109 protein-coding genes, 2 tRNA genes and 1 riboswitch (2 of these 112 only partly in view) are annotated in these 113,141 nt (G+C 67.7%); of the genes, 64 read left to right on the forward strand and 47 right to left on the reverse strand.

Going from position 1 to position 113,141, the window contains the following annotated elements; genetic code table 11:
- Window positions 1-211, reverse strand: the start of a protein-coding gene (locus ACSUZC_RS02565; protein ID WP_439032970.1) for an acyl-CoA dehydrogenase family protein. Its footprint begins 872 nt before the window's first position; the window shows 211 of its 1,083 coding nt (coding positions 1-211); it begins with the start codon at window positions 209-211; the stop codon falls past the left edge of the window.
- 230 nt (window positions 212-441) lie between these two features.
- Here ACSUZC_RS02565 and ACSUZC_RS02570 point away from each other — a divergent pair, with 230 nt between their 5' ends.
- A complete protein-coding gene (locus ACSUZC_RS02570; protein WP_439031371.1) occupies window positions 442-873 on the forward strand; it encodes a helix-turn-helix transcriptional regulator in 432 nt (143 codons plus the stop codon).
- A gap of 94 nt (window positions 874-967) precedes the next feature.
- Here the strand turns inward: ACSUZC_RS02570 and ACSUZC_RS02575 are convergent, their stop codons facing one another.
- Complete coding sequence (locus ACSUZC_RS02575) at window positions 968-1,582, reverse strand: lipocalin family protein (protein WP_439031372.1); 615 nt, start codon at window positions 1,580-1,582, stop codon at window positions 968-970.
- Between the two features lie 123 nt (window positions 1,583-1,705).
- Window positions 1,706-2,131 (reverse strand): DUF7144 family membrane protein, encoded by a 426-nt coding sequence (locus tag ACSUZC_RS02580; protein ID WP_439031373.1) that lies wholly within the window; start codon window positions 2,129-2,131, stop codon window positions 1,706-1,708.
- Between the two features lie 198 nt (window positions 2,132-2,329).
- Here ACSUZC_RS02580 and ACSUZC_RS02585 point away from each other — a divergent pair.
- Window positions 2,330-2,403 (forward strand) — tRNA-Pro (locus tag ACSUZC_RS02585).
- 153 nt (window positions 2,404-2,556) lie between these two features.
- Here ACSUZC_RS02585 and ACSUZC_RS02590 read toward each other — a convergent pair.
- The 4 genes from ACSUZC_RS02590 to ACSUZC_RS02605 all read right to left on the reverse strand — a co-directional run bounded on the left by ACSUZC_RS02590 (window position 2,557) and on the right by ACSUZC_RS02605 (window position 6,994).
- Window positions 2,557-2,748: a hypothetical protein gene (locus ACSUZC_RS02590; protein WP_439031374.1), complete on the reverse strand. Its 192-nt coding sequence runs from the start codon at window positions 2,746-2,748 to the stop codon at window positions 2,557-2,559.
- Window positions 2,749-2,753: 5 nt separating this feature from the next.
- Entirely contained in the window at window positions 2,754-3,467 is a 714-nt protein-coding gene (locus ACSUZC_RS02595) for a haloacid dehalogenase type II (RefSeq protein ID WP_439031375.1), read from the reverse strand.
- Window positions 3,464-4,471 (reverse strand): metallophosphoesterase, encoded by a 1,008-nt coding sequence (locus ACSUZC_RS02600; protein WP_439031376.1) that lies wholly within the window; start codon window positions 4,469-4,471, stop codon window positions 3,464-3,466. The genes ACSUZC_RS02595 and ACSUZC_RS02600 overlap by 4 nt, the downstream gene beginning before the upstream one ends.
- A gap of 72 nt (window positions 4,472-4,543) precedes the next feature.
- Window positions 4,544-6,994 (reverse strand): penicillin-binding protein, encoded by a 2,451-nt coding sequence (locus ACSUZC_RS02605; RefSeq protein WP_439031377.1) that lies wholly within the window; start codon window positions 6,992-6,994, stop codon window positions 4,544-4,546.
- A 278-nt stretch (window positions 6,995-7,272) separates the two neighbouring features.
- Here ACSUZC_RS02605 and ACSUZC_RS02610 point away from each other — a divergent pair, with 278 nt between their 5' ends.
- Entirely contained in the window at window positions 7,273-7,581 is a 309-nt protein-coding gene (locus ACSUZC_RS02610) for a WhiB family transcriptional regulator (RefSeq protein ID WP_188331020.1), read from the forward strand.
- Between the two features lie 18 nt (window positions 7,582-7,599).
- Here the strand turns inward: ACSUZC_RS02610 and ACSUZC_RS02615 are convergent, their stop codons facing one another.
- Window positions 7,600-8,694, reverse strand: coding sequence for an ArsA family ATPase (locus ACSUZC_RS02615; protein ID WP_439031378.1), 1,095 nt, complete (start codon window positions 8,692-8,694; stop codon window positions 7,600-7,602).
- Entirely contained in the window at window positions 8,694-9,764 is a 1,071-nt protein-coding gene (locus ACSUZC_RS02620; protein ID WP_439031379.1) for an ArsA family ATPase, read from the reverse strand. Before ACSUZC_RS02620 ends, ACSUZC_RS02615 begins: the two co-directional genes overlap by 1 nt.
- A gap of 43 nt (window positions 9,765-9,807) precedes the next feature.
- Between ACSUZC_RS02620 and ACSUZC_RS02625 the strand changes: the two genes are divergently transcribed.
- The 7 genes from ACSUZC_RS02625 (at window position 9,808) to ACSUZC_RS02655 (ending at window position 14,996) form a co-directional block, all read left to right on the forward strand.
- Window positions 9,808-9,972 carry a DUF4177 domain-containing protein gene (locus ACSUZC_RS02625; protein WP_006338906.1) on the forward strand — a complete coding sequence of 55 codons (165 nt, stop codon included), beginning with the start codon at window positions 9,808-9,810 and terminating at the stop codon, window positions 9,970-9,972.
- Between the two features lie 2 nt (window positions 9,973-9,974).
- Entirely contained in the window at window positions 9,975-10,448 is a 474-nt protein-coding gene (locus tag ACSUZC_RS02630; RefSeq protein WP_439031380.1) for a RidA family protein, read from the forward strand.
- An 8-nt stretch (window positions 10,449-10,456) separates the two neighbouring features.
- A complete protein-coding gene (locus ACSUZC_RS02635; RefSeq protein WP_439031381.1) occupies window positions 10,457-11,218 on the forward strand; it encodes a TSUP family transporter in 762 nt (253 codons plus the stop codon).
- A gap of 58 nt (window positions 11,219-11,276) precedes the next feature.
- Complete coding sequence (locus ACSUZC_RS02640; protein WP_439031382.1) at window positions 11,277-12,533, forward strand: MFS transporter; 1,257 nt, start codon at window positions 11,277-11,279, stop codon at window positions 12,531-12,533.
- A 40-nt stretch (window positions 12,534-12,573) separates the two neighbouring features.
- The gene (locus ACSUZC_RS02645; RefSeq protein WP_439031383.1) at window positions 12,574-12,795 is read left to right on the forward strand and encodes a hypothetical protein; all 222 of its coding nucleotides are present in this window, start codon (window positions 12,574-12,576) and stop codon (window positions 12,793-12,795) included.
- 151 nt (window positions 12,796-12,946) lie between these two features.
- Window positions 12,947-14,098 carry an SPFH domain-containing protein gene (locus tag ACSUZC_RS02650; RefSeq protein WP_439031384.1) on the forward strand — a complete coding sequence of 384 codons (1,152 nt, stop codon included), beginning with the start codon at window positions 12,947-12,949 and terminating at the stop codon, window positions 14,096-14,098.
- 76 nt (window positions 14,099-14,174) lie between these two features.
- Window positions 14,175-14,996 carry an MBL fold metallo-hydrolase gene (locus ACSUZC_RS02655; RefSeq protein WP_439031385.1) on the forward strand — a complete coding sequence of 274 codons (822 nt, stop codon included), beginning with the start codon at window positions 14,175-14,177 and terminating at the stop codon, window positions 14,994-14,996.
- Between the two features lie 76 nt (window positions 14,997-15,072).
- Here the strand turns inward: ACSUZC_RS02655 and ACSUZC_RS02660 are convergent, their stop codons facing one another.
- Complete coding sequence (locus ACSUZC_RS02660) at window positions 15,073-15,747, reverse strand: Crp/Fnr family transcriptional regulator (protein ID WP_004022089.1); 675 nt, start codon at window positions 15,745-15,747, stop codon at window positions 15,073-15,075.
- 184 nt (window positions 15,748-15,931) lie between these two features.
- Window positions 15,932-16,192, reverse strand: coding sequence for a hypothetical protein (locus ACSUZC_RS02665; RefSeq protein WP_238422869.1), 261 nt, complete (start codon window positions 16,190-16,192; stop codon window positions 15,932-15,934).
- Between the two features lie 332 nt (window positions 16,193-16,524).
- Between ACSUZC_RS02665 and nth the strand changes: the two genes are divergently transcribed.
- The 4 genes from nth (at window position 16,525) to ACSUZC_RS02685 (ending at window position 20,058) form a co-directional block, all read left to right on the forward strand.
- Window positions 16,525-17,214 carry an endonuclease III gene (nth, locus tag ACSUZC_RS02670; protein WP_439032971.1) on the forward strand — a complete coding sequence of 230 codons (690 nt, stop codon included), beginning with the start codon at window positions 16,525-16,527 and terminating at the stop codon, window positions 17,212-17,214.
- A 200-nt stretch (window positions 17,215-17,414) separates the two neighbouring features.
- The gene (locus tag ACSUZC_RS02675; RefSeq protein WP_439032972.1) at window positions 17,415-18,035 is read left to right on the forward strand and encodes a TlpA family protein disulfide reductase; all 621 of its coding nucleotides are present in this window, start codon (window positions 17,415-17,417) and stop codon (window positions 18,033-18,035) included.
- A complete protein-coding gene (locus tag ACSUZC_RS02680; protein ID WP_439031386.1) occupies window positions 18,032-18,868 on the forward strand; it encodes an NUDIX hydrolase in 837 nt (278 codons plus the stop codon). The genes ACSUZC_RS02675 and ACSUZC_RS02680 overlap by 4 nt, the downstream gene beginning before the upstream one ends.
- Window positions 18,865-20,058: a MarP family serine protease gene (locus ACSUZC_RS02685; RefSeq protein ID WP_439031387.1), complete on the forward strand. Its 1,194-nt coding sequence runs from the start codon at window positions 18,865-18,867 to the stop codon at window positions 20,056-20,058. The genes ACSUZC_RS02680 and ACSUZC_RS02685 overlap by 4 nt, the downstream gene beginning before the upstream one ends.
- Here the strand turns inward: ACSUZC_RS02685 and ACSUZC_RS02690 are convergent.
- The 3 genes from ACSUZC_RS02690 to acs all read right to left on the reverse strand — a co-directional run bounded on the left by ACSUZC_RS02690 (window position 19,973) and on the right by acs (window position 23,666).
- Complete coding sequence (locus ACSUZC_RS02690) at window positions 19,973-21,037, reverse strand: alpha/beta fold hydrolase (RefSeq protein WP_439031388.1); 1,065 nt, start codon at window positions 21,035-21,037, stop codon at window positions 19,973-19,975. The two genes, ACSUZC_RS02685 and ACSUZC_RS02690, sit on opposite strands and share 86 nt — an antisense overlap.
- Before the next feature lie 3 nt (window positions 21,038-21,040).
- On the reverse strand, window positions 21,041-21,547 hold the full coding sequence (locus ACSUZC_RS02695) for a phage holin family protein (protein ID WP_439031389.1): 507 nt from the start codon (window positions 21,545-21,547) through the stop codon (window positions 21,041-21,043).
- Between the two features lie 175 nt (window positions 21,548-21,722).
- Window positions 21,723-23,666 carry an acetate--CoA ligase gene (acs, locus tag ACSUZC_RS02700; RefSeq protein WP_439031390.1) on the reverse strand — a complete coding sequence of 648 codons (1,944 nt, stop codon included), beginning with the start codon at window positions 23,664-23,666 and terminating at the stop codon, window positions 21,723-21,725.
- A 384-nt stretch (window positions 23,667-24,050) separates the two neighbouring features.
- On the opposite strand from acs, the gene ACSUZC_RS02705 reads away from it, so the two are divergent.
- The 9 genes from ACSUZC_RS02705 (at window position 24,051) to ACSUZC_RS02745 (ending at window position 31,097) form a co-directional block, all read left to right on the forward strand.
- Window positions 24,051-24,806 (forward strand): oxidoreductase, encoded by a 756-nt coding sequence (locus ACSUZC_RS02705; protein WP_439031391.1) that lies wholly within the window; start codon window positions 24,051-24,053, stop codon window positions 24,804-24,806.
- A 1,002-nt stretch (window positions 24,807-25,808) separates the two neighbouring features.
- Complete coding sequence (gene ssd, locus ACSUZC_RS02710; RefSeq protein ID WP_439032973.1) at window positions 25,809-26,870, forward strand: septum site-determining protein Ssd; 1,062 nt, start codon at window positions 25,809-25,811, stop codon at window positions 26,868-26,870.
- Window positions 26,867-28,063, forward strand: a complete 1,197-nt coding sequence (locus tag ACSUZC_RS02715) for a TadA family conjugal transfer-associated ATPase (RefSeq protein ID WP_439031392.1) — start codon at window positions 26,867-26,869, stop codon at window positions 28,061-28,063. Before ssd ends, ACSUZC_RS02715 begins: the two co-directional genes overlap by 4 nt.
- A complete protein-coding gene (locus ACSUZC_RS02720) occupies window positions 28,060-28,902 on the forward strand; it encodes a type II secretion system F family protein (RefSeq protein ID WP_439031393.1) in 843 nt (280 codons plus the stop codon). Before ACSUZC_RS02715 ends, ACSUZC_RS02720 begins: the two co-directional genes overlap by 4 nt.
- Entirely contained in the window at window positions 28,899-29,522 is a 624-nt protein-coding gene (locus tag ACSUZC_RS02725; protein WP_439031394.1) for a type II secretion system F family protein, read from the forward strand. The genes ACSUZC_RS02720 and ACSUZC_RS02725 overlap by 4 nt, the downstream gene beginning before the upstream one ends.
- Window positions 29,523-29,557: 35 nt before the next feature.
- Complete coding sequence (locus tag ACSUZC_RS02730) at window positions 29,558-29,932, forward strand: VOC family protein (protein WP_439031395.1); 375 nt, start codon at window positions 29,558-29,560, stop codon at window positions 29,930-29,932.
- Window positions 29,933-30,139: 207 nt separating this feature from the next.
- A complete protein-coding gene (locus ACSUZC_RS02735; RefSeq protein ID WP_439032974.1) occupies window positions 30,140-30,310 on the forward strand; it encodes a DUF4244 domain-containing protein in 171 nt (56 codons plus the stop codon).
- Between the two features lie 74 nt (window positions 30,311-30,384).
- Entirely contained in the window at window positions 30,385-30,729 is a 345-nt protein-coding gene (locus ACSUZC_RS02740) for a TadE family type IV pilus minor pilin (protein WP_439032975.1), read from the forward strand.
- On the forward strand, window positions 30,726-31,097 hold the full coding sequence (locus ACSUZC_RS02745) for an Rv3654c family TadE-like protein (protein WP_439031396.1): 372 nt from the start codon (window positions 30,726-30,728) through the stop codon (window positions 31,095-31,097). Before ACSUZC_RS02740 ends, ACSUZC_RS02745 begins: the two co-directional genes overlap by 4 nt.
- 9 nt (window positions 31,098-31,106) lie before the next feature.
- Here the strand turns inward: ACSUZC_RS02745 and ACSUZC_RS02750 are convergent, their stop codons facing one another.
- Together ACSUZC_RS02750 and ACSUZC_RS02755 are read right to left on the reverse strand one after the other, a co-directional pair.
- A complete protein-coding gene (locus ACSUZC_RS02750) occupies window positions 31,107-31,652 on the reverse strand; it encodes a hypothetical protein (RefSeq protein WP_439031397.1) in 546 nt (181 codons plus the stop codon).
- Window positions 31,645-33,972, reverse strand: coding sequence for a DEAD/DEAH box helicase (locus ACSUZC_RS02755; protein WP_439031398.1), 2,328 nt, complete (start codon window positions 33,970-33,972; stop codon window positions 31,645-31,647). The genes ACSUZC_RS02750 and ACSUZC_RS02755 overlap by 8 nt, the downstream gene beginning before the upstream one ends.
- A gap of 336 nt (window positions 33,973-34,308) precedes the next feature.
- Here ACSUZC_RS02755 and ACSUZC_RS02760 point away from each other — a divergent pair, with 336 nt between their 5' ends.
- From ACSUZC_RS02760 to topA, 3 genes are all read left to right on the forward strand, one after another.
- Complete coding sequence (locus ACSUZC_RS02760; RefSeq protein WP_006359048.1) at window positions 34,309-34,512, forward strand: cold-shock protein; 204 nt, start codon at window positions 34,309-34,311, stop codon at window positions 34,510-34,512.
- 195 nt (window positions 34,513-34,707) lie between these two features.
- Window positions 34,708-35,292, forward strand: coding sequence for a hypothetical protein (locus ACSUZC_RS02765; protein WP_439031399.1), 585 nt, complete (start codon window positions 34,708-34,710; stop codon window positions 35,290-35,292).
- 185 nt (window positions 35,293-35,477) lie between these two features.
- Window positions 35,478-38,558, forward strand: a complete 3,081-nt coding sequence (gene topA / locus ACSUZC_RS02770; RefSeq protein ID WP_439031400.1) for a type I DNA topoisomerase — start codon at window positions 35,478-35,480, stop codon at window positions 38,556-38,558.
- Between the two features lie 63 nt (window positions 38,559-38,621).
- Here topA and ACSUZC_RS02775 read toward each other — a convergent pair whose 3' ends face one another.
- The gene (locus ACSUZC_RS02775; protein WP_439032976.1) at window positions 38,622-40,082 is read right to left on the reverse strand and encodes an adenylate/guanylate cyclase domain-containing protein; all 1,461 of its coding nucleotides are present in this window, start codon (window positions 40,080-40,082) and stop codon (window positions 38,622-38,624) included.
- 172 nt (window positions 40,083-40,254) lie between these two features.
- Here ACSUZC_RS02775 and ACSUZC_RS02780 point away from each other — a divergent pair, with 172 nt between their 5' ends.
- The 4 genes from ACSUZC_RS02780 to ACSUZC_RS02795 all read left to right on the forward strand — a co-directional run bounded on the left by ACSUZC_RS02780 (window position 40,255) and on the right by ACSUZC_RS02795 (window position 42,820).
- Window positions 40,255-41,541 carry a DNA polymerase III subunit delta' gene (locus ACSUZC_RS02780; RefSeq protein WP_439031401.1) on the forward strand — a complete coding sequence of 429 codons (1,287 nt, stop codon included), beginning with the start codon at window positions 40,255-40,257 and terminating at the stop codon, window positions 41,539-41,541.
- A gap of 79 nt (window positions 41,542-41,620) precedes the next feature.
- Window positions 41,621-42,019, forward strand: coding sequence for an ArsR/SmtB family transcription factor (locus tag ACSUZC_RS02785; protein WP_439031402.1), 399 nt, complete (start codon window positions 41,621-41,623; stop codon window positions 42,017-42,019).
- Window positions 42,016-42,537 (forward strand): SRPBCC family protein, encoded by a 522-nt coding sequence (locus ACSUZC_RS02790; RefSeq protein ID WP_439031403.1) that lies wholly within the window; start codon window positions 42,016-42,018, stop codon window positions 42,535-42,537. The genes ACSUZC_RS02785 and ACSUZC_RS02790 overlap by 4 nt, the downstream gene beginning before the upstream one ends.
- 100 nt (window positions 42,538-42,637) lie before the next feature.
- Entirely contained in the window at window positions 42,638-42,820 is a 183-nt protein-coding gene (locus ACSUZC_RS02795; RefSeq protein ID WP_439031404.1) for a hypothetical protein, read from the forward strand.
- Between the two features lie 102 nt (window positions 42,821-42,922).
- Here ACSUZC_RS02795 and ACSUZC_RS02800 read toward each other — a convergent pair whose 3' ends face one another.
- Entirely contained in the window at window positions 42,923-43,765 is an 843-nt protein-coding gene (locus ACSUZC_RS02800; protein ID WP_439031405.1) for an alpha/beta fold hydrolase, read from the reverse strand.
- A gap of 164 nt (window positions 43,766-43,929) precedes the next feature.
- Between ACSUZC_RS02800 and ACSUZC_RS02805 the strand changes: the two genes are divergently transcribed.
- Window positions 43,930-44,505 carry a TetR/AcrR family transcriptional regulator gene (locus ACSUZC_RS02805; protein ID WP_439031406.1) on the forward strand — a complete coding sequence of 192 codons (576 nt, stop codon included), beginning with the start codon at window positions 43,930-43,932 and terminating at the stop codon, window positions 44,503-44,505.
- A 38-nt stretch (window positions 44,506-44,543) separates the two neighbouring features.
- Window positions 44,544-45,269 carry a phytanoyl-CoA dioxygenase family protein gene (locus ACSUZC_RS02810; protein ID WP_439031407.1) on the forward strand — a complete coding sequence of 242 codons (726 nt, stop codon included), beginning with the start codon at window positions 44,544-44,546 and terminating at the stop codon, window positions 45,267-45,269.
- A 2-nt stretch (window positions 45,270-45,271) separates the two neighbouring features.
- On the opposite strand, the gene ACSUZC_RS02815 is transcribed toward ACSUZC_RS02810, so the two are convergent.
- Entirely contained in the window at window positions 45,272-46,363 is a 1,092-nt protein-coding gene (locus ACSUZC_RS02815) for a hypothetical protein (RefSeq protein ID WP_439031408.1), read from the reverse strand.
- A 327-nt stretch (window positions 46,364-46,690) separates the two neighbouring features.
- Here ACSUZC_RS02815 and ACSUZC_RS02820 point away from each other — a divergent pair, with 327 nt between their 5' ends.
- Window positions 46,691-47,344: a response regulator gene (locus tag ACSUZC_RS02820; protein WP_439031409.1), complete on the forward strand. Its 654-nt coding sequence runs from the start codon at window positions 46,691-46,693 to the stop codon at window positions 47,342-47,344.
- A 20-nt stretch (window positions 47,345-47,364) separates the two neighbouring features.
- Here the strand turns inward: ACSUZC_RS02820 and ACSUZC_RS02825 are convergent, their stop codons facing one another.
- Window positions 47,365-47,742, reverse strand: coding sequence for a response regulator (locus ACSUZC_RS02825; RefSeq protein ID WP_439031410.1), 378 nt, complete (start codon window positions 47,740-47,742; stop codon window positions 47,365-47,367).
- Window positions 47,743-47,752: 10 nt separating this feature from the next.
- On the opposite strand from ACSUZC_RS02825, the gene ACSUZC_RS02830 reads away from it, so the two are divergent.
- The 5 genes from ACSUZC_RS02830 to ACSUZC_RS02850 all read left to right on the forward strand — a co-directional run bounded on the left by ACSUZC_RS02830 (window position 47,753) and on the right by ACSUZC_RS02850 (window position 52,324).
- Window positions 47,753-49,642, forward strand: a complete 1,890-nt coding sequence (locus ACSUZC_RS02830) for an ATP-binding protein (RefSeq protein WP_439031411.1) — start codon at window positions 47,753-47,755, stop codon at window positions 49,640-49,642.
- Between the two features lie 95 nt (window positions 49,643-49,737).
- On the forward strand, window positions 49,738-50,559 hold the full coding sequence (locus ACSUZC_RS02835; protein ID WP_439031412.1) for an alpha/beta fold hydrolase: 822 nt from the start codon (window positions 49,738-49,740) through the stop codon (window positions 50,557-50,559).
- Window positions 50,560-50,651: 92 nt separating this feature from the next.
- On the forward strand, window positions 50,652-51,008 hold the full coding sequence (locus ACSUZC_RS02840) for a UBP-type zinc finger domain-containing protein (RefSeq protein ID WP_439031413.1): 357 nt from the start codon (window positions 50,652-50,654) through the stop codon (window positions 51,006-51,008).
- A 3-nt stretch (window positions 51,009-51,011) separates the two neighbouring features.
- Window positions 51,012-51,833, forward strand: coding sequence for an NAD(P)/FAD-dependent oxidoreductase (locus ACSUZC_RS02845; RefSeq protein ID WP_439031414.1), 822 nt, complete (start codon window positions 51,012-51,014; stop codon window positions 51,831-51,833).
- Window positions 51,788-52,324 (forward strand): NAD(P)/FAD-dependent oxidoreductase, encoded by a 537-nt coding sequence (locus ACSUZC_RS02850; protein WP_439031415.1) that lies wholly within the window; start codon window positions 51,788-51,790, stop codon window positions 52,322-52,324. The genes ACSUZC_RS02845 and ACSUZC_RS02850 overlap by 46 nt, the downstream gene beginning before the upstream one ends.
- A 55-nt stretch (window positions 52,325-52,379) precedes the next feature.
- Here the strand turns inward: ACSUZC_RS02850 and ACSUZC_RS02855 are convergent.
- The 3 genes from ACSUZC_RS02855 to ACSUZC_RS02865 all read right to left on the reverse strand — a co-directional run bounded on the left by ACSUZC_RS02855 (window position 52,380) and on the right by ACSUZC_RS02865 (window position 54,134).
- Window positions 52,380-52,455 (reverse strand) — tRNA-Thr (locus ACSUZC_RS02855).
- 199 nt (window positions 52,456-52,654) lie between these two features.
- Entirely contained in the window at window positions 52,655-53,506 is an 852-nt protein-coding gene (locus ACSUZC_RS02860) for an esterase/lipase family protein (RefSeq protein ID WP_439031416.1), read from the reverse strand.
- A 46-nt stretch (window positions 53,507-53,552) separates the two neighbouring features.
- A complete protein-coding gene (locus ACSUZC_RS02865; protein ID WP_439031417.1) occupies window positions 53,553-54,134 on the reverse strand; it encodes a hypothetical protein in 582 nt (193 codons plus the stop codon).
- Between the two features lie 598 nt (window positions 54,135-54,732).
- On the opposite strand from ACSUZC_RS02865, the gene ACSUZC_RS02870 reads away from it, so the two are divergent.
- The 5 genes from ACSUZC_RS02870 to ACSUZC_RS02890 all read left to right on the forward strand — a co-directional run bounded on the left by ACSUZC_RS02870 (window position 54,733) and on the right by ACSUZC_RS02890 (window position 61,129).
- Window positions 54,733-55,233, forward strand: a complete 501-nt coding sequence (locus tag ACSUZC_RS02870; RefSeq protein ID WP_439031418.1) for a hypothetical protein — start codon at window positions 54,733-54,735, stop codon at window positions 55,231-55,233.
- 44 nt (window positions 55,234-55,277) lie between these two features.
- Window positions 55,278-56,477, forward strand: a complete 1,200-nt coding sequence (locus ACSUZC_RS02875) for a hypothetical protein (protein ID WP_439031419.1) — start codon at window positions 55,278-55,280, stop codon at window positions 56,475-56,477.
- Window positions 56,478-57,242: 765 nt separating this feature from the next.
- The gene (locus ACSUZC_RS02880) at window positions 57,243-58,454 is read left to right on the forward strand and encodes a hypothetical protein (protein ID WP_439031420.1); all 1,212 of its coding nucleotides are present in this window, start codon (window positions 57,243-57,245) and stop codon (window positions 58,452-58,454) included.
- A gap of 1,248 nt (window positions 58,455-59,702) precedes the next feature.
- Window positions 59,703-60,410, forward strand: coding sequence for a hypothetical protein (locus ACSUZC_RS02885; RefSeq protein WP_439031421.1), 708 nt, complete (start codon window positions 59,703-59,705; stop codon window positions 60,408-60,410).
- Between the two features lie 47 nt (window positions 60,411-60,457).
- The gene (locus tag ACSUZC_RS02890; protein ID WP_439031422.1) at window positions 60,458-61,129 is read left to right on the forward strand and encodes a VOC family protein; all 672 of its coding nucleotides are present in this window, start codon (window positions 60,458-60,460) and stop codon (window positions 61,127-61,129) included.
- Between the two features lie 100 nt (window positions 61,130-61,229).
- Here ACSUZC_RS02890 and ACSUZC_RS02895 read toward each other — a convergent pair whose 3' ends face one another.
- Window positions 61,230-62,426, reverse strand: a complete 1,197-nt coding sequence (locus ACSUZC_RS02895; protein ID WP_439032977.1) for an NAD(P)-dependent malic enzyme — start codon at window positions 62,424-62,426, stop codon at window positions 61,230-61,232.
- Window positions 62,427-62,695: 269 nt separating this feature from the next.
- Between ACSUZC_RS02895 and ACSUZC_RS02900 the strand changes: the two genes are divergently transcribed.
- The 4 genes from ACSUZC_RS02900 (at window position 62,696) to ACSUZC_RS02915 (ending at window position 67,784) form a co-directional block, all read left to right on the forward strand.
- Window positions 62,696-63,361 carry a GntR family transcriptional regulator gene (locus ACSUZC_RS02900; protein WP_439031423.1) on the forward strand — a complete coding sequence of 222 codons (666 nt, stop codon included), beginning with the start codon at window positions 62,696-62,698 and terminating at the stop codon, window positions 63,359-63,361.
- Window positions 63,358-64,623, forward strand: coding sequence for an MFS transporter (locus ACSUZC_RS02905; protein WP_439031424.1), 1,266 nt, complete (start codon window positions 63,358-63,360; stop codon window positions 64,621-64,623). The genes ACSUZC_RS02900 and ACSUZC_RS02905 overlap by 4 nt, the downstream gene beginning before the upstream one ends.
- 117 nt (window positions 64,624-64,740) lie before the next feature.
- Window positions 64,741-66,804 (forward strand): DUF6541 family protein, encoded by a 2,064-nt coding sequence (locus ACSUZC_RS02910; protein WP_439031425.1) that lies wholly within the window; start codon window positions 64,741-64,743, stop codon window positions 66,802-66,804.
- 143 nt (window positions 66,805-66,947) lie between these two features.
- Window positions 66,948-67,784 carry a hydrolase gene (locus ACSUZC_RS02915; protein WP_439031426.1) on the forward strand — a complete coding sequence of 279 codons (837 nt, stop codon included), beginning with the start codon at window positions 66,948-66,950 and terminating at the stop codon, window positions 67,782-67,784.
- A 19-nt stretch (window positions 67,785-67,803) separates the two neighbouring features.
- Here the strand turns inward: ACSUZC_RS02915 and galE are convergent, their stop codons facing one another.
- Window positions 67,804-68,823: a UDP-glucose 4-epimerase GalE gene (gene galE, locus ACSUZC_RS02920; RefSeq protein ID WP_439031427.1), complete on the reverse strand. Its 1,020-nt coding sequence runs from the start codon at window positions 68,821-68,823 to the stop codon at window positions 67,804-67,806.
- A gap of 59 nt (window positions 68,824-68,882) precedes the next feature.
- Window positions 68,883-69,887, reverse strand: a complete 1,005-nt coding sequence (rfbB, locus tag ACSUZC_RS02925) for a dTDP-glucose 4,6-dehydratase (protein ID WP_439031428.1) — start codon at window positions 69,885-69,887, stop codon at window positions 68,883-68,885.
- A gap of 152 nt (window positions 69,888-70,039) precedes the next feature.
- On the opposite strand from rfbB, the gene rfbA reads away from it, so the two are divergent.
- The gene (gene rfbA, locus ACSUZC_RS02930; protein WP_439031429.1) at window positions 70,040-70,915 is read left to right on the forward strand and encodes a glucose-1-phosphate thymidylyltransferase RfbA; all 876 of its coding nucleotides are present in this window, start codon (window positions 70,040-70,042) and stop codon (window positions 70,913-70,915) included.
- A gap of 15 nt (window positions 70,916-70,930) precedes the next feature.
- Window positions 70,931-71,551 (forward strand): dTDP-4-dehydrorhamnose 3,5-epimerase family protein, encoded by a 621-nt coding sequence (locus ACSUZC_RS02935; protein WP_439031430.1) that lies wholly within the window; start codon window positions 70,931-70,933, stop codon window positions 71,549-71,551.
- Between the two features lie 92 nt (window positions 71,552-71,643).
- Here the strand turns inward: ACSUZC_RS02935 and ACSUZC_RS02940 are convergent, their stop codons facing one another.
- The 3 genes from ACSUZC_RS02940 to ACSUZC_RS02950 all read right to left on the reverse strand — a co-directional run bounded on the left by ACSUZC_RS02940 (window position 71,644) and on the right by ACSUZC_RS02950 (window position 74,055).
- Entirely contained in the window at window positions 71,644-72,438 is a 795-nt protein-coding gene (locus ACSUZC_RS02940; protein WP_439031431.1) for an ABC transporter permease, read from the reverse strand.
- A gap of 8 nt (window positions 72,439-72,446) precedes the next feature.
- Window positions 72,447-73,385: an ATP-binding cassette domain-containing protein gene (locus tag ACSUZC_RS02945; RefSeq protein WP_439031432.1), complete on the reverse strand. Its 939-nt coding sequence runs from the start codon at window positions 73,383-73,385 to the stop codon at window positions 72,447-72,449.
- A gap of 127 nt (window positions 73,386-73,512) precedes the next feature.
- A complete protein-coding gene (locus ACSUZC_RS02950; protein WP_439031433.1) occupies window positions 73,513-74,055 on the reverse strand; it encodes an EXLDI protein in 543 nt (180 codons plus the stop codon).
- A 125-nt stretch (window positions 74,056-74,180) separates the two neighbouring features.
- Between ACSUZC_RS02950 and ACSUZC_RS02955 the strand changes: the two genes are divergently transcribed.
- On the forward strand, window positions 74,181-74,903 hold the full coding sequence (locus ACSUZC_RS02955) for a hypothetical protein (protein WP_439031434.1): 723 nt from the start codon (window positions 74,181-74,183) through the stop codon (window positions 74,901-74,903).
- Here ACSUZC_RS02955 and ACSUZC_RS02960 read toward each other — a convergent pair.
- Window positions 74,876-75,235: a DUF2304 domain-containing protein gene (locus ACSUZC_RS02960; RefSeq protein ID WP_439031435.1), complete on the reverse strand. Its 360-nt coding sequence runs from the start codon at window positions 75,233-75,235 to the stop codon at window positions 74,876-74,878. The genes ACSUZC_RS02955 and ACSUZC_RS02960 overlap by 28 nt on opposite strands.
- A gap of 4 nt (window positions 75,236-75,239) precedes the next feature.
- Complete coding sequence (locus tag ACSUZC_RS02965; protein WP_439031436.1) at window positions 75,240-75,941, reverse strand: glycosyltransferase family 2 protein; 702 nt, start codon at window positions 75,939-75,941, stop codon at window positions 75,240-75,242.
- 91 nt (window positions 75,942-76,032) lie between these two features.
- On the opposite strand from ACSUZC_RS02965, the gene ACSUZC_RS02970 reads away from it, so the two are divergent.
- Window positions 76,033-76,887, forward strand: coding sequence for a glycosyltransferase family 2 protein (locus ACSUZC_RS02970; RefSeq protein ID WP_439031437.1), 855 nt, complete (start codon window positions 76,033-76,035; stop codon window positions 76,885-76,887).
- A 26-nt stretch (window positions 76,888-76,913) separates the two neighbouring features.
- Here the strand turns inward: ACSUZC_RS02970 and ACSUZC_RS02975 are convergent, their stop codons facing one another.
- Window positions 76,914-78,185, reverse strand: a complete 1,272-nt coding sequence (locus ACSUZC_RS02975; protein ID WP_439031438.1) for a lipopolysaccharide biosynthesis protein — start codon at window positions 78,183-78,185, stop codon at window positions 76,914-76,916.
- 8 nt (window positions 78,186-78,193) lie between these two features.
- Window positions 78,194-79,561 (reverse strand): M1 family metallopeptidase, encoded by a 1,368-nt coding sequence (locus ACSUZC_RS02980; RefSeq protein ID WP_439031439.1) that lies wholly within the window; start codon window positions 79,559-79,561, stop codon window positions 78,194-78,196.
- A 223-nt stretch (window positions 79,562-79,784) separates the two neighbouring features.
- Here ACSUZC_RS02980 and ACSUZC_RS02985 point away from each other — a divergent pair, with 223 nt between their 5' ends.
- Complete coding sequence (locus ACSUZC_RS02985; protein WP_439031440.1) at window positions 79,785-80,210, forward strand: DoxX family protein; 426 nt, start codon at window positions 79,785-79,787, stop codon at window positions 80,208-80,210.
- 3 nt (window positions 80,211-80,213) lie between these two features.
- Here the strand turns inward: ACSUZC_RS02985 and ACSUZC_RS02990 are convergent, their stop codons facing one another.
- Complete coding sequence (locus ACSUZC_RS02990) at window positions 80,214-80,786, reverse strand: hypothetical protein (protein ID WP_439031441.1); 573 nt, start codon at window positions 80,784-80,786, stop codon at window positions 80,214-80,216.
- Window positions 80,787-80,920: 134 nt separating this feature from the next.
- On the opposite strand from ACSUZC_RS02990, the gene ACSUZC_RS02995 reads away from it, so the two are divergent.
- Entirely contained in the window at window positions 80,921-81,418 is a 498-nt protein-coding gene (locus tag ACSUZC_RS02995; RefSeq protein WP_439031442.1) for a DUF5709 domain-containing protein, read from the forward strand.
- A gap of 72 nt (window positions 81,419-81,490) precedes the next feature.
- Here ACSUZC_RS02995 and ACSUZC_RS03000 read toward each other — a convergent pair whose 3' ends face one another.
- Together ACSUZC_RS03000 and ACSUZC_RS03005 are read right to left on the reverse strand one after the other, a co-directional pair.
- On the reverse strand, window positions 81,491-81,871 hold the full coding sequence (locus tag ACSUZC_RS03000) for a cupin domain-containing protein (protein WP_439031443.1): 381 nt from the start codon (window positions 81,869-81,871) through the stop codon (window positions 81,491-81,493).
- Window positions 81,872-81,997: 126 nt separating this feature from the next.
- The gene (locus tag ACSUZC_RS03005) at window positions 81,998-82,750 is read right to left on the reverse strand and encodes a Clp protease N-terminal domain-containing protein (RefSeq protein WP_439031444.1); all 753 of its coding nucleotides are present in this window, start codon (window positions 82,748-82,750) and stop codon (window positions 81,998-82,000) included.
- A 170-nt stretch (window positions 82,751-82,920) separates the two neighbouring features.
- Here ACSUZC_RS03005 and egtB point away from each other — a divergent pair, with 170 nt between their 5' ends.
- On the forward strand, window positions 82,921-84,240 hold the full coding sequence (gene egtB, locus ACSUZC_RS03010) for an ergothioneine biosynthesis protein EgtB (protein WP_439031445.1): 1,320 nt from the start codon (window positions 82,921-82,923) through the stop codon (window positions 84,238-84,240).
- Window positions 84,237-85,217: an L-histidine N(alpha)-methyltransferase gene (gene egtD, locus ACSUZC_RS03015; RefSeq protein WP_439031446.1), complete on the forward strand. Its 981-nt coding sequence runs from the start codon at window positions 84,237-84,239 to the stop codon at window positions 85,215-85,217. The genes egtB and egtD overlap by 4 nt, the downstream gene beginning before the upstream one ends.
- Here egtD and ACSUZC_RS03020 read toward each other — a convergent pair.
- Entirely contained in the window at window positions 85,198-86,259 is a 1,062-nt protein-coding gene (locus tag ACSUZC_RS03020) for an LLM class flavin-dependent oxidoreductase (protein ID WP_439032978.1), read from the reverse strand. The genes egtD and ACSUZC_RS03020 overlap by 20 nt on opposite strands.
- Window positions 86,260-86,438: 179 nt before the next feature.
- Between ACSUZC_RS03020 and ACSUZC_RS03025 the strand changes: the two genes are divergently transcribed.
- A complete protein-coding gene (locus tag ACSUZC_RS03025; protein WP_439031447.1) occupies window positions 86,439-86,831 on the forward strand; it encodes a PLDc N-terminal domain-containing protein in 393 nt (130 codons plus the stop codon).
- Window positions 86,832-86,864: 33 nt separating this feature from the next.
- Here the strand turns inward: ACSUZC_RS03025 and thiD are convergent, their stop codons facing one another.
- Both thiD and thiC read right to left on the reverse strand, forming a co-directional pair.
- Window positions 86,865-87,833 carry a bifunctional hydroxymethylpyrimidine kinase/phosphomethylpyrimidine kinase gene (gene thiD / locus ACSUZC_RS03030; RefSeq protein ID WP_439031448.1) on the reverse strand — a complete coding sequence of 323 codons (969 nt, stop codon included), beginning with the start codon at window positions 87,831-87,833 and terminating at the stop codon, window positions 86,865-86,867.
- Window positions 87,833-89,521 carry a phosphomethylpyrimidine synthase ThiC gene (gene thiC, locus ACSUZC_RS03035; RefSeq protein WP_439031449.1) on the reverse strand — a complete coding sequence of 563 codons (1,689 nt, stop codon included), beginning with the start codon at window positions 89,519-89,521 and terminating at the stop codon, window positions 87,833-87,835. The genes thiD and thiC overlap by 1 nt, the downstream gene beginning before the upstream one ends.
- Window positions 89,522-89,528: 7 nt before the next feature.
- Window positions 89,529-89,618, reverse strand: a riboswitch (TPP riboswitch).
- 218 nt (window positions 89,619-89,836) lie between these two features.
- Between thiC and ACSUZC_RS03040 the strand changes: the two genes are divergently transcribed.
- Window positions 89,837-90,184: a GNAT family N-acetyltransferase gene (locus ACSUZC_RS03040; protein WP_439031450.1), complete on the forward strand. Its 348-nt coding sequence runs from the start codon at window positions 89,837-89,839 to the stop codon at window positions 90,182-90,184.
- A gap of 9 nt (window positions 90,185-90,193) precedes the next feature.
- On the opposite strand, the gene ACSUZC_RS03045 is transcribed toward ACSUZC_RS03040, so the two are convergent.
- A complete protein-coding gene (locus tag ACSUZC_RS03045) occupies window positions 90,194-91,855 on the reverse strand; it encodes a (2,3-dihydroxybenzoyl)adenylate synthase (RefSeq protein WP_439031451.1) in 1,662 nt (553 codons plus the stop codon).
- A gap of 157 nt (window positions 91,856-92,012) precedes the next feature.
- On the opposite strand from ACSUZC_RS03045, the gene ACSUZC_RS03050 reads away from it, so the two are divergent.
- The 6 genes from ACSUZC_RS03050 (at window position 92,013) to ACSUZC_RS03075 (ending at window position 98,202) form a co-directional block, all read left to right on the forward strand.
- Window positions 92,013-93,353, forward strand: a complete 1,341-nt coding sequence (locus tag ACSUZC_RS03050; protein ID WP_439031452.1) for a salicylate synthase — start codon at window positions 92,013-92,015, stop codon at window positions 93,351-93,353.
- A gap of 46 nt (window positions 93,354-93,399) precedes the next feature.
- On the forward strand, window positions 93,400-93,648 hold the full coding sequence (locus ACSUZC_RS03055; RefSeq protein WP_439031453.1) for an acyl carrier protein: 249 nt from the start codon (window positions 93,400-93,402) through the stop codon (window positions 93,646-93,648).
- Window positions 93,649-93,664: 16 nt separating this feature from the next.
- The gene (locus tag ACSUZC_RS03060) at window positions 93,665-94,861 is read left to right on the forward strand and encodes an acyl-CoA dehydrogenase family protein (RefSeq protein ID WP_439032979.1); all 1,197 of its coding nucleotides are present in this window, start codon (window positions 93,665-93,667) and stop codon (window positions 94,859-94,861) included.
- Window positions 94,862-94,889: 28 nt separating this feature from the next.
- Window positions 94,890-96,224: a wax ester/triacylglycerol synthase domain-containing protein gene (locus tag ACSUZC_RS03065; protein ID WP_439031454.1), complete on the forward strand. Its 1,335-nt coding sequence runs from the start codon at window positions 94,890-94,892 to the stop codon at window positions 96,222-96,224.
- Window positions 96,225-96,331: 107 nt separating this feature from the next.
- Complete coding sequence (locus ACSUZC_RS03070) at window positions 96,332-97,126, forward strand: hypothetical protein (RefSeq protein WP_439031455.1); 795 nt, start codon at window positions 96,332-96,334, stop codon at window positions 97,124-97,126.
- A 104-nt stretch (window positions 97,127-97,230) separates the two neighbouring features.
- On the forward strand, window positions 97,231-98,202 hold the full coding sequence (locus ACSUZC_RS03075) for an ABC transporter substrate-binding protein (protein ID WP_439031456.1): 972 nt from the start codon (window positions 97,231-97,233) through the stop codon (window positions 98,200-98,202).
- Window positions 98,203-98,461: 259 nt separating this feature from the next.
- On the opposite strand, the gene ACSUZC_RS03080 is transcribed toward ACSUZC_RS03075, so the two are convergent.
- The 7 genes from ACSUZC_RS03080 to ACSUZC_RS03110 are packed head-to-tail and all read right to left on the reverse strand — an operon-like array spanning window position 98,462 to window position 111,359.
- Window positions 98,462-99,778 (reverse strand): lysine N(6)-hydroxylase/L-ornithine N(5)-oxygenase family protein, encoded by a 1,317-nt coding sequence (locus ACSUZC_RS03080; protein WP_439031457.1) that lies wholly within the window; start codon window positions 99,776-99,778, stop codon window positions 98,462-98,464.
- The gene (locus ACSUZC_RS03085) at window positions 99,775-101,340 is read right to left on the reverse strand and encodes a pyridoxal phosphate-dependent decarboxylase family protein (RefSeq protein ID WP_439031458.1); all 1,566 of its coding nucleotides are present in this window, start codon (window positions 101,338-101,340) and stop codon (window positions 99,775-99,777) included. The genes ACSUZC_RS03080 and ACSUZC_RS03085 overlap by 4 nt, the downstream gene beginning before the upstream one ends.
- Before the next feature lie 50 nt (window positions 101,341-101,390).
- Complete coding sequence (locus ACSUZC_RS03090; RefSeq protein WP_439031459.1) at window positions 101,391-102,848, reverse strand: condensation domain-containing protein; 1,458 nt, start codon at window positions 102,846-102,848, stop codon at window positions 101,391-101,393.
- A complete protein-coding gene (locus ACSUZC_RS03095; RefSeq protein ID WP_439031460.1) occupies window positions 102,836-105,166 on the reverse strand; it encodes a penicillin acylase family protein in 2,331 nt (776 codons plus the stop codon). Before ACSUZC_RS03095 ends, ACSUZC_RS03090 begins: the two co-directional genes overlap by 13 nt.
- On the reverse strand, window positions 105,163-106,962 hold the full coding sequence (locus ACSUZC_RS03100) for an IucA/IucC family protein (protein WP_439031461.1): 1,800 nt from the start codon (window positions 106,960-106,962) through the stop codon (window positions 105,163-105,165). The genes ACSUZC_RS03095 and ACSUZC_RS03100 overlap by 4 nt, the downstream gene beginning before the upstream one ends.
- A gap of 5 nt (window positions 106,963-106,967) precedes the next feature.
- The gene (locus tag ACSUZC_RS03105; protein WP_439031462.1) at window positions 106,968-107,576 is read right to left on the reverse strand and encodes a GNAT family N-acetyltransferase; all 609 of its coding nucleotides are present in this window, start codon (window positions 107,574-107,576) and stop codon (window positions 106,968-106,970) included.
- 57 nt (window positions 107,577-107,633) lie between these two features.
- The gene (locus ACSUZC_RS03110) at window positions 107,634-111,359 is read right to left on the reverse strand and encodes an amino acid adenylation domain-containing protein (RefSeq protein ID WP_439031463.1); all 3,726 of its coding nucleotides are present in this window, start codon (window positions 111,357-111,359) and stop codon (window positions 107,634-107,636) included.
- Window positions 111,360-111,735: 376 nt separating this feature from the next.
- Between ACSUZC_RS03110 and mbtM the strand changes: the two genes are divergently transcribed.
- A protein-coding gene (mbtM, locus tag ACSUZC_RS03115; protein WP_439031464.1) for a long-chain-fatty acid--ACP ligase MbtM crosses the window boundary here: on the forward strand, window positions 111,736-113,141 show its 5' portion. Its footprint extends 244 nt past the window's final position; 1,406 of the gene's 1,650 nt are visible here — the first part of the coding sequence; it begins with the start codon at window positions 111,736-111,738; its stop codon lies beyond the right edge, outside the window.

Raw genomic sequence — 113,141 nt, forward strand, 5'->3', positions numbered from 1 at the left:
GGCCCGGTCCGCCGGCTTCGGCGGGTGCCGCGATCCCGTAGAGGCCGGCGTCGGACAGCGCCTGCCAGTGGGACGCGGGAACGACCCCGGACCGGTCCACGTCGGCGGCCGCGGGGAAGAGCACCTCGTCGGCGATTCGTAGGGCAGCGGCGCGGAGAACGGCGCCGCGCGTGGCCGGGTCGACGGAACCGGGCCCACTCCCGGGGGTGATCACGCACCACACCCTACGCCGGGCGGCCGCCGCGACCACGGACTCGAACGGACAGGAGTTGGACGGCCGACCCACAAGAAGCGCGCGGCGCGCACGGAAAGGCCGCCTGGCGCAGCGCAATCCCGAGACGGAGGTCTTTGAATTTGGGACCAAAGGCCCAAGACCGCAGATGTGACCGTCGATAAACTCAGGTATCGGGTGGGAGTCATCTCTCGTGTGGAAGGAATCACGTGACCGTAGGTCTGAAGGGTCGTGACGAGCAAGCGATACGTGTTGTGCCGGAGTCGTTCCCGGGCGCCGCGCTGTCGGACTTGCGGACCAGTGAGCGGTATCTGCGTGCCGCGGTCACCGACCTCATCGAGCGCAACTTCCGAGACCCGGACTTCAGTGTCGAGATCGTCGCGCGGCAGCTGCACGTGAGTCGACGGCATCTGTACCGGGTGCTGGCCGGCAGCCCCACGTCTCTTGCCGAGATGATCGCCGACCGCCGGCTGGAATGGGCCAAGGGCCTGCTCACCGGCCCGGGGAATCTCAAGCTGGAGGCCGTCGCGCACGCCTCCGGATTCGCCTCGACGGCGACGATGCGCAATCGATTCCGCTCCAAGTTCGGCTGCACGCCCGACGAGTTCCGACGCATGGCCCCGGACGCCGCGGCCAGCTGAGCAGACGCTTCCGAACGACACCGGCGCAAGCACCTTCGTGCTTGCGCCGGTGTGTGTGTCGGCAGGGATCAGGCGGTGGTCACACGAAGCACAGTCACACGAAGCACAGCGGCGAGTAGTCGCTGCGCCCGCCGGTGGTCGGTGACACGAGGAACGTGCACGGGTTGTAGCCGACCTTCTCGATTTCCTTGGTCAGGCGACGCAGCTCCGAATCCGGCACCACCTTGTCGCGCGAGAGCAGGAACCCGGACCCGCGGTTGGGATCTCCGACGATCGCATACTGGTACGGCGCGTCGGGGTTCTCGCCGTCCTCCAGGTAAGCGATGACGTAATTGGGCGCGTTGCCGGGATTGATGCTTCCCGGCGTCTGGGGGAAGCGGACGCTCAGCTGCCCATTCGTCGTCGGATCGACGACCGTCGCACGTCCGACGATGCCGCCCTTCATGCCGGTCGGGCCGGTGCACCGGTTGTCCACCCCGATGGTCTTCGCGTCGATCTTCGTGTACGTGGCGCTGGTGTCCCGCGCGCAGGTGACGCCGAAGAAGGACGGCACCGTGGCCAGCTGCCACCACGTGCCGAGATAGCGGTCCACCTCGACCTTCGCCACCGGTGCCAGCGGTGCGGCCTGTGCGGTTCCGGTTCCGGCCGCGAAGCCGAGACCGACGATCAGGCCGGCGACAAGGGCTGCAAGGGAGCGGGTGATGCGCATGAGGTTCCTTTCGTGCCGTTCGTCGTACCGCCGCTCCCGGATGGAGCCGCGTCACCACACGATTCGGATCCGTGACGCACCGTGGATGGGTCGCTCCCTCGCAGCCCCGTCACCGGGCCCGCGTCACAGGTTGTAGGCGTTGTTCGGATTCCAGGTGGAGACCGCCCAGATCACGATGAGATCCAGCACGATGATCAGGATGGCCCACGCGGGGTAGTACGGCAGCCAGAGGAACTGCGCGATGATCGACAGCGACGCGATCACGATCGCCGAGATCCGTGCCCAGTCGGCGCCGACCGCCAGTCCGCCGGCGATCAGCAGGGCGACGACGCCGAGGATCAGATGGATCCAGCCCCAGGTGGTGAGGTCGAACTGGAAGACGTACTCGCGCCCGACGACGAACAGGTCGTCGTTCGCGATGGCCGAGATGCCCTGGAAGACCGAGACCAGACCGGCCACGAACAGCAGGGCCGCGGCCACGATGGAGATACCCAATGCGAAACCCTGCTTGGCAGACCTGTCGGCCTGCTGATCCGGGGAAGCGCTCATGGTAGGCGTGTCCTTTCAGTGGGTGGTGCGCCGACTCCATGGCCCGAGCCGTCGACGCGGCGGCTCTGGTACGGATGGACCACATCAAGGATGGGTGCTCCGGCCGGGTTTCGCAGATGTTCGGGCACATCTGGACAATCATGACCAGGCGATTTAGTACTCGGCGGGGGGCGGGTATAAGCTATCGCAGGCTACACACGGGGTGTGGCGCAGCTTGGTAGCGCGCTTCGTTCGGGACGAAGAGGTCGTGGGTTCGAATCCCGCCACCCCGACAGATGGATGAGCTTGCGAATCCAGAATTCTTCTTGTGGTTGAGAAGCAGTAGAGACCCTGACCCGGAGAGATCCGGTCAGGGTCTCCTCGTTTGTCCGGGCGGATCAGGTTGCGTTCTTCCCCGGAATCCGGCAATGCGACCCAGGGGCCGGTCAGGCGAGGTCTTCCGACGACGAGCGGCCGCCGACGTGCGCGATGATCGCCGGATCGTCGACGACGACCCGGTCGACCTCCTCTCCGCCGTCGCAGCGGACCAGTACGAGCGTGACTCCTGCCGGGCCGGCGTGGATCACCCGCCAACCCGCCCCGGAGTCCTCCCACCGCACCAGGTCGTCGAGCGTCATCGCGCCTACGATGCGTCGCCGACGAGTTGCCGCGCGAGATCGAGCAGATCCGTCGCGTGGACGTCGTTGTCCGGCGACCCGGAATCGTCCTTCGACTCACCGCCCCACTCGTGGGGACGCTCGACGAAGGCCGTGCGCAGCCCGAAGGACCGTGCCGCGTCGAGATCGTTCTGGTGGGTCGCGACCATCATCACCTCGCCGGGTTCGACCTCGAGCAGTTCGGCCAGCCCGCAATAGGTCTCGCGGGCGGGTTTGTAGTGCCGCCACAGGTCCGACCCGCCGACGACGTCCCACGGGAAGTCGTTGTGCCGGGCCATGTCGGTGAGCAGCGCGACCGTGCCGTTGCTCAGAGCGCAGATGATGAAGTCCCGCTTGAGGCGCCGCAGCCCGTCGGCCGCGTCGGGCCACCCGGGGATCGTCCGCCAGGCATGGACGAGGGTCGCGGCCTGCTCGTCGTCGAGGTCGACGCCGAACACCGCCGCGACATCGTGCAACGTCTCGGTCTGCAGGTCGTCGAGACGCCGCCAGGGCAGCTCACCCGACTCGACCCGCGCGAGGATCGGCCCGTAGCGTCGCCGCCACTCCTTGGCGAATGCCGCGGCGTCGACGTCGGGGACGGTCGTGCGGACCGCGTCGGAGATACCGGTGAACCAATCGGTGACGGTACCGAAGGTGTCGAAAGCCAGGACCTTCACATGTTCTCGAAGGTCAAGGCTCACATGGTCTCCCGGGCCAGCTGGGGGAGTGACTGGTCGGCGTCGTAGTCGGCGTCACCGTGGGAGACCGGCGTGAGTGTCAGCAAGCTGGCCTCCGGGCGGCAGCAGAACCGCGCCGGTGCGTAGGGCGACGTACCGAGTCCGGCGCTCACATGCAGCTTCATCGACGATCCCCAGCTCGACGCGCCCTTCACCCGGGAGCGGTCGATCTGGCAGTTCGTCACCAGCGCACCGAAGAACGGCAGGCACAGCTGACCGCCGTGCGTGTGACCCGCCATCACGAGGTCGTAGCCGTCGGCGGCGAACCGGTCGAGAACGCGCGGCTCCGGCGAGTGGGTGAGGCCGAGCCGCAGGTGCGCGAGCGGATTGGGGCGCCCGGCGATCGTCTCGTAACGGTCCCGTTCGATGTGCGGGTCGTCGACACCGGCCGCAACGACGCGGACCCCACCGACCTCCAGTTCGCGGATGGTGTGCGTCGCGTCGAGCCAGCCACGTTCGGTGAACGCGGCTCGAAGGTCCTGCCACGGAAGCGGTTCGCCGTGCGTACGCTGATGGTCCTTCTTGAAGTACTTGAGCGGGTTCTTCGGCTTGGGGCCGAAATAGTCGTTGGACCCGAATACGAACAGTCCCGGCCGCGAGAGCAGACCGCCGAGCGCCTGGATCACCGACGGCACGGCCTGCGGGTGGGCCAGATTGTCGCCGGTGTTCACGACGAGGTCGGGCTCCAGCGCCTCCAACTCGGCGATCCATGCCTGCTTCAACCGCTGTCCGGGCATCATGTGCAGGTCGCTGATGTGCAGGACCCGCAGCGGCGAGGCGCCGGGTTCGAGGACCGACAGTGTCGTGTGTCGCAGTGCGAAGGCGTTGCGCTCGATCACCGTCGAGTAGAACAGCCCGGCCGCGGCGAGTCCGGCGACCCCGGCCAGGGCACGGACGGGAACCCCGGAACCGGACGGACCGAGGCGTGGGAGGCCGAGGCGTGTGATGTCGAGTTCGGAGTGCTGCATCCCCCCAGAATACGCATCCGAGGGAGTGGCCCGGCCGTCGTTCACCACGGGGGCGACGACGTGTCGGCCGCGTCAGCCGGGAAGCTGGATCACCACCGGTCCGACGCCCGGGACCACGACCGTCGTCTCGGTCGGGCCGCCGCCGTCCCCGCCGCCGGCACGGCGACCGTTGGACACGTAGATGGTGACCGTGCTGCCCGGCATGGCCGAGTCCGACGGCGCGGTGAAGACCACCGTTCCCTGCGGGCGGCCGCTGTCGACGTCGAGTTCGCTCACCTTGAAGCCCGCGGCCTGCAGCCGGGAGGTGGCCTCACTCGCGGTCAGACCGCTGACCTGCGGGATGCGCCCGCGGTCGCTGCCGTTCCAGTACTCCTGATCGATGGGTGGTAGGTTCACCGGCCCGAACTTGGTGGCCACCGGCCGGACGGCCTGGAACCACGTCCGGGCGGGCTCCATGCCGCCGTAGAGGTCGCCGTCGTAGCAGGAGCGCAACGGGCTGCTGCAGACGCCCTGCGGGTTGGGGCCGTCGCTGTAGACGTAGGCGGCACCGGCGATCTGGTTGGTGAAGCCGACGAACGCCGAGGACCGGTGCGCCTCGGTGGTGCCCGTCTTACCGGACATCGGGAGGGTCCAACCGGCCGATCCGGCCGCACCTGCCGCGGTGCCCGCCCCCACGTCGTCCTTGCTCATCGCGTTGGCGAGGGTGTGCGCGAGACCCTCGTCGACGACCTGCTCGCACGGTGGCGTGGTGAACGGGATCGAGGTCAGTGCGGGACGACCGTCCGGTCCCATGACCGGGTTGCCGTACTGGTCGCGCTTGATCCGGCTGATCGACTTGATGGGATTCGGCGGGCACCAGGTGCCGCCCGACGCGATGGTCGCGGCGACGTTGGCGAGTTCGAGGCCGTTCAGCGGCAGCGGGCCGAGGGTGAACGAGCCGAAGTTCCCGTCCTTGACGTACTGCGCCATGCTCTTCTCGCCGTAGCCCGAGGACCCGGGGATCGTGTAGGAGCGCAATCCGAGCCGGACGGCCATGTCCACCGCAGGCTTCACGCCGACCTGCTGCAGGAGCTTCACGAACGCGGTGTTCGGCGACTGCGCGAGGGCGTTGGTCACCGACATCGACGCGGGGTACCGGCCGTCGTTCTTGACGCAGTAGGCGTTCGCCGGGCAGCCGTTGGCGCCGCCGCTGTTACCCATGCCCTCGACCGCGATCGAGCCCGGCACGGGGATGTTGGAGCCGGCGCCGAGTCCCTTCTCCATCGCCGCGGCGACGGTGAAGATCTTGAACACCGACCCCGCGCCGTCGCCCACCATCGAGAACGGCTGAGGCTGCATGGTCTCGCCGCGGTTGAGGTCGAGGCCGTAGTCGCGGCTCGACGCCATCGACAGCACGTCGTGCGACTTCTTGCCGGGCCGGAGCGTGCTCATCACGTCGGCGACGCCGTCGGCGGTGGGGCTGGCCTGCGACTTCACCGCGCGGGTCGTCGCGCGCTGCACCTCGGGGTCCAGGGTGGTCTGGATGATGTACCCACCGCGCAGGACCGAGTTGCGGGAGATTCCGTTCTCGGCGAGGAACTGCAGTGCGTAGTCGCAGAAGAAGCCGTTGTTGCCCGAGGCGATACACCCCTGGGTGGGGGTCTGCGGTCGGGCGAGGACGCCCAGCGGCTTCTCCTTCGCGGCGATCAGCTCGGCGCGACGTTCCGGGAAGTTGTCGATCATCGTGTCCAACACGAGGTTCCGCCGCTCGAGGGAGGCCTCTGGGTTGGAGTAGGGGTTGAGCGCCGAGCTGGACTGGACCATGCCGGCGAGGAGCGCCGCCTGTTCGACCTTCAGATCCTTGGCGGGGATGCCGAAGTAGGTCTGGGCCGCGGCCTCGATGCCGTAGGCGTTGTTGCCGAACGGCACCACGTTCAGATAGCGGGTGACGATCTGCTTCTTCGCCTCCTGCTTGGCGGCGGCGTCGTCGAGTCCCTTGTCGCGCTTGGCCTGGTCGATGAGGCTCTGCTCGAGCGTCAGCGCCATCCGCACCTCGCGCAGCTTGCGCGCCGGGGTGGTCTCGACCGCGGCCTGGCGGTCGGCTTCGGTCCGTGCGAGCACGAGGAGCTGATAGTTCTTGATGTACTGCTGGTCGAGGGTCGACGCACCCTGCTGGACCTCGCCCGACGACGAGTTCTTCAGCGCGGCACGGATGGTGCCCTTCCAGTCCACCCCGTCGTGCTCGAGGAAGCGTCGGTCCTCCACGGAGATGATCGCCCGGATCATGTCGGGGGAGATGTCGTTGTAGCCGACCTGGTAGCGGTACTGGTCGAACAGCACGGCGATCGGCTTGCCGTCGGCGTCGGTCATGGTGGTGACCTCCGGCAGCGTGCCGTTCAGCAGTTCGGAGGAGACGTTCTCGACAGCGGCCGCCGCTCGGTTGGAGACGACCCCGATTCCGCTGGCCACGGGGTAGAGAAGGCCGGCGACGAGAACTCCGGCCAGCAGGCTCGCCCAGGCCAGCGACCACAGTTTCTTCGACATCACCCCGACAGGATACGTGCGCTGTCACCGAACATCGCCCTGCCTCGCCCTTCGGTGCCGGTGAACCCGGCCCGCCGAACCCCTCGCAGGCGTCCGTCCGAACAGATGAGATTGCACGCTTGTCCCACTTTGTTGGCTCCAGGGGTTGCGCACCCAAGCACACATCCCTAAATTGAGTGCAGAATGTGACTCACGTAACAGTTGGCTGTAAATGTGGCTTGAGCAGCGACGTTGAGGCGCACTCGTAGCGACGCGGAGACGACAGGTAGGGGTGGCGGATGGCTACAGCGGCAGTTTCCAACGAAGAAGATCGCTTGGCGTGGGTTGCGCAGGCGCGTTGTCGAGGGGGAGACCCCGACGATCTGTTCGTACGAGGAGCGGCGCAGCGCAAGGCCGCGACGATCTGCCGCCACTGCCCGGTGCAGCTCGAATGCGGCGCCGACGCCCTCGACAACCGCGTCGAATTCGGCGTGTGGGGCGGCATGACCGAGCGCCAACGGCGTGCACTGCTCCGCCAGCACCCCGAGGTGACGTCGTGGTCGGCGTTCTTCGCCGCCCAGCGCCGGCGTCATCGCGACGCGGTCTGAACGCCTTCGCCTACCGGATCAGCCCCGCCCGGTGATCTGCTCGGCCACGGCCCGCAGCGCGGTCACGTCGGCCACCTCGAAGGGCAGTGCCGGTACCCCGACGATCGGCACGCGGGGGTGCGAGGCCGTGAATCTCTGCAGCAGGTGGAGTTCACGCTTCCCGGTGGCGGCCCGGTCGGCGTGGATCTGCAGGACGCCTCGGGTGAGTTCGTCGGTGACCGACTCGAGCGCCACCAGCGCAGACTCCTCCGGGATCGACGTCAGGTTCGGGTGCGTCCGGTTGAGGATGAGCCCCGCGAGCGGCATCGATTCCTCCGACAACCGGTCGACGAAGAACGCCGCCTCGCGCAGCGCGTCCGCCTCTGCGGCCGCGACCACGGCGAACTGGGTCCCCGGCTGCTTGAGCAACGCGTAGGTCTTCGCCGCGCGATCTTGGAAGCCGCCGAACATCGAGTCCAGGGACTGCACGAATGTCGCCACATCGCGCAGCATCTCGCCGCCGATGATGGTCGAGACCCCGCGCATCGCCAGGCTCATCGCGCCGGTGACCATCCGGCCCACCCCGCGGCCGCCGCCGACGAGCACCTTCATCAACCGTCCGGACAGGAACGACCCGAGTCGCTGTGGCGCATCGAGGAAGTCGAGGGCGTTCCGCGACGGCGGGGTGTCGACGACGATGAGATCCCAGTGGTCCTGCTCGAGGAGTTTGCCGAGCTTCTCCATCGCCATGTACTCCTGCGTGCCGGAGAACGACGACGCGACGGTTTGGTAGAAGGCGTTCTGCATGATCGCCTCGGCCCGATCCGGGGTGGAGTATTCGAGCACCATCTCGTCGAAGGTGCGACGCATGTCGAGCATCATCGCGTCGAGCGTGCCCGCGCCGTCGATCTTCACCGGCTGCGGATCGTTGGTCAGTTCCGACATGCCGAGCGACTGCGCGAGGCGTCGGGCCGGATCGATCGTCAGGACGGCCACCGTCCGGCCCTGCTCCGCGGCGTACATGGCCATCGCGGCCGCGGTGGTCGTCTTACCCACTCCGCCTGCGCCGCAACAGATCACGACGCGAGTTGCCGGGTCGGTGAGGACCGAGCCCATCTTGAGGTCGAGTGGCATCAGGCACCCGCTTTCTGGAGGAGGTTGGCCAGCTCGTAGATGGATCCGAGGTCGACGCCGTCGCCGAGGGACGGCAGTTCGAGCATCGGCAGCTCCACCTCGTCGAGCTGTGCCTTCGCGATCTGCTGCGCCTGGAGGCGGGTCGCGTGCTCGATGGTCTCGGTGAGCAGCCCGGCGAGGTCGCCGTCGGCGAGCTTGAGCCCACCGGCGGTCAGCGCGTCCTCGACGCGACCGGCATCGATCTGACCCTCGGCGATCTCGTCGATCACCTCGGCGGGCAGGTGAGGAGTGCTCACGCGGTTGATGATCAGGCTGCCGAGGTTGAGGTTCTTGCCGCGGAGTTCCGTGATGGCCTCGACGGTCTCCTGGATGGGCATCGCCTCGAGCAGCGTCACCAGGTGGATGATCGTCTCCTCGGAGTGCAGGAGTCGGACGACTCCCTCGCTCTGGTTACGGATCGGACCGGTCTTCGCGAGATCGGCCATCGCCTGCGTGACGTCGAGGAAGTTGCCGATGCGGCCGGTTGGCGGTGCATCCACGACCACCGCGTCGTAGACCCGGTTCCCCTGCTTGTCGGTGTGGATGATGCGCTCTTTGATCTTGCCCGTGAGCAGCACGTCACGTAGGCCGGGTGCGACGGTCGTGACGAAGTCGATCGCGCCGATGCGCTTCATCGCCCGGCCGGCGAAGCCGAGGTTGTAGAACATGTCCAGGTACTCGAGCAGCGCGTGCTCGATGTCGATGGCCAGCGCGGACACCTCGCCACCGCCCTCGGCGGTCGCGATGCGGGTGTCGGTCGGCGGTAGTGGCGGGATGTCGAAGACCTGCGCGATGCCCTGGCGGCCCTCCGTCTCGACGAGGAGGACCTTCTTGCCGTCCGCGGCCAGGGCGAGGGCCAGCGCGGCGGCGATGGTGGTCTTGCCGGTACCGCCCTTGCCCGACACGAAGTGCAGGCGGGCGCGCGCGGCCGCGTCCGGCCACTCGTTGTCGCCGGCAGCGGAGGAATCGTTTGTCACGCCGGGATCGGGCGCCTCACCCACCCCGGATCGTGAGCCCTGTTCATTGGCCACCGCAACACCTTATCCATTGACCCTCGCCAGATAGGGTGAGTCCATGACTGAAGTGACCGCGTGGGAATACGTGACGGTGCCGCTGCTGACCCATGCCACGAAACAGATCCTCGATCAGTGGGGCGCCGACGGCTGGGAGCTGGTTTCGGTTCTGCCCGGTCCCACCGGCGAGCAGCACGTCGCCTACTTGAAGCGCCCGAAGGGCTGATCATGCCGAACCAGTGGAGCGACCAGCTCGCAGAGCTCGACATCTCACTGCCCAGCGTCGTACCACCGGTGGCGAGCTACACCCCGGCGGTGAGGACCGGCAACCTCGTCTACACCTCGGGTCAGCTCCCGATCGTCGACGGCGAACTCTCGGTGCGCGGCAAGGTGCATGAGGGTGCCGAGGGTGTCGTTCGACCGGAAGACGCCACGGCCGCGGCACGGGTGTGTGCGCTCAACGCACTCGCCGCGATCGACGCGCTCGTGGGGATCGATTCCATCGTGCGTGTCGTCAAGGTCGTCGGTTTCGTCGCGTCCGCTCCCGGATTCACCGGCCAGCCCGCGGTGATCAACGGCGCGTCGGACGTCCTCGGCGAGATCTTCGGTGACGCCGGGGTGCATGCCCGCTCTGCGGTCGGCGTCGCCGAGTTGCCGCTCGGTGCGCCCGTCGAGGTGGAACTGATCGTCGAAGTGGCCTGACGTCCGCGTTGGACGTCGCACTCCTGATCGTCGCCGCCGCTGCTGCGGGCTGGGTCGACGCCGTGGTCGGCGGCGGGGGACTGGTGCTGATCCCCGCGATGCTGATCGCGCAACCCGGGCTCCCCGTCGCGACCGCGCTGGGAACCAACAAGCTGGCGGCGGTCTTCGGTACCGCTTCGGCCGCCTGGCGCTACGTACGACACGTGCGCATCGACCTGCGGCGGCTCATCCCGGTTTTCGTCGCGGCGCTCGTGTTCTCCGCGCTCGGAGCGGTGGTGGCGATCTCGCTGCCCACCGAGATCTTCACGCCGATCGTGTTGGTGATGCTCGTCGGTGTCGGACTGTTCGTCGCGCTCAACCCGGGCTTCGGCGGTGACGCGTCGGCGGGACCGCGCTCGCGCGTGTCCACGATCGCCGGTCTCGTGGTGGCCGGCGTCGTCGTCGCCTTCTACGACGGGGTGATGGGTCCGGGGACCGGGACGTTCCTCATCATCAGCCTGACCGCTCTGGTCGGGACCAGCTTCCTGGAGAGCTCGGCGATGGCGAAGGTCATCAATACCGCCACCAACCTCGGCGCCCTGACGGTGTTCGGACTCCAGGGAAATGTGTTGTGGCTGCTGGGGCTGGGCCTCGCCGTCGCGAACATCGTCGGCGCCCAGATCGGGTCGCACATGGCGATAGGGCGGGGCAGTTCGTTCGTGCGGTGGGTGTTGCTGGGCGTCGTCGTCGTGATGGTCGGCAAGCTGGGGTACGACCTGATCATCGGATGACCCGGCGGGTCGTCGACGAAAAGTGCTGGCGCACCGGCCCCCGACCGTCGATGCTCGGATGGTGAACACAGGCGAGATGGCGCCGGATCGGGCGAGCCTCCAGCGACGCACAGTCGTCCTGCTGTGTGTGGGCCAGATCTTGGGCGGGGTGTCGATGGGTGGCGCCCTCGCGCTCGGCGCCATTTTGGGCGAAGAACTCTCGGGAACCGACTCGCTGGCCGGCGTACCGACGACCGTGCTCACGCTCGGCGCCGCGGCGGCGGGTCTCCCGCTGGCGTCGGTCGCCGCGGGTCGAGGTCGCCGACCGGCGCTGACGACCGGAATGCTGATCGCCGCCGCCGGTGCACTCACCGTTGCGTTCGCCGTCGATCGTGAATGGTTCCCCCTGATGCTCGTGGGCATGGCCGGGGTGGGATCGGGAACCGCGGTGAGCCTGCAGGCCCGCTTCGCGGCGACCGATCTGTCCGCGCCGGAGACACGGGGGCGGGACCTGTCGCTCGTCGTGTGGATGACGATGATCGGCGCGGTCGTCGGACCCGCCCTGGTGCCCCTGGGCGCGACGGTCGCGGACTGGTTCTCGATGGCCGAACTCTCCGGACCCTTCCTGCTCGGCGCCGTCGGCTGTGCCGCGGCGGCCGCGGTGCTGTTCACCGGACTCCGTCCTGACCCGCTCGTCGTGGCCACCGGTGCGCAAGGCGTGACACACACGAGAGTTCCGCTGAAGGAGGGGCTCTCGGCGATCCTGCGATCACCGTCGGCGCGTGCGGCAACGGCTGCGGTGGTCTCCGCGCACGCGGTGATGGTCGGTGTCATGGCGCTGACTCCCGTCCACATGCATCACGGCGGGGCGTCGGTGACAGTCGTCGGACTGTCGATCAGCGCCCACATCGCCGGGATGTACGCACTCGCACCGGTGATGGGTCTCCTCGCCGACCGTGTCGGCAGGACGCCGGTCATCCTCGCCGGCCAGGCGACACTCGTCGTCAGCTGTGTCGCGGGTTTCGTGTTCGCGGGCTCGCAGGCCGGACTCGTGGTGGCCCTCGTACTGCTGGGCATCGGATGGTCGGCGTCGACGGTGGCGGCATCGACACTGCTCACCGACAGCGTCGACGTCGCGCATCGGGCCCCCGCACAGGGCGTTTCCGACACCGCGATGAGCCTTGCCGGCGCGGCGGCGGGGGCTCTCGCCGGTGTCGTGGTCGGCGCCTTCGGATACAGCGTCCTCGTCCTCGGATCGGCGGTCATCGCCGTCGTCACGGCGGTCTACGTGGTGGCCGACGGCGCGCGGGACCGGCGTCGAACCGCTGTGGCATAGGGTTTCGCCAGGGATCACAGCATTCGGTGGGAGGCGGGAGATGGCACCTTCGCAGCTCGTCGGACGCACCGGGACCGTGACGATGTCGATCGCAGGCGGCGAGTCACTCGGAGAGGTCGAGGTGCGATTCGCCGGCGGGACAGAACGGTTCCTCGCTCGCGGAGTGGAATCGATCGAGGTCGACGCCGCGATCCTCGTGATCGCCGAGTCCCCCGGACGGATCCTGGACGTCGAGAAGTGGTGGCAGCCCCCGGAGCTGTGAGGGCGGCCGGGAACACCATGTGAACAACCGATTCTCGTGCGACGCGCGATGGGGCAGTATCTGGGACCGACACCCAACCGTTCGGGGCGACACCCTGCTGTCTCGACCTACGACGACGCCACCCGACCTACGACGCCACCAGGAGAACTGCATGCTCGGCTATTACGTCCCAGAACCCGACGAGGCCATGTTGATCTCGGGTGCGAAATCCGACGAAGACAATGCGCCGTTCGTCGTGGTCGTCGGGCACGGGAAGTGGGTGATGCCCTTCTTCCGCAAGGTCCGGTTCCTGTCGATGGCGCTGCACGAGGCCACGATCCGCGAGGTCTGTGTGACGACCCAGGGCATCCAGCTCAACGTGCGGGCCGTGATCGCCCACAAGGTCGGCAACGACGTCATGTCGATCGTCAACGCCGGTCAGCGGTTCATCTCCGAGCAGGAGAACGAGATGAATCAGCTGACCGGACAGATCTTCTCGGGCCATCTGCGCTCGATCGTCGGGTCGATGACCGTCGAACAGATCATCCGCGAGCGCGACACCCTCGCGCGCCAGGTGCTCGACGCGTCGAAGCGTGAGATGGGCTCGATCGGTCTGGTCGTCGACTCGTTCCAGATCCAGTCGATCGACGACATGGACTCCGGCTACATCAACGCGCTGGCCGCGCCCAACATCGCCAAGGTGCAGCGCGAGGCAGCTGTCGAACGTGCTCGCGCGGACCAGGAGTCGGCGAAGGCGCAGCAGGAGTCGCTGCGGAATCAGGCGGACTACGAGCGGGAGACCTCGATCAAGCGCGCCTCCATCAAAGCCGAGACCGACAAGGCCAATGCCGAAGCGGCCCAGGCGGGCCCGCTCGCCCAGGCGCGGGTCAACCAGGAGGTGATCCGCGAGCAGTCGCTGCTGGCCCAGGCCCAGGCCGAACTGCGTGAGCAGGAGCTGATCTCGGAGGTCGTCAAGCCTGCGGAGGCCGAGGCGCTCCGGCGCCGGATCATCGCCGAGGCGGAGGCCAAGGCCGTCGAGATCCAGTCCGCGGCGGCGGCCCAGCACAACAGGATCGCACTCGACCAGCAGCTCATCGAAGCGCTGCCGACTCTGGTCGGCGAGGTGGCCAAGGGGCTGAGCACCGCGAATCTGACCGTGTACAACGGTGCGGAGGGCGTCAACGAGATCATGACCGGCGTGATCACCCAGGGGGCGGCACTGCTGCGCAGCCTGCAGGATCAGGTGGCGCCGACCATCGTCGACGGTGAGGGGGCCACCCGCGTCGACGGGATGACCAACGGCTCCGCGGTCGCCGAGAACTGAGCCGCGGCCTCGGCACACCCGCCCGATCGGCGGGCTACGGAACGAGGGGTGAGCGGAGTCGATAGTCTCGGAGACCATGAGCTCACAGAACGAGGCTGCCCCCACCCACCCCGCGTACGGGGTGCTGCGGGAGGTGACGCCCTTCGCATCGGTGCTGCTGTGCGACAACTCCGGGATGATGGAGCTCGACGGCACGAACACCTACGTTCTGCGGGCGCCCGGCAGCGATGAGTGTGTGGTCGTCGACCCCGGTCCGCCGAAGTACAAGGCCCACGCCCGTCGGCTCGCCGAACTCCCGGGTGTCGCACTTGTCCTCGTGACGCACCGGCACTACGACCACACGGGTGGCATCTCCCGGTTGCACAAGCGCACCGGCGCACCTGTGCGCGCTCGTCTGGAGAAGCATTGCCGCAAGGCCGCACCCCTGCGCGATCGAGAGGTCATCGAGGTGGCGGGCCTGCGCATCACAGTACTGGACACCCCCGGGCACACCGGCGACTCGGTGAGCTTCGTCGTGGAGCACGACGGCCAGCGGGCTGTGCTGACCGGCGACACGATCCTGGGAAGTGGCACGACCGTTCTCGATCCGTCCGACGGCGGTCTGCGCGACTACCTCAACTCGCTGAACCGGCTCATCGTCGAAGGCGAAGGGGCGCCGCTGCTCCCGGCGCACGGTCCCGACCACCCCGACCTGGGGCCCGTCGCCCGCTACTACAAGGCGCACCGCGAGGACCGCATCGATCAGATCGTCGCGGCACTCGACGACATGGGCGTCTCCGCGCGCGAGGCCAAACCGATGAAGGTGGTCCGTCGTGTCTACGCCGATGTCGACAAGAAGCTGTGGCCGGCCGCCCGGCTGTCGGTCAAGGCCCAGTTGGAGTATCTGCGACAGGCCTGAGGGGCATCACAACAGAAGCCGCCCACTCCTCTGAGGAGTGGGCGGCTTCGTTGGTGTGGGTCTTCTGGGTAGGAGTTCAGCGAGCGCGGCGTGCCAGTCGTTCAGAATCGGCGATCAGCACACTCTTGCCCTCGAGACGCAGCCAGCCGCGCTGGGCGAAGTCGGCGAGAGCCTTGTTGACGGTCTCACGTGACGCGCCGACGAGCTGGGCGATCTCTTCCTGGGTCAGGTCGTGCGTCACGCGGAGAGCACCGCCCTCCTGGGTGCCGAAGCGCTGCGCGAGCTGCAACAGCTGCTTGGCGACGCGACCGGGGACGTCGGTGAAGATGAGGTCGGCGAGGTTGTTGTTGGTGCGGCGCAGACGACGCGCGAGCACGCGCAGCAGCTGTTCGGCGATCTCGGGGCGATCCTTGATCCACGCCTTCAGCGCGTCACGGTCCATCGAGACCGCGCGGACCTCGGTGACCGTCGTCGCCGACGACGTCCGGGGGCCGGGGTCGAAGATGGACAGCTCGCCGAACATGTCCGACGGTCCCATGATCGTCAGCAGGTTCTCGCGGCCGTCGGGGGAGCGTCGGCCGACCTTCACCTTGCCCGACATGATGATGTAGAGCCGATCGCCGGGTTCGCCTTCGTGGAAGATCACGTGTCCGCGAGGGAAGTCGACGGGCTGAAGTTGCTTGGTCAGCGCCGCGACGGCGGAAGGCTCGACGCCCTGGAATATGCCCGCCCGCGCCAGTACTTCTTCCACCTAGGGAACCTTTCTCGAATCTTTGCCACAGCCACGTCTGAGATCGCGCGCCCTTGGATACGCTACCCCGCGCCCCAGCATATGTGTTGAATGGGTCACTGAACCTGCATTGCGCGTGTGTCCGGCGAGCGAGATGTCGACGAGGCGTTCGTGCCTGGTGGCGTCCGGTGTGGTGACCGTCGGATCAGCTGGCGCGCTTGGGCGATTCGGCACGCTCGACGACGGGCTCGGACCTCGTCACCCGGCGGGTGCGGAGCTCGTCGAGAGCCGCGGGCATCCCCTCGCGGGCGAGGGTGTCGACATTCTGGGCGTCCGCGGCGTCGAGGAAGTCCTCGACGTCGTCGCGGGTGACCGACGAGCGGTCGATCCGTGCCTGCACCTTGTCCATGCCCATCGCAAAGAGCATGAGTACAGCTGGGAACAGCAGCGCCGCGAGACCATGCATGGGGACAAGTAAACACAATGGACCCCGCGGAATCCTCATCCGAGGGGCCGACGTCACTGACTTGTTACCTGACCGTAGGTTGCGGCGACGTGTTCTCCGTCGCAGCCATCGGTCCCGTCCGAAGGTCCGTTTCAGGGCCATGAGCTGCGCTGTTGTGGTCGCAGGCACGGTCGCACGGCCCGGTGGCCGGTCCGTGGTCACCTGCGGCGGCGGCATATGCGGAACACATCGCTAACCTGAATCAGGTGAGCGCACGCAAGGCGGCGTCCGCGGGCCCGGCCGCGGTCCGCAAACAGGAGACCCATCTCGGTTTGGTCCGGCGCGCGCGACGGATGAACCGGACGCTGAAGGTCGCGTTCCCGCATGTCTACTGCGAACTCGATTTCACCGATCCGCTGGAGCTGTCGGTGGCGACGATCCTGTCCGCCCAGTGCACCGACGTGCGGGTCAATCAGACGACGCCCGCACTGTTCGCGAAGTACCGCACCGCCCGCGACTACGCCGAAGCCGATCGGACCGAGCTCGAGGAGATGATCCGGCCGACCGGCTTCTACCGGAACAAGACGAACTCGATCATCGGGCTGGGCCAGGCCCTCGTCGAACGCTTCGACGGCGAGGTCCCCGACAACCTGAAGGATCTCGTGTCGCTCCCCGGTTTCGGACGCAAGACCGCGAACGTGGTGCTCGGCAATGCCTTCGGCGTGCCGGGGATCACCGTCGACACTCATTTCGGCCGTCTGGTCCGACGCTGGCAGTGGACGGAGGAGACCGACCCGGTGAAGGTCGAGCACGCGGTGGGTGAACTCATCGAGCGCCGGGAGTGGACCGACCTCTCGCACCGGATCATCTTCCATGGCAGGCGCGTGTGTCATGCGCGCAAACCCGCGTGCGGCGTCTGCATCCTGGCCAAGGACTGCCCGTCGGTGGGGACCGGTCCGATGGACAAGGCGGAAGCGGCGGCTCTGGTGAAGGGCCCGGAGACCGAACACCTGCTGGCGCTCGCGGGGGTCGCGGCGACGTGAGCGATGCGAACGTAGAACCCGGCGCCGGGAGCGAAGCGAGCGGGCCGAAGGTGGCCGGCGCCGGGAGCGAAGCGAGCGGGCCGATTGAACCCGGCGCCGGGAGCGAAGCGAGCGGGCCGATCGATGCACCGCCCGCTCCGGCGCAACGGCCGTCCCGTTTTCCGCCAGCCGCGCGGTGGACCGTCGTCTTCATCGTCGTGATGATCGCGTTGATCGTGGCCATCTGGCCGCGCGGCGGCGACTCGACTCCGATGTCGAGTGCCCCGCCGTCGGCGAGTGGTGCCCGGCCGCAGGACGCGCCCGTCGACGAGGCGAGGGTCGCCGCTGCGCGAGCCGATGCCGCCCTGCCCGACTGCCCGACGACCGGCCTCCCGGAGGCCGCGGGCTCGGTGCTCGCCGGGGTCGTCGAACCGTGTCTGGGAACCGGTGCGCCCTACGACCTCGGGGCCGCGACCGCGGGCAAACCCCTGGTGATCAACGTGTGGGCGCAGTGGTGTGGTCCGTGCAAGACCGAGTTGCCGTATTTCGAGGAGTACGCGGCCCGCGCCGGTGACCGTGTGACCGTGCTGGCGCTCCACGCCAAGGAGGGCGGCAGCAATCCCTTCTTCCCGCTGACGTTGCTCACCGAGATCGGAGTTCGCTTGCCGTCCGTGCTCGATCTCGACGGCCGGGTGGCCGCTGCCATCAAGGCGCCCCGTGTGTTCCCGTCGACCGTCTTCTTGCGCGCCGACGGCACGGTCGCGAAGGTCTATCCCGGGGTCTTCGACAGTCCGGACGAGATCGCCGACGCCGTGGACGAACACCTGGGTGTGCGCGCATGACCCCGCGCCCGGACGCCGAGCCGGGACCACTGATCCCGGCGGAGGAGATCCCGCCGTGGCTGCGCGCGCTGACGGCCGACGTCGCCGCCGTCTCGAGGAGTGTCGACAACCGCGGCGGGGACCGGTCGCGATGGGCGTCGATGCTGCCGACGAAGACCCGCTCGGCGGCGGTGCTCGTCCTGTTCTCCGGTTCGTGGGAGTCGGCCGACGACCATCCGGGCGGGCTGCCCGCCGATGCGGAGGTTCTCCTCACCGAACGGGCGTCGACGCTCCGGCAGCACAGCGGGCAGGTCGCCTTCCCCGGTGGTGCCGCCGATCCCGGTGACGACTTCCCGGTCGGCACCGCCCTGCGTGAGGCGACCGAGGAGACGGGTCTCGACGCATCGGGTGTGCGCATCCTGGCGACTCTGCCGAGTTTCCCGGTCGGGGTGTCCGGTTTCGACGTGGTGCCGGTGATCGGGTACTGGCACCGGCCGAGTGACGTCCGCGTCGTCGACGAGGGCGAGACCGCTCGCGTGGACCGGGTGAATCTGCGCGAATTGCTGTCCCCGGACAACCGTTTCCAGGTGCGCCGCAAGGCGGTGGGCATCGTCTACAAGGGTCCCGCGTTCTTCGTCGACAATCTGCTCGTGTGGGGCTTCACCGGCGGGTTGATCGCCGCGATCAGCGAGGTGGCCGGTTGGGACCGGCCTTGGGACAAAGACGACGTCCGTTCGCTGGAGAAGATGATCGAACTCGCCGGGAGTGCGCAGGAGTCCGGGTTCGAGCAGTTGCATCCCGACGGTCGCACCCCGGTCGACGTACGGACCGCCGAGTCGGAGGGCGCGGGATGAGCAGCTCCGCATGGGTCGACATCATCGTCATCGCCATCGCGCTGCTGGCCGCGGCGAGCGGTTACCGGTCGGGCGCGGTCGCTTCGGCACTCGCCTTCATCGGGGTCGCGCTGGGTGCGGTCGCCGGGGTTCTGCTCGCGCCGAGGCTGATCGAGCGGTTCGACGACCTGCAGGCGCGTGTGCTCGTCGGCGTGTTGGTACTCGTGGTGCTGGTGGTCGTCGGCGAGGTCGCGGGCATGGTCTTGGGACGCGCCGCGCGGGGCGGCATCCGGTCGCCCGGGCTACGCGCCGTCGACAGCGGTGTCGGATCGTTGCTGCAGGTGATCGCGGTGTTGCTCGCGGCCGGTCTGGTCGCGATACCGCTGCGTGAGTCGGCCGATCCGGCGATCGCGGGCGCGGTGAGCGACTCGAAAGTGCTGAGCGCCGTCGACGAGGTGTCGCCGCAGTGGGTCGACGACATCCCCGACGATTTCAAAGCGCTGCTCGACAGTTCGGGGCTCCCGAAGTTCCCGTTCGTCAGCACCCCGTCGACCGCCGTGGAGCCGCCCGACCCGGCGCTGGCCGGACTGCCGGCGGTGAGGCAGGCGCGGCCCAGCGTCGTCAAGATCGAGGGTGTCGCGCCGAGTTGCCGTCAGGCTCTGGAGGGCAGCGGGTTCGTCGTCTCGCCCGAGCGCGTGATGACCAACGCGCACGTCGTGGCAGGCACCGAACGTCTGCAGGTGCAGACCTCTGCCGGCGCGCAGCTGCCCGCGAAGGTCGTCCACTTCGACAGCGAGAACGACATCGCGGTGCTCGACGTCCCCGGCCTGCGAGCCCCCGCCCTCAAGTTCGCGTCGCGGCCCGCTGCCACCGGCGACGACGCGATCGCGCTGGGGTTCCCCGAGGCCGGCCCCTTCTACGTGAGCCCGCTCCGGGTTCGATCGGTGTTCTCCCACACCGGTGACGACATCTATCGCACCGGGCAGGTCACCCGCGAGGTGTATGCGGTTCGCGGGTTGATCCGGCAGGGCAATTCGGGTGGCCCGCTATTGAACTCGGACGGTGAGGTGCTCGGTGTGGTGTTCGGTGCCGCAGAGAACGCCGCCGACGAGACCGGCTTCGTGCTCACCGCCCGTCAGGTGCGTTCCGACTTCGACGAATCCGAGCGACAAAACGAGCGGGTGAGTACCCAGAGCTGCGTCCTCGCCTGATCTTGCGCTGGTGGACGCGCGCGATGTCGGCGGCCGGGTCGGGTTCGTGTCCCAGGAAGTCCAGGATCTGTTCGGTCACCGCCGCGGGCTGCTCCTGATGCGCGAAGTGCCCGCTTCGATCCACCTGCCGGTAGGTCTGATGGGCCGCCCAGCGATGGCTGTCGGCCATGACGTCGTCGAGGATGTACGGGTCGTCGCGGCCCCGCAGCGCCAGCACCGGTAGGTGGAGCCGCTGGTCCATGAGATCCATGAACCGGGCCCCGTCCGGCCGGAACTGGGATCGGAACGCCCAGCGCCGGTACTCCAGGCTGCAGTGCGCGACGTTGGGGATCAGCATCGCCGAACGGTTCAGTTCGACTGTCTGCGCGTAGTCGGCGTCATCGCGCCACTCCGGCGACGACCGTTCGGCGAAGTAGTCGGCGACGAACGCGGCGTCGTCCCGGGTGACCTGGCGTTCCCCGGCACGTGGGAGCTGATTGCGCAGGAACAGGGGCATGAACCGCGACCGCTGGGCTCTGTCGCGCAGCACTCGGCGTCGAAGGGCGCGCGGATGCGGCGACGCGATCACGACGATGCGGTCGACCACGCGCGGATGCAGTGTGGCCGTCGCCCAGCAGACCAGGCCGCCGTCGGAGTGGCCGATGAGAGTCGCGGTGGTGTGCCCGAGGGCGCGGACGAGTCCGTTGGTGTCACCGGCCAGGGTCCAACCGTCATACCCGCGTGGCGGTTTGTCGGTGTCGCCGTAACCGCGGAGGTCGACGGCGACCGCGCGGTAACCCGCCTCGGTGAGGGCGGTGAGCTGGTGTCGCCAGCTCCACCAGAACTCGCCGAAGCCGTGGAGCAACAACACGAGTTCCCGGTCGTCTGCGGGGACGCCCGCCGGCTGGACGGCGTGGAACCGGACCCCGTTGGCGCGGACGTCGAAATGCTCCCAGTCGCCGGGGAGCCGAACGCTTGAGGGGTCGGGCGCCACGCTCACGACTCAGCCTTCGCGCGCGGGCGGGATTCTCGGGTGCGTGGTCTCGTGCTCTGCGTGACGGTTCGGCAGGACGGTCGGCAGTTCGTTGACCGATTCGATCGTCTTCTTCGGTCCCCGCACCCGTTTGAAGAACAGGTAGCCGACGAACGCGGCGACCACGGTCACCAGAACCAGGATGAGGAACACGATCAGGAACGCCAGCCAGCGCCAGACCCACTCGTCGAGCAGCTCGGCGAGGAAAAAGAAGAAGAAAAAGCTGGAGTACAGCGCCATCACGCCGGCGACGATCAGCAGCCCCGTGCCGGCACCGGCCTTCTTCGCCTCGGTGACCAACTCCGCCTTGGCCAGGGCGACCTCGGACCGGAACAGGGTCGAGACACTGGCGGTCGCGTCCTTGACCAGGCTTCCGATCGTCGGCTCACCGTTCCGGCCGGCGTTGGCGTCGGAAAGCGGGATCGACGGGACGGAGTCCCGGCCCGCGTCGGGCAGGCCGTGCTCGTTGGGGCTCACAGAATCCTCCGTTGTTCGGCTGATGGGCTTATGTTGCCATGCGCGCGCCGCTGAGGTGGCGGCCCACCCATGGGTGGGTCGGGGAGTCCCGAACGCGCGATGCGCCACCGGCGACAGTTCGCCGGTGGCGCATCGGGACGCCGAACGCTCCCTGGGGAGCGTTCGGCCGGGTGGATCAGGCCTTCTTCGCGCGGATCGCCTCGAACACCGACGGGTCGACGAGCGTCGAGGTGTCGCCGAGTTCGCGACCCTCGGCGACGTCCTTGAGCAGGCGGCGCATGATCTTGCCCGAGCGGGTCTTGGGCAGCTCGGGGACGACGTTGATCTCGCGTGGCTTGGCGATCGGCGAGATCTCCACCGACACCTGCTGGCGCAGTTCGGCGACGAGTTGGTCGCCGGTGTTCTCGACACCCTCGCGGAGGATGACGAAGGCGACGATGCCCTGACCGGTGGTCTCGTCGGCGGCGCCGATGACCGCGGCCTCGGCGACACCGGAGTGCCCGACGAGGGCGGACTCGACTTCCGCGGTGGAGATGCGGTGGCCGGAGACGTTCATGACGTCGTCGACGCGGCCGAGGACCCAGAGGGCGTGGTCGTCGTCGTAGCGGGCGCCGTCACCGGCGAAGTACCAACCCTGTTCGGCGAAGCGCGACCAGTAGGTCTCGCGGAACCGCTCCTCGTCACCCCAGATGCCGCGCAGCATCGACGGCCACGGCTGATCGAGCACGAGGTAGCCCTGTTCCCCGGCGCCGACCGGGTTGCCCTGGTCGTCGACGATGTTCGCGCTGATGCCGGGCAGTGGCTTCATGGCGGATCCGGGCTTGGTGGCGGTCACGCCCGGGAGCGGCGAGATCATGATGGCGCCGGTCTCGGTCTGCCACCAGGTGTCGACGATCGGGGCCTTGTCGCCGCCGATGACCTCGCGGTACCACTTCCACGCCTCGGGATTGATCGGTTCGCCGACGCTTCCGAGGAGGCGGACGCTCGACAGGTCGTGGGCGTCGGGGATCTCGCGGCCCCACTTCATGAAGGTGCGGATGAGGGTGGGGGCGATGTAGTAGATCGTGACGCCGTACTTCTCGATGATCTCGAAGTGGCGGTGTTCGTTGGGGGAGTTGGGGGTTCCCTCGTAGACGACTTCGGTCGCGCCGTTGGACAGCGGTCCGTACACGAGGTAGGAGTGGCCGGTCACCCAGCCGATGTCGGCGCCGCACCAGAAGACGTCGTGACCCTCCTTGTGGTCGAAGACGTAGTGGAAGGTGTAGCTGACCTGGGTGAGGTACCCGCCCGAGGAGTGCACGATGCCCTTGGGCTTGCCGGTGGTTCCGGAGGTGTAGAGCAGGAACAGCGGGTGTTCGGCGTCGAACGCTTCCGCCTCATGGGTGTCGGATTGCTCGTCGACGGTGTCTTCCCACCACACGTCGCGGCCCTCGACCCAGTTCAGGTCGGGGTCGTGGTTGGTGCGGCGCACCACCAGAACCTTCTCCACCGACGCCGCGGCGTCGTCGCCGGTGCCGAGCGCCTCGTCGACCTGGGTCTTCAGCGGTGCGGGTTCGCCGCGGCGGTACTGGCCGTCGGTGGTGATGACGAGTTTGGCCTCGGCGTCGTCGACGCGCGAGCGCAGAGCTCCGGAGGAGAAGCCGGCGAAGACCACCGAGTGGGTGAGTCCCAGGCGGGCGCAGGCGAGCATCGAGATGAGGGCTTCGGGAACCATCGGCATGTAGATGGCGACGCGATCGCCGGCGACGAGCCCGATGGAGGCGAAGTAGTTGGCAGCCTTGCTGACCTCGGCGAGGAGCTGGCTGTAGGTGAGGTCGCGGGTGTCGCCGGGTTCACCGATCCAGTGGATGGCCACTCGATCGCCCTTGCCCGCGGCGACGTGGCGGTCGACGCAGTTGACCGAGACGTTGAGCTTGCCACCGACGAACCACTTCGCGAACGGGGCATCCGACCAGTCGAGGGTGTCGGTGAAATCGGTGGCCCAGTCCAGTCGCCGGGCCTGCTCGGCCCAGAATTCGAGACGGTCGGCATCGGCGCGGTCGTACATCTCGGCGGTGCCGTTGGCCTGGGCGGCGAACTCGTCGGAGGGCGGGAATGCCTTGACGGACGTGGAGGACATCGGTGACATGAGCCTTTCGCTGTCGACGGAGGACACACCACAGTAAGGTGACCCGACGTCGGGACGGGCAATCACTGTGAGCGTAGTCACGTCGTCGTCGGGCATGGAACCACCGGTATGCGAGCGCATGTCCTGCGCGATGAACGGCGTGTGGAAGACGACGAACGGTCGCCACGCCTTTCGGTCGTTTAACCGACGGGCGGGACGACCCGGAATCCGCCCGTCGATTTCTGAAACGGCCACTAACAATGCGGGCCGACGCATTCTCAGCGCCCGAGAACGCGGGGTTCTCGCCGGGACGGACTTCGGCCGGTGGTGGACGCAGGGTGAGGAACGTCAGGGGCGTCGACTCCTGTGCATCATCGACGCAACTATCGTCGGAGGGTGACCACCGACCCTCTGGCGCCACTCCTGGACCTGCCCGGCGTCGCCGACGCCGCCGACCGCGCTCGCGACGCCCTGTCTGCGGTGCATCGGCACCCCGCCAACCTGCGCGGATGGGACAAAACGGCGACCGAGGCCTCCTGGCGGGCCGGTCGTTCCTCGGCGGCGATCGACGGGGGAAGCGTCGAGCTCCGTCGCGACGGGGACTTCGACGATCCGATCCTGGCCGGTGCGATGCGGGTCTCCCAGGCGCTCGACGGCGACTCGCTGGTGTCGTTGACCGCCGTGGTCCGGCGCGCGCCGGCGCAGGCGCTTGCGCGGCTGCACACGCTTGCCGCTGCCGACATCGTCACGGACCCCGATCTGCTGGGTCGCCCCCGAGGTGGGACGGATGTGGCGGAGCGTCTCGATCTGTTGGGGCAGTTGACAACCGGTGCGACGACGGTCCCGGCCCCGATCCTCGTTGCCGTGGTGCACGGCGAACTGCTCGGCCTCGAGGCGTTCCCCACCGCCAACGGCGTGGTGGCGCGAGGCGTGGCGCGACTCGTCGGAGCGTCGACCGGTCTCGACCCCCACTGCCTCGGGGTGCCGGAGGTGACCTGGTTCAAACGGGTCGTCGAGTATCGCGAACTGGCCGCGGGGTTCGCGACCGGCACGGCGTCCGGCCTGCGGGACTGGATCGTGTTCTGCTGCGAGGCGCTGGAAGCGGGTGCGGCGGAGGCGAAGTCGATAGCGGACGCGGCCCGCGCCGGGTAGGTCTCCGGCTCGACAGTGCACACAGCGGCCCGGCCGGCATGGGACCCCCGGACAGCACTGCGGGCGGCCGCCGGCGTCGTAAACGACGCGGTTGCCGCCCGCGTAGCACGGACTCAAGTTACCAAGCGTGCTTGGTGGGCTGTGGTCACCGCCTCGGCGATTGACCGCGAGTCGGGGTGTCGTGACCGTCCACGTGCTGCCAAACGTGGCCATTCCGCCCGGGGCCTGGCGCCTGTCGGGAAGACGGCACGTCGCGCAACGAGTGGTGGCGGTCGGTCGTCCCGGCTGCGATGTCGCAGGCGCACAACACTTTTGCCATATGCGGCGTGCTCCGCGTGGGTGCTTGCCGCCCGTGCTGGGAAGTGCTCGGCGTGGGGGTCCGTTCCTTCTCTTCCGGATCGAACTTGGCCTTCCGAGTTTCCGTAACCACTGTTGTACACCGTGATGCCGGTCACATCAAGCGTTCGGCGCCGGAATGTTGAGTGGAGTGGTGCCTCGTATCAGAGATGTTGTCTCACAGTCGACTTCGCGACATGGCGGATGTCGGGCTGTTTCGGACTCCGGCCCGGCCTCCACCGGGGCGCCGACCGTGCCGGCGACCATCGGTACCCCGGCGGAGGTTGCAGCAACGTTGCAAAAACCAGATGGAAAACAATGCGTTAACGGATAACAAATCGTGTTCCGTCAACGATTACCGCCGTTGTTACCCGGGAGTAGTACGGACATTCACGAAAGATATTGTTGTGGTTGCAAAGAATCCGAGCGCGTGTGTATAGTCATCGGTACCCGGTTCTCATACCGGTGCGTTTCAGCCCGACCCCCCGGGGCTGAAACGTGACGACCCCGGCCTCCTCCCCCCCTGGCCGGGGTTGTCCTCTATCTGGGGTCAGGTATACCGTCCTCCGCGTTCTGGGCCGAATGCCTGTGCACAGCCTCGGCGGTAGTGCACAGACCGGTTTTCCGGAAGGCCCTCGACGCCTCGACGGCCGCATGATCGTCGCCATGCCCGATGATCTCCTCGTTCTGGTCGATCCCGATCTCCACGATGACGTCGCCCGCTGCGCGGCGGCAGCCGGCTACCGCATGGTCGGGGGGCGTGCCGACGACTGTCGTCGCGAGTGGCTGACCGCGCGGGCGGTGGTGGCCGACCCCACCGCGATCGCTGTGCTCGCACGCCTACGTCCACCACGGCGGAGCGGCCTCGTGCTGGTGTCGGCCGTGGACCCGGCCGCCGACACCTGGCGTATGGCGATGGATCTCGGCGCCGACGACGCCGCCACTCTTCCCGCCGACGAGGGTCGGCTGGTGCGGTCGCTGACCGACTCGCGGGTACCGCGGCGTCACCCCGCCGGGGTCGTCGCGGTGATCGGAGCCCATGGCGGCTCGGGAGCGTCGACCCTGGCCGCGGCGGTCGCGCTGACCGCCGCGCAGGCGGATTCGCCGACGCTCCTGCTGGATCTCGACGATCTGGGGCCCGGGGCCGACCTGCTGCTCGGACTCGAGCGGCTTCCCGGTCTGCGGTGGCAGGATCTCTCGCTGGACGGTGGCGTCGTCGGTGGCACCGCCCTGCACCAGGCGCTACCCCGCGCGCGCGACGGGTTGTCGGTCCTGACATCCCAGCGGGCGCCGTCGCTGGGCCTGACGACGGACGCGGTCACGGCCGTCATCGACGCAGGGCACACGCATGGCGACCTCGTTGTCATGGACCTTCCTCGATCCGACGGGCCCGTCGTGCGGGCCGCGATCTCGTCGGCCGACGTGGTCGTCGTCGTCACCACCGCGACCGTGAGCGGATGCGCGGGTGCTCGCCGGGTCGTCGACCGCGTCATCGGCGACGAGGTGGCCGTCGAACTGGTGGTTCGTGGTCCGGCGCCCGGGGGACTGCGTCCCCGGCAGGTGGCCGAGGCCATCGGATTACCTCTGCTCACCGCCTACCGTCCCGACCCGCGACTGGCGGCGCGATCAGAGAGTGGGCCGCTACGACTCGGTCGTCGCAGCCCGCTCGCTCGTGCCGCCGGGGTCGTACACAGGCGTGCGATGCAGCGTCGGCGGCAACCGTCATGACCCAGCTGCGCGACGTCGGGCTCGCCGACGACGACCTCCTGGACCGCGTCCGCTCCCGACTCGCGGCCGACGCTGCCGACCCCAGTCCGGCGGTCATCGCCGAGGCGATCCGGGCAGAGGCCGGTGGCGTTCTCGGCGACACGGATCTGCTTGCGGCCCTGCGTTTTCTGCAGACAGAGCTGACCGGCGCGGGAAAGCTGGAGCAACTCCTCGCCGAACCCGGCATCGCCGACATCCTCGTGGCCGGACCCTCGGAGGTGTGGGTCGATCGCGGCCATGGACTCGAGGCGACCGCTGTGAGATTCCCCGACGAGGCCTCGGTACGACGGCTCGCCGGACGTCTGGCGCTGAGTGCGGGCCGCAGGCTCGACGATGCGCAGCCGTGGGTCGACGGACAGCTGTCGAACGTGGGACGCCGGGGATACACGGTGCGGTTGCATGCGATCATCCCGCCGCTGGCCGCCGACGGAACGTGTATCTCGTTGCGCGTCTTGCGATCGGCGTCCAAGGACCTGACCGCGCTGATCGACGGCCACTCGATCCCGGCCGACACGGTGCCCGTGATCGGCGACCTGCTCCGTCACCGCCTCGCGTTTCTGGTGATCGGAGGTACCGGGTCGGGCAAGACCACCCTGCTCAACGCCCTGATCGGTGCGATGGATCCGCGGGAACGAATCCTCTGCGTCGAGGATGCACTCGAACTGGCTCCCCAGCACCCGCAGGTCGTCCGGCTGGTGGCACGTGCGGCGAATGTCGAAGGGGTGGGGGAGGTCCCGGTCCGGTCGCTGGTGCGGCAGGCACTGCGCATGCGGCCCGATCGGATCATCGTCGGCGAGGTCCGCGGTGGGGAGGTCATCGATCTGCTCACCGCACTGAACACCGGCCACGACGGCAGTGCGGGCACGGTGCACGCGAACTCGACCTCGGAGGTGCCGGCCCGGATGGAGGCGCTCGCCGCGCTCGGCGGGATGGCGCGGGACGCGCTGCACAGCCAGTTGGGCGCGGCCCTGCAGGTGGTGCTCGGGGTGGCGCGGCATGCGGACGGCACCCGGGGTCTGGCCGAGATCGGCGTGGTGCGGCGCGACGCGGACGGGCGGGTGTCGATCGTGCCGATCTGGCTGCGCAACCACGGTTTCACCGACCACCGACGACACTTCGACGCGATGGTGGCCGGCCGCGAGGCGCCGCGATGAGTTGGACCACGTCTCCGGTCGCTCCGGTCCTGGCGGCCGCCGGCGTCGCGATCGTGCTGTGGACGCCGCCGGTGGCGAGCAGGCGGTTGGCGGCGGTCTGCGACGCTGCGTCCGGGCGTCGGTCCGCGGCACCGGTGTTCCTCGTGCCGGTGGCCGTACCGCTCGTGGTGCTCCTGGCCGCGGGGGCCTCCGCCGGCGTTGCCTCCGGGATCGCGGTGACGGTGGTGCTGTGGATTCGGCGGAAGCGGCGGGCCGAGCGACGCCTCGACGGACAATTGGACGACATGCTGCTCGCGCTGTCGTTGATGATCGCCGAGCTGTCGGTGGGTGCACCGCCCGTGCGCGCCTGCGAGGCTGCGGTGACGGAGTTGCGGCGCCGGGTGCCCGAAGCGGCCGGGAGCCGGTCGGAGATCGCGGATGGTCTGGAGGCCATGGCGTTTCGGGCTGCGTTGGGCGGTTCGGTGATCGACGCACCGGGCACGGCGGACGGGGCGTCGGGCCACGCGTCGTGGCACCGGATCGGAATCGCATGGCAGACCGCCGATCAACGAGGATTGCCGATGATCGACATGCTGGGTGCCGTGCGCTCGGACCTGCAGGCACGCCGGGGATTCGCGGACCGTACGCGCGCCGGGTTGTCGGGCCCACGAGCGACCGCGACCGTCCTGGCTGGGCTCCCGCTGCTGGGCATAGCCCTCGGCCAGGCGACCGGGGCGCAACCGATCCAGGTGCTGCTCGGCGGTGGTCTCGGTGGCGTTCTGTTGGTCGCGGGCACCGCATTGGCCGCGGCCGGCGTCGCCTGGTCGGAGCGCATCACCGGCAAGGTGCTCACGCGGTGAGCAGTGGATCGACCGAGATCGCGCTGGTGGTCGGCATCTGCGGGGTGGCGCTGTGGATCTGGCCGTCCCCCCGATGGCATCTGTACCGCGTGATCGACCCGCCACCCGGACGGGACCGTTCGCCGCGCTGGCTGGGAGCCGGCCCGCGCGCCGAGGACCCGTTCGCGGTGGCATCCGCGTTCGATCTCTTCGCGGTGTGCCTGCGGTCCGGCTTGCCGGTCGGTACCGCGGCGTCGGTCGTCGCCGAGCGTGCGCCCGCGTCCATGCGCGGACCCCTGTCGCGGGTCGCGGACCTCCTCCAACTCGGTGCCGATCCCGATGCGGCATGGTCGGCGCTGCTCGACAACTCGAATGCTCGATCGGATGACGACGATCACCTGGAAGCGCTCGCCGCCATGGCTCGGCGTTCGGCCCGTGCGGGTTCGTCACTCGCCGGCGGGCTCGCCGAACTGGCCGAGGACGTCCGACGCCGCGCCCACGACGACGCCCTGGCCGCCGCCGAACGCGCCGGGGTCGCCATCAGCGGCCCGCTCGGACTGTGTTTTCTGCCCGCATTCATCTGTCTCGGCATCGTTCCGGTCGTAGTCGGACTGGCATCGTCGGTGATGGGCTCGATCTGAGCCGCGATGTCGGTGCCGGGCCGCACAATGGCGGCATGACCGACTCAGGACACCGGCACCACGCCATCGACTACGTCGAACTGACCGTCACCGATCTCGACGCCGCTCGGACGTTCTACGCCGACGCCTTCGGGTGGCAGTTCAACGACTACGGACCCGCTTATGCCGGGATCGTGAACCCGACCGGTGCCGATGCGCCGGAGGTCGGCGGCCTCGCCGCCGGCGACACAGCCGCGCCCCGCGGGGGCCCATTGGTACTGCTGTACTCCGAGGATCTCGATGCGACGGCGGATCGGGTTCGGGCGTCCGGCGGCGAGATCGTCAACGGGCCGTACACGTTTCCGGGTGGCCGCCGGTTCCACTTCACCGACCCGAGCGGCAACGAGCTCGGGGTGTGGGCAACGTCGTAGAGGTGCCGGCGGCACATTCATCGGGATTCGAGGGATCCATTCGGCGTCGCGGTGCGTCCAAGTAACTGCAACATCCCATCGACTCCCGCAGGAGAAGCCATGTCACCCACCATGATCCGTAGCCACGACGTTGATACCGAGCCGGTCCTCATGATCGAACCGGACGCGCACGCAACCCCCGGGACGCTCGACCGCCTCGGCGCGCACATGACCCGGCTCATGACGGAAGAAGACGGGATGTCGACCGCGGAGTACGCGATCGGCACCATCGCGGCGGCGGCGTTCGGGGCCATCCTCTACACGGTCGTCACCGGTGACAACATCGTGAGCGCACTGACGGGGATCATCGGGAAGGCTCTCAACACCTCGGTCGGCTGATGAGACCTCGAGACGCGTTGCGACGTGTGGGTGGGGCCGCGTCCCGTCGACGTGTGGTCGTCGACGAGGCGGGGATGGTGACGGTCGAGGCCGCGTACGCCATCGCGGCGATCGTCGTCGTGGTACTGCTCGCCGTCGGGGCGATCGCCGGGGTGACAGCGCAGATCCGGTGCACCGACGCCGCCCGCGAGGCGGCACGATTGACCGCTGCGGGGGACCCGTCTGCCCAGGACACGGCCCTGCGGGTGGCGGGCGATTCCGCGCGGATGTCGATCTCCGAGAGCGCGGATCACGTGGTCGTCGAGGTGCGGACCGGGGTTGCGCTGCTGCCCGGGCTGACGCTGTCCGCCTCGGCGGTCGCGGCAAAGGAACCCGGCGGTGAGGATCAGGTGATGTTCGCGCCCGGTGTCGAACGGTGAGTGCCCGCCCGGGTCTGCTCACCGATGAGAGCGGGAATGCGACGATCCTCGGCGCGTTCGGGATCGCGGCGCTGGCAGCGGTTCTCGTCCTGGTGATCTACATCGGGGGAGCGGTACTCGCCCGTCACCGGGCTCAGTCGGCGGCCGACCTGGCGGCACTGGCCGCAGCGGTCGAGCACGTCGGCGGCGGCGCCGACCCGTGTCGGAGTGCGCGCGACCTGGCCGGGAAGCAGCAGCCCCCTGCCGATCTGGTCGAGTGCCGGACCGACGGTGACGATGTGGTCGTCACCGTGCGCATCCCTGTCGACCTGGGCGGGTTCGGGATTCGTGCTGCCACTGCGCAGGCGAGAGCCGGGCCGGTGGAGTGATGCCCGCGCTCAGTCGTCTTCGCCGACGACGATCCGCTTCGGATACACGCGCATGGATTGCATGGGGGCGAACCACAATTGATGAAAATGCACATCGGTGTCGCCTCGGTAGGCGAGCTCGAAGGGTTCGGTACCCGTGTTCACCGGGATCCACGACCGCGCCGACCGGACGAAGGACGACCAGTGGATGAGTTCGCCCTCGGTCAGGAATCCTCCGGCCGCCGCCCACGTCTCGCCGGAATGCGCATCGGAGGAGGCGAGGTACACCTCACCCAGTGACGCGGTGACCCGCGGCCCGACCATCGCCGTCTGCAGGTACCACTGCGCGGACGTCACCACATCGGTGAAACCGCCGGATCGGGCGGCACACCAGGCGTAGTGCAGGTCGAGCGCGTCGAGTGCCTCCTCCTCGGAGAAGAACACGTCGCGCTCGCCGATGGAGGAGGGCAGGTTGTCGGTGTTCTGCGTCGGCCGGGCGAGCAGAAAGAAGGCGCGCGACGGTCGAGTGATCTGACGGTGGGTGTAGATCCCCCGGTCCGATGCCTCGTCATGCATGGGCCAAGTATTCCCGACGCAACAGTTCGAGGACGGCGACTGCGCCGTTCTTGTCGAGGGGGTCGTTGCCGTTCCCGCACTTGGGACTCTGCACACACGACGGGCATCCGCTCTCGCATCCGCAGCTCGCGACGGCGTCCCGGGTGGCATCGATCCAGGTCAGGAAGGCCGAGTGGCCGCGCTCGGCGAAACCCGCACCGCCCATGTAGCCGTCGTAGACGAACACGGTGGGCAACCCGGTGTCGGGATGCAGGTCGGTGGAGAGTCCACCGATGTCCCAGCGGTCGCAGGTGGCCACGAGCGGAAGGAGGCCGATCGCGGCGTGCTCGGCCGCGTGCAGCGAACCCGGGAGTCGCGTCTCGTCGATCCCGGCGTCGGCGAGCGTCTCCGGAGTGAGCGTGTACATCACCGCCCGCGTGTGCAGGGTCTGCTCGGGCATGTCGAGCTCGACGGCGTCGAGCACCTCGCCGGTACGGAGGGTGCGCAGATATCCGACCACCTGATGTGTCACATCGACCTCGACGAAGGCGACGGTCAGCGGACCGAACCGGCGGCTGGCGAGGGTCGAGGTGATGGTGATGTCGGTGGTCTCGCGGGCCGACGTCGTCCAGTCCGGGTCCTCCGGATGTGCCAGCGCGAGTCCGTCATCGAGGTCGAGTTCGTCGACGAGGTAGGTCTCGCCCTGATGGATGTGGACCGCCCCGGGGTGCACCGTCGACATCGCGCGGCCGGTGTCGACGGTGCCCAGCAGCTGAGATGTGGTCGTGTCGACGATGAGCACCTGCCCGCCGATGCCGCCCCTTATGTCGACGTCGGCGTGTGGTTCGACGCCTGCGGTGACGTACCAGCCGGACTTGCGCTTGCGCAGGAGTCCGTCGGCTGCCAGGGACTCCGCGACCTCACGGGCATCCCACGCGTCGATCTCTTTCTCCGACAGTGCCTTCTCCATCGCCGCGCACAGCAGATGCGGACCGAGGATGTAGGGGTTGGCGGGGTCGGTCACCGTGGCCTCGACGGGCTTGCCGAGGAGCGACTCCGGATGGTGCACCAGGTAGGTGTCGAGGGGATCGTCACGAGCGACGAGGACCACCAGGGAGTCCCCGGACTCGCGCTGACGTCCGGCGCGTCCGGCCTGCTGCCAGAAGGACGCGACGGTGCCGGGGTAACCGCTCACGATCACCGCGTCCAGGCCGCTGATGTCGACACCGAGTTCCAGCGCATTGGTCGTCGCCACCCCGAGCAGCTCTCCGTCGGAGATCGCCTTCTCGAGGCGCCGCCGGTCGTCGGCGAGATAGCCTGCGCGATAGGCGCCGACCCGGGACTCGAGTTCGGGCGCGCTCTGCGACAGCAGGTGCCGGGCGCTCAACGCGGTGAGCTCCACACCTCGACGGCTCCGCGCAAAGCACAGGGTGCGCGCGCCCTCGATCACGAAATCGGCCAGCAGACGCGCGGATTCGGCTCCCGCGGATCGTCGGACGGGCGCGCCGTTCTCTCCGGTGATCACCGGTAGGAAGTCGGGTTCCCACAGGGCGACCGTCCGCTCACCGCGTGGCGACCCGTCCTCGGTCACCGCAACGGCCGGTTCGCCGATCAGGCGGCCCAGTGCCTCGGCGGGTTCGGCGACCGTCGCGCTCGCTCCGATGACCGTCGGGTTCGCTCCCGCGGCGCGGGCGATCCGGAGCAGACGTCGCATGACCAGGGCGGTATGCGACCCGAACACTCCTCGGTAGTGGTGGCACTCGTCGACGACGATGAAGCGGAGATGCCGGAAGAACTGCCGCCATCGGTGATGGTGGGACAGGATGCCGATGTGCAGCATGTCGGGGTTGGTGAAGATCCAGCGTGAGTGCGCTCGTGCCCACTGGCGGATCTCCGGATCGGTGTCGCCGTCGTACGCGCACGGCTGTAGGTGGCCGAACTCGGGCCGGCCGGCGATGACGGAGGTGACCGATCGGATCTGGTCGGCTCCGAGCGCCTTTGTCGGAGCCAGGTATAGCGCGGTCGCATTGTTGTCGTTCAGCAATGCCGTCAGAATGGGCATTTGATAAGCCAAGGATTTACCCGATGCGGTGCCTGTGCAAATAGCTACATGGTTTCCACGGAATGCTTCGTCGGCCGCTCGAACCTGATGCGTCCACAGCGAATCGATGCCGTTGTCTGCATAGGCTGTGCGCAGTGCCTGCGGTACCCAGTCCGGCCACTCGGTGAAAGATGCTGGGCGCGACGGGATCACCGAGAGGTGGGTGAGCGGTGACGGATCGGCGTCGGAGCCGGCTAGGGTCCGGGCGAGTAGTCCCGTGCCGAATTTGGAGTACTGCATCTTATAGTGAGAACTCTTCGAAATAGTGTCGATGCGACCGGGTTCGACCGGTTGCGGTGTTACCGACTGGTGTCGTCGGGTTGAAGTTTGGCGAGGTTTTCACTCTCTTTGGTTCGAGCGACTATCGCTGGTGGGGCGAACATGATTGACTGGTCGCGGCCGCAGCTTTCGCGACCCACCTCCGGGTGGGCGACAAGCGCGTTGCAGCCGTGGTACTGAGGTTAGTTTGGCGGATCGAAGCAGATCTTCGCGGGGCTCTTTGAGGTATGGCGGTCAACCGGCCACGACGCGATGACCCGTCGCGTCGCGACAGTTGATATGTAAAGGATTGCAAGAATGGCACAGGGAACTGTGAAGTGGTTCAACGCGGAAAAGGGCTTCGGCTTCATCGCGCCCGATGAGGGTTCCGACGACGTGTTCGTCCACTATTCCGAGATCCAGGGTGCCGGTTTCCGCACCCTCGAGGAGAACCAGCGGGTGGAGTTCGAGGTCGGTCAGGGCACCAAGGGCCCGCAGGCCACCGGCGTCCGCGCCGTCTGAGAACCCCCCGCGTGACTGCTGAGCGCAGTCGGGGCAAACCACCGCTCCCGTCTTGATTCGTCGAGGCGGGAGCGGTTTGTTGTGTGGAGAGGGCTGTCGCGACGCGGCCGCGACCGCCGATCTCACTGATTTTCGGTGGAGCGAACCGCCGTCGGAAAGCGCGCCCGCGGGCCGCAGACGACATAACCTCGATTCGTGGGCCAGTTGTCCTTCTTCTCTGCGGAGACCGAACAGCCCGCGTACACCGATCTCGCGGGCCTGCTCGCCGCGCACGGGCAAGCCGTGCGTTCCGATTCCGGTACGCGGGTCTCGATCGTGGTCGCGGACAGGTGGCGGGCCGCGCACATCGTCGAAGAGATGCTTACTGCCGGTCTCGACGCCGAGGTGACGGCGTCGGAGGAGGGCACGCCGTTGGCGCGCACCGCGGCATGCCACGAGCTCGACGCGCTGCACCGGGCCTGGTCGTCGGGCGCGGTCAAGGCGATGCCCGCCGGCTGGGTCCCGACGTACCGCGCGCTTCGGCTCTGGGTGATCGCAGCCGGACACTCCGACAACGGCCGCTACCAGCTCGGTCTGGACCCGCACGCGCCGGACTCGCACGCCGCCCTGGCCACCGCGCTGATGCGCGTGGGGATCGCGCCCACCCTCGTCGGCACCCGCGGACAGTCACCGGCGCTGCGGATCGCCGGGCATCGCCGTCTCACACGTCTGCACGAGTACGTCGGAGTACCGCCGTGTGCAGAGGCCGTCGCGGACTGGCCTCCGGTGGACGATCATTAGCGATCTCACGTACAACGCTGTGAGCTGGCGAAACGCCTGAGCATGGCAGGCTGTCGGCGGTGCCGGCCGCTCCGCCACGGAATTCTGATGTGCAAACGGCGCTATACATAAGGTACAAACCCAACGAACGCACCTGAACTGACACGCAGGAAAGTTCTCCACCCAGTCAACCAAAGGACGCCCCGGTGGCAGAGACCAGCACCGCATCCCGCTCGAGTGGGGTAACCCGACGCCTCGTGATCGTCGAGTCCCCGACCAAGGCCCGCAAGATCGCCGGCTACCTCGGGTCGAACTATGTGGTGGAGTCCTCCCGCGGGCACATCCGCGACCTTCCGCGTGGCGCCGCCGACGTCCCGGCCAAGTACAAGGGCCAGCCCTGGGCGCGCCTCGGCGTGAACGTCGACGACAACTTCGAACCGTTGTACGTGGTGTCCCCGGACAAGAAGTCGACCGTCAGCGAACTGAAAGCGCTGATGAAGGACGTCGACGAGCTCTACCTCGCCACCGACGGTGACCGCGAGGGTGAGGCCATCGCGTGGCACCTGCTCGAGACGCTGAAGCCCAAGATCCCGGTCAAGCGGATGGTCTTCCATGAGATCACCGAACCGGCGATCCGCGCGGCCGCCGAGAATCCCCGTGACCTCGACATCGACCTCGTCGACGCCCAGGAGACGCGCCGTATCCTCGACCGCCTCTACGGCTACGAGGTCTCGCCGGTGCTGTGGAAGAAGGTCATGCCGAAGCTGTCGGCGGGCCGGGTGCAGTCCGTCGCGACCCGCATCATCGTCGAGCGAGAGCGCGAGCGCATGGCGTTCGTGTCCGCCGAGTACTGGGACATCTCGGCGACGATGGACGCGGAGAGCACCGACGACTCGAACCCGCAGACCTTCAAGGCGCGACTGGTCAACGTCGACGACGCACGTGTGGCCACCGGACGCGACTTCGAGTCCACAGGTGCGCTGAAGAAGTCCGACGGTGTGATCGTTCTCGATGCCGACCGCGCCGAGAGTCTGGCGTCCGGCCTGCGCGGCGCGGCCATGAGCGTGACCTCGGTGGAGGAGAAGCCCTACACCCGTCGCCCGTACGCGCCGTTCATGACGTCGACGCTGCAGCAGGAGGCCGGCCGCAAGCTGCGGTTCACCTCCGACCGCACCATGCGCATCGCCCAGCGACTGTACGAGAACGGTTTCATCACCTACATGCGTACGGACTCGACGAGCCTGAGCGAGTCGGCGATCAACGCCGCCCGCGCGCAGGCCCGTGAGCTCTACGGTGACAACTTCGTCCACCCCACGCCGCGGCAGTACACCCGCAAGGTCAAGAACGCCCAGGAAGCCCACGAGGCGATCCGTCCGGCCGGCGAGTCCTTCCGCACCCCGGGCCAGGTCGCCGGCCAGCTCGAGTCCGACGAGTTTCGGCTCTACGAGCTCATCTGGCAGCGCACCGTCGCCTCGCAGATGGCCGACGCCAAGGGCACCACACTCAGCCTGCGGATCGCGGGCACCGCGTCTACCGGCGAGCGCGCGACGTTCGCCGCGTCGGGTCGCACGATCACCTTCCCCGGCTTCCTGTCGGCCTACGTCGAGACGGTCGACGAGCAGACCGGAGGTCAGGCCGACGACGCCGAGAACCGGCTTCCACAGCTGACGGAGGGGCAGGCGCTCACCGCGACCGACCTCACCGCCGATGGCCACTCGACCAATCCGCCGGCGCGTTTCACCGAGGCGTCGTTGGTGAAGGTGCTCGAGGAACTCGGCATCGGCCGGCCGTCGACGTATGCGTCGATCATCGGCACCATCCAGGACCGCGGGTACGTGGTGAAGAAGGGCAACGCGCTGGTGCCGTCCTGGATCGCCTTCGCGGTGGTCGGGCTGCTCGAGGCGTATTTCGAGAACCTCGTCGACTACGACTTCACAGCGACGCTCGAGGACGATCTCGACCAGATCGCCACCGGCAACGAGAACCGGACGAAGTGGTTGTCGGGGTTCTACTTCGGTGAGGACGGCAGCGGCGCGGAGGGCGAAAGCCGTTCTGCCCAGTCGGCGATCGCTCAGCACGGCGGTCTGAAGAAGCTCGTCGGCGTCAATCTCGAGGAGATCGATGCGCGGCAGGTGAACTCGATCCGCCTGTTCGACGACGAGGAAGGTCGCCCGATCTACGTGCGGGTGGGCCGTTTCGGGCCGTACCTGGAGCGCGATGTCTCGGCGTCACCCGATGCCGAGCCGGATCTGCAGCGCGCCAATCTGCCCGCGGACATCACCCCCGACGAGCTGACGCTGGCCGTCGCCGAAAAGCTCTTCGCCACACCGCAAGAGGGTCGTTCTCTCGGTACCGATCCGGCGACAGGTCACGAGATCGTCGCGAAGGAAGGGCGTTTCGGCCCGTACGTGACCGAGATCCTGCCCTCGGACGACGATGACGACGACGGCGATGCGCCCGTCACGATCCCGCCCGGCCCGACACCGCGTGACGGCGGGTCCGGCAGTGGCGCAGGTGGTTCGGACTCGGGTGACGCCGACGTCGTCCCGTTGGACACCCCGGGCGGTGGCACGGCCACCAAGACCAAGCCCGCGGCGAAGAAGACCGCCAAGAAGGCTGCGAAGAAGGCCGGACCGAAACCGCGCACCGGGTCGCTGTTCAAGACGATGGACATCTCGACGGTGAGCCTGGAGGACGCCCTCAAGCTGCTGTCGCTGCCGCGTGTCGTCGGCGTCGACCCCGAGTCCGGCGACGAGATCACCGCACAGAACGGCCGCTACGGGCCGTACCTGAAGAAGGGTTCGGACTCCCGCTCGCTCGGCAGCGAGGAGCAACTCTTCGAGATCACGCTCGACGAGGCCCTCAAGATCTACTCCGAGCCCAAGCGACGCGGCAGGCAGGCCGCTGCGCCGCCGCTGCGTGAACTGGGCAAGGACGACGAGGTCAGCGGCAAGCCGATGGTCATCAAGGACGGACGTTTCGGCCCGTACGTGACCGACGGTGAGACGAACGCGAGCCTGCGCAAGGGTGACGAGGTCGCCACGATCACGCCGGAACGTGCGATGGAGCTGCTCGCCGACCGACGGGCACGAGGCCCGGCCAAGAAGGCTGCGAAGAAGACGACCAAGAAGGCAGCCGCCAAGAAGACGACCGCCAAGAAGACGACCGCCAAGAAGGCGACCGCCAAGAAGACCACGGCCAAGAAGACCACGGCCAAGAAGACGACCGCCAAGAAGACGACCGCCAAGAAGACGGCGGCGAAGAAGGCGACCCCGGACGCCGAGTAGGGACACCGCAGAACCGCTGGTCCCCGGTCCGAAGGCATCGCCCCAACCGCCGGGAAGCGGTACTCAGTCCTTCCGATGCGGTTCGAGGTGCGGCCGGGCGAGGAGTGTCTCGATGCCACGGCCGCGGAGCTCGACGCCCTCGCCGATCTCCCAGTGCTCGGCCTCTTCGTGGGAAGCGAGGAACACTGCGCGCGCCGACCCGAGGACGCGTGTGGGCTCGTCCTTGGCGAGTTCGGTGAGACGTGCGGCCTCGTTGACCGGGTCGCCGATGACGGTGTATTCCAGGCGCTGCTCCGCGCCGATGTGACCGGCGATCGCCTTGCCGGCCGACACCCCGATACCGATGTCGGTGTCGCCGAGCGTCTCGTACAGTTCGGCACGTAGTTCGCGTGCCGACGCGAGCGCGCGCCCCGCGAAGTCGTCGAGGTCGAGCGGCGCCCCGAAGATGGCCAGCGCCGCGTCACCCTGGAATTTGTTGACGAAACCGCCATGTCGTCCGACCACCCCGACGACCACCCGGAAGAACTCGTTGAGGAGTTCGACGATCTCGCGCGGTGGCCGGTTGACGGCCAGGCGCGTCGAACCGACGATGTCGACGAACAGCACCCCGACGTAGCGTTCCTCGCCGCCCAGTTCGGTGCCCGTCTCGATGGCCCGCCGGGCGACATCCTCGCCGACGTACCGGCCGAACAGGTTACGGAGCTGTTGGCGTTCGCGGAGGTCGGCGACCATGTCGTTGAACCCGGCCTGCAGCAGACCCAGATCGCTGCCGTCGTAGATCTTCACCGCGACGTTGAGGTCTCCCTCGCTGACCTTGGACTGCGCGCGCCGCAACTGCTTGATCGGATCGTTGATCGCGGCCACCACGCGCACGATGGCGATCACGCTGAAGGCCAGCGCGGAGATGGCCATCCACAAGATGGGCCGTTCCAGGCCGGTCGAGTCGGCCTCGATGATCCCCAGTCGGTGCAGGACGATCATCCCGATGATCACCAGCATCGGGGCCACCACGCTGATGACCCAGAATGCGGTGATCCGGGTGGTGACGCTGGGGGCGATGGCGTTGTCCGGGTTGTTCGCCATCGCGGCGACCGTGATCGGGCGCAGGACCTTCTCGGCCTGCATGTAGCTGAGGGCGCACGTGACCATCGCGCCGATCGCGCTGGCGATCGCGACGATGAACGCGTTCTTCGACGACACAGTCAGGTTGACCAGCGTGAACAACGTCCCGCCGACCACCCACAGGGCAGCGTTCACCGCGGTGAGGAGCATCGGGAGGGCGAGCGCGCGGCGTCGTGCGGCTTCGTTGTCGAGCCGTGTCCGTCGTCGATGCCAGATCAGCACCGGAAGCGACAGCTGGATGCTGGCGAACCCGCCGATGACCATCGCGATGAGCAGATAGGCCGCGAAGATGACCTGGTTCAGCGCGGTGATCTCGTCGAGACTGATCGAATCCTGGATCGGCATGCCGAAGCGGAGGAACGCGAAGGTGAACAGCGCACCCACGAGGTTGGCCCGCAGCATGTCCAGCGCGAGAATCGGCCACGGCGTATGAATCAGCCATCGGGCCAGATGCAGGCCCTTTGACCACCGCGACCGTTGTTGAACCACGAAGACTACGGTAGCTGGCTGCTTGCAATCGTTAAACACGGTTCCGTGCCTCGGACGTGTCCGAACTGCGGATTAGGGTGTTGCTGTGACAAATGTCTTCGATCGACTGACCGGGCAAGAGGCGATCGCCGACGATCTGCGTGCCGCCGCTCGCGCCGCGCGAGCCCTCGCCCAGCGGCTCGATGCGGGTTCGTCGGCGGATCTGTTCCTTCCCGACGACGAGATCCCGGCGGTCGACGCCGGCTGGTCCCGTGCGTCGATGACGCATTCATGGCTCTTCACCGGACCGCCGGGGAGTGGACGCTCGGTCGCGGCGACCTGTTTCGCCGCGGCCCTGCAGTGTCAGGCGCCCGATGCCGCGAACGTCGGCTGCGGGGAGTGCCGCGCCTGTGTGACGGTGATGGCGAAGACCCATGCCGATGTACGCCATGTGGTCCCCGAGGGTCTGAGCCTCGCGGTCGGGGCCATGCGCGACATCGTGCAGGCGGCGGCGCGTCGTCCCGGGACAGGCCGCTGGCAGATCGTCATCGTCGAAGACGCCGATCGCCTCACCGAGCAGGCCGCCAACGCCTTGCTGAAGGTCGTCGAGGAGCCGCCGTCGCGGACGGTGTTCCTGCTGTGCGCGCCGTCGGTCGATCCCGAGGACATCTCGGTGACGCTGCGGTCGCGGTGCCGGCACGTCGCGCTCGTCACTCCGACCACCGCCGACATCGAACGGGTCCTGATCGAACGCGACGGACTCGACCCGGAGCAGGCGCGGTGGGCCGCATCGGTCTGTGGCGGTCACATCGGGCGTGCGCGCCGGCTCGCGACCGATCCGGACGCTCGTTCGCAACGGGAGAAGGCGCTCGGCCTGGCGCGCGCCGCCTCGCGGGACTCGACGGCCTACGCCGCTGCCGAGGAGCTGGTGCGCTCGGCGGAACAGGCCGCGAAGGCGATCTCCGCGGAGCTCGACGAAGCCGAGACCGAGGAGATGAAGACCGCTCTCGGTGCGGGCGGGACCGGAAAAGGCACTGCGCGCATGCCGCGTGGCAGTGCGGGCGCGCTCAAGGAACTCGAGAAGCGACAGAAGTCCCGGGCCACGCGCGTGGGCCGAGATGTCCTCGACCGCGCGCTGGTCGATCTGGCCGCGCTCTTCCGGGACGCGCTCGTCGTCGGTGTGGGTGCCCAGGTCACCGCGATGCACCCGGACAAGGCCGACGACATCTCGATCCCACTCGCCGGCTACGCGAAACCCGAACAGCTCCTGCAGTGTGTCGAGGCGGTCCTGGCCTGCCGCGAGGCTCTCGACATGAACGTGAAACCGAAGTTCGCGGTGGACGACATGGTTGCCCGGATCGGTCTGGCGCTCAAGCGGCGGGCCGACGTCTAGTCGCTGCCTGGCACAACCTTGTACCGCTCTGAAGGATGAACCCATTGGCTATTGGTAACTGATGTGTTACCAATAGTGTGTGGACGGATTCGAGGCGCTCGCCGACCCGGTGCGACGCTCGCTCATCACGCGGTTGGCCAGAGGGCCCGCGCGAGTCGTCGACCTCGCTGCCGAGCATCCGATCAGCCGTCCCGCCGTCTCTCGCCATCTGCGGGTGTTGGGTGAGGCCGGGGTCGTGACCGCGGTCGACCACGGACGTGAACGCCATTACGAGCTCGTGTCCGGAGCTCTCGCCGAGGTGCGCGAGTTCCTCGACGCGGTGGACAGCGGCACCGCCACTCCCAGGTTCGGCGAGCACCATCTCGACGCGCTCGATCTCGAGGTTCGGCGCACGGTGCGTGAGCGCGAGCAGGCGGGCGTCGACGACGGCGCCCGGCCGACGCCGGATTCCCAACACAGACAGAAGGAGACAGGATGAGTACCGACATCGCGGCGACGGGACGCCGGGAGATCCGCGCGGGGGTGCCGCACGTGGTTCTCGAGCGTACGTTCGCCGCACCGATCGACGCCGTGTGGGCGGCCATCACCGAACCGTCCCGGCTCGAACGGTGGATCGGCACATGGACCGGCGACCCGACGACCGGGTCGGTCGACTTCCGTATGACCGCCGAAGGCGACGACGTCGAATCCGAACGGTTCTCGATTCTGGAATGCACGCCGCCGCAACGGCTTGCGGTGCAATCGACCACCACCGGCGACCACGGCGATGAGGTGTGGCTGCTCGAGCTGGACCTCAGCGAAGCAGACGGAACGACCACGCTCGTCTTCGCGCAGGGGCTGCCCCGACCCGAGTCCGCCGAGAACGTCGGTCCCGGCTGGGAGTACTACCTCGATCGTCTGGTGGCCGCCGAGTCCGGCCGCGATGTCGCGACGATCGACTGGGATGCGTACTACCCGGCGCTGTCCGGGCCCTACTCGGCCATGTTCCGTCGCTGACGTACGCGAGAACCCCGTCCCCACGGGTGATCGCACCGCCGCGACCTATCATGAGGTCACGGTCTCGGGCCGCGAACTGATGACGAGCGAGGGAGCAGCGATGTCGGACTTCATCCGCAAGGTCAAGGACGAGGCCAAGGCGGTCTCGGCCGCCATCGACCAGGAGCTGACGGTGCTCGAGGGTGTACCCGGTTACGACCCGCTCGCGGACAACAAGGACATCGAGGCGTCCGACGCCGATGCCGACGCCGACGCCCAGGGCGATGGAGTGGTCGAGAAATAGGCGATCGCAGAGAAAACGGCCGCCGGATGGGTGAACCATCCGGCGGCCGTCCTGCTTCACGCGCGGGGCCGCTCTCTTCTCAACGAGCCCCGGCGGGGACGCTCACTTCTGAACGAATCCCAGCAGCGCCTCGTTGACCTCGGCGGCGTGAGTCCAGAGCAGGCCATGGGGGGCATCGGCGATCTCGACGTAATCGGCTTCCGGGAATGCCTTGTGGAAGCGGCGACCGCTGGCGTCGATGGGGAGGATGTTGTCGGCCGTGCCGTGCAGGATCAGCGTCGGCTTACCCGAATCACGCACGGCGACTACGTCATCACGGAAGTCCTCGATCCAGGCCGGGACCACCGCGTATGCGGCGACCGGCGCGCTGCCGACGGCGGTGCTCCAGTTCGCGTCGACGACCTCCTGGGTGATTCGGCTGCCGAGGTTGTCATCCAGGTTGTAGAAGTCGTTGTAGAACTGCGTGAACCAGGCATAGCGGTTCTGCTTGGCGGCCGCGGCGATGCCGTCGAAGACCGAGCGGTCGACGCCCTCCGGGTTGTCGTCGGTCTTGACGAGGAACGGCTCGAGCGACGCCAGGAACGCGAACTTGGCGACGCGCTCGGTGCCGTGGTTCTTGGCGTAACGGGCGAGTTCTCCTGTGCCCATGGAGAATCCGACGAGGATGACGTCGCGCAGATCGAGGGTCTCCAGCACCGTGTTCAGGTCGGAGGCGAAGGTGTCGTAGTGGTAACCGGTGCCGGCCTTGCTGGACTTGCCGAAGCCTCGGCGGTCGTAGGTGATGACGCGGTAGCCGGCGTCGATGAGCTCGCGGGCCTGCAGCTCCCAGCTGTTGCCGTCGAGCGGGTAACCGTGGATCAGCACAACCGGCTGACCGGTGCCGTGGTCCTCGTAGTACAGCTCGATGTCGGTCGAGTTCTCGGTGCCGACGGTGATGTAACCCATTGCGATCACTTCTCTCTGATGAGACGACCCGATCGGATCGGTGGTTGATAGGCGGTGCAGGTCCAGTGCGGCGAGAACGCTCGTTCTCTTTGCTGATTGCTACAGTAGAGAACGATCGTTCCCCGCGCAACCCCGGGGACCGGATTCGTTCGAGGAGGAGTGTCGTGACCGACGCAGTAGATCAGCGTGAGCAGGTGATCCGTGCCGCTGACCGGTTGTTCAACGCCCACGGGGTGCACGCTGTCGGAATGGACAAGGTGCGCGACGCCGCCGGGGTGTCGTTGAAGAAGATCTACTCGTTCTTCCCGTCGAAAGAGGCTCTGATCCTTGCCGTGCTCGACGGCCGCACCCGCCAGTGGAACGACGGCATCCTCGCGTGCGCCGACGGTTTGTCGAGCCCACGGGAGAAGTTGCTGGCCGTCTTCGACTTTCTGCTGCAGTGGTTCGGCACCGACGAGTTCCGTGGGTGCGCCTTCATCAACGCATACGGGGAACTCGGCGCCGAGATGCCGTCGGTGGCGTCGGCGGTCCGCGCCCAGAAGGCCGACTTCCAGCGGTACGTCGCCGGACTCGTCGCCGAGCTGGGCGCCCCGGACGGACTCGGCGCACAACTGTCGATACTCGCCGAGGGGGCGCAGACCACCGCCGCCATCGCCGGCTCGACCCGGGCGGCCGACGACGCCCGCGCCGCTGCGGAGGTTCTGATCGATCAGGCCCTGCGCGCGCCCGCGGGAAAATGACTCGCGTCTGATCGGCTCCGGTGCGACGATCGGCGATCATGATCGACATCGAGGCTTTCGTCGAGAATGGTTTCGTCAAAATCGAACGGCCCGCACTGCGCCCGGTCGCCGATGAGGCGCGGGCGTATCTGTGGGCGCAGCTCGGGCTGTCCGCGGACGATCCGTCGGGGTGGTCGGAGGCGGTGAAGTGGGCCTCGGACATGACCGGCCGGGGCCCGTTCGCGTCGCTTGCAGACAGCCCTGAACTGACCGAGGCGCTCGACGCGGTGTGCGGGCCCGGAGCCTGGGAACCTCGTCGGGTGCTGGGCAACATCCCGGTCCGCTTCCCGGTCCCGCCGACGATCGACGACAGGGGATGGCATATCGACGCCAACACCCTGCGTGCGGACGGAACATGGTGTGTCAGTCGACGTCCGCAGACCGCTCTGGTGCTGACGCTGCTGTCCGAGGTCGGACCTGACGATGCGCCGACACGACTCCGCCGCGGGTCGCACCTCGACAGCGTGCGCGTCCTCGACGACGACGGGATGAGCCCCTTCGATGCGGGGCCGCTCCTCGACGAGGCGAGCCGTGACCGTCCGGTCGCCCACGCGACGGGTCGCCCCGGTGATGTCTACCTGGTCCACCCGTTCACCGTGCATGCCGCCGACGAACATCGGGGCGCCACACCACGTTTCATGGCCCAGTCGCCGGTCATGCTGACCACGCCGCTCACTCCGGCCGCGTCGGTCCCGCTGGCATGCGTCTTCGCGGAGTCGGCCTGACCTCAGGCCGCGCTGTCCTCCGACGACTCGGAGTCCGAGCCCGACGAGTCGGTGCCGGTCTCGGTGTCGTCGGCTTCTTGGCCGCGGGTCTCGCTGCTCGTGCCCGGATCATCCCTCGCGTCGGTGTCGGGGTCGCCGTCGGTGTCGGACCGGTCGTCGCGGTCACTGCCGGGTTCCGACACCGGCTCGCCGACAGGGGACTGCCGGTCCACGACAGGCCGCTCCGTCGAGCTGTCGCCCCGGCCGGGCACGGGGTCGCGGGGGACGATCGGGCTGCGATCGGGGGGAGTCGTCGTCGGCGTGGGATCGCCACCGGTGTCCCGGGGTACGACGACGGTGCCGTCGCCCCGGTCGACGATCACCGGATCGCGGGGGGCCGGTACGTCGCGGGGTGGTTCGCGCACGGGTTCGGTTTCGATGCCGGCCAGTGCTCGTAGGTAGCGCAGCACGGTCATCCACGTCCGAACGGTCCACGGTCCCTGTGGCTGCTCGGCGAGCACGACGAACGGCGGCGGGGCGAGCTCGGTGCCGCCGAACGCGTCTTCCACCGCGGGTACCACCACTTCGTCGCCCTGCGCGGACGCGGTGTAGATCACGGTCGGCCGATCATCGCCGACACCGCCGAACGCCATCATCGCCGACAGATTCTTCTCCATCGCAACGGTTTTCGCGGAGTCGAAGGTCGGGGACACCAGTTCGATCTTGTGGGAGCGGCCGGCGGCGACCGGACCGATGGACCGCGGGTACTCGACGATCAGGGACTGCCGGTCATCTCCCAGTGACAACTTCCGGGTGATCAGCGTGCCGTTGCGTTCATCGGGGGTCACCAGGACGATCGCACCCTCTCGGGGTGAGTCGAGGAAGGCGGCCGTGTCCACTCGTTGCATGGTCGGGGACGCCGGTACCGGTCGGTCGCCGGTGAGACCCGCGATCACTCCGGCGGAGTCGGTGGCGGCGACCGTGGTCGGGACGATGGTCACGATCGAGACCGCCGCGAGGGTCAGCGATGTCGCGACACGCGATCTCGTGTCCCCCTGTCGCACGACCGTCGTCGTGCTGGCGTGGTGTCCACCCCGCCGGTGTGTTCGTGCCACCCGGGCCCCCTTGTTCGAGGAAATCATAGGCGATCCGGTCGTCGGGACGTGTCAGACGAACAGACCACTGACAGGTGCACACTCCCCGTATCCGTACGCGTCCACCGTGTCGGGTGATCATGATCTCATCCGTGCGCCCCGGACGTGCGAAGACCGTCCGATCGGCGCCTTTTCGAGACCGGCATCGGGTTACAGTGCCGGGTGGATGCGCCCGGTGGGCGCCGAGTCACGAAGGAACGCGCATGACACTCCGGGCCCGGACCACGATCGTGGTCGGACACCGTCGTGCATCGACCGATACGTGCCGTCGCACCGGTTGGTGCTGACGTGGCTGTTCGAGTCGCGATCGCCGACGACGACGTCCTGCTGCGCGAGGGGTTGGCGAGTCTGCTGTCAACCGCCGGTTTCGACGTGGTCGGACGGGCGGGCGATGCCGAGGAGCTGATGACCGTCGTGGCCGAGGGTCGGCCCGATCTGGCGCTCGTCGACATCCGGATGCCACCGACCCACACGACCGAGGGTCTGGACGCCGCCCTTCGGATCCGGCGCGAGCATCCGGATGTGGCGATCCTCGTGCTGTCCGCGCACGTCGACGTCGACCAGGCCCTGGAACTGCTCGAGAGCGGCAAAGGGATCGGCTATCTGCTCAAGACCCGGGTCACCGATGTCGACGACTTCGTCGACACGGTCCACCGCATCGCCGGTGGGGCGACGGTGATGGATCCGGCGCTGGTCCACGAGCTCGTCGCCGCACGGCGACGCAACGATCCCCTCGACGTGCTGAGTGGGCGGGAACGAGAAGTCCTGACCCTGATGGCCGAGGGGTTGTCCAATGCCGGGATCGGCCGTCGGCTGTGGATCACCGAGGGCACGGTGGAAAAGCACGTGCGCAGCATCCTCACCAAGTTCGATCTGGCCGACACCGCCGACGACCACCGGCGGGTGCGGGCCGTCATCCTCTTTCTCGACGCCACGGCCTGAACGAGCGGCGGCGCGTCCGGTCACCCCCGACCGGCGAGTAGCTGACGTATGCGGTCCGCCGACAGCGCGAACTTCGGTAGGAATCCGATCGCCGGACTGGCATCGATCATGTCGGCGAACTCGTCCTCGTCGTGCGTCGACACCAGGACGATGGCCGGTGCGGGGTGTGCGTCGAGCTCGTGGAGGGCCTCGACGACGTCGAAGCCGCTCTCGCCGCCGAGGTCGATGTCGACGAGCGCGAGATCGGGCCGGGTGGATCGGGATTGGCGAACCGCGTCGTCGAGCGTCGACGCCGTCGCGATGACCGTAATGCCGCCGGCTTCGAGCATGTCACGTGCCGAGCCGCGGAAGTCGGCGCTGTCGTCGACGATGAGGCAGCGCAGAGGGGCGGCATTCATACTGTCGAGCGTGTCAGAAATCGGTGCGCGTGGCATTCCTGCTAGCGGGAACTCCGACCACGGGCCGCTGTGGGATCGGGTCGCCGCGATCGTGGTCCGGCCGACGTCTCCGCCACTCCGCTGGGGCGTCGTGACGGCGATCGTGCTCATCGCTTGCGAGGTGGGGATCGTGCGTCTGCTCAAGCACGTGTCGCCCGAGAACGCGTTCGGTGCGATCTTCCTGTTCGGTGTGCTGGTGGTCTCCGCGGGGTGGGGCTTCGGCCTCGCCGTGGCCACGTCGATCGCCAGCGCAGGGGCGTACGTCTGGTTCCACGTCAGCGAGAGCAGCGAGAGTTTCGCACCCGCCGTCGTGGTGTTTCTCGTTCTCGCCCTGCTCACCAATCTCCTCGTCGGTCAGTCACGGTCGCGGGCACTCGAATCCGATCAGCGCCGCCGCGAGGCCGACCTGTCGGCCGCGCTGGCGCGCACAGTGCTGCGTGCAGCCGACCTTCCGGAGGCGCTGACGGCGGCGAGCGCGCGATTGAGCAGGGTGCTCGAATTGCCCTCTCCGGGCGCGACCTTGGCCGAACCGGACGCCCCCTACACGTTGGGGCAACGGCGTATTCCGCTGCTCGACGATGGACGGTCCGTCGGCTCACTTCTCGTGCCCGCGCATCTCGACGCCGCGGACCGGCGCAGGGTCGCACGCATGGTGCCCAGCCTCGAGGCGCTCCTGGCCGCGTCACGCGACCGTGAGGAACTGTACGAACGCACGGTTGCGCTGGGTCGTCAGCAGGCCGCACTTCGACGCGTCGCGACCCTGGTCGCCGCACGCGCCGAGCCCGCGGACGTCTGTCGGGCCGTCACCACCGAAGTCGCCGACGAACTCGGCGTCGAGCATGTCACCGCGGTGCGGTTCACCTCCGACGGTGACTGCGAGATCCTTGCCGCACGTGATGACGGCGCCGGAGTGGATTCGGCCGGTGTGGCCGCGGGGGAGCGACTGGCGCTGGGTGGGAACAATGTCTCGACCCTCGTCGCCCGGACCGGCTCGGCGGCGACCCTCGACTATGCCGATGCCACCGGACCCATCGGTGATCGGCTGGCGGAGCGCGGAATACGGTTCGGTATCGGCGTCCCCGTCACGGTCGACGACCAGCCGTGGGGAGCGGTCATCGTCGGCACGACGCAGCGAGCCGCCCCGACGGACCTTCGCCTGCGGCTCTCCGATTTCGCGGACCTGGTGGCCACCGCGGTGTACAACAGTGAGTCCCGGGCGGCGATGGCGCGCTCACGTGCACGCGTCATCGCCGCAGCCGACCAGGCGAGACGCTCCATCGAGCGGGACCTGCACGACGGCGCACAGCAACGGATCGTGTCCCTGGGCCTCGACATCCGCGCCGTACAGTCCTCGATCCCGCCGGAGCAGAAGGCACTACGCGACAGACTGGACGGGCTGATCGATTCGCTGGCTCAGATACACCGGGACCTGCAGGAGTTGTCTCGCGGTATCCACCCCGCCATCCTCTCCCGCGGCGGTCTCGCCCCGGCACTCAAGACGCTGGCCCGACGCTCGCCCGTACCCGCGTCGTTGACCGCGTCGATCAGCGGCCGGTTGCCCGAAGCCGTCGAAGTGGCCGCCTACTACGTGGTGGCCGAGGCGCTGACCAACGCCGCGAAGTATGCGCGGGCGACCGAGGTGCTGATCTCCGCTCACGTCGAAGACGGGTTGCTGATGCTGTCGGTGGTCGACGACGGGATCGGAAGCGCCGATCCCGCAGCGGGTTCGGGGCTTGTCGGGTTGCGCGACCGGGTGGAAGCCGTCGAGGGCGAGTTCTCGGTCACGAGCCCGCCCGGTGGCGGCACCACGATCCGTGCCGCGATACCGATGGCCGGCGCGGCGGGTGTCAATACCGGCTAGCCGGAAGCAGGATCCACCGGGCAGCATCGACGACACGGACGCCCCGACGGACGAGTCTTGGAGTCGAGCGAACACGCGCTGACCAGGAGGATTCCATGCCGTTCATCACGACCACCGACGGAACCGAGATCTACTACACCGAGCAGGGCTCCGGGCAGCCGGTGCTCCTCAGCCACGGCTGGCCGCTGTCGTCCGACGGCTGGCAGGTCGAGCTCAAGCTCCTCGCCGACGCGGGCTACCGTGCGATCGCCCATGACCGTCGTGGCCATGGCCGATCCTCCAAAACCGCTGTGGGACACGACATGGACACCTACGCGAAGGACCTCTCCGAACTCGTCGAGGCTCTCGACCTCCGGGACCTCGTGGTCATCGGACACTCGACCGGCGGTGGCGAGGTCGTGCGGTACGCGGCCAAGTACGGCAAGGGGCGAGTCGTCAAGGTCATCACCGCCGGCGCGGTCCCTCCGCTCATGCTCCAGACCCCGGACAACCCGGAAGGCACCCCGATCGAGGTCTTCGACGGCATCCGCAAGGGGGTGCTGACCGACCGGTCGCAGTTCTACCAGGACCTCGCCGAGTCGTTCTTCGGGGCAAACCGGGACGGCGCGCAGGTGTCCCAGGGCGCCAAGGACGACTTCTGGCGTCAGGGCATGATGGCGAACCTCTCCGCCGCTTACGATTGCGTCAAGGTCTTCTCCGAGACCGATCAGACCGAGGACCTCAAGGCGATCGACGTGCCGATGCTGATCGCGCACGGCGACGACGATCAGATCGTGCCGATTGCGGCCGCCGCCGAGAAAACCATCAAGCTCGTCAGCAACGGCACCTTGAAGGTCTACCCCGGTGCGCCGCACGGCATCTACGGTGAGTACCAGCAGCAGCTCGACGCCGACATCCTCAAGTTCATCGCCGAGTGATTCATGCTCCGGGCCGGCGGAACGGCCTCCCCTCACCGTTCCGCCGGCCCGGTATCCGGACCCTCAGGGGTTACGCGAGAACGGAGTTGATGATGGGTGATCATTCGATCGACACCACGGTCGGCCCGAGCGGGCCGGGCTGTGTGGAGTGTGAGGCGGCGGAGTCGTGGTGGTTTCACCTGCGGCGCTGCGCCGAATGCGGGCACGTCGGCTGCTGCGACGACTCGCTGAACCGCCACGCTTCTCGACACGCGGCGGACACCGGACACGCGGTCATCCAGAGTTTCGAACCCGGTGAGGACTGGTTCTACGACTTCTCGACCGGCGAGATGTTCGCCGGTCCTGCCCTCACGGCACCGACGTCGCATCCGACGGATCAGGGTGTGCCCGGTCCGCGGTCGCGAGTGCCTGCGGATTGGGTCGAGCAGCTCACCCGACGGCAGACGTAACCGATGATCGACGATCGTGTGACCCTGCCGCACAGGATAATTCGTGAACCGTCGGAGCGAGGGTCCGTCGGCGCGAGCATGCACGCGTGCGTCGTCGTCCGGATCTATGGGCGCAGTCAGTGTCGGCACGCGTTCGAGATCCGTGACTTCCTCAGTCGCAGCGTGGTCCGCTTCACGTGGACGCCGATCGACACCGACGACGACTGCACGCACCTGCTCGGGCTGTCGCTGGCCGACGCCGGTCTGCCGATCGTCGACCTGCCGGACGGAACCCGTCTGCGTGCCCCGTCGGTCGCCGAGATCGCGGGCCGCCTGGGATGGGTCAGTGACCCCAAGCTCCAGGAGTACGACGTCTCGATCTACGGGGCCGGGCCTGCGGGACTGTCCGCGGCGGTATACGCGGCCTCGGAGGGGCTGAGTGTCGCTGTCCTGGAACGCGAAGCGGTGGGTGGTCAGGCCGGTTACAGCAGTCTCATCGAGAACTACCTCGGATTCCCGGGCGGCATCTCGGGCGGCGACCTGGCCGAGCGAGCTCGTCAGCAGGCGGTCGAGTTCGGAGCCGAACTACTGCTGATGCGCGACGGGCTCAGCACACGTTTCGAGGGTGATCGGGTACATACGACGCTCGGCGACGGCACGAGCGTCGTCGCCCGCGCCAGCGTATGCGCGACAGGCGTCGAATGGCGGCGGCTCGGGCTCGATCGCGAGGAGGAGTTCATCGGGTCGGGCCTGTTCTACGGGCGGGCACCAGTGAGGCGCCCACGTGTAGCGATCTCGAGGTGTTCGTCGTCGGCGGAGGGAACTCGGCCGGTCAGGCTGCCATGAACCTGTCGTCGTTCGCCAAGCGCGTCACCATGTTGGTGCGCGGGCCGACACTGTCCGCGACGCTGTCGGACTATCTCGAGAAGCGGGTGGTGCAGCAGCCGAACGTCGAGATCAGGACCTCCGCGAGGGTGATCGGTCTCGAGGGTGACAAGGGTCTGACCGCCATCCACATCGAGGACTCCCGCACCGGGGACGTGGAGGTCGTCGAAACGCAGCGGTTGTTCGTCTGCATCGGCGGAGACCCGGCCACCGAGTGGGCAGCCGGCACGCCGATCGTCCGCGACGACCACGGATTCGTCCTCACCGGTCCCGACCTGCCGACATCGAACTGGTCGCTGGACCGCGCCCCGTTCTACCTGGAGACGTCGGTGCCCGGTTTCCTTGCTGCGGGGGATGTGCGTCGCAACTCGGTGAAACGAGTGGCGTCGGCAGTCGGAGACGGCGCGATGGCGATCACGTTCGTCCACCATCACTTGGCGGGGAGTGGCTGACGGGCGCCAGAGACGACGAAAGCGATCCGTTGGGGAGCGAATCGCCTGGTCACCATGGAGCCGCCCAGGGGAATCGAACCCCTGACCTATTCATTACGAGTGAATTGCTCTACCGACTGAGCTAGGGCGGCGTGCCGCGCGAGGCAGCGCAGACGAGTCTAGCGAGCGTCGCGAGACGCGCAAAACTCGGGCCCGCTCGGGGCTGCTCGCCGGGCCTGCGACCCCGAAACGAGGTCGCACGCGACCTCGTTTCGTCGGCGCGACTTCGATCGAGGTCGCGCGAACGGAATCAGCTCGCGTGCGACCTCATTTCGACCACGGTTGCGGCGATCAGAGCGGGAAGTCGGGTCCGCACACCACCGGCACCCGATGTGCCGGGTCGAGTGCGTTCCGCACGAGTGCAGCGACCGTGGGGGAGTAGGCCATGCCGACGTGACCGATCTTCGACGACGGGCACACGTCCTGGACCACGGTGTTCGCGATGTTCGGTCCCGGCGGCATCAGGGTCAGCACGTAGGGAGTCGAGATCTCGTCGAATCGCGTCGCCAGGTTGACGTACTCGATTGACGGATGCCGCGGACCCCAATAACTCTGGCCGGGAGCTCGCGCGGGCAGCCGATCGGTGATCGAACCGACGCGGGAGTATCCGCGATTCGAGGCGGACAGTCCGACGATGGTGTCGACCTGCGCGGCCCGGCCGGGCAACTGGGTGACGAGCTGGGCGATCGCCCCGCCCTGGCTGTGACCCACGAAGTCGATCTTCGATGCGCCGGTGGCGGTCAGGACCCGCCCGACGAAGGCCGAGACCGCACGGGCGGACTGCTCCTTGTTGCTTAGGCCGCCGGTGTTGCCGCTCCAACTGGTCTGACCGTAGGTGAGGCTGAACACGCAGTAGCCCGCGTTGGCCAGCGTGGGCGCGAGGTACGACCAGTTGGCGCTCTGGTTCATGGCCGTCGCGTGCAGCAGAACGACTGGGTTGCGCCCTTCGCGGTCGCGGCAGTCGAACCGGTTGGCGCCGGCGGGCGACTCCGACGCCGGGCTGAGGTATCGGGTGGCGATGGCGGTCGCGGCGTCGGTGGTGACCGGGAAGGGCACGGCGTGGGCGGTGCCCGAGGCTAGGCTCAGGGCCATTGCCGCCACCGCGGTCAATGCCGACGTGACTCCAGCTCGGATGCGGTTCATGGGAGAATTGTCGCCGAGTAGACGGCGCTGCATGCCGTTTCGGCGTCTACTCGACGTCCCGCCGACGGAATTCGACGCCACGCGGCGACAGTTCGTAACCGACGACGAGGCTGTCGGTCAGGCCGAGCTTCTTGAGCTTCGTGATGTCTTGTTTCAAACCCGCTCTGTCCCGGCCGAGTTCGGCCGCGAGATCGGTGGACACCACACCCGGACGACGCGCGACGAGATCGAGGACTTCGCGAGTCCACGGTCCGCGCTTGGACCGCGCGTCCATCCGGTCGAGGCGTGTCCGTATCTCGGCCACATCGTCGTCGGACAGGTTGTCATCGGCGCGCAGGGCGATCCGCGGGTCCTCGCCGATGCACCGCAGGCCGATGCGGTAGGTCGGGTTGTGAACGTTGACGCAGAGGGCGGCCCGGACTTCGTCGGCATCGTCGTATCCTGCGCGGCGCGCTTCGTCGAGCGTGATCTGTTCGGGGTCGACGCGCTGCATGGACGTCACCTCGATCACGTGCGTCAGCGCGATGAAGCTCGATCCCGGATGAATACGTGGATCGCCCCATCGCCGGAAGGCGAGGTCGACTGTTCCGTCGGCGACCCCGCGAACGACCGCGGCCGTGAGAAGCACATTCGCGACCTTAGCGAGCGGGTGGTTGTCGTGCATGACCTGCGGCCCGACGCGCGTGTCACCCCTGTGGACGACAGCTGAGACGTTGCTGAGAGCTGTTGTAGGGTGACCCGAGGTCAGCGACGGCATTGCCGACGTATTCGGGGGACCCCCTGCGTCGTGTCGTCGTTGAGCGCAACTTCACGACGACATGATCACCGGCCGGGGGGAGGGATCTTTGGTGCCGCCGCGCGTTCCCGCTCTGTGGTTTGCCGACGTCCCGCCGTGGCCCGCCGTCGAATCGACCCCCGCCGCCGACCTGGCCGCTCACCTGGCCCGACACCGCTCAATAGGCCCAGCTCAGGCCCCTCCTCAGTCGGCTGCCGTTGCGGTTCTCGAACGCCCGGTCCCGGCGATCGGGCGGTCCGATCGGCCGATCGTCGAAGCGCCGGAAGCCGCGACGCCACGTCCCTCCTCCGAGCTCGACGCGTTCCTGGCCGAGGCCGAGAAGTCGGTGCGGGCCAAGCGGAAGGGCCGCTCGAGCACACGGGGAGAGAGGCGCCCGCGAGTCGGTTCACCACTACGAATCGCGGGTGCGGCAGCGGCGATTGTTGTGATTGTGGCCACAGTTCTCGGTGTCGTCCTGGCTCGTGGCGACGGACCTGAGTCGACGACGGCGTCGACGCCCAGCACCGACGTGACGTCCGTGGGGCCGACACCGTCCACGCCGGCGGTGGCACAGGAGCCCGCGTGCACGCGGAAGCCTGTCGGGTCGGGGACCACCGTGTCCGACGGTGACGACTCCGGCAATCAGGAGTCGGGTGCCGGGGCGATCCGGGCCTTCAACCACGCCTACTACGTGTTGCGGTCGGCGAAGGCGGCTCGCGCTGTAGCGGCGCCGGGTGCAGTGGCCTCCGAGTATGTGATGCAGCAGTACATCAACCAGCGACCGCTGGGGACCAAGCACTGCCTGACCGTCTCCGACCGCGGACCCGGCGAGTACTCGGTGGTGCTCACCGAGTTGCAGCCCGACGCGGCACCCATCACCTACCGCCAGGTCATTCGTACGACGACCACCGGCGGCAAGTCCTACATCCAGTCCATCCGGTCCGTCGAATGAGTTCCCGCCCAGCCTGTTCGGGCGCCTAGAGAGGTAGAAGTGAAATGAGTCATGGTCGGGGTCGGCATCGGAAGCGTCGGGTGCCGAGTGGTCCGTTGTTGTCGGTGACGTCGGCGGTTGTCGCGGTGTCGATCACTGCGGGTGCCGGTGCGGCGTTTGCGGTGCCGGAGCAGGGGGGAACCAGTCCGGGCGATACGGCTCCGGGTCAGGGTGGCACGAGTCCTGGTGATGTGTCGCCGGGTGGTGGTGGCGGTGCTGAGGCGACTGTCGAGCCGGTGGTGGTTCCCGGTCCGGGTAGCATTCCTGGTCCGCCGGTGGAGGCGCCGTATCAGGCCTACACCGCGCCGGGGTCGTATTTCTATGACGAGCCTTACTCTCCGCTGATCAACAATCGGGTGGCTCCGCGTGTTGCTCCGCCGGTTCGGCCGATTGCGCCGCCGCCGGAGAAGATTCGTGTGGGCAACTTCGTCACTGACATCCCTGAGGGCATGTCGAAGCGTGATGTGAACTCGATCAATGCGTGGTCGGCTTATGGTGAGGCGAAGATTGCGCAGGGTTTGATCTCGGCTGGTGTTCCCGAGGACGAGGCGACTCGTCGCGCTGCTGCGACGATCATCGGCGTGATGGCCGGTGGTACCGCTGGTGCTGTCGCGCTTGGTATTCCGTCGGCGGTTGTGGGGGCGGTAGTTGGGGCACCGGTTGGTGCGGTGGCGGGTGCGATCGTCGGCGCCGTCACGACAGGTGGCCTTACATCAGGCATCAACGCCCTCGGTGGAGCTGGAATTGGTGCAGCAGTTGGTGGAATCGGAGCAGGAGCTGCGGGGGCTGCGGTCGGTGCCGCGATCGGGGGTACCGCGGGTGGTCTTCTGGCGTACTCGCTAGGCGCTGGCGATCCGGGCGCCAACCCTGACGAGCCGTGGCGCCAAAGCGGACCGCGTCACGCGCTGCCGGAGTCTGGCCCGAATCAGTTCGAATTTCATCTGACAAGTGAACATGCGCGTCGCTCTGGACTGCCGGCTGTCGACTATGTGGTGAATCATCGCGGTGACGTCCACGCGACCGTCGGAGCCTCGACCTTCAAATGGTCTGGCATGCAGGCACGCTCGCCCTACTCGGTGTTGGGGCCACACGTCGAGAGATCCGTCCGTGACTGGACTCGGGCGCAGTCCAAGGCTCTCAAGGATGCGGTCCCTGGTAGTGATGTGCAGTGGCCCGAAGAGGCCGACGGCACTAGCGCCCGATAGGAAATGATACGAAGTGCGCAGAAACAATTACGTCAATCGCGACCGATCAACAAGAGAGTATGAAGTGAAAACGGTTTTCGTGTCCACATTAGTAGTCGTGATAGCTACTTTGAGTGTTCTGGTCGGCGTAGGGCAGGCATCTGCTGCCCCGTTGCAGAATTTCAGTACAAACGGGACGACGTTTGGTACGTTCGGTGACCATTCCTTCTGTCGCGGTGCCATTACATACCGAGTCGACGCTGTTGCTAAGAAGCGTGGTGTTATCAAGGTCACCGCGACGTCACATGGATTTTCGGGCCAGGGCCCGTCATGGAATCGGAATCCGAACTGTCGCTTCCTGTTTCGCTCCGCCGCCACGAGCGTTCGAGGACTCGATGTGGAGAAGTGGACAGTTGGTTCCTTTGGGCCGAAACCAGGGCAGAGGCAGACGTGGCACGTCGTGACCGGCTCCGGCCCCGCTTGGATGGGCATCACTACCTATGCCGCCAACAGTGCCGTTCGCATCCCGCAATCCCCTGCTGGACCCTCCTTCTTCATGACGGTGCCTTAGGCGTCGATCAACCATCAAACGGACTGGAGCGCAAGCTCGATCGCCCTACGCGCTGTTTGGTCCACATGCGGACAAGTCAGTCCGTGACTGGACGCGTTCACAGTCGGACAGCCTAAAGAGTGCGATCCCTGGAAGTGAGATCCTCTGGCCGGCCGAAACTGCCGGCGCGCCGACGGCCCGTTCTTAATCGAAGTGGAGAGTTGAGTGATCGAGCAATGAGTCATGGTCGGGGTCGGCATCGGAAGCGTCGGGTGCCGAGTGGTCCGTTGTTGTCGGTGACGTCGGCGGTTGTCGCGGTGTCGATCACTGCGGGTGCCGGTGCGGCGTTTGCGGTGCCGGAGCAGGGGGGAACCAGTCCGGGCGATACGGCTCCGGGTCAGGGTGGCACGAGTCCTGGTGATGTGTCGCCGGGTGGTGGTGGCGGTGCTGAGGCGACTGTCGAGCCGGTGGTGGTTCCCGGTCCGGGTAGCATTCCTGGTCCGCCGGTGGAGGCGCCGTATCAGGCGTACACCGCGCCGGGGTCGTATTCCTATGACGAGCCTTACTCTCCGCTGATCAACAATCGGGTGGCTCCGCGTGTTGCTCCGCCGGTTCGGCCGATTGCGCCGCCGCCGGAGAAGATTCGTGTGGGCAACTTCGTCACCGACATCCCTGCGGGCATGTCGAAGCGTGATGTGAACTCGATCAATGCGTGGTCGGCTTATGGTGAGGCGAAGATTGCGCAGGGTCTGATCTCTGCCGGTGTTCCCGAGGACGAGGCGACTCGTCGCGCTGCTGCGACGATCATCGGTGTGATGGCCGGTGGTACCGCTGGTGCTGTTGCGCTTGGTATTCCGTCGGCGGTTGTGGGGGCGGTAGTTGGGGCACCGGTTGGTGCGGTGGCGGGTGCTCTCATCGGTTCGTCTCCCTTTTTCGGTGGAGTGATGGGTGTGACGGGAGCAGCTATCGGGGCCGGGGCAGGCGCCGCTATTGGCGGTATCGGCGCCGGGGCTGCCGGGGCTGCGGTCGGGTTCGCGATCGCCGGGACGGCAGGCGGAGCTCTCGCATATGCGCTTGGAGCAGGTGATCCCGGTGCGGACCCCAACGAGCCATGGCGACCGAATGGTCCGCGTCACGCCCTTCCAGAGGCCGAAGGACCAAACCAGTTCGAGTTTCATTTGTCGGCAGATCATGCGCGCCGCTCGGGGCTCCCGGCGGTGGACTACGTGGTGAACCACCGTGGCGACGTTGACGCACAGATCGGAGCTTCGACTTTCCAATGGTCTGGGGTTCAGGCCCGATCACCATATTCTGTGCTCGGTCCCAATGTTGAGGACTCCGTCCGCAACTGGACACGCGCACAATCCGACAGTCTGAAGAACGCAATCCCCGGGAGTGACGTTCTGTGGCCGGCCGAGCGCGGCCACTCTTCTGCCGCACACTACTGAGAACTGGAGACTCTGATCATATGAAACGCTTGCTGTGCCTAGTGGTCGCCATGGTCGTGATAGCTGCGGGTCTTGTTATTGGAGGTGGTAGGAGCGATGCTGCGCCACAGTTGCCGCGGATAGGCATTACCGGGGACACAATGGGAACCTTTGGTGATCATTCCTATTGCAGAGGGGTTCTGCACGTCGGGTTGACCCCCGCCCCAGCGAAGCGCGGGGTCGTTCGGGTGACGCTCACGTCCTCAGGCTTTATAGGGAACGGTCCGAGTTGGAAGCGGAAGCCGGTGTGCAAGCTTCTGATCGGCACAGTGCATACGAGCATTGAGGCGTATGCCAAGTGGAACTTCTTCAACGCCGATTTCGGGCCGCGCCGTGGACAGAAGGTGGTCCACGACATCAGGACTGGGTCCGGTGTCGTTCAGTTTCAAGCTGTCTCATACGCGCGCAATAACCCCGTCCGCGTTATGCAGTCGTACGGGGTGTCGCACTACATGTTGGTGCCGTAGCTTGTCGACCCCGCAAAGTGTCTAGCCGATTCGCTTGTAGGGCGCTCCGTTTTCTGAAGTGATTCGGACGGAGTCGACCCGCAAACCGGGGCGACCGCCGCCCTCGTGCGAGGGTCGGCTCCCAAGTGGTCACCCCAAAGTCGCCGTTACGGTGAAGCGAGCGGCGACTTTTCGAAGCCTGCGTCATCGTGTGAGATGTCAGTATCTGGAAGGTTTCCTTATGAAGAAGATTGTCGTGACAGCTCTTTCTCTCGTGGTCGTCGCTGTCGCAAGTTTGGCTGGTGTTGGAACTGCATCTGCGGCGCCGCTACATATCCTGCAGACGAGCAGTTCGACGTTTGGCACGTTCGGCGACCATTCATTCTGTCGGGGAGCTCTGTCGGTTAGGTGGCAGAGTGTTCCGAAGAAGAGCGGGGTCGTTCGCGTAACTGCTTCGTCGCATGGATTTACGGGCGATGGGTTGACCTGGAAGCGTAATCTCAATTGCCGCGTACTTCTACTGACCCAAACTACGAGCATTCGGGGTCTGTATGTGCAGAAGTGGGTCCCCGCGTCGTTCGGCCCCCGGCGGGGGACAACGAAGAGCTGGGAAGTTACGACTGGTCTTGGCTTCGCGAACATTGCCGTGATGCCTTACTCAGCCAACGGCCCCGTTGCGGTACGTCAAGGATACGGCGCAGGCGCGAACATGATCGTTTCCTAGCGTATCTAATGCTCTCGACATCCAGACCCTAGAACGCAGATGACCAACCCGACCACACCACGCGACGGCGACCCGCAGGCCTGGGCCGAGCGGGCCGTCGTCGTGTGCGGGACGGCCGGAGGTGTTGGTACGTCTGTGGTGTCGGCGCTGCTCGCGGAGCATCGGGCGTCGTCGACGCTCGGGCTGCTGTCGTGGTGGGTTGACGCGTCGGGCAACGACTGTGACATCGAGCTGCGGCTCCGGGGGTCGGGTAACCCCGAACTCCTGCGCACGGCGTCGGGGACAGGTCTGTGGCTGCCACCCGAGGAGGCGACGGCCACCGACGCTGTCGTCGAGACGTGGCGGCAGGGCGCGGTTCCCGTCGTCGACGCCGGAGCGCATCCGCTCACGTTGCTTCCCGAACTCGCCGAAGACGACCTCCCGAACCTCACACCAGTACTCGTCATCGCGGCCCGGCCCGACCTGCTGAACCGTGCCCGCGTCGTCTTCACCGAATGGGACCGGGCAGGGGTGCTTGAGAAGACGATCGTCGTCATCTCTTCTCAGCTACCGGCCACCCACAACGACGGGCTCGCCGACATGCTGGTCAACGTGGTGTCCGGCTCGGTCGGCGGCGTGATCGGTCTCGACTACGACCCCGTGATCGGCGCCGGCACCGTCCTCGACCAGGACGCGCGTCGCGGTTGCCTACCCGCGACGCACGCGGCAATCACGACACTCGCCGCGGCGACCACCAACAGGCGCTGACCGGCCCCCCTTTCGTCATCCGGCTGAACGGGGCAGCATGGGACGGTATGACCGGGTCCACTCGCACACCGCTCACCACCGCCGAGGCCGCCGAGATGGTGGCCGAGCCCTGGCGTGTCATCGCCGACAGGCTCGCAGCCGCCTACAACACCGGCTCGATGGTGCGAGGTGGTGAGTTCGTCGCCAAGATCATCGATGCCGCCGAGGAAGCGAACCATCACCCGGACATCGACCTCCGGTACGGGACAGTGCATCTCGTGCTCACCACACACAGTGCCCACCAGTTGACCGAAGCTGATGTGGCGCTTGCGAACCGGATCACCGGCATCGCCGCCGACCTCGGCCTCGAACCGGTGTCCGCGCCGGTGACCCAGTTCAACCTGGCCATCGACGCCCTCGACATCCCAGCCATCAGGCCGTTCTGGAAAGCGGTCCTGGGCTATGGAGACGCCGCCGAGCGCGAGCCCGTCGACCTCGTCGATCCCGCCGGCCGCCTACCCAGCGTCTGGTTCCAGCAGATGGACGAGCCGCGCCCGCAACGCAGCCGCATGCACGTCGACCTGTGGATTCCGACCGACGAGTTGCACGAGCGTCTGCAGGCCGCGATCACCGCCGGCGGTCAGCTCCTCACGGACCAGTACGCCCCGGCCTTCTGGGTGCTCGCCGATGCCGAGGGCAACGAGGTGTGCCTGTGCACCTGGCAGGACCAGAACTACTGAGCCGAGCGAGCCGTCAGGAACCGATCGACCTCAACTCGACTGCCAGACTTCGATCGAGGTCTGGGAGTCGAGTTGAGGTCTGCCGGTCGGAGTCGAGCGACTAGGAGCAGTGCCCCTCCGCGCGGGCCACGTCGGCGACAGCGGCCGCGACGGCCGGGGCGACCCGGTCGTCGAGCGGGCTGGGGACGATGCGGTCGGCGCGCAGGTCGTCGGCGGCGACCGAGAAAATAGCCTCGGCCGCAGCGATTTTCATGCCTTCACTGATGCGGCGCGCGCCGGCGTCGAGGGCGCCCTTGAAGACACCGGGGAACGCGAGCACGTTGTTGATCTGGTTCGGGAAGTCGCTGCGGCCGGTCGCGACGATCGCGGCGTACTTGGCAGCGGCCTCCGGATGGATCTCCGGATCGGGGTTCGAGAGGGCGAAGACGATCGAGTCGTCGTTCATCGAGGCGATGAGCTCCTCGGGGATCAGACCCGCTGAGACGCCGATGAACACATCGGCGCCGGCGAGTGCCTCGACCGCGCCGCCGGTCAGTCCGCGTGGATTGGTGCGTGAGGCCAGCTCGGTCTTCGAGTCGTTCAGGCCGTCACCTCCCTCGGACACGATGCCCTTGGAGTCGAGCACGACGACGTCGGAGATGCCCACTGCCAAAAGGATGTTCGCGCACGCGACGCCCGCGGCGCCGGCGCCGGAGATCACGACCTTGAGGCCGGCGAGGTCGCGGCCGAGGTGGGTCGTCGCACCCTTGAGGGCGGCGAGGACGACGATCGCGGTGCCGTGCTGGTCGTCGTGCATGACCGGGCAGTCGAGGGCCTCGATGACACGACGCTCGATCTCGAAGCAACGAGGCGCGGAGATGTCCTCGAGGTTCACCGCGCCGAAGCTCGGGCGCAGGCGGATGAGGGTTTCGACGATCTCGTCGGGATCCTGGGTGTCGAGGACGATCGGGATCGAGTTGAGTCCGGCGAAGCTGCGGAAGAGTGCGGACTTGCCCTCCATGACCGGCAGCGAGGCGCGCGGGCCGATGTCGCCGAGTCCCAAGACGGCCGATCCGTCACTGACGACGGCCACCAGGCGATCAGTCCAGGTGTACTTGTTCACCAGCGTGGCGTCGGTGTCGATCGCGCGAGACACCTGGGCCACGCCCGGCGTGTAGGCGATCGACAGGTCGCGCTGCGTGTCGATGGGTGCGCGCAGCTCCACCGAGAGCTTGCCGCCGACGTGCGCCAAGAAGATCTCTTCGTCGGTGATGGGGTGATCGGCGATCGTGGGTTCGGTGTAGGGGGTCTCACCCATACGTGTGTCCTCCGTGCTCGTCACGGGTCCTCCTGGAATGCCGCGAAATATGCGGGTTGCATCGTCTCGCCGGCCACGCTGCCCGCGAGCTAGAAGTGATCCGCATCGACGCGAGCGAGGTGTGCTCAGCGGAGGCGGGCCGGGCGCGTGTGAGCGGGGTGACGCTCGTTACGGCCGGATTAAGTGTCTCACCGTCTGGGATCGGGACGGAAGGTGGGTCGGCCCAGGTGAAGGCCCCAATGATCATTGGTAAGGTACAACTTGTGTCTATGTTGCATGCGACCTCTGAATCCGCTGCTGAGCGGGTATATGCCGAGGTCAAGGAGCGAATTCTCACAAACGAGATCGCCGGCGGTGAGCTGATCAGCGAGGGTGAGATCGCCGCGAGGTGTGCGGTGAGCCGTACTCCGGTGCGGGAGGCATTCCTGCGTCTGGAGACGGAGGGCTGGATGCGTCTCTACCCGAAGCGTGGGGCCCTCGTGGTCCCGATCGGCGACCGAGAGATCCGCGACGTCGTCGACGCCCGCCTGCTGCTCGAGCGGCACGCCGTCCGATCGGTCGTGTCCCGCCCGGCCGCAGCCGCCGACCTCGTGACCCGCCTGCGCGACAATCTCGCCGCCCACCGCCGGGCCGATACCGTCGACATGCAGCAGTTCGCGCGAATCGACGCCGAGTTCCATCAGCTCATCGCGGCAGCAGGCGACAACCCGCTCTTGTCCGGCTTCTACTCGACGCTGGGGGAGCGGCACCGTCGGATGACGACGGCGTCGGTGCACCGAGACGCGCGCGTGGCCGCTCGCATCCTCGACGACCACCAGGACCTGCTCGATGCCATCGAGGCGGGTGACTCGGAGCACTTCGACCGCCTCCTCGCTCGACACCTCACCGCAGTTCACGACCTTCCCGGCAACGACTCGTTGCGAGCGGGCTCATGAGTGCCGACCGCACCCGCTTCGGGTGGCCCGCCGTCGCGCTCGCCGTCTTCACCACTGCGTGGGGCGGCAACGAGTTCACGCCGTTGCTGGTCATGTACCGGCAGATCTCCGACCTGTCGCCGGTGGTCGTCGACGCCCTGCTGTTCGCCTACGTCCTGGGCATCGTGCCCGCGCTGCTGATCGGTGGACCACTGTCGGACCGGCTGGGTCGACGACCGCTCATGCTCCCCGCCCCGCTGTTCGCGGCCCTCGGTTCGGGATTGCTGGCCGCGGGATCGGAGTCGGTGGCGCTCCTCACCGCCGGGCGCGTGTGCAGCGGTATCGCGCTGGGTCTCTCGATGGCTGTCGGCGGTAGCTGGATCAAGGAACTCTCCGACCGTGACGGCGCACGAACCGGTGCCGGTGCCGGCCGCGCGGCGATGAGCCTCACCGCAGGCTTCGGCGTCGGCGCGGGGGTGGCCGGTGCTCTCGCACAGTGGGGCCCCTGGCCGCATGTCCTGCCGTATCTGATCAACATCGCCGTCGCGGTCGTGGCGGCGAACCTGATCGTGCTCGTACCGGAAACGCGTCCCAGGCAGGCTTCGCCGGGTCGTCTGCGTGACGATCTACGCATCCCGTCGGCGGCCCACCGTCGTTTCCTGTTCGTCGTGATGCCGCTCGCACCCTGGGTTTTCGGGGCCGCGGCGTCGGGTTATGCGATCGTCCCCGCCCTCATGTCCGCACGTACCGCGGGAGCGCCGATCGCCTTTGCCGGCCTGTGCTGCGTCCTCGGTCTGACCGCCGGTTTCGGCATCCAGTCGTTGGGCCGGCGTATCGACCGGCCGGGGAGTCTCCGCGGAGTCGTCGTCGCCCTGGTGGTGCTCGTGGCCGGGATGGTTCTCGCGGCGGTTGCCGCCCACGTGCTGACCGTCTGGGTCGCGCTCTTGGCGTCGACGCTGCTCGGCTGTGGCTATGGCATGGCGATGATCGCCGGTCTCCTCGAGGTGCAGCGCATCGCCGGGCCCGACGATCTTGCCGGACTCACGGCGGTCTACTACGGCGTGACCTACCTGGGCTTCGCCGTGCCTGCGGTGCTGGCCTGGATCTCGGAGACGTGGACGGCGATCACATATCCGGTGATGTTCGGGTTCGGCGCCGTGGCCGCCGTCGCGTGCCTGGCGGTGACCCTCGTCGGGCATCGACGCCACGGGCCGGAACTCACGCGTGACCCGCACGTCACGCTCGCGTCGACCGCAGACGTAGGAGCCGGCCGGGCACGGTGACACGACGCCTCGCCCCGAGCACCCGGTAACCTGCTGGGAGTTTGGTCAGGCACCGCAGGCAGTGGCCGCGGATGCGACGGGGAGTGTGCAGCGGGTGAGTGTGGAAAGGCGCGGGCGATGATGCTTGGTGCATGGATCGTCGTGGTGTCCGCGCTGGTGCTGATCCTGCCCGGCGCGTTCGTCGGCCGGCGGATGAACCTGCCGTGGCCGGTCGCTCTCGCAGCCGGGCCGCCCATCACCTTCGCGCTCGTCTCGATCCTCACGGTGTTGTACTCGGTCGTCGGTTTCGAGTGGAACGCCGTCTCCGCGTTGGTCGGCCTCCTCTTCGCGATCGGCGGTGCCTGGATCTACTCGCGGTTGTTGCGCACCCGGTGGGGCACGCGTCTGGCGCCGGCGGCAACGGTGTCCGACGAGCCGCGCGTGGGCCGCACCGCAGCGTTGCGGGTCGCCGCGGGACTCGGTCTCGGTGGGCTGATCATCGCCGTCACATGCATCCGCCCGCTCGTCAAGACGGCGTTCGCCGGGTTGGACAACATCTCCCAGGTGTGGGATTCGTTGTGGCACGCCAGTTCTCTGCGCTGGATACACGAGACGGGCATCGGCTCGGCCATGCGCATGGGCGAGCTGATGAACTACGACACCCAGGGCTTCAACTACTACCCGAACACCTGGCACGCGTTGGGTGCCCTGCTGTTTCCGTTGACCGGAGCCGACCCGGTCGAGCTGTACAACGCGTATTCGCCTGCGGTGCTGGCGGTCACGGTACCGCTGGGTGTCGCGTCGCTGGCCTACTGGTTCGCCCGCCACCGATACGACGTCGATGCCTCCGCACTGATCGCCGGTACCGCGGGGGCCCTGAGCGCACTGTTCCCGTCGCTGCCCTACGTCGAGGTGCAGCTGACGTCGGTGCCCAACGCGGTCGGCGTGAGCCTGGCCCCGGTGGCCGCGGTCCTGGTGATGAGCGTGGTGTCGGACCGTTCGCGGGTATTGCCCGCCGCGCTGGCCGTCGCCGGTGTCACCGCCACCCACCCGTCGGCGCTGATCGTCGTCGGCGTGATCGTCGGCCTCTGGTGGCTGTGCGAAGGTCTGTGGCGTCCGGTCGCCGGCCGCCTGCGTGATCTCGCGGCCCTCGCGGCCACGGCTGTCTTCACGCTGGTTCTCATCGCGCCGGTGGTGCTGGGCACCATTCGGGTCGCCGACACCAACGAACTCCCGTTCTTCGACTTCCGTGAGGACACCATCGGGGTCTTCGACGGTCTTGCCAGGGGAGCGTTCAACGGGACCATCCCGCTGGAACTCGATCATTTCCCGAACTGGGCGCTGATCGTCCTCACCCTGCTCGGCCTGGCTGTGCTGGCCTGGTTGCGATGCTGGGCCGGGCTCGCCGCTTGGTTCGTGTTCGCGCTGGTCACCGCCAACGCCATGGTGTCGCTCGGTTCGCTGTCCAACCCCCTCGGCGTGATCGGCGGCTACTTCTACAACTCGCCGCATCGCCTGACGTTCGTCGTCGCGATCATCTCGGCGGCCGCGGCGGGTGTCGCGATCGGTGCGGCCGTCCTGGGCATCGCCGGACTCATCCGACGGCGCCTCGAACCGTCCGACACCGCCCGCGCGACCCCGGCACGGGCGCGGTGGGTCGTCGCGGCGTCGTACGTGGTGCTGCTTGCGCTGATCGGTGGCGCCGCCGTCGTGCGGTACCCACCGAACGCCCAGATCGCGTCGAAGGAGCGGGGCGGGAAATACGTCGGCCCCGACGATCTCGCCGCCTACCAATGGCTGGCATCGCAACCCGACGCCCAGGACGTGCTCGTCCTGAACAATCTCGACCAGGGCACCGGGTGGTTGTATCCCGTCACCGGGGTCACCCCGATGTTCCCGTTCTATCGCGCCAACGAGTTCTCCGAGCGGCAGCGCGACCTGTTCTGGGGCGTGTCGGAGATCGGCGCCGACCCGGCGATCGATCAGATAGTGCGAGACATGAACGTGCACTACGTGATCGACTCGCCCCCGAGCTACTGGGAGTTCCAGCGCGGCATGCCCGACCCGGCGCGCGGACATCAGGGTGACCCGTTCCTGGCGTTGCGGCAGAACGGTGCGCCGGGTCTGACCGAGGTGTTCCGCCGCGGCGACGCGGTGATCTATCGCGTGAACGACCTGGTCTATCCGCCGCCCGCCGGCTGATCCGAGGGAACTGCACATCTCCAGCTCCCTGAGGTGCGAGGAGCGATAGCGACGAGCCACGAAGGGTTCGCGACCCATCTCACCCAGCCCTTCGAGGCTCGCTGCGCTCGCACTTCAGGGAGCCGGGGGGTTAGCGTCGAAACATGCGGCCCTGGATGTGTGTTTTCTGCGCCAACGAGTACCCGCCCGGCGAGACGCCGCCCGCGATGTGCCCGATCTGCGACGACGACCGGCAGTGGCTCCCCGAGAGCGGGCCGAGTTGGACGCCGTTGGACGAGAACGCCGACAACGCCCTGACCGCCGAGGAGGTGGAGCCCGGCCTGACCGCCCTGACGCTGCGGCCGTCTGTCGGGATCGGGCAGCGCGGCTTCGTGATCGCCACATCCGACGGGAACATCCTGTGGGAGCCGCCGGGGTTCATCGGGCCTGCGCTGGTCGAGTGGCTGGAGCAGCACGGTGGGCTTGCCGCCATCGCCGCGAGCCACCCGCACCTCGTCGGTGCCAGCGTGTCCCTCAGCCATCGATTCGGTCGAGTGCCGCTGTACTACAACGATTTCGACCGACGCTGGGTGACCCGCCCGGACCCGGTGATCGAGTTCTGGACCGGCACCGCCGATCTTCCCGGCGGGGTGCGACTCGTCCGGTGCGGCGGGCACTTTCCCGGTAGCGCGGTCCTTCTCCTACCCGACGCGGCCGACGGGCGTGGCGCGATCCTGACCGGCGACACCATCAAGGGGGTGATGCAACCGGGCATGGTCACCTTCATGCGCAGCTATCCGAACATGATCCCGCTGTCGCCGCGGCTGGTCCGCGAGATCGTCGACCGTATCGGCGAACTCCGCTTCGACCGGCTCTACGACGCTTTCGGCGTCGTGGTCGACGACAACGCCCGCGGAGTCGTCGAGACCTCCGCCCAGCGCTACATCGGCTGGGCGACCGACGAGATCGTCGACCCCGACGATCCGCACGCGCCCGCCTGAGTAGCGGCCGAGGAGCGCCTCAGGCGTCCGGATACCCCTTCGGGTTGCCCGACTGCCAGCGCCAGGTGTCGGCGCACATGTCGTCGATGGTCTTGCCGGCGCGCCAGCCCAGGTCCTCGTTCGCGCGAGTCGGGTCGGCGTAGGACGCCGCGATGTCGCCGGGACGACGCGGGGCGACCTCGTAGGGGATCGGTCGTCCGCTGGCCCGCTCGAACGCGTGCACGACCTCGAGCACCGAGACGCCTTGCCCCGTACCGAGGTTCCACGTCGACATGCCGGTGTCGCCGGTGCTGATCCGGTCGAGCGCGGCGACATGACCCGCGGCCAGGTCGTCGACGTGGATGTAGTCGCGGACACCGGTCCCGTCCGGGGTGTCGTAGTCGTCGCCGAACACCGACAACTTCTCGCGCCGGCCGACCGCGACCTGCGCGACGAACGGCATGAGGTTGTTGGGGATGCCCGACGGGTCCTCGCCGATCGTCCCGCTCGGGTGAGCTCCCACGGGGTTGAAGTAGCGCAGTGCCGCGATGCGCCAGGCGTCCGAGCTGGCGGCGACGTCGCGCAGGATCTGCTCGATCATCACCTTGGTCCAGCCGTACGGGTTGGTCGCCGAGGTCGGCAGGTCCTCGGTCATCGGCAGTTGGGGCTCGGCGCCGTAGACCGTCGCCGACGAGGAGAACACGAGCGTGTGCACGTCGTGCCGCTCCATCGCGCGCAGCAGCGCGAACGTCGTACCGAGGTTGTTCTGGTAGTAGTCGAGCGGCTTCGCCACGGATTCGCCGACCGCCTTGTAACCGGCGAAGTGGATCACCGCGTCGATGTCCTCGTGTGCGAAGAAGTGTTCGGTCTTGTCCACGTCCGCGAGATTGAAGGCGTGGACGGGTATCGACCGACCCGAGAGAGCCTCCAGCCTGCCGACGACCGTCGGTTTGGCGTTGCTGAAGTCGTCGACGATGACGACGTCATGTCCGGCGGAGACCAGCTGGACGACGGTGTGCGAGCCGATGTAGCCCGCGCCGCCGCTGACGAGTACGCGCATGACCACCACCGTATGCGGCGACCCTGAGAACGGACCACGCGCCGCTGGGGAATGTCGTGTCAGCCGATGACGCGTTCGGTGGTGGCGTATTTCTGTTCGACGGCGTTCTTGGTGGGTTGCCACCAGTCGGTGTTGGTGCGGTACCAGTCGATGGTGGCGGTCATTCCGGCGCGGAAGTCGAGGTAGGTGGGTTGCCAGCCGAGTTCGGTGCGTAGGCGGGTGGAGTCGATGGCGTAGCGGCGATCGTGGCCGGGGCGATCGGTGACGAAGTCGAAGGCGTCGGTGGGTTGGTCGAGGAGTTCGAGGATGGTTTCCACGACGGTGCGGTTGTCGACTTCGCCGTCGGCGCCGATGAGGTAGGTCTCGCCGATGCGGCCGCGGTCGATGATGGTCCAGACGGCGTCGTTGTGGTCGTCGACGTGGATCCAGTCGCGGATGTTGCGGCCGTCGCCGTAGAGCTTGGGACGCACCCCGGTCAGGACGTTGGTGATCTGGCGGGGGATGAATTTCTCGATGTGCTGGTAGGGCCCGTAGTTGTTGGAGCAGTTGGAGATGGTCGCGGCCACGCCGAAGGACCGCACCCAGGCGCGTACGAGTAGGTCGCTGCCGGCTTTGGTGGAGGAGTAGGGGCTCGACGGGTTGTAGGCGGTGGTCTCGGTGAAGCGGGCCGGGTCGTCGAGGTCGAGGTCGCCGTAGACCTCGTCGGTGCTGATGTGGTGGTAGCGGACCTGATGGGCGCGGACGGCTTCGAGCAGGGTGTAGGTGCCCACGAGGTTGGTGTGGACGAAGGCCGAGGGGTCGGCCAGGGAGTTGTCGTTGTGGGATTCGGCGGCGAAGTGGACGACGAGGTCGGTCTCGGCGACGAGGCGGTCGACCAGGGCGGTGTCGGTGATGTCGCCTTCGACGAGGTCGACGGTGTCGGCGACCGGGGCGAGGGTGTCGGGGTTGGCGGCGTAGGTGAGTTTGTCCAGGACCCGGATCGACACCTCGGGGCGGGTGGCCAGGGTACGCAGCACGAAGTTGGCGCCGATGAACCCGGCACCACCGGTCACGAGAACACGCACGTCAGGCCTTTCGTCGACGTCAACGAACGCCGTCACTCTACCGACGAGCGGACCGGACCCGCCGGGCGCGCACACCTGGCGGCCGCGTGACGTCCCGGCGGCGGGCGCCTCATGACTCTGCGCACCCGGCTTCGGGCACTAGGCTGATCGGCATGCGAGGGATCATTCTGGCCGGTGGCACGGGCTCGCGGCTGCACCCGATCACGCAGGGGGTGAGCAAACAGCTCGTCCCGGTCTATGACAAGCCGATGATCTACTACCCGCTGTCGACCCTGATGCTCGCCGGTATCCGCGACATCCTCATCATCACCACACCGCACGACGCCCCGGCGTTCGAGAATCTGCTGGGCAACGGCGACCAGTTCGGCATCAACCTGACCTACAAGACCCAGCCCTCACCCGACGGGCTGGCGCAGGCCTTCGTCCTGGGCGCCGAGCACATCGGCACCGAGTCGGTGGCACTGGTGCTGGGCGACAACATCTTCTACGGGCCGGGTCTCGGCAATCGCCTGCAGGGTTTCGAGAACGTCGACGGCGGAGCGGTCTTCGCCTACTGGGTGGCCAACCCCGAGGCCTACGGCGTCGTCGACTTCGACGCCGGCGGAACCGCCATCTCGCTGGAAGAGAAGCCCGCACAACCGAAGTCCAACTTCGCCGTCCCCGGCCTCTACTTCTACGACAACGACGTCGTCGAGATCGCCCGCAACCTGCAGCCCAGTGCACGCGGGGAGTACGAGATCACCGACGTCAACGCCCACTACCTCGAACGCGGCAAGCTGTCGGTCACCGTGCTGCCACGCGGTACGGCCTGGCTCGACACCGGGACCTTCGACAGCCTCCTCGACGCCGGCAACTTCGTCCGCACCGTCGAACAACGCCAGGGACTCAAGATCGCCGTCCCCGAGGAGATCGCATGGCGTCGTGGCTTCATCGACGACGACGGGCTTCGCACCCGCGCCGAGAAGTTGCGCAAGTCCGGTTACGGTGACTATCTGTTGGAACTCCTGCTGCGCGGCAAGGGTTTCTGAAGCGAAAGGTTCTCCATGAAGGTTCGACCCCTCACCATCGACGGTGCCTGGGAGTTCACCCCGGTGCAGCACGGCGACGCGCGGGGTCTGTTCGCGGAGGCGTTCAAGGCGGACGTGCTCGGCGAGGTCATCGGCCACCGCTTCGACCTCGCCCAGGTCAACCTGTCCGTGTCCGCGGCCGGCGTGCTGCGCGGCGTACATTTCGCCGATGTCCCTCCGGGACAAGCGAAGTACGTCACCTGCCCGACGGGTGCCATCCTCGACGTGATCGTCGACATCCGGGTCGGTTCGCCGACGTTCGGTACCTACGACACCGTGCTGCTCGACGACGTGGATCGTCGTGCGGTCTACCTGTCGGAGGGGCTGGGCCACGCATTCTGCGCCCTCGCCGACAACTCGACCGTCACCTACCTCTGCTCCACCGGGTACAACCCGGCCGGTGAACACGGCATCAACCCGCTCGACCCGGAACTGGGCATCGACTGGCCGACGCACGCCCGCGACGGTTCGGCCTTGGAGTTCGAGCTGTCCCCCAAGGACACCGCGGCGCCCGGGTTGTCCGAAGCACGGGCCTCCGGTCTGCTACCGGTCCACGATGAGGTGTCCGCGTTCCTGCGTTCGCTGGCCGAGCAGTAGTCGAACAGCTCGGCAACCGAGGAACGCGGAAGGCCGATGACGCCGAATCGTGCACGGCGAGAGAGCCGTACACGATTCGGATGCGGCAGGACTCAGCCCGTCGTCGATCGCCGGAACGCGCTGACCGCCCAGAGGTAGCCGCCGATCAGGAACACCAGGCTCCATCCCACCGCCCAGGGCCAACGGTCGCTGATGTCGAGACCCATGAGGAGCCCGCGCAGCGTGTCGGCGATGGGGCTGAACGGTTGGTACTCGGCGAACTGACGGACCCCGTTCGGCATGCTGTCAGTGGGCACGAGCCCGCTGCCGAGGTAGGGCAGGAACAGCAGCGGGAGGGGCATGTTGCTGGCGCTCTCCGGGTTCGGCGCGATGACGCCCATCGCGACGGCGATCCACACGAGGCCGGCCGTCAGCAGGAGTAGCAGGCCACCGGCCGCACACCATCCGAGAAAGCCCGCGTTCGAACGGAATCCGAGTCCGAAGGCGACGGCGAGCAACAAGGCCACGGCGATGACGCCCTGGATCAGTGCACCGACGAAGTGGCCGGCCAGGATCGCCGTCGGCGGCGTCGCCAGCGACCGTAAGCGGTTGATGATGCCCTCGGTGACATCTTGGTTGACCGAGACCGCCACGGCCACCGTCAGAAAGGACGGGACGAACAGGAGCAGGCCGGGCAGCAGGTAGTTGATGTATTTTCCGTCGAGGGGGCCGTCGGCGGACAGTGCGCTCTCGATCGCCCCGCCGAAGAAGAAGGTCATCAACAGCAGGATGACGACCGGCATGGCGATGGTCGAGAACATCATCGTGGGATAGCGACGCAGCCGGATGAGATTGCGGCGCACCATCACAGCGGAATCAGCAAGGGTGTGTTCGACAATGGTGGACATGGGATCTCCTAGGGGGTGGTGACGGCCGCACGGCCGGTGATGGTCAGGAACACGTCGTCGAGATCGGGAGTGTGGACGGAGATGCCGGCTGCCTCGATGCCCGCGTTGTCGAGGGTGGCGAGGATGTCGCGGATGGCGTTGATCCCGTCGCCGCCCGGAACGGCCAGGGTGTTCTCCTCTTGCGCGTCCACCGCGGACGGGAAGTGCGCACGGGCACGGTCGAGTTCGCCGGGGTCGGGGAACGCGATCTTGATGTGTCCACCCGGCACGAGCCGCTTGAGTTCCGCGGCGGTGCCTTCGGCGACGATGCTGCCCCGGTCGAGGACTGCTATCCGATCGGCGAGGTGATCGGCCTCCTCCAGATACTGGGTCGTGAGGAAGATCGTCGTACCACGGGCGACGAGGTCGCGAACCGTGTCCCAGACCGCCCGGCGTGATCTCGGGTCGAGGCCGGTGGTCGGTTCGTCGAGGAAGATGATCGACGGCTCACCCACGAGCGTCATGGCCAGATCCAGCCGCCTGGTCATACCGCCCGAGTACTCGCCGACCCGACGGTCGGCCGCGTCGACGAGGTCGAAATCGGTCAGCAGCCGCTCAACCCGTTCTCGGGCCTCCGCCTTCGGCAGATGCCGCAACCGGGCCATCATCATGAGGTTCTCGCGCCCGGTGAGCAGGGTGTCGACTGCAGCGAATTGCCCGGTCAGGCCGATCTTCGCGCAGATGGCATCGCGGTCGGTACGAACGTCGAGACCCGCCACCGACACCTCGCCGGCGTCGGCGTGCGACAGAGTCGACAGGATCTTGACCGTCGTCGTCTTCCCCGACCCGTTGGGGCCCAGGAGGGCGAACACGGTGCCGGCGGGGACCGAGAGGTCGATGCCGTCGAGTACTCGGTGATCGCCGAAGGACTTTGTGAGTCCTCGAGCGTCGATTGCCGGTGATGTCATGGGTCTGCTCTCCTGGGTTGATGTGATGCGGGTTTGAATCATTCACACATGCGCATATATGCATGAGTGGATAGACGAACGTCCCTGGTGGACGTCGTCGGGGCGGTGCTGTTCGGGTCGGTGCGGACTACACGTCGAGGTCTTCGATCTCGGGTCGCAATGCGGCGGCCGTCCGCTCGAAGAAGCGTTCGGGAACAAGTGGTTTCAGCTGCTCGATGTCGTCGACGATCTCGACCGAGTAGTCGCCCCAGTCGGGAAGTTCTGCCGTGAACAGGCTGCGGACGCTCGGGATTCCGGTGAGGTCCTTCAGCCAGTTGCCGGTCTTCTGCTTACGCGTCACCCCGTAGTTGACCCAGTCGACGTAGTGCACCGCGAGGACGACTTTTCCGGTGCGGCCTTCATATGCGGTCAATTGTGTTGCGTTGCCGGTGTTCTCGTCGAACTCGGTCTCCTCGGCGAGCAGGCGACCGAAGAATCGCTTGCGCCGCACGCCGTCGGGGCCGTCACGGAGGACGACCTCCTCGTAACCGGCGTCGCGGTAGTCGGCCGCCCGGACGTAGGCGCGAAGTGCCTCGACCACCGCGCCGGAGAGGTTGCCTCCGGACACCTGCTGAGCACGTTCGAGGACTTTGATGTCGTCGTCGGAGACATAGATGGTTTTGTTGGGCATGTCGATCACTATATGTAGATGTATACGTAGACGCAAGGGGTTGCCGATATCCGCGTCGGGGCAGTCCGGCGACGGCATCTCTCCGAATCGATCAGTAGGCTGAGTGATCGGGAGGTTGTGCGCGGATGCTGTCGGGACTGTTGGGGAATTCGGTGATCATGGCCGCGATAGGCGTGGCGATGATCGCGCTGTCGGTGTGCGCGTTCCGTCTCAGACGGTCGTGCGGGGCGGTGGCCTGGCTGGTGGTCCTGCTCGGGGTGGCGTTGACGTTCGACAATGTCGCGGTCGCCCTCGGGCGCGTGATCGGTTTCGGTGACGCCCTGTATTCGATCAATCTGCCGCGCTTCTGGATTCATGCGCTGATAACGCCGCTGATCGTGGTCGCCGCCGCGGTGCTGGCGCGACGACTGGGTGTGCGGTGGGGACGCTCGGTCCTCGCTGCCGCGGCGCTCCTCGTCACGGCGTTCGTGGTCATGGGCATCGTCGAGTTGTTCCTCGCCCTGGAACTGACGCCGACGACCGACGGCGATGCGATGCGATACGCCAACGCGGCCGTTGCCGGGCCACCTCTCCCGGCCCTCGGCACGGTGCTACTGCTCATCGCGACAGGGGTCTGCCTGTGGCGATCCGCCGGTTCGCCCTGGCTCTGCCTCGGATCGCTGGTCATGCTCGTCACGGCAGCCGCCGGCACGTCGATCTTCTGGCTCGGAAACTTCGGCGAACTGGTGCTCTACGCCTCGATCGTCGCCACGATGTATCAGGTGGCCGAGTCGCGGGACCCGGATGCGCCGGCGAAGGGGTCGTCTCCCGTCGGCGCCGGCTACGCCGCGTCGTCGGTGCCGCGCTGATTGTCGCTCTCGGCGTTCTGCAATGCGATGGCGCGGGCGAGTCGGGCGTACTTGACCTCCAGGTCGCGGAACCGCAGATAAGTCGAGACCGTGGTGAACGCGAAGGCGATGACCAGGAGGAACAGCACCAGGTCGAGACCGCGCTGGATGCCGATCTTGTTCGCGACCCAGGTGACGTCGTCTTGGCGAAGCATCGCATACAGGCCGAAGCCGACGAACGCGACGAACAGCAGCTTCACCCCGGCCGATGCGCGCGCCGTGCCCCGGTTGACCACGAAGAACCCGACGAGGGCGACCAGGCCGAGGATCGCGAGGATCTGGAACCAGATCATGTGCTCACTTCCTCATCCGGGTGTGAAAGAGGCCGTCGGCGACGATGTTGACCCCGTTGATCAACGACTGCCCCTTGGCGCGTGAGTAGTCGGTGTACAGGATCGTCACGGGCTGCTCACTCACCCGCCAGTGATGATGATCGATCAGCGCGATGAACTCCGACGCATGGCTCATCCCGCTCATCAGCAGGTCGAGTTCCTCGGCGACGGTCCGGTTGAACGCCCGAAGTCCGTTGTGCGCGTCGGACAATCCGAGCCGGCGCGTCCGCGGACTCAGGAATACGATGGTGCGCAACGCCATTCGGCGCAGGAGTGGGACCGACTCGCTGCGACCCTCGGCGAACCGGGTTCCGACGATGATGTCGACCGGTTCGGTACGCAGGCGCCCGATCATGGCGGAGACGTCCTCGACTCGGTGCTGGCCGTCGGCGTCGAACGTGACGAAGAATCGTGCACCGGGCTGTCGGCGCGCGTACTCGACGCCGGTCTGGATCGCAGCCCCTTGTCCGAGGTTCACCGGATGCCGCACGAGGTGTACGCCTGCGGCCCGGATCTCGGCAGCCGAGTTGTCCGAACTGCCGTCGTCGACGCACACGATGTTGGGGAACGTCTCACGCGCACGGGCCGCGACTTCGCGGATGACCTGACCCTCGTTGAAAACGGGTACCACCAGCCACACGTCGGCATTGGTGATCGGATCGGCCATGGTGAACAACCCTAACCCGGTCCGGCATGGGCTTCCTCGCCCGGCACGCCTCATGCGGGGCGGTGTGTGTCCATCCGGCTAGTCTTGGCCGGTGACGATCGACGTGATGATGCCGTTCTATGGCGACGTCGACCAGTTCCGGCAGGCCGTGACCAGTGTTCTCGAACAGACCGACCCCGATCTGCGGCTGGTCGTCGTCGACGACTGTTTTCCGGATCCCGCACCTGCCGAGTGGCTCCTCTCGCTCGACGACGCCCGTGTCGAGTACCTGCGGAACGAGACCAACCTCGGTGTCAACGGCAACTTCCGGCGATGTGTGGACCTCGTCGTTGCCGACTGGTTCGTGGTGATGGGGTGCGACGACATCATGCATCCGGACTACCTGTCGACCGTCCGGATGTTGACGCGGCATCACCCCGACGCGGCCGTCATCGCGCCCGGTGTGGACGTCATCGACGAGAACGGACGCACCGTCGCACCGCTCGGCGACCGGATCAAGTCGGTGTTGGCACCCTCGCGTGCCGTCGAACTGTCGGGCGAGCGCCTCGCCACGAGCCTGTACCACGGCAACTGGACGTACTTTCCCTCGTTGCTGTGGCGGACGGCGGCGGTGCGGGAGGTCGGGTTCCGTCCGGGCCTCGAGATCGTCCTCGACCTCGCTCTGCTCGTCGACCTCGCCACTGCCGGTGGGTCTCTCGTCCATGATCCCGAAGTGGTGTTCTCCTACCGCAGGCACCGTGCCTCGGTGAGTTCGGTCCAGGCCGTCGACGGCAGGCGCTTCGCCGAGGAGAACCGGTTCTTCGCCCACGAGGCGCAGCGGTGCGCGGATCGTGGCTGGTCCCGTGCGGCTCGGGCCGCCCGCTGGCACGCGACGTCGAGACTGAACCATCTGCAGGCGCGGGTCGGGGCGAGGCTCGGCCGGTTGCGCGGTTCATCCGCGAACTAGGTCGTCCGCGCAGCGGGTGGGCAGCCTCAGGCCCGGAGCACGCCGATCAGATGCACGCCCAGCCCGACGACCGGCCCGACGACGAGCGCCGCGCACGTCCGGGTCTCAACATCGAGTGGGAGCAGCAGCATGGCGACGGCGACTAGGGTCGCCACCCACCAGCCGGCCGCATACCAGCGGTGGGCGCCCGCGGCGATCGCGGCGGCACCGGTCACGGTCAGAAGCCCGAGACAGGTGGCGCCCGCCGTCAACATGGCGACCACGACGCCGTCGAGATCGAAGTCGGCACCGAAGACCGACCGCAACAGCCACGGACCGACCAGCCACGCCCCGAGTACGCCGACGCCGCCGATGACCGCGACCACCCCGAGCGGCGCGCCTAGCGACCGGACCCGACGATCCCGTCGGTCGACGAAGCGCGAGATCAACACGCCCTGAAAACTGTTGAGCGGCACGAGCAACGGTGCCCGGGTGAGTGTCACCGCGAGAATGAGTGCGCCGATGACCCGCGTGTCGTCGGCGTCGGGACTTCCGCGCAGGTTGGTGGTCAGGTTGATCAGAACCGGGAATCCCATCACCAGGACGGCGCTCGCGGCCGCGGCGGCCATGGCGGTCAGGGTGTTGGCGACGAGCCTGCCCGACGCCACGTCACCGGAGATCCCGATGGTGCGCCGGGCCGTCGACGACGTCGCGAGCAACACACACCACGAGACCGATCCGATGACGGTGATGACGAGGAAGGCGGTGGTGTCCCATCCGGCAGCGACGGCGACGACCGCGCCCGCCAGCCTGATGAGTGCGTCCACCGACAACAGCACCGCGAACGTGGACCAGTTGAGAGTGCCCGACAGCGCGCCGCACAGGTGCGCGTACACGGCGAAACTCGCCACTCCCAGGGCCAGAAGCGCGATGGACAGCCCGAGCTCGTCGGTGAACACCTTTCCGGCCCACAGCGGTGACGACGCCCCGACGGCGACCGCGAGGCCGACGCCGATCATGGTGTTCACGACGAGCGGACGGGACCGGCCGACACCCTCGGAATCAGCGGTCCGCACGGTTCGCGTCGTCTCCTGGAGCTGGCCGTTCTGAGCGCCCGTCACCAGGCCGTATGCGGCCCAGAACACGGCGAACACGCCGTAGCCGACCGCCCCGAGATGGCGGGCGGCCAGCAGGAGCACCACGTATCCCGATGCTGCGGCGATCACCGTCGCGACGGTGACCCGTCCCAGGGATCGTCCGGTCGACTCACCCGGGACGTCACGAGCAGCGGGACCCGGCGGAGTCGGATCTGTGGTCATCGAACGGGTCAGGAAGGACCGGGGAACGGCGGCAGCTCGGGCGTGAACAGCCAGTCGTCCCACAGTTGCTTCAGCGGCTTCGACGAGTGGGTCGCGGCGAGGGCCATGAAGTCCTCGGTCGTCACCGATCCATAGCGGTACTTGTCCGTCCATCGCTGCAGCAGTGCGAAGAAGTCCCCGTCGCCGATCGTCAGGCGCAAGGCGTGCAGGGTGAGGGCGCCGCGCTTGTAGACCCAGTCGTCGAACATCTTGCGGGGACCGGGGTCCGCAAGAGGCACACGCACGGGCGAGGATTCGAGCTTGTCGTAGTAGTGGCGCGCCCACTCGTCGGCGCTGCGGCCGCCGGAGTGCTGACTCCACAGCCATTCGGCGTAACAGGCGAAACCCTCGTGCAGCCAGATGTCTCGCCAGCGGGCCGCGGTCACCGAGTTGCCGAACCACTGGTGCGCGAGTTCGTGGGCGATGAGCCGCTCGGCGTGCCTGCTGCCGTCGCAGTGATTGGCACCGAAGGTGGAGAAACTCTGTGCCTCGATGGGGATCTCGAGCTCGTCCTCGGTGACCACGACCGTGTATTGGGGGAACGGGTAGGGGCCGAACATCTCGACGAACGCCGAAACCATCTCGGTCTGCTTGCCGAAGTCGATCGCGAAATTGTCCTCGAGATGCGACGGGATGAGCCCTGCGACCGGAATCGGCTTGGACGCCAACGACACCTGCTTGTACTGGCCGATCTGGATCGATGCGAGATAGGTGGGCATCGGCTCGACCTGCTCGTAAACCCACGTGGTCTGAGCCGCCCGGACACGCTTGGACTCGAGGACGCCGTTCGCGAGCGCGTGGTACGGGCTGTCGGTCGTGATCGAGATCCGGTAGGGGGCTTTGGCACTCGGGTGGTCGTCGCAGGGGAACCACGACGCCGCACCGTTCGGCTGGTTCGCGCACAGCGAGCCGTCCGTCAGTTCTTCCCAGCCGACTTCTCCCCACGGCCCGCGGATCGGCCGCGGGGTGCCGTGGTAGCGGACGGTGATGGTCATCGCGCCCCCGGGTGGCAGCGGTGTATCCGGGGTGACGGTGAGCTTGTGGTGGCGGTGACTGTAGCGGGCGCGCTTGTCGTTGACCGAGACGCGTTGCACCGACAGCGAGCCGGCGAGGTCGAGGGTGAATCGTTTGAGTTCTGCGTACGAGGTCGCGGTCAACACCGCGGTGCCCTCCAACCGGTTGCTCGCGACCTTGTACTCGAGATCGAGGTCGTAGCGCGAGATCCGGAAACCCAGGTTGCCGTTGTCGGGGAGATACGGATCGAGGACGTCGTCAGGCGCACCCAACACGGGTTGCCCGGAGTTGCCTCGCGAACCCCAGCCAGACTTTCCGGGCACTCTCGACTCCTACTCCGTTCTGCCCTCGCGGGCCGACGTGCCGCCGCACGCCTCGTCGAGCCGCGTCGGTGACGCGCTGCGACCGGTTACGAGGCGGTTGCGGTTGGGTGGCGATGTCTCGATTTCGGCGTATCGCCCGCGACGGGGCGATGCTGTCCCGGACACTGTGAGAGTACCTGGCGGCGGCAGAGCCGGCCCGCCCGATCGATGCGAGGAGTACGGAATGAGCGGATTCGGCAGTGTGGCGCAGTTTCTCGCGCGCCTGATACTCGGCATCATCTTCATCGCCCACGGGTGGCAGAAGCTGGTGACGCAGGGCATGGACGCGACCAAGGCGGGATTCGGACCTGCCGGGATGGACATCCCGTACCCGGAGCTCGCGGCCTACTACGCCACCTGGGTGGAGCTCGTCGGCGGCATCCTGCTGATCCTCGGGCTGCTGTTGCCGATCGTCGCGACGTTGCTGATCGCGGACATGATCGGCGCGATCGTGTTCGTGCACTGGGATGCCGGCTTCTGGAACATGGACGGCGGCTACGAATGGCCGCTCGCGCTGATCGCCGGGCTGCTGGCCGTCGGGTACACCTCGGCGGGCCGGATGGGCGCAGACAGTTACATCATGCGGAGACGACGCCGCGACGTCGTCTGAGGCTCAGGCGAAGGCCAGGCCGTCGATGGTGGCCGTGCTCGTCGACACCGCATCGGTGTCGGTGAGGGCGGCCACCAGTCGCGCGATCATCTCGCGTTCCTCGTCGGCGTGCCGGAGACCGACTCCGTCGATCAGGCCGGGCGTGATCAGGGCCAGGGGGTCGGTGTCGTGGCGATGGAGGACGGCGGCGCCGAGCAGACGTTGCGCCTGGCCCGGGTCGGAGTCCCACAGGGCGTCGGCGGTCAGCAGGTACAGGCGCACCGCGGGCGGATAGTCGTGCAGATGCACGAGTGCCCACGCCCAGTGCTTGGCGACGTCGACGGTGTCGATCCCGCCGCGCCCATGTGTGCGCACATACTTCCCGTGGAGTTCGCGGCACAGGTGGCTCGCGTCCGACCACAGCATGAGATGCGACATGCATCGGATGCAGTCGTGCACATTGGACAGGTACTTCGCCGAATAGGGTCCTTCGCGCCGTGACCTGATCTCGCGGAGCACGGAGAACTCGGCCAGCGCGTGGTCGTATTCACCGGCCGAGAGCAGGGCCTGGGCCTCGGCCTGCAATTCCTCGATCACCCTGGTGATTCTCGCCGATCGGAAGTGTCGCCGCCGGTCGTTTCGCCGAACCGGCCCCCGGGCGCGACACGTGGTCCTCCCGCACACACCTGCGATCCTGGCGGACCGACCTGCGGGCTGGCATCGTGGCAGGAATGAAGGACGACATCGGTAGCACCCCCGAGGGCTCGGACGGCGAGTACAGCCTCGACGAGGACGACCAGCTGCAGCCGGAGGACACTCTCGACGACCGCGGGGTCGACGACGTCCTCGACGAGGGCTACTCACCGCCCGACTACGAGCCCAAGGGGGCGGTGCACGGGCTGACGTCCCGCGAGCAGGCCGAGGGGGAGACGCTCGACGAGCGGCTCGCCGAGGAGGAGCCCGACGTCGGGGCGGCGGACCCGCTGGACGAGATCACCGCCGACGAGCGTGCCCGGACCGATTGGCGCGCACACGATTCCGATCGGAGTGATGAGTTCGAAGAGGACGACGAGGTCGGGGACACCCGGGCCGGCCGTCTGATCGCCCCGGATGCGGGCTCGGATATCGACACCGAGGCGGAGGCCGTCGCCGAGGACGCCGGGATCGACGGAGCCGGAGCTTCCGCGGAAGAGGCTGCCGTGCACTACATCTCCGACACCCCGGAATAGCGGACGCCTGGGCAGGCCGGGGTCGGCACAGTACGCGCGGGTGAATTCGCCGAGGCTTGCCGACCGGCGAACTCATCTGCCATCGGCAGTCGGAGAGCCCTCTCGGTGTCGTTGTTCGGCGCAGATGGCGATGACGGTCAGCCCGTCCGGTCCAGCGCGGAGACGGCGGCGGGTGCGCAGGTCGACGGAGACGAAGTGGCCCGGTGCAATCGGCGTCGGTTCATCGTCGATGACGAGCCACCCGCTCCCGGCGATGACGGCGTACACGTCATCGTTGCGATCGTCGACGTGGTCGTGGTCGACGGTTTCGGCACCCGGAGGAAGCTCCACCTGGTAGACCTCGAAAGCCGTGACATCGAGGACGTCGCTGATACGCCGGTCGAACGGGCTGGCTGCCGGATGCGGGCCGTGACCCGCCGGTACCGAGGATGCGTGGACGATGACATGACCCATGGCATCGAATCCTAGTTGCCGGACCTCCGTCGGGTCCCGCCGAAATCTCCACGCACCCTTCGGTCCGAGCGTCGTGGACAAGGGTTGCAGTGCAACCATTCCCTCGCGCCCCCGCCGGCCGGTGCGCTAGTCGGACGGCGGCGTCTGCTCCATGACCTGAGCGAGCGTCTCGACGATCTTCCCGCGAATCGCCTCGGGGGTCAGTCCCAATCCGCCGAGCGCGCGGGCCAGCCCGTCGTCGGCGAACATGCCGAGCAGCAGGTGCTCGGTGCCGATGTAGTTGTGGCCCAGCTCGACCGCGACACCGACGGTCGACTCGAGTACGGCCTTGGCCGCTTCGTCGTATGGCACCACGGTGGTGGCCTCCGCGTCGGGGATGTCGCGCGCACCCGGAACCAGAGGTGTGACCGCGGCCGTCCAGGCGGTCGCGTCGACACCGAAGTCGGACAGCACGGCGAACACGAGAGCCTTCGGTTCGGCGGTCAGTGCCTGCGCGATGTGTGCGGGAGTGACGTGTTCGGCCCGGTCGGCCGCTGCCGCGGCGTTCGCGGTCATCAGGACGTTCGCCGCACGGGGGGTGAAGCGGGAGAACGGGTTGTCGTCGGCGGCGGGCTGTGCTGTGTCCGAGTTCGATACGCGGTCGACGAACCGTTTCTGGGCTGCCTGCTTGCTCACCCCCATGCTGGCGCCGATCGATGTCCAGGATGCGCCGGAGCGTCGTGCCTGGTCGACGAAGTGGCCGATGAGGCTGTCGGCCACGTCGCCGAGGTGTTGGGCGGCGAGGACGGCGTCCGCCAACTGGTCGAGCGGGTCGTCGTGCACCTTGCGGATCGCGGTGATGAGGTCGTCGAGACGGATGGTGACGGGTGTATCAGGCATGCGTCAACTATAGGTTGACGATCTGGAGAGCGTCAACCCTTGGTTGACGATCCGCGTAATGCGGGGTGTTCGGCCGGGTTCGTTGACAGGATCGAAAACCGTCGTGACGATGGATGCGGAGATCGGCGAAGACGTCGCCGGCGACTCCTTTCTTGCCACGGAGGATTCCAGTGAGCATCACCGAACCGTCGATCCGTCCCGAGTCCGCGCATGACGTGCCTGTGAATGGCGCCACGCCGACGCAGAACTCCCGCAGCGACGCCGTGCAGCGGTTCGTCGATGTCCGCGCGCTGACCGACACGCTGGCAGCAAGGCTGTCACCCGAAGACCAGACGCCGCAGTCGATGACCGAGGCCAGTCCCGCGAAATGGCATCGCGCGCATGTCACCTGGTTCTTCGAGGAGTTCATCCTCCGGCGGGATCCCGGCTACCGGGTCTACGACGAGTCCTTCCGGTATCTGTTCAACAGCTATTACGAGGCTGTCGGAGAACGACATCCGCGTCCCGATCGCGGCCTGGTCACGCGACCGGGGGTGCGCGACGTGACGCGCTACCGCGAACATGTCGACGCCGCGATGGTCGACCGGCTCGAACGCGGGAGTCTCGACGACGCGACCCTCGAGCTCGTCGAGCTGGGGTGCCATCACGAGCAGCAGCACCAGGAGCTCCTGCTCATGGACATCAAGCATCTGTTCTCCACGAACGTGTTCGCCCCGGTGTACGTCGACCGCGAACCGGACGAACCGGGCGCCCCGAAACCGCTGGGCTGGCGGGAATTCGGCGGTGGCGTCCACGAGATCGGCGCGCTGGGCAACGGATTCTCCTACGACAACGAGGGGCCCCGGCACCGCGTGTACCTGGAGGATTTCCAGATCGCCGACCGCACCGTGACGAACGCGGACTGGCTGGAGTTCATGGCCGACGACGGCTATCGCCGTGCCGAGTTCTGGTTGTCCGACGGCTGGGCGAAGATCCGCGAGACCGGTTGGGACGCCCCGGGTTACTGGCGGAACGAGGCCGGAGCCGGGTCCACCGACCGGGACGCGGAATGGACGACCTACACACTGTCCGGACGACGCCCCCTCGTCCTCGACGAGCCCGTCCTGCATGTCTCGTTCTACGAGGCCGACGCCTACGCACGGTGGGCCGGCGCCCGGTTGCCCACGGAGTTCGAGTGGGAGATCGCCGCGGCCTCGCTGGGTGACGAGCGTGGCATGCTTCTCGATCCACAGCGGTGTCACCCCGGCCGCGCGGGTTCGGCCATGGTCGGCGACGTCTGGGAGTGGACCGCGAGCGCCTACCTCCCGTATCCCGGGTTCGTGCCGGCCAACGGCGCGGTGGGCGAGTACAACGGCAAGTTCATGTCCGATCAGCACGTGCTCCGCGGTGCCGGTGCGGTGACCCCCGTCGGCCATGAGCGCATCACGTATCGGAACTTCTTCCCGGCGCCGTCGCGCTGGGTCTACTCGGGGCTGCGGCTCGCCCGATGACCCTCGACAGCGACGCGAGCGTCGATTCCGGGACCACCACCAGCGGTCTGGCCGCCGACGCACTGTCGGGCCTGTGGCAGAACCCGCCGACCCTGCCGACGAAATGGCTCTACGACGAACGCGGCAGCAAGTTGTTCGACGAGATCACGCGGCTGGACGAGTACTACCCGACGCGTCGCGAGACCGCCATCCTCCGTGCACGATCCGCGGAGATCGCAGCGACGACCGGGGCAGAGGTCATCGTCGAGCTCGGATCGGGCACCTCGACCAAGACGCGCCTGCTGCTCGACGCGTTCAGTGCGGCCATGGGCGCCGACCGGCGCCTGACCTACGTGCCCGTCGACGTGAGCACCGAGATGCTCACCATCACCGCGGAAGTGCTCTCCGCCGACTATCCCGAGATCGACGTCGTGCCGGTCGTCGCCGATTTCACCGAACCGGATCTCGAGTTGCCGGCGTCCGATGGGCCTCGGCTCGCGGTGTTCCTCGGCGGCACCATCGGGAACTTCGTGCCCGACGAGCGGACCGGGTTCTACCGACGGCTCGCCGCGTCACTCGCGCCCGGCGACTACTTCCTGCTCGGCACCGACCTCATCAAGGACACCGGGCGTCTGGTGGCCGCATATGACGACAGGGCGGGAGTCACAGCGGATTTCAACCGGAACATGATCGAGGTGCTGCGCACCGGCCTCGATGCGCGCGGACTCTACGTCGACGACTTCGAGCACATCGCGCGGTGGAACCCCGATGAGCACCGCATCGAGATGTGGCTACGCGCCCGCCGCGACGTCGATGCGTACTTCGGAGCGCTCGGACGGTCGTGGCGGGTGCCCGCCGGAACGGAGATCCACACCGAGATCAGCACCAAGTTCGAACCGGGTGCGCTGCAGAGCGAACTCGAATCGTCGGGCCTGTCCGTCGAGGCGACGTGGACCGACCCGGCCGGCGACTTCCAGCTCACCCTGACTCGGCGCTGAGCAGCTCCCGTACGCGCGGGATGACCTTCGTACCGTACAACTCGATGCTCCGCATCAGTTCTGCATGGCCGAGCGTCCCGTGCGAGTACTTCATGTCGAAGCGGCTCAAACCCAGTGCGCGGACGGTGGATGCGATCTTGCGCGCCACCGTCTCGGGTGATCCGACGTAGAGCGAGCCTCCCGGTCCGGTGGAGCGTTCGAACTCGATGTGGGTGGGCGGTGGCCACCCGCGCTCGCGGCCGATCCGCCCGACGTACTCGCGGTAGTGCGGCCACAACTCGTCGCGCGCCTGGGCGTCGGTCTCGGCGACGTGCCCGGGGGAGTGCACCCCGACGGGCAGCGTCGGCCTACCCATCTCCTTGATCGCGCGGTGATAGAGATCGACGTAGGGACGGAACCGCAGCGGATCACCACCGATGATGGCCAGCATCAGCGGCAGCCCGTACGACGCCGCGCGGACCACCGACTCCGGGCTGCCGCCGACCGCGATCCACGTCGGCAGCGGGGGAGTCGCCAGCTCGGGGTACACCTTCTGGGCCTGCAGCGGTGGGCGGGTCGAACCCGACCACGAGACCGGCTCGCCGGTGCGGAGCTCGGCGAACAGCGCGAGCTTGTCGCTGAAGAGTTCCTCGTAGTCGGCGAGGTCGTGGCCGAAGAGGGGGAAGGACTCGGTGAACGAACCGCGTCCCAGGATCACCTCCGCGCGCCCCGACGACAGTGCGTCGACGGTGGAGAAGCGCTGGAACACCCGGATCGGGTCGTCGGAACTGAGTACGGTCACAGCCGAACCCAGCCGCATCCGGGTGGTGCGCGCCGCGATGGCCCCCAGCACCACTTCGGGTGCCGACACGGCGTAGTCGTCGCGGTGATGTTCACCGACACCGAGGAAGTCCACGCCGACCCCGTCGGCGAGGACGGCCTGATCCAGGAGGTCGCGCAGGGTCTGGGCTCCCGTGCGCAGAGTGCCGTCGGAATTCGCGGTGATGTCCCCGAACGTGTCGAGTCCGAGTTCCACCTCGGTCGGTGCAGCCTGAGAGTCCATGTCGCCCTTCGGGAGTGTCATGTTCGGGTGGTCCATGTGTACTTCATGTCACGATGCCACGATTTCACGGACAACTTTCGCTGTGGCCGCTCTGCCGAGCCTATTGCTGTGACATGCTCTTACCGGCTCAGGGGTCGACAACGCACGACCCCGCTTCTTCTAGACCAAGGAGACATCCCATGTGGGACTCGTTCTGGGACTTCATCTGGTACACGATCGTCATCTTCGCGTTCGTCGCATACCTGATCGTCCTGTGGCACATCATCGCCGACCTCTTCCGTGACAAGGCGGCGTCGGGCTGGCAGAAGGCGGCGTGGGTGATCTTCCTGATCATCCTCCCGTACCTGACGGCCATCGTGTACCTGCTGGCCAAGGGCAAGGGGATGGCCGAGCGTCAGCGGGAGGCCTACAGCGAGGCCAAGCAGGCCTCCGATGAGTACATCAAGTCCGTGGCCGGCACGTCGCCGACACAACAGATCACCGAGGCGAAGGCGCTTCTCGACTCCGGCGCCATCACGCCGCAGGAGTTCGAGCACCTGAAGTCCAAGGCGCTCGGTACCGCCGCGGCCTGACCGCGACGAGACGCGCCTGACCGGTTGCCCCGGTCAGGCGCGCGCGTTCGCGGACCCGCCCAGCCGCCAGAGCGGGTTGACCGGGCCGTGCCCGCCCCCGAGCGGGTACGCAGCGGCCAGACACCTCGTCACCCAGTTCTTGGCGAACGTCACCGCCTCGGGGACCGGATGACCGTGTGCCAGTGCACAGGTCATGGCGGCGGCGAGGGTGTCCCCGGCCCCGTGGTCATGCACGGTGTCGATGCGCTCGTGATCGAGTTCGACGAACTCTGTGCCGTCGTAGAGCAGATCGGGTGAGTGATCCGACGACCGCAGATGGCCGCCCTTGACCAGCGCCCATTGCGGCCCCAGATCGAGCAGTGCCTTCGCGGCATCACGTTGGGAGGCGGCGTCGGTGACGTCGATGCCGGTGATGAGCCGCACCTCGTCGAGATTCGGGGTCACCACCGTCGCGAGCGGGAACAGTCTGTCGCGCAACGTGTCGAGGGCGGAGTCGGCGAGCAGCTGATTGCCGTGCATGGAAGCGCACACCGGATCGACGACGAGCGGAACCGAAGTGGCCCGGCCGATGCCGCTCGCCCCGCACTGGTCGACGATCGCGTCGATGATGGGCGCCGACGCCAGCATCCCGGTCTTGGCGGCACCGGCCCCGATGTCACGCATGACCGAGTCGATCTGCGCCGCGACGGTGCCCGGGGCGATCTCCTGGAAACCGGTGACGCCCAGGGAGTTCTGGACGGTCACCGCGGTCACGGCGACGCTGCCGTGCACGCCCAGCATCGCGAAGGTGCGCATGTCGGCCTGGATGCCGGCACCGCCGCCGGAGTCCGAACCGGCGATGGTCAGCACCCGTACGGGGGCGGAGCCGAGCCGCGCGAGGGGGAGCCCCGCGAAGGCCTCCTCGTCGAGCGTGCGTCGATTCGCATCGACTGGGCGTCGTACTTCGTCGACTGGGCGTCGTACTTCGTCGACCGGGCGTCGTTCTTCGTCGACCGGGTACATCAGGCGCCGCCCACGGTCTCGAGCGGCAGGTACACCCGGTTGCCGGATTCGGCGAACTCGGCCGACTTCGCCGCCATGCCCTCCGCGATCGTCCGGTCGATGTCCTCGGCGGTGACGAGGCCGTGTTCTTCGGCGTAGGCGCGGACATCCGCCGAGATCCGCATGGAGCAGAACTTGGGGCCGCACATCGAGCAGAAGTGCGCTGTCTTGGCGGGCTCGGCGGGCAGGGTCTCATCGTGGTAGGCGCGAGCGGTGTCCGGGTCGAGTGCGAGGTTGAACTGATCGGTCCAGCGGAACTCGAAGCGCGCCTTGCTCAACGCGTTGTCGCGGTCCTGCGCGCGCGGATGGCCCTTGGCGAGATCGGCCGAGTGCGCGGCGATCTTGTAGGTGATCACGCCGACCTTGACGTCGTCGCGATCGGGCAACCCCAGGTGCTCCTTCGGGGTCACATAGCAGAGCATCGCAGTACCGGCCTGGGCGATCATCGCAGCGCCGATCGCGGAGGTGATGTGGTCGTAGGCAGGAGCGATGTCGGTGGCGAGGGGGCCCAGGGTGTAGAACGGGGCCTGGTCACACAGCTCCTCTTCGAGGCGCACGTTCTCGGTGATCTTGTGCATCGGAACGTGGCCGGGGCCCTCGATCATCACCTGAACCCCATGGGATCTGGCGATCGACGTCAGTTCGCCGAGGGTGCGGAGTTCGGCGAACTGCGCCTCGTCGTTCGCGTCGGCGATCGAACCGGGCCGCAGGCCGTCCCCGAGGGAGAACGTGATGTCGTAGCGGCGGAAGATCTCGCACAGCTCGTCGAAGTGGGTGTACAAGAACGATTCTCGATGGTGGGCCAGGCACCAGGCGGCCATGATCGAGCCACCGCGCGAGACGATGCCGGTGACCCGCCGCGCGGTCAGGGGAACGTAGCGCAACAGCACGCCCGCATGCACGGTCATGTAGTCGACGCCCTGTTCGGCCTGTTCGATCACGGTGTCGCGGTAGATTTCCCAGGTCAGCGAAGCCGGGTCGCCGTCGACCTTCTCGAGGGCCTGATAGATCGGCACGGTGCCGACCGGGACCGGGGAGTTGCGCAGGATCCACTCGCGCGTCGTGTGGATGTCGGCGCCGGTGGACAGATCCATGATCGTGTCGGCACCCCAGCGAGTGGCCCAGACCATCTTCTCGACCTCGTCGGCGACGGAACTGCGCACCGCCGAATTCCCGATGTTGGCATTGATCTTCACCGCGAACCGTTTGCCGATGATCATCGGTTCGGACTCCGGGTGCCGATGATTGGCGGGGATCACCGCGCGGCCGATTGCGACCTCGGAACGGACGAGTTCGGCGTCGACGTCTTCGCGCGCGGCGATGTACTTCATCTCATCGGTGACGATTCCCGCTCGCGCCCAGGCGAGTTGCGTACTCGCCCCGTCGATCGGGTCGGGCCGGTGCCAGCTGTCGCGGGTCGGAGGCAGGCCCTTGTCGATGTCGATATGCGCTCCCGAGTCGGTGTACGGACCGGAAGTGTCGTACACGTCGAGGTGCTCGCCGTTGGTGAGGTGGATTCGGCGCTGCGGGACGCGCAGGTGGTCCACCTCGAGATAGTGCTTGGTGCTGCCCTCGATGGGGCCCAGGGTGAGGTACCCCGAGTCCGCGGGTGCGGTGCTGATTCGGGTGCGAGATACACGTGTGCCCATGGCGGTTCTCCCTACGCCGGCATTACCCGGACAGGTTCGAGCGGTCGGCGACCGCCCGTCGCCATCTCAGCCCTCGGTGATCGTGAGAGCCCCCGCGGTGTGGTTGTGATGCGTCCGCCACCTTACAACGGGTCACCCGGCGGAGTCGTGCACGGAGACCGGATGCGTATCGATCCGAGGCAGCGAGGCGTGCCTCTCGGCAGTTACGGTTCCGTAAGGTACTGTGTGACCCGAATCACAGGATGGTGTGTCGGCGCCTGGTGCCGGCCATCCATCGCTGGCGTGGTGAACGGATCTCGGAGTGAGGAGGGATAGGTGCGACGCAAGTATCGCCAGCGGCCACCGCAGTCGGCGAAATCGATCCTGCAGCAGATATCGCAGGTGGTACACAATCCCGACCGCGACCGATTCGAACTGTGGGTCGCGGGCGACCTCGTGGGCGTGGTCGGGTACTCGACGGAGACCGTCGACGGACAGACCACGATCACCGTTCTGCACACCGTGCTCTACGACGAGTACAGCGGCCACGGGCTCGCCACGCGGCTCACCCGCACGGTCATCCACTACACCCGAGATCAAGGGGCGCGGTTGCGTCCCGTGTGCTCCTTCACGAAGCACTACATCGACACTCACCCGGGCGTCGTCACGCTCGCGCCCGTCTGACAGCGGGGATCAGTCGACGGACAGCAGGGTCTCGCGGAGCACCTTCTTGTCGATCTTCCCGACGGCGGTGATCGGAAGCGTCGTCACGATGCGGACCACGTCGGGGAGTTTGAACGACGCGAGTCCTCGCTCGGCGAGGAACGTGCGGAGGGTCGCGAGTTCGAGCGGCTGGGCCGGCGGGTGCTCGTGTGACAGCACGACCGCGGCGCAGATCTTCTCGCCGAGGGCATCGTCAGGGAGGCCGACCACGGCGACCTGCCGGATCGACGGATGCGCGAGCAGGTTCTCCTCGACGTCGTCTGCCGCGACGTTCTCTCCCGCGCGCACGATGGTGTCCTTGATCCGGCCCGTCACCGCCAGGTGGCCCGACGCGAGACGGGTGACCTTGTCGCCGGAACGGTAGAAGCCGTCAGGGGTGAAGGACTTCTCGTTGTGCGCATCGGCGCGGTAGTAGCCGCGGATCGTGTACGGACCGCGGACGAGCAGCTCGCCCTCCTCGCCGTCGGGGACGTCGGCACCGTTCTCGTCGACGACGCGCACCTCGTCGAACTCGGACATCGGCGAGCCCTGTACCTCATGGATCAGTTCGCGCGACTCGTCGGGGCGGGTGTAGCAGATGAGCCCCTCGGCCATGCCGAACACCTGCTGGACGACATCGCCGAGAGCGGCGTCGAGGGCCACCGCATCGGGCTGAGCCAGCTTGGCACCGCCGACCTGCAGGAGCCGTAGCGAACTGATGTCGGCGGCCTCCCACTCGGTTGCGGCGCACCACAACTGCGCGAGCGCCGGCACCAGGGCGGTCACCGTCACCCGGTGTCGCTCGATGAGGTCGAAGGTGTTGTCGGGGCTGGGGTTGTCGGCGAAGACCACGTGCCCGCCGGCACCCAGGGTGCCCAGGAGGCCGGGGCAGCACAGTGGGAAGTTGTGTGCGGCCGGCAGTGCCACGAGGTAGGTGTCGTCTGGTCCGAGTTTCGCGATGTCCGACGACAGTCGGGCGTTGAGGTCGTAGTCGTTGTGCGTGCGCGCGATCAGTTTCGGCAGTCCGGTGGTGCCGCCGGACACCAGGAACAGTGCGGGTAGGTCGGGGTCCGGATCGGCCGGGAGGTCGACGACGTCGGGGTCGGCGTCGGGGAGCGGGCTGAAGGATCCCGGGTCACCCGCCACGAACACCTGCGCGACCCCGGGTACACGCGCCTGCAGTTCGGCTGCCAGCTCGCGGAAGTCGTACCCCCGCCGACCGTCTTCGGTGATGTATGCGACGGCCCCCGCACCGGCCGCGAGATGGGCGATCTCGGTGATCCGATGGGCGGGCAACGTCATCACCGGGACGATGCCCGCGCGGAGCAGTCCGAACAGGGTCACCGCGAAGTCGAGCGAATTGTTCTGCTGCAGGACGACGCGCTGGCCGGCCAGCAGCCCGGCGTCGACGAAACCGGCAGCGCGGCGCACCGTTTCCGAGCGGAACTGCGCATAGGTGAGCGTGCGGGGGCCATCGACGGATGCGTCGGTGACGGCCGGCGCATCCGGTGCCCGCTCGGCCGCGAGGTCGAATGCGGCGAACAGAGGGCGGTCACGGAAGACTTTCGCGTCCCGATAGATCTGCGCCAGCGCATCGGTGTGCGGTGCGAAGCCGTCGAGCAGGTCGGTCACGGGGTCGGGGTGCGTCGGCATGATGCCATTCAAACACAGCCAGGATAGGGTAACCTTACCGGTCGGAGTGCGTGCGCGGGGCCGCTCTCGACCCCGGGGGGTTGGTTTGATTAGGCTGCCCTAAGATTCCCTAAGATCATCGGTGCTCGAGTGCATCACGACCGGAGGAACGAAGGACATGTCGCTGACAACCGAATCGCACACCGCGGAGTTCGTCGACCTGCCGGCGCCGGCGTCGCCGCTGAGCGAGTCCGACGCCGCGCGCATCACCGCAGCCTGGGCGGCCTCGGGTGAGTTCGGTGATCACGTCGTCTATGAGCGCGACCGTCGCTGGACCTTCGCGGCCGGTGTCCGGGCCCGGGTTGTGATCACCCGCGGCGAGGTCATCGTCGACGATCAGGGCAACCGGACGACCACCGCGTGGCGGGGCGATCCCGCCGATGCGCTCGCCGATGCGACCGCGTCCCTCTCGATCCCGGACTGGCGGGTCTACGGCTGGGTGGGCTTCGACTTCTGTGCGCCCTATCACGGCATCCTCGACCGGGTCCCCGAAGACACCGTGCTCGCCCACCTCATCGTTCCCGAGTTCGAGGCGTTCGTCGATGCCGATGGCGTCGACACCGGTTCGGCGCCCGCCGACCTGGCTCGTAGACTCCTCGAGATCGCCTCCACCGCAACGGTGTCCACGCAATCGCGACCCGTCGATGTGAACTCCGACCCCGATGACTATCGCGGGCGGGTGGCAACCGCGGTCGCCGAGATCCATGCGGGGCAGTATCAGAAGGTGATCCTGTCGCGTGCCGTGGACATCCCGTTCGAGGTCGACATCCCGGCCACGTATGCCCGTGGTCGCGCCGACAACAACCCCGCACGCAGCTATCTGCTCTCCCTCGGTGACCTGCAGGCCGCCGGATTCAGTCCCGAACTCGTCGTCGCGGTACACGACGACCGGACGGTCGTCACCGAACCACTCGCCGGCACACGCGCTTTCGGGATCTCGGCCGAACGGGACGCCGCCGCGCGGGCCGAGCTGTTGTCGGACTCCAAGGAGATCGCCGAGCACGCGATGTCGGTGCGTGCGTGCTTCGACGAGATCGCCTCGATCGCCACCGCGGGCACCACCGCGGTGAGCGAATTCATGGAGGTCCGCGAGCGCGGCAGCGTCCAGCACCTGGCCTCGACGGTCCGTGGTGTCCTCGCCGCCGACGAGACACCCTGGCGTGCGCTCGAAGTCGTCTTCCCGTCGATCACCGCCTCCGGCATCCCGAAGACGCCCGCCGTCGAGGCCATCGACCGCCTGGAGCCGCGGCGCCGTGGCCTGTACTCGGGCGCCATCCTCACCGTGTCGTCCACCGGCGAACTCGAGGCGACCCTCGCGCTCCGCACCATCTTCTCCTCCGGCGCGGGCGCGTGGCTGCGTGCCGGGGCGGGGATCGTCGCCGAGTCCACGCCCGAGCGCGAGTTCACCGAGACGTGCGAGAAGCTGGGCAGCGTCGCCCCCTACGTGGTCCCGCGCTGATCACCCGATACTTTCGACCGAACATCACCATCTCAGGAGTCACCACATGTCCGACAACATCACCGAAGCCCTGCGCGGCATCCTCGAAGAGGACCTCGACCTCGCGCTCGGCGACGTCAGCCGCGACTCGCGGCTGATCGACGACCTCGGCCTGGACTCGGTGGCCTTCGCCATCGGTGTCGTGGCCATCGAGGAGCGTCTCGGTGTGAAGCTGTCCGAGCGCGAACTGTTCGAGTCCAAGACCGTCGGGGATCTCGAGGACCTCATCCGGCTGAAGGCCGGCACCCCGGCCTGAGATGACCCGAACCGACATGAGCCTGGACACCCCAGCCCGAATCGACGTAGTGCAGTCCTACACGGATGTGCTCGACGCCGCCTTCGACGAGAAGGTCACCGCCTGGACCGAACAGGCCGAACGGGATCACCACTTCCCTCGGCCGCTCCTGGAGCACCTCGGCGAGGCCGGTGTCTTCACCCGCAAGTGGGAGGACCGCAAGCTCACCGATCTGCACGACCACTTCGCCCTCGGCCGCCGTCTGGGTTCGCTGGGCTCGGCGGCGATGGGTGTCGGTGTCAGCCTGCATGATTCGGCGATCGCCATCCTCCGGCGCTTCGGACGTAACGACTACCTCAAGGATCTCGCCCAGCGGGCGATGACCGCCGAGGTCGTGCTGTGCATCGGCGCCTCCGAGGAGCAGGGCGGGTCGGATCTGCAGAAATCCGAGACGCGGGTCATGCCGGAGAACGGCGGCTACCGCGTCGTCGGGCACAAGAAGTTCGTGTCGCTCTCACCGATCGCGGACCACGTGTTCGTGGTCTGCCGGGGCGTCGAGGACGGACCCGAGACCGGAGGCAACGTCGCCCTGGCCGCGGTCCCGATCGAGTCGGTGCGTGTGGGCGAGCCCTACCGGAAACTCGGTGCCGGCCCGCTGGACACCGCACCCGTCACGATCGACGCCTGGATTCCGGAGGAGGCGCTCATCGCCCGTCCCGGAACCGGATTGGCCATCATCAGCTGGGGCCTGGCGCACGAGCGGTATTCGGTGGCCGCCCAGATCGCCGCCGCATGTGACGTCATGATCGGTGTGACGCTCGCCCGGATGATGGACCGCACACAGTTCGGCAAACGGCTCTACGACCACCAGGCTCTGCGGCTGCGTCTCGCGGATCTGCAGGCGCGTGTGGACGTGCTGAGCTACTCACTCGACGGTGTTGCCGCTCAGGGGAAGATCAACCTCCGAACCGCGGCAGCCCTCAAGGCGACCGCGGCCAACCTCGGCGAGGAGGTCGCGTCGGAGTGCCTGCACATCTTCGGCGGGATCGGCTACCTCGAGACCGGTGTCCCCATCGAGCGCTGGTGGCGGGACATGAAACTCGCACGAGTCGGTGGTGGCACCGACGAGGTGCTGTGGGAGCTCGTCGCTGCCGCGATGAAGCCCGACACGGAGCGCTACCAGGCCATGTTCGTCCCGACCGGGTCCACCGGTTCCGACACCCCGACGCTCTGACGCGTCGTCTCCTCCCAGGCGGTCATCCATGAACAGTTCAGCCAGCACCCCGGTCGATGCGCGCGTGACCGAACTCGCTCGGCCCGACCACACCTACCTGCACATGGACAAAGACAGCGCACCGATGCACTGGTCGATGATCCTGCAGCTCGACACCGAGGGCGAGTTGCTCGGTCTCGATGAGGTGCGCGCTCGCGTCCGTGAGCGTGCCGGACTGTTCGACATCTTCCGCATGGGTGTGCGCAACGGGCGGTGGCGCGCACCTGAGGTCGTGCTCGCCGACGACGGCTGGGACGCGGGCCAGCACGTCTCGGAGACGGGCTTCATGGATCGGGCCCATCTGCAGCGACGGGTGTCCGCCCTGCTGGAGACCCCCTTGCCCCGGCCGCGCCCCTTCTGGGACATCACCGTGTTCACCCCGTCCGCGGGCGCGGAGGGCGTCGGGCAGTGGCTGCTGCTTCGCGTGCACCACAGCATCTCCGACGGCATCGCGGGTGCGGCCTTCGCGGCACTGCTCGCCGACGGCGGACCCGAGGACCTGGCCGAGTTCGAGCGCTTCGCGACGAGCCCGCGTTTCCGCATCAGCGGGATCGACCCGGAGAAGCTGACCGAGGCCAAGGCCGCCTACGGAGACCAGCACGCGGCCGGGGGAGGCAAGAAGCGTGCCTGGCCCTCGCTCACCAAGTCGGGCAAGCGCGAACACGCCCTGTACACCGCATCGACGCGAACGCTGCGCAAGGCGGCCAAGCGCAACGACGCAACGGTCCACGAGTTCCTGCTCGCCGCCATCGGGCGCACCATCAGCCTCAACCCGCCGGCCGGGCTCGACTGGGCCCGCTCCCAGCGCCCGGAATCACAGCCCGACGTCGTCCGGGTGACCCTGCCCGTCACTCTCGACGAGGAGTTCCGGCACACGGGCAACGCGGTGTCGGTGGCATTGCTGAACCTGCTCGGCAACGAGCCGGATCTCGCACGTCAGATCGAGCGTGCACAAAGCGAATTGGGGACGATCGCCGAGCGCAAGCCCGAGCTGTTCCTGGCCGCGGCCGACGACCTGCCGCGCGCCCCGATCTGGGGACTGCAGCGGGCGATCGTGAATGCGTCGATGTCGCACATGCACCCAGACATCCACATCGGCATCAACCCGGGATTCTCCAAGGTGCGGTCGGTTCTCGGGAAGTCGATCGTCACGCTGACGCCGCTGTCGCCGCTGGCCGGCTACTCGTTGTCGGTGACCACCCTGATCCTCGGACACTCCACCACGTTCGGCGTCGTGACCGACTCCCAGGCCCTTCCCGGTTATGCCGAGAGGTTCGTGGCGACGCTCGACGAGGTGCTTCAGGAGGCCCTCCCGTCGACCTGACGGGGGAGCGAGCTTAGGCTTGCCTTGTAATCCGAGGTCGACGGCCGCAACATACATGGTGGCCAACGGCTCGGCGGGGGCGAACATTCACACGGAGAAAGAGCAACATGAGCAACGACGTCAACTACCAGGACCCGTACGTGGGCGATCACCACGAACCTGACACCGGTTCGTCGCGCCGGTCGGGCGGGATCAGCATCCCCACCGTGTTGGCGTCGGCAGGCGTCGCCGCCATCATCTCCGCGATCGTCGTCACCATCGGTGTGGTGGGCATCGTGGTGAGCGAGCGCGACGACTCCGCGAACGCTGCTCAGCCGACCGTGGTCAACCTCGGTTCCGCGCAGACGGCGCTGCCGCAGCAGGCCGTCGCAGGCCAGCAGCCCGCGCCGGGACAGCCCGCGCCCGCGGGTGCGCCGGCACCGGCTGCGGCACCCGCCGCCGAGAACGTTCCCGAGAGCGGCGGCACCGTCGGAGCCGGCCCCGCGCCCGCGCCGGCCCCTGCTCCCGCACCGGGCACCACCGCGGCGCCGCAGCAGACCGCCGCCGGACCGACCGCGCTGACGCCGGGACAGCTGAACACCAAGGTCAACACGATCATGAACTCGCGGGGCAACCGTGCCGCGCGTGCTTCCGAACTCGAGGGCGGAGAGCGCGCCCTGCGTCAGATCGACGCGGTCGCGGCGGCGATCACCACCTACGGCAACGTCGGTCTGAGCTACCAGATGATCAATCCGGTGCAGCTCAACGGGAACACCCTGACCGCGCCGCTGCAGATCAGCATCGTCGGCCGGGGTAGCCAGAACCGCGCCCTCACCTGGGTGTGGACCGGTTCCAAGTGGAAGCTCTCCAACAAGAGCGTCTGCACCATCGCGGGCTTCCTCCTGCTGCCCTGCTCGCTCTGAACGCCTGACTCCAACCGCCTCGTTCCCGGCCGGTCGCCGCTGACCGGCCGTGGTCCGGGCATCGCCGATCCGAACGACACCGACAACCACTGGGAGATCTTCACGTGACTTCACGACATCGTCTCGGCGCGCTCATGGCGAGCGTGCTCCTGTTCGCGGGCCTGGTGGCCGGTTGTTCGAGTTCGGATGACTCGAAGGGCGGCTCGGTGCAACTGAACCTGCCCGACGGTCGGTCGGTCACCATCCCCGACACCCCGGAACGGATCGTCACGCTGGGCGATCAGTGGACCGACGTGGCTCTGTCGTTCGGCGTGACGCCGGCCGGCTACTACGACTACTCGAAGTCGGCCACCGGCGAGTTGCAGCCCTGGTACGGCGAGAAGCTCGCCGACGCGACCTTCGTGGATCCGACCAAGGGCGACGATGCGACCACCATCGCCAAGCTCGACCCGGATCTGATCTTCGCGCCGGGCTTCGCCTCCGACAGCCCCGAGTTCCAGCAGATCTCCAAGCTCGCCCCGACGGTGAACTCCGTCAGCGGCCAGGAGATCGATCCCTGGCAGGACATGGTCACCGTGATGGGGACGGTGCTGCACGAGCCGGAGAAGGCGACCGAGATCATCGACGCCACCAAGGCGAAGGTCACGGACGTGGCCGAGGAGTTCCCCGGGCTGAAGGGCAAGACCTACGCCTTCGCGTTCATGTACGGCAACGATCAGATCTCCGTGCTCGGTGACGAGAACGACGGAGCCGCAAAGCTCTTCACCGATCTGGGCATGAAGATGGCGCCCAAGTTGGTTGCCGAGTACCAGCGCACCGGCCAGCCGCGATTCGCGCTGAGTACCGAGAACGTCCCGATGCTCGACGCCGATGTGCTGATCATCGCGACGGCCACCCCGCAGCAGGCCGACACCCTGCGCAACCTGCCGGGTTACAAGAATCTGAAGGCAGTGCAGGACAACGCCGTCACGTTCATGACCCAGTCGCAGATCACCGGCCTCAACTCGCCGTCGCCGAACTCGATCCCGTACGTCCTGGATCTGCTCAAGCCGTCGTTCGCGGCCGCCACCAGCTGATCCCGGTCTGACGAACTCGCCCTCCGCGGAATGCGGAGGGCGAGTTCGTTTTCGACCCGATTCTCCGCTCCCTGAGGTGCAAGCGAAGCGAGCCTCGAAGGGTCTCGCGACGTACCTCGCCGGGCCCTTCGTGGCTCGTCGCCATCGCTCCTCGCACCTCAGGGAGCAGGGGTGGGTCGCTTCGTTCGGATCAGGGATCAGAGGTGCAACCACGACGGCCCGACCCGCGAGGCGGATCGGGCCGTGGTGGCTCGTGCGGCTAGGTGACGATGTCGTCGTCGTCTGAGGCGCCGAAGCTGGTGAACGCGGTGTGTTTCGGCACGCGGTAGGCCTCACGTCCGAGGACGGTGTTGAGTATGCGGGCGTTGCGGACCGCACCGATGTCGAGGTTCGGGGCCGAGACGCCGTGCGAATGCTCTTCCGCGTTGGCCACGAAGATGCGGTTGGTCAGCGCATCGTCGGTCTCGATCTCGTGATTGGCGCCGATGACCAAGCGACCACGCGAATCACGGTGCAGCAGAGCATCGATGGGGGCGAGGAAGTCCGCCTGGCGGGCCTGGTAGCCGGTACTGGCGATGACCATGTCGGTGGTGTGGGCCAATTCTGAACCGGTGTCGAGATGGCGTCCGCGGACGCGCAGCTTGCCGTCGGCCAGAGTCTCGATCCCCTCGACCTCGACCGAGATCCGCAGCTGCACCGGGTTCAGCTTCTCCTGCAGCTGCCGGCGGTACAGCAGATCGTGCAGCCGCTCGAGGGTGTCGGTGGAGACTCCCTTGTGGAACTGCCAGTGCTGCGGGCGAATACGGTCGCGTGCGGCCTCGGGCAGACTGTGGAAGTACTCCATGTACGCCGGTGTGGTCATCTCCAGGGACAGCTTGGTGAAGTCCAGCGGCGCGAACCACGGTGTGCGCGTCCACCACCGGACGGCCGGTCCGCCGCGCAGGTTCGACTCGAGCAGGTCCACGACGATCTCCGCGCCCGACTGACCGGAGCCGATGACGGTCACGGTGTCGGCGGCCAGTGCCTTCTCCTGGACGAACAGGTACTCGGAACTGTGGACCACGGCCGGGGATTCGGACGAGAGCGCCTGCGGTACGAACGGTTCGGTTCCGATGCCGACCACCACGTGCGCGGCGATCACCGTCGAGACGACGGCCCCGGAGCGGATGGCCACGCGGAAGGCGTCGGCGTCGGCATCCCACACCACCTCCTCGACCGTGGTGCCGAAACGCAGCGAGTCCAACCTGTCGACACACCACCGCAGATACGCCTCGTACTCGATGCGGGTGGGGAAGAAGTCCTCGCGCACCAGGAATCGGTACATGCGGTCGATGTCGGCCATGTAGTTCAGGAACGACAGCGGGTGAGTGGGATCCACCAGGGTGACCAGATCCGACAGAAAACTCACCTGCAGGGTGGCGTCGTCGAACATCAGACCCGGATGCCACCGGAACTCGTCGCGTGAGTCGACGACGAGGAGATTCACGTCGTCGAGCGTGGAGGCGAGTGCGGCCAGGCCCAGATTGAAGGGGCCGCAACCGATCGCCAGTACATCTACGGTCTCGACACGGGTCATTCGGGTACTCTCACCATCTCTTCGGTGTGGGAACGAGCGCCGCCGGCGGGGGCTGATCCGCCCGGCGCGGCGCTGCCTTCGGACTCGACCTCGAGCGCGACGCGCAGGAGCTCGTCGAACAGGTCGTCGATGTCGCTCTCGGCGGTCTCGGGATTGAGCAGGGTCAGCTTCAGGCACGTCTGGGGCTCGTCCTCGCCGGGTACGCGGACCTGGGTGCGTCCGATGAGTGCCTTGCCGTCGGTGATGAGCCTGCGGCGCAGTTCGCCGTTGACCGCGTCGAGGTCACTGCACCGGTACCGGAACACCACGGTGGTGAGGGTGACCGGGGCGATGAGCTCGAGCTGGAGTTCGGTCGCGACGCGCTGCTCGGCGTACACGGCGAGGTCGTTGCACTTCTCCAGCATCTCGCCGAGGGTGCGGCGGCCGTACGCCATGAGCGTGGCCGCGACCTTCAGCACATCGGGGCGCCGCGTCGTCTGCAGGGTCTGGCCCAGGAGTCCGCTGTAACCCGCCTCGACGTCGTCGTCGGGGTTGAGGTACGCGACCGAGCGGTTGAGGGACACGAAGCGGTTGGCATCAGAGAGCAGCATGAGGCTGGCGGCCGCGGGCTGCCACCCGACCTTGTGCAGGTCGAGGGTGACCGAGTCGGCGCGCTCGACGCCGGTGAGGAGTCCGGAGAGCCGATCGGAGAACAGCGATCCGAAACCGTACGCGGCGTCGACGTGCATCCAGATCTCGTGGCGCTCGGCGATGTCGGCGATCTCGGTGAGCGGGTCGACGGTACCGAAGTCGGTGGTGCCCGCGGTGGCGATGATCGCCAGCGGGGTGACGGCGCCGGCGTCGCGGATCGCGGCCTCAAGTGCCTCCGGGATCATACGGTGGTGCGAGTCGACCTCGACCGGGATGACCGCGGACTCGCCGAGACCCAGTGCCGCGCACGCACGGTGCACCGAGAAGTGGGCGACGCGTGAGCAGAAGACGACCGGTCGGCGTAGTGCTGCCACGCCGTCCTGGCGGACGTCGACACCGCGTCGCGCCGCGGTGTGATCGCGAGCGATCATCAGCGCCAGCAGATTCGAGATCGACCCGCCGGGGCTGAAGACCCCGCCGGCGTGTTCGCCGAAACCGGCCATGCGGGCGAGTGACTGGACGGTCCAGGTCTCCAGCGCGAGGGTGGCCGGACCCGAATCATAGGTGTCCAGTGAGGCATTCGTCGCGCTGGCCAGGGCATCGGCCGCGACCGCAACCGACAGGGGAGCGGGCTGCAGGTGTGCAGCCGCCATGGGATGTGTGAGGTCGAGACCGTACTCGGCGACGAGGCGTGCGAGTCGCTCCAGGGCCTCGGACTCGCCGATCCCGTTCTCGGGGATGCCGTGCGGGCCGAGCAGCGCGGTCACGCCCGCCAGGACCGCGACGGGATCGCCGCCGGGGAGAGGCGCTCCGTGGTGGTGTTCGCTCACCGCGGCGGCGACCTCGGCCAGGCCGCGGCCGACGTCGGCCCAGCCGGCGCCTGGTCGGGCGAATCGCGAGGCACCCCACACGGACTGGCGGTCTTCGGACACTGGGTTCCCCCCTGTTGGATCTGGTGCGGAGTGATGCGGCGGGTGGCCGGTCATCGGACGGTGAGTTTCTGTGCGACGCGCTCGTCGAGTGCGTTCAGCAGTGCGGAGACGGTGAGGCCCAGCGAGTCCGGGACCAGGTCGACGAGGGTTGTCAGCACTTCGGTGCTCCGGTAGGCGATCTCGTCGGGAACGACGCCTGGCTGATGGTCGACTTCCACGTGCGTGGCGTCGTCGTCGGCCTCGAAGGCGATCGAGAGCGGATAGTTGGCGATCCCGTTGAAGACCGACCGGCAGGTCACCGGTGCGTCAGCGGGCTGCGGGATACCGCGCAGCGGAGCCGGGCGAACGGAGGCCATGATCTCGATGATCGGGAATCTGCCGCCCCCCTGCCGCAGCGCGGTCAGGACGGGACCGAAGTCGGTGCCGGAGTGTTCCATCGATCGGTAGATCTCCGCGGCCGCGCTTCGCAGCGCCTGCTCGACGGTCGACGCGGGGTCGACGCGGAATCGCATCGGGATGATGTTGCCGCAGTAGCCGATGTGCTGTGGTGACTGTTCGCGTCTGCGGTTGTCGGCGGGGACGACGAGGACGTGATCGGCCGCACCGGTCAGCGCGAACGCCGCGAGCGAACAGATCCCGATCAGCAGCGCGTTCGGGGTCGCGCCGACGGTCTGGGACACGCGGTCGAAGGCGGCGAGTGAGTCGTCGGCAACCGGGGCCGTGACCTTGACGCCCTCCCGGTCGTCCATCGGTGACAGCCAGCTCTCGGCTGCACTCTCGGTGGGCAGTTCGCCCGTGAACGGGTGGCGGACATCGTCGGCGGCCCAGGTGTCGATTGCATGACGCACCGCGCGCTCGGCCGCGTCCGCCGCGGCCGCCGCATCGGGGGTGTCCGGCCGGCTCTCGGCGGCCGTGTCGCCGGGCCACGAACCCGAGACCAGGGTGCCCAGGAGCAGTGGCCACGACGTGTCGTCGACCGCCAGGTGATGCACCACCAAGATCATGGTGACGTCGCCGTTCGATCCCGAGACGTGAATGCGGACCGGAGGTTCGGCGACGAGGTCGAACGCCGTGCGGGTGAGGCGTGTGGCGATCGCATCGGTGTCCGCTGCTTCGGTGTCCGCTGCGGCGTCGTCGGGCAACCCCCACGTCCACACCGATCCGGTCCTGTCCCAAGCCCCCGAGCGTGTCACGGCACGGCGCCGCGGGACGCCCGCGGCGTCGACCTCGACGACCGAGCGCAGGACGTCGAACCGCTCGACGAGCAGCTCGGCGGATTCCACCACGGAGCGCACGGAACGGCTGCCGCCGAACTCCAACACCAGACCGATGTTGTGCGACAACGATTGCGGATCGAGCTCGTAGATGCGCCACATCCGACGCTCGGCGGTGCCGAACTCCCCGAACGGCACGTTGGCGGTACGGGGCCCGGTGTCGGCGGCGGTGTCGGCGTTCGCCGCGATCCGGCGGCGCAGCAACGTCAGTCGCGCCTCGGTCAGCGCAGGCATGGCTCTCCCTCGGTCGATGTGGCGATGGAATCCGCTGCGGCGCGCAGTGCGTTCCAGTCGCGGACGACGGTGACGAGTTCGCCGCGGGCCCACAGCGGCGCCTGGTCCTGGAAATGATCGGACCGCGGGTCTCCGCTGACCCCCAGGGGAACGATCCACCGGCTCGCACCGCGATCGGCCAGGTCCCACACGAATCGTGCTGCCGCGCCGGTGATGCACATGTGGGTGCCGACCGCCGCGGCGTTGGCGAAGACGCATTCGGCGTCGCCGGCCAGCGGGAGTGGTGTGGGCCGGAGTCCGGCGAACAACTCCGGATACCGTGGCGAGGCGCCGACGAGATCGAATCCGTGGATCGGTGCCAGCAGGTGGACACTGCCCCACGTCGGCGTCGCCCCGAAGGCCGCGATCCGGGCGACCACCGAGTCCAGGGCGGCGACCGCCACGGATTCGATGTCGATGCCGATCCCGGCGGTGTTGGCGACCACCGAGGTCAATGCGGTCGCGAGCCGCGGCTCCGGCACGAACCAGGGCTGGAACACGGAGGGGAATCCGTGGGGCCCGCGCAGCGGGGCGAGCACATCGGTGCTCGCCACCCCCAGCACGAGTTGGGTGCGGAATTCGGCGTAGAGGTAGGCGTCGGTGCTCTCGACATCCATCGTGCGGTCCCACGCGACGAGCCGTCGTCGGATGTCCTCGGCCTCGGGTGTCTGCGCACGGATACGGGAGAGCAACTCCTGGACTGATTCGGCCTGTTCGAGCCGGATGTCGCCCTGGATGTCTCCGCAGTCGGCCGGGCTGACGGAATCGAGTTCGTCGAGACGGGTCGTGATGCGGTCGGCGCGGAACGGTTCCACGCACTCGCTGGTGACCGGTTGCAGGGGGAGCACATCCGACAACCGCTGATTGGCCGTGACGGTGACGCCGCCGTGAAGGGTGGCGTCGAAGTCCGGGTCACCCAGCGAGCCGGTGTCGTAACCCCGCCACTGGTAACGGTCGTCCCATCCCGGAACGGGCAGCCAGTAGTTCTCCGGTGCGCGCACGGGCACCCTGCCTGCCACGTGGGTGGCGACCGTGCCGTCGGCGGAGGCGATGACGGCACGGTTGACCGGTTCGACCCAGTTGGCCAGCGCAGCTTCCACATCGGCGATCGTCCGCGCGAACAGCAGGTCCATCGGCGCGTCGAAAGTGACCTCGTCCGACAGCAACGGCGAGCGCATGCTCATCGCGAACGCCTCGTCCGGACCGCCGAAGACGACGGCGCCGTTCGGTGTCGTGATCACCTGGACGGGAACGGGTTCGGCGTCCCGGACGATGATCGACTCGGTATGGACCGCGGCGTGGACGAGGTCCCCGCCGGGGATCTCGACGAGCACGTCACCCGACTCGTCACGGGTCAACCGCTCGATGAACAGATCCTGGTAATCGCCCATGGCATTGGTGATGCCCCAGGCGATCTCGTCCCCCTGACAGAAGTGGGGGACGCCCGGGACACCGGCGAAGGCGAAACCCGCCATGTCGAACGACCCGGTGGGATCCGTCGACGCCAGGTGGAACTGCTGGTAGATGCCGGGCAGTTCGAGGAAGCGATGGGGGTCCCCGGCCACGATGGGTGAGCCGGTGGAACTCCGCTCCGCCGACACTCCCCACGCGTTGCTGCCGGACATCGGGTCGCCGAGGTCGATGGCGGGGGCGGGTCGATCGGGTGCCGCGGGCCGGGTGAGGTCCAGGATCTCGTCCAGGAACGCCTGGTCGGGCATCGCCGGGACGGTCGGGTCCACTTCGCGGGTCTCGAAGTCCCAGAACCGCAGCGCGTCCAGACCGAGGGTGCGACAGGCGTGGAGTCGGAACAGTTTGGTGGTGAACCGGCCGAACAGCACGTGATGCATGATGAACACCGAGATGGGCGTCCAAGGTCGCCACGGACGCGACCGGTGGTCGAGCGCCGCGAGTTCCGGTGCGACACAGTCGGGATCGGCGCCATCGAGGGTGCTGTTCACGCCGTCGACGTAGGCGCTGATGAGACTGCGGGTACGAACGGACGACGCCTCGAAGATCCGTTTCGCCGCGGCGTCGAGCCGGGCGCGACGCGCGAAGGTGTCCCATTCGACGCAGGACTCGCCGAAGACCTCGGCGGTGCGACCCTCGGCGCGGAGTCGCATGAACTCGATCTGCCAGCGCCGGTCCTGCCCGCAGGCGCGGCCCTGCCCGTAGAGTGCCCCGATCGCACTCGAGGACAGGACGTGCGGGATGCCGTGCGTGTCGCGCAGGACCTCGACATCCGGGTGGTCGTTCAGATGGGTGGCACTCACGTCGATCACCGGCCACCCTGCGCGGCAATGGGATTGGTCAACCGGTGACCCGCGTCGATCAAGGACGCGTAGGAGTCCTCGATGTCGACCATGCGCCTGTTGTTGCGCAGCTGCAGACCGTTCATGTGCACGGCGCCGAACTCCGGCGCGAACAGATCCCAGCGGGCGAACTGATCCTCGAGTTCGGGATGAGCGGCGACGAACTCGCGCAGGCTCTCGCCCACCAGAGACCAGAACTCGGTGTCGTCGACGATGTCGTGGGTGTGCAGGATCTCGGCGAGAGGGCGGAGGAAATCGTCGAAGACGTCGGAGAGGACCCCGAGATTCCGGATCTCGTCGGGCTCGGTGGTGCGCACCCGCGCACAGTTCTCCGGCAGACCTGCCGCCTCGCCGAAGACCGACACCTCCTCGCCGATGTCCTTCAGGATGGCGCGTACCGGGATGCCCTCGGCGAGAACGAGGATCAGGTTCTCGCCGTGCGGGCTGAACTTCAGTTCGTACCGGTAGAGCAGATAGGCGATGGGATGCAGGTAAGTGCGCAGATAACGGCGGAGCCACTCGGAGGCCGGCACCCCGGACCTCTCGATGAAGGCGCCGACGAGCGGGTCGCCGAGGTGGTCGACGTGCAGCAGCGCCGCCATCGTGGACAACTGTTCGTCGGCGGCCACCATGGGCACCGGACTCTGACGCCACAGTGCGGACAGGATCTTGCGATACTCCGAGCCGGGCTGGGTGATCGGGGTGAAAGTCGGGCTGCGGTAACCGATGGCCGCGACCTCGAAGATCATCTCGAACCCGATCGCGGCGAGATACTGGTCGTCGGCGACGAGACCTCGGACCCAGTTGTTGATCAGCGGGGTCGTCCGCATGTAGTCGGCCGACATACCCCGGGTGAAGCCCATGTTCACGATCGAGAGGGCGACCTTCACGTAGTTGCGCGACGGCGTGGTGGCGTTGAACACGGTGCGGATCGACTGCTGAGCCTGGTACAGGTCCGGGCTCTCGCCGACCTCGACGATCCGCAGGTCGGCGATGTCGGCCGAGTACAGCTTCTGCACCTTCTCCGCCCACTGCCACGGATGCACCGGCAGGTATCGGTAGTCCTCGGGGTCACAACCCTTGTCGCGCAGCACGTTCGCGAATGCATCGATGGTGTCGGCACCCAGCTCGTCGACGAGCATGGCGTCGTAGTCGACGTCGCTGACGGTCGCGACATCGCAGTCCTCACGACGCGCGGCGAGCCATACGAGCCGGAAGTGGTTGCCGACCTCGGGGGCATAACGCTCGATGTCGGTGGCGCTGAAGCCGAGCCGCCCGGCGTTGGCGACGATGCAGGGGTGGCCCTCGGTCATCGTCTTCTCGATGGTCTGGAAGTCCGATCGGGCGAGATCGGCGGCGGTGACCCGTCGGTCGTCGGGCCGCTCGGTACTGATGGCGAGGGTGTTGATGAATTCCTCGAGGTACTCGGGCAGCGCCTGCGGTCCGATGCCCAGGAAGGGGGCCAGGTCGACGACGAGGGCTATCGCGTCGAGGGGGAGGTCCTCGCCGTCACGGACGCGACGCAGCGTCGTTTCGTCGATGGCCCAGCTGTCCAGCGCCAGTCGCTCGGCGCGGAAGCGGTATTCGGTGCGGCCGTCGACGGATCGGACGGCGTAGGTGCCGGCGCCGGTCTCGACCGGTGACAGTGCTCGCTCGTGGGAGAACTCGGCGAGGATCTTCTTGGCGATGCGGGTGTGATACGCCTGGCGATACGTCGCGGGACCCGACGCGCCCGCGGGGCGTACGGCGAATTCCTGGATGGTCAACGGAACTACGCCCCCAGGTCCGTGACCTCGACGGCACCGACCGTGCTGCCGTTGTCGGTCACCTCGAGGAAGTCGGCGCGCGTGCAATAGCTGAGGTGCGCGGTCTTGTTGCCGACCGGGTAGTCACCGTCGACGCGGAACCCAACGCTCGCGTTCAGGCGGTGCACGGCCTTGTTGCGGACGTCGGGTTCGACGACCACGCGTGCGGCGCCGACCTCGAGGATCGCGGTCCGCATGATGTGGAGCATGACGGCGCCGGTGAAACCGGGCAGGGACTGTTCGGCGTGCGCGACGAGCAGATGCATACCGATGTCGCCGTCGGCGGGGACGTATCCGCTCGATGGGTCGGCCAGCTCACTGGTGGCGGGGTCGTAGAGCTCGAACAGGAACTGCGGGGCGCCGTCGTGATATCCCAGGCGCATCCCGTACGGCGTGCCGGCCGTGGCCTCGGCGCTGTCGCGGATCATCTTCTCCACGTCGGCCACCGAGCTCTCGAGCATGTCCCAGTACTTGGCCTTGGGGTGGGTGAGCCATCCGTGGACGGTCGCGGCGTGCGACACGTCGTCGAGATCGACCGAGTGCAGGTCGTACGTCGGGGCGGAGGAAATGGTCATGATGCCTTTGCTCTGGGAGATGGTTCGCTGTGCTGATGGCCGGCGGAGTCCGGCGCGCTAACCGCGCGCGATCTCGGCTTCCACCTGTTCGTCGCTGAGTTTCATGATCTCGAGGAATGTCTCGGCCACGAATGTCGCTCGTGTGCCGCCGACTTCGGCGATTCGTTCGGCGAGGCCGGCGATGGTTCGGCGGGTGAAGACGTCGGCGACCGACAACCGGGGCGTGTCGAGCCACTGTCGCGAGAGGGCGACCACCCGCGTCGCCTGCACAGAGTCGCCACCGAGGGAGATGAAGTCCTCGGTGACACTTCGCGGGGGGACCGGTAGGACCTCGCCGAAGATCAGCGCGAGCGCTTCCTCGACCGGGGTCCGCGGCGCCACGGCGTCGGCCTCGTCGTCCGTGGTGTCCGCACCGGCGGCGATCGCCTTGCGATCGTATTTGCCGTTCGAGGTGAGCGGGAAGGCGTCCAGAATGCCGACCGAACGCGGAACCATGTGCGGCGGTAGCGCTTCGGCGAGCGCGTCGCGGAGCCAGGCCTCATCGACGGTCCTCGCGGATGTGTCCGCGAGGACGACGGCCGCGCGCAGATCGCGCCCGTCGGACCAGGCCACCGCGGCGCCGACGGGGGCCAGCCCCAGCAACGCGGCCTCGACCTCGCCCAGCTCGACACGGTAACCCCGCACCTTGACCATGTGGTCGGCCCGGCCGAGGAAGTCCAGGAACCCACCCGGTAGATATCGGGCCAGATCGCCGGTGCGATACCACCTCTCGCCCTCGTGGAGCACGAAGCGGTCGGCGGTCCGGTCGGGGTCGGCGCGGTACCCGTCGGCCACCCCCGCACCGCCGATCCACAACTCGCCGGGCACGAGGTCGGGGCGGTCGCGGCCGAGGTCGTCGACCACCCGGCAGCGCACTCCGCGCAACGGGATGCCGTAGGGCACGAAGGCCATTCCCGAGGGGACGTCCGATGCCTCGCAGATGGTGGAGTGGATCGCCGTCTCGGTGGTTCCGCCGAGGCCGGCGACGCGGCAGTCCGGCAACTGCGCGGCGACGCGGTCGAGCAACGACACCTCGACCTTGTCCCCGCCCATGATGATCATGCGGAGCGAGCCGGGCAGGGGAGCGATGTCGAGGAGCATGCCGAGGATCGACGGCACGCAGTTCAGGACACTCACCGATTGCTCGGTCAGCAGACGCGCCCAGTCGTCGACCTTGGTCCGCTCGTCGTCGCCCGGTACGACGACGGCCCCGCCGACGGCCAGCAGGCCGAAGATGTCGAACACCGACAGGTCGAACTCCAGTGACGACACCTGCAGGCTGCGGTCGCCTGCGCCGATGGCGTACCGGTCCACGAGGTCGGTGATGGTGGCCACGGCGGCGCGATGCGGGACCTGGACGCCCTTGGGCAAACCCGTCGAACCGGAGGTGAACAGGACGTAGGCGAGCGCGTCGCCGTTCACCTCGACCGGGTCGGCCGGCTCGGACTCGCGCGCCTGGTCGAGAGTGAGAACCGTTGGGCCACCGCCGGTCCGTACACGGTCGCCGTTCTGGTCCCAGGTGCCGGGGGCATCGGTGATCACCGCGGCCGGGGCCGCGACCTCGACGATGCGGTCACGTCGCGCTTGCGGTTGGGTCGGCGAGATCGGCACATAGGCGGCTCCGGCGGCCAGCACGCCGAGCGCTGCGACGACCTGGTCCCCACCCTTGGGCAGGTTCACGATGACCGTGTCGCCGACGCGCACTCCCGCGGCGCTGAGCGAGCCGGCCACCCGACGCGCCTCGTCGGCGAGGTCGCCATGACTCCATGTGCGGCGCTCGGTGATCACCGCCGGTTCACCGGCCCGACCGGCGGCACGCGCGAAGACGGTGCCGTGCAGGGTTCCGTCGAAGACGTCGGTGACGGGCAGCGGTGCCTCGACCGAGAGCCGTTGTGCGCGAAGGTCGGCGGACACCGGGTCGGGTGCCGGCACATCCCACTCGCCGTCCACCAGCAGGCCGAGCAGTCGGACGTAGTACTCGAACATCGAACGTGCGGTGCCCAGTTCGAGATCAGAGGCGCGAACGTCCCAGTTGAGGAGCAGACCGCCCGCGACCTCGGTGACCTGTGCGTCGAGTAGGACCTGCGGACCCTGCGAGACGATCCACGCGGGATCCCCGAGGACCTCGGTCGCCCGCTGCGAGAACAGATCACCGAGTCCGAGTGCGCTCGTGAAGACGATCGGCGAGACCACGGGTTCGCCGCGGTCTCGACTCAGTTCGCGGAGAACGTCGAGTCCGCTCATCGAGCCGTGCGCCGCGGCCTCGTGCATCGACGTCCGCATCTGGCGGGCGCGTTCGGCGAGGCTCGCCCGTTCGGTGAGGTCCACGCCGATGACGAGGGAGGAGGTGAAGTCGCCGACCACCTGCTCGACATCCGGGTGGACCTGCGGGCGGTCGAACAGCGGAACGGTGAGGAGGAAGCGCGGACTCGCCGCATGCGTTCCGACGGCCTCGGCGAACACCGCGGCGACGGCGGCTGCCGGGGTCACGCCCCGACGATGTGCGTGCTCTTCGAGTCGCTTCCAGTCCGATGCCGACAGCGAGTGATGCAGGCGGACGGTGTGCGGTTCGGCCTCGCCGCGCGCGGCCTTGTCGTCCAGCGGCAGTTCGGGAGGTCCGGGCATCGACGGGATCCGCTCACGCCACCAGGCGCGGTCGTCGGCGTGGACCTCGCGTGCGGTGCGGTCGGCGGTGATCGTCGCGAAGGTGATCCCCAGATCCTCCAGTGTCTCACCGCGGTAGAGGCGTGCGAAGTCGTCGACGAGCACGCGGTAGCTCATGGCGTCGGCGGCGATCATGTCCACGTCGAGGTGGACCCGCGCCGAATCTCCGGGCAGCAGGCTCAGTTCGGCGCGGACGACGGCGCCCTCCTCGACCGGGAGTGTGCGGTGCGTCCCGTGGGCGCGTTTCTCGCTCAGGATCTGCTCGACCATCTCCGGCGACTGCGTGCGGAGGTCGTGAACGGCAATGGCTTCCGGGTGCGCGGGCCCGATCTCCTGGGTGCCGTCGGGCAGAACACGCACGCGCAGCATGGGGTGGCGCTCGATGAGGGCGGCCATCGCCGTGGTGAAACGGTCCGGGTCGACGTCGCGACCGTCGAACTCGATGTAGAGGTGGGCGGCGACATTGCCGAACGCGTGCGTGTCCGACCGGCCGATCCAGTAAGCGTGCTGCATGGGTGCCAGCGGGAAAGGCCCGTCGGGAACCGGGGATTCGGCCCGTCGGCCGGCGGGAGTCGTCGTCCCGGTCGGTGTGGCGGCGACGATGCTCGTCCAGGCGGTGATGGTCGGTTGTGCGGCGAGACGGGCGAAGTCGACGTCGATGCCGCGTTTGCGCCAGGTCCCGGCCAGTCGCATCATCCGGAGGGAGTCGAGTCCCTGGGCGATGAGGTCCGCATCGACGTCGATGGATTCGGGGGTGACCCCGAGGGTGGCGGCGACCTCGGCGCGGACATCTGGCCCGGAGTCACCCGCGGCGGAGGTGGCTGTCTCGGTCGGTGTGGCGGCGACGATGCTCGTCCAGGCGGTGATGGTCGGTTGTGCGGCGAGACGGGCGAAGTCGACGTCGATGCCGCGTTTGCGCCAGGTCCCGGCCAGTCGCATCATCCGGAGGGAGTCGAGCCCCTGGGCGATGAGGTCCTGATCGGGGTCGATCGATTCCGGTGCCACGCCTAGGACCGTGGCGACCTCGGCGATGACGTCTGCCGAGGAGGGGAGGTCCGTGGTCTGGGAATTCGTGGCCATCAGCCAGCGTGCCTCTCGCAGTTCGGGGACATGATTACTCAGGCTGGGGAACCCGCATTTAGGGTAGGTTATACTAACTATTCGCTCGGCCCAATCTCTGGGCATCGCGGCCGGGGCTCCCGCTCTCCAACGCAAATTAGGTTAGCCTAAGTTTTCGCGGGTGATTCCATCGGATGACATGAATCACGCACGCTCGACGAATGACGTCGGGTCTTGTGTCCGAGGAAGATTAGGCTACCCTACCCAAATAGCGCGGGCGCTTCCGTTCGCGATACCGGAGGTCGGGTACGACACGCGGTATGACCCATCCGGTTGCGAACCAGACCGGAACGAACCAGTAGACCGACGCCACGGGTTGGCGAAGACGGGAACGAGAATGTCGCAGAACAGTGTGATCCTGGAGGAAGCGGGCTCGACCAATGCATTGGCGGCCACCGTGCGTGAGGCGATGCTGGCCGGAGACACCAGCCTCTCCGTCCTGGACTCCGACACCGGCGAGTGGGTGACCGCGCCGTGGCGTGAGGTGCATGCACGCGCCGAGCAGATCGCGGTTCAGTTGCTCGCCGACAGCGAGCTGCACGAGCCCCAGGCGCTGGGTCTGATCGGGGACCCCACCGTGGACCTGATCGCCGCGATCCAGGGAGCCTGGCTCGCCGGGGTGCCCGTGAGCATCCTGCCCGGTCCGATCCGCGGGGCCGACGAGGAGCGCTGGGCACAGAACACCTACACCCGCTTCATCTCCATCGGTGTGGGGACGGTGCTGGGCAGCGGCGCGCAACTCGATCTGTTGTCGAAGGTCGAAGACCGTCTGCGCATCGCACGCGTCGGTGAGTACGGTCTCGGTGCCGACACCACCGACTTCGTCGCCCGCAACGTCAACGGGAACACCGTCGCCGTCCTGCAGGGCACGGCCGGCTCCACCGGCGACCCGAAGACCGCCGTGCTGCCCGCCTCGGCCGTCTACTCGAACGCCATCGAACTGGTCAGCCGCCTCGGCCTGCACCGCACGCGCGACACCGGGTTCAGCTGGCTGCCGCTCTACCACGACATGGGCCTCATGTTCCTGCTGGCCGGGATGACGACGGGCATCTCGACCTACATCGTCCCCAACACCGCATTCGCGGCCGCGCCGTTCAAGTGGATGCAGTGGCTCACCGAGACCAAGACGACCGTCACCGCCGCCCCCAACTTCGCCTACGACATCCTCGGTCGGTACGGAAAGCTGTTGCGCGACATCGACCTGTCGCATCTGCGTGTCGCCATCAGCGGCGGTGAGCCGATCGACGCCGACGCGTTCGACAAATTCCTCGAGGCGACTGCCCCGTTCGGTTTCGAACGTGCGGCCGCGGCACCCGCATACGGCATGGCCGAGTCCGCATGCGCGGTCACCATGCCCGCAGTCGGCGAGGGCGCACACTACGACGAGGTCAGCGTGACCCCGCCCGGTGGCGGCGAGCCCATCCGGCGTCGCTACGCGATCCTCGGAAAGCCGCTGGGCGGCATGCAGGTTCGCATCGTCGAACCCAACGTCGACGTGCCGGTGATCGACGGGCGGAATGTGGGCCACGTGGAGATCCGTGGAACCTCGATGATGCGCGGCTACCTCGGCAACGCCGACCTCGGTCCGGGCGAGTGGTTCTCGACCGGCGATCTCGGTTACCTCGTAGACGACCGCCTCGTGATCTGTGGCCGGGCCAAGGAGGTCATCATCGTCGCGGGACGCAATCTGTTCCCGATCGAGATCGAGCGGGCCGCGGCCGAGGTCGCCGGCGTGCGGCGCGG

The organism is Gordonia terrae (assembly GCF_051789125.1).
Classification (GTDB): domain Bacteria; phylum Actinomycetota; class Actinomycetes; order Mycobacteriales; family Mycobacteriaceae; genus Gordonia; species Gordonia terrae_A.

Coding starts and splice junctions, on each gene's coding strand:
- ACSUZC_RS02575 (WP_439031372.1), bottom strand. CDS start 1,582: ATGCGCATCACCCGCTCCCTTGCAGCCCTTGTCGCCGGCCTGATCGTC.
- ACSUZC_RS02580 (WP_439031373.1), bottom strand. CDS start 2,131: ATGAGCGCTTCCCCGGATCAGCAGGCCGACAGGTCTGCCAAGCAGGGT.
- ACSUZC_RS02590 (WP_439031374.1), bottom strand. CDS start 2,748: ATGACGCTCGACGACCTGGTGCGGTGGGAGGACTCCGGGGCGGGTTGG.
- ACSUZC_RS02600 (WP_439031376.1), bottom strand. CDS start 4,471: ATGCAGCACTCCGAACTCGACATCACACGCCTCGGCCTCCCACGCCTC.
- ACSUZC_RS02605 (WP_439031377.1), bottom strand. CDS start 6,994: ATGTCGAAGAAACTGTGGTCGCTGGCCTGGGCGAGCCTGCTGGCCGGA.
- ACSUZC_RS02610 (WP_188331020.1), top strand. CDS start 7,273: ATGGCTACAGCGGCAGTTTCCAACGAAGAAGATCGCTTGGCGTGGGTT.
- ACSUZC_RS02615 (WP_439031378.1), bottom strand. CDS start 8,694: ATGCCACTCGACCTCAAGATGGGCTCGGTCCTCACCGACCCGGCAACT.
- ACSUZC_RS02625 (WP_006338906.1), top strand. CDS start 9,808: ATGACTGAAGTGACCGCGTGGGAATACGTGACGGTGCCGCTGCTGACC.
- ACSUZC_RS02630 (WP_439031380.1), top strand. CDS start 9,975: ATGCCGAACCAGTGGAGCGACCAGCTCGCAGAGCTCGACATCTCACTG.
- ACSUZC_RS02640 (WP_439031382.1), top strand. CDS start 11,277: ATGGTGAACACAGGCGAGATGGCGCCGGATCGGGCGAGCCTCCAGCGA.
- ACSUZC_RS02645 (WP_439031383.1), top strand. CDS start 12,574: ATGGCACCTTCGCAGCTCGTCGGACGCACCGGGACCGTGACGATGTCG.
- ACSUZC_RS02650 (WP_439031384.1), top strand. CDS start 12,947: ATGCTCGGCTATTACGTCCCAGAACCCGACGAGGCCATGTTGATCTCG.
- ACSUZC_RS02655 (WP_439031385.1), top strand. CDS start 14,175: ATGAGCTCACAGAACGAGGCTGCCCCCACCCACCCCGCGTACGGGGTG.
- ACSUZC_RS02665 (WP_238422869.1), bottom strand. CDS start 16,192: ATGCATGGTCTCGCGGCGCTGCTGTTCCCAGCTGTACTCATGCTCTTT.
- nth (WP_439032971.1), top strand. CDS start 16,525: ATGAACCGGACGCTGAAGGTCGCGTTCCCGCATGTCTACTGCGAACTC.
- ACSUZC_RS02675 (WP_439032972.1), top strand. CDS start 17,415: ATGATCGCGTTGATCGTGGCCATCTGGCCGCGCGGCGGCGACTCGACT.
- ACSUZC_RS02680 (WP_439031386.1), top strand. CDS start 18,032: ATGACCCCGCGCCCGGACGCCGAGCCGGGACCACTGATCCCGGCGGAG.
- ACSUZC_RS02685 (WP_439031387.1), top strand. CDS start 18,865: ATGAGCAGCTCCGCATGGGTCGACATCATCGTCATCGCCATCGCGCTG.
- acs (WP_439031390.1), bottom strand. CDS start 23,666: ATGTCCTCCACGTCCGTCAAGGCATTCCCGCCCTCCGACGAGTTCGCC.
- ssd (WP_439032973.1), top strand. CDS start 25,809: ATGCCCGATGATCTCCTCGTTCTGGTCGATCCCGATCTCCACGATGAC.
- ACSUZC_RS02715 (WP_439031392.1), top strand. CDS start 26,867: ATGACCCAGCTGCGCGACGTCGGGCTCGCCGACGACGACCTCCTGGAC.
- ACSUZC_RS02720 (WP_439031393.1), top strand. CDS start 28,060: ATGAGTTGGACCACGTCTCCGGTCGCTCCGGTCCTGGCGGCCGCCGGC.
- ACSUZC_RS02730 (WP_439031395.1), top strand. CDS start 29,558: ATGACCGACTCAGGACACCGGCACCACGCCATCGACTACGTCGAACTG.
- ACSUZC_RS02735 (WP_439032974.1), top strand. CDS start 30,140: ATGACCCGGCTCATGACGGAAGAAGACGGGATGTCGACCGCGGAGTAC.
- ACSUZC_RS02740 (WP_439032975.1), top strand. CDS start 30,385: ATGGTGACGGTCGAGGCCGCGTACGCCATCGCGGCGATCGTCGTCGTG.
- ACSUZC_RS02750 (WP_439031397.1), bottom strand. CDS start 31,652: ATGCATGACGAGGCATCGGACCGGGGGATCTACACCCACCGTCAGATC.
- ACSUZC_RS02755 (WP_439031398.1), bottom strand. CDS start 33,972: ATGCAGTACTCCAAATTCGGCACGGGACTACTCGCCCGGACCCTAGCC.
- ACSUZC_RS02760 (WP_006359048.1), top strand. CDS start 34,309: ATGGCACAGGGAACTGTGAAGTGGTTCAACGCGGAAAAGGGCTTCGGC.
- ACSUZC_RS02775 (WP_439032976.1), bottom strand. CDS start 40,082: ATGCTGCGGGCCAACCTCGTGGGTGCGCTGTTCACCTTCGCGTTCCTC.
- ACSUZC_RS02790 (WP_439031403.1), top strand. CDS start 42,016: ATGAGTACCGACATCGCGGCGACGGGACGCCGGGAGATCCGCGCGGGG.
- ACSUZC_RS02795 (WP_439031404.1), top strand. CDS start 42,638: ATGTCGGACTTCATCCGCAAGGTCAAGGACGAGGCCAAGGCGGTCTCG.
- ACSUZC_RS02800 (WP_439031405.1), bottom strand. CDS start 43,765: ATGGGTTACATCACCGTCGGCACCGAGAACTCGACCGACATCGAGCTG.
- ACSUZC_RS02810 (WP_439031407.1), top strand. CDS start 44,544: ATGATCGACATCGAGGCTTTCGTCGAGAATGGTTTCGTCAAAATCGAA.
- ACSUZC_RS02825 (WP_439031410.1), bottom strand. CDS start 47,742: ATGAATGCCGCCCCTCTGCGCTGCCTCATCGTCGACGACAGCGCCGAC.
- ACSUZC_RS02835 (WP_439031412.1), top strand. CDS start 49,738: ATGCCGTTCATCACGACCACCGACGGAACCGAGATCTACTACACCGAG.
- ACSUZC_RS02840 (WP_439031413.1), top strand. CDS start 50,652: ATGGGTGATCATTCGATCGACACCACGGTCGGCCCGAGCGGGCCGGGC.
- ACSUZC_RS02845 (WP_439031414.1), top strand. CDS start 51,012: ATGATCGACGATCGTGTGACCCTGCCGCACAGGATAATTCGTGAACCG.
- ACSUZC_RS02860 (WP_439031416.1), bottom strand. CDS start 53,506: ATGAACCGCATCCGAGCTGGAGTCACGTCGGCATTGACCGCGGTGGCG.
- ACSUZC_RS02875 (WP_439031419.1), top strand. CDS start 55,278: ATGAGTCATGGTCGGGGTCGGCATCGGAAGCGTCGGGTGCCGAGTGGT.
- ACSUZC_RS02880 (WP_439031420.1), top strand. CDS start 57,243: ATGAGTCATGGTCGGGGTCGGCATCGGAAGCGTCGGGTGCCGAGTGGT.
- ACSUZC_RS02885 (WP_439031421.1), top strand. CDS start 59,703: ATGACCAACCCGACCACACCACGCGACGGCGACCCGCAGGCCTGGGCC.
- ACSUZC_RS02890 (WP_439031422.1), top strand. CDS start 60,458: ATGACCGGGTCCACTCGCACACCGCTCACCACCGCCGAGGCCGCCGAG.
- ACSUZC_RS02895 (WP_439032977.1), bottom strand. CDS start 62,426: ATGGGTGAGACCCCCTACACCGAACCCACGATCGCCGATCACCCCATC.
- ACSUZC_RS02900 (WP_439031423.1), top strand. CDS start 62,696: ATGTTGCATGCGACCTCTGAATCCGCTGCTGAGCGGGTATATGCCGAG.
- ACSUZC_RS02905 (WP_439031424.1), top strand. CDS start 63,358: ATGAGTGCCGACCGCACCCGCTTCGGGTGGCCCGCCGTCGCGCTCGCC.
- ACSUZC_RS02910 (WP_439031425.1), top strand. CDS start 64,741: ATGATGCTTGGTGCATGGATCGTCGTGGTGTCCGCGCTGGTGCTGATC.
- ACSUZC_RS02915 (WP_439031426.1), top strand. CDS start 66,948: ATGCGGCCCTGGATGTGTGTTTTCTGCGCCAACGAGTACCCGCCCGGC.
- galE (WP_439031427.1), bottom strand. CDS start 68,823: ATGCGCGTACTCGTCAGCGGCGGCGCGGGCTACATCGGCTCGCACACC.
- rfbA (WP_439031429.1), top strand. CDS start 70,040: ATGCGAGGGATCATTCTGGCCGGTGGCACGGGCTCGCGGCTGCACCCG.
- ACSUZC_RS02935 (WP_439031430.1), top strand. CDS start 70,931: ATGAAGGTTCGACCCCTCACCATCGACGGTGCCTGGGAGTTCACCCCG.
- ACSUZC_RS02940 (WP_439031431.1), bottom strand. CDS start 72,438: ATGTCCACCATTGTCGAACACACCCTTGCTGATTCCGCTGTGATGGTG.
- ACSUZC_RS02945 (WP_439031432.1), bottom strand. CDS start 73,385: ATGACATCACCGGCAATCGACGCTCGAGGACTCACAAAGTCCTTCGGC.
- ACSUZC_RS02950 (WP_439031433.1), bottom strand. CDS start 74,055: ATGCCCAACAAAACCATCTATGTCTCCGACGACGACATCAAAGTCCTC.
- ACSUZC_RS02955 (WP_439031434.1), top strand. CDS start 74,181: ATGCTGTCGGGACTGTTGGGGAATTCGGTGATCATGGCCGCGATAGGC.
- ACSUZC_RS02960 (WP_439031435.1), bottom strand. CDS start 75,235: ATGATCTGGTTCCAGATCCTCGCGATCCTCGGCCTGGTCGCCCTCGTC.
- ACSUZC_RS02965 (WP_439031436.1), bottom strand. CDS start 75,941: ATGGCCGATCCGATCACCAATGCCGACGTGTGGCTGGTGGTACCCGTT.
- ACSUZC_RS02975 (WP_439031438.1), bottom strand. CDS start 78,185: ATGACCACAGATCCGACTCCGCCGGGTCCCGCTGCTCGTGACGTCCCG.
- ACSUZC_RS02985 (WP_439031440.1), top strand. CDS start 79,785: ATGAGCGGATTCGGCAGTGTGGCGCAGTTTCTCGCGCGCCTGATACTC.
- ACSUZC_RS02995 (WP_439031442.1), top strand. CDS start 80,921: ATGAAGGACGACATCGGTAGCACCCCCGAGGGCTCGGACGGCGAGTAC.
- ACSUZC_RS03000 (WP_439031443.1), bottom strand. CDS start 81,871: ATGGGTCATGTCATCGTCCACGCATCCTCGGTACCGGCGGGTCACGGC.
- ACSUZC_RS03005 (WP_439031444.1), bottom strand. CDS start 82,750: ATGCCTGATACACCCGTCACCATCCGTCTCGACGACCTCATCACCGCG.
- egtD (WP_439031446.1), top strand. CDS start 84,237: ATGACCCTCGACAGCGACGCGAGCGTCGATTCCGGGACCACCACCAGC.
- ACSUZC_RS03020 (WP_439032978.1), bottom strand. CDS start 86,259: ATGGACTCTCAGGCTGCACCGACCGAGGTGGAACTCGGACTCGACACG.
- ACSUZC_RS03025 (WP_439031447.1), top strand. CDS start 86,439: ATGTGGGACTCGTTCTGGGACTTCATCTGGTACACGATCGTCATCTTC.
- thiD (WP_439031448.1), bottom strand. CDS start 87,833: ATGTACCCGGTCGACGAAGAACGACGCCCGGTCGACGAAGTACGACGC.
- thiC (WP_439031449.1), bottom strand. CDS start 89,521: ATGGGCACACGTGTATCTCGCACCCGAATCAGCACCGCACCCGCGGAC.
- ACSUZC_RS03045 (WP_439031451.1), bottom strand. CDS start 91,855: ATGCCGACGCACCCCGACCCCGTGACCGACCTGCTCGACGGCTTCGCA.
- ACSUZC_RS03050 (WP_439031452.1), top strand. CDS start 92,013: ATGTCGCTGACAACCGAATCGCACACCGCGGAGTTCGTCGACCTGCCG.
- ACSUZC_RS03055 (WP_439031453.1), top strand. CDS start 93,400: ATGTCCGACAACATCACCGAAGCCCTGCGCGGCATCCTCGAAGAGGAC.
- ACSUZC_RS03060 (WP_439032979.1), top strand. CDS start 93,665: ATGAGCCTGGACACCCCAGCCCGAATCGACGTAGTGCAGTCCTACACG.
- ACSUZC_RS03065 (WP_439031454.1), top strand. CDS start 94,890: ATGAACAGTTCAGCCAGCACCCCGGTCGATGCGCGCGTGACCGAACTC.
- ACSUZC_RS03070 (WP_439031455.1), top strand. CDS start 96,332: ATGAGCAACGACGTCAACTACCAGGACCCGTACGTGGGCGATCACCAC.
- ACSUZC_RS03080 (WP_439031457.1), bottom strand. CDS start 99,778: ATGACCCGTGTCGAGACCGTAGATGTACTGGCGATCGGTTGCGGCCCC.
- ACSUZC_RS03090 (WP_439031459.1), bottom strand. CDS start 102,848: ATGCCTGCGCTGACCGAGGCGCGACTGACGTTGCTGCGCCGCCGGATC.
- ACSUZC_RS03105 (WP_439031462.1), bottom strand. CDS start 107,576: ATGACCATTTCCTCCGCCCCGACGTACGACCTGCACTCGGTCGATCTC.
- ACSUZC_RS03110 (WP_439031463.1), bottom strand. CDS start 111,359: ATGGCCACGAATTCCCAGACCACGGACCTCCCCTCCTCGGCAGACGTC.